Raw genomic sequence first — 115,343 nt, forward strand, 5'->3', positions numbered from 1 at the left:
ATGGTATCCCTCGATGCTTTATGGAACGAATTAAAAACAACTTATCAAAAGGATCTCTCACCTGCGAGCTATAATACTTGGATCGAAACCGCTCATCCACGTTCATTGGATCAGAGTCAATTAGTCGTCGAAGTACCAAGTAAAATTCATAAAGAATATTGGGAAAAGAATCTAACAACCAAAATTGTTGAAGTTGGTTACATGCTAACTGGAAAAGAGATCATTCCAAGGTTTGTAACTGGTGAAGAGGTAGAGCAAGAAGTCGTCGAAGAAATCAAAAGTCCTAAAATACCTGTTGCAAATCCAATAAAGAAGGCGATGTTGAACCCAAAATATACATTTGATACCTTCGTTATCGGTAAAGGAAACCAAATGGCTCATGCGGCAGCTTTAGTCGTTGCAGAAGACCCTGGTTCCATTTATAATCCTTTGTTCTTTTATGGTGGTGTCGGCCTTGGTAAAACCCATTTGATGCATGCTATCGGACATCAAATGTTGTTAAGCGAGCCTGATGCAAAGGTCAAATACGTTAGTAGTGAAACATTTGCCAATGACTTTATTAACTCGATCCAAAATAAAACTGCAGAGGAATTTCGCCAAGAATACCGAAACGTCGATCTTTTGTTGGTCGATGATATTCAATTCTTTGCTGAAAAAGAAGCAACACAGGAAGAATTTTTCCATACTTTCAATGCACTCTACAATGAAGGAAAACAAATTGTATTGACGAGTGATCGTTTACCAAATGAGATTCCAAAATTACAAGAACGTTTGGTTTCACGTTTTGCGTGGGGATTGTCAGTTGATATCACACCACCCGATTTAGAAACGAGAACTGCGATTTTACGTAAAAAAGCAGCAGCCGAACGTTTGGAAATACCCGATGATACCTTGAGTTACATTGCCGGACAAATTGATTCAAACATCCGTGAATTAGAAGGAGCACTCGTTCGCGTTCAAGCATTTGCTGCGATGAATAGTGAAGATATCTCAACTAGTTTAGCTGCAGATGCACTGAAAACACTAAAATCTGGTAAAGGTCATCCGCAATTATCTATCTTACAGATCCAAGAAGAAGTCGCGAAATATTATCATATTCAGTTAAAAGACCTAAAAGGAAAAAAACGTGTCAAATCAATCGTTGTACCGAGACAAATCGCTATGTACTTAGCAAGAGAGCTAACGGATAGTTCTTTACCAAAAATTGGTGCTGAATTTGGTGGGAAAGACCATACAACAGTGATTCATGCTCACGAAAAAATCCAGCAATTAATGGAATCAAGTGTCAGCATGCAAAATGAAGTATCCGAAATCAAAAATTTCTTATTAAATTAACTTTGAAAAACGAAAAAACGCTTTGTGGATAAAATCAAAAAAAGCCTAAAAGTTATACACAGATTTTCCACAGCTGTTTTTTCTTTTATTTCTTGCATTTTTTTAGTTTTCCACAGAATCAACAGTACCTAATACTTTTATTATTTATATATTAACTAATAATAAATAAACGCTTAAAGGAGACACAACATGAAAGTAACTTTAAATCGAGCAAGTTTTATGCAAGAATTGCAAACTGTTCAACGTGCTATTTCAAGTAAAACCACTATTCCAATCTTGACTGGAGTCAAAATTACTTTGACTCAAGAAGGATTAACGCTAACTGGGAGTAATGCAGATATTTCTATTGAAACTTTTTTATCTGTTGAAAATGAAAAAGCCCAAATGCAAATTGAATCAACTGGAGCAATTGTGTTACAAGCTCGTTTCTTTAGTGAAATTATCCGGCGCTTACCAGAAGACACCTTTACTCTTGAAGTCTTAGAGAATAAACAAGTAGCCATTACTTCAGGAAAAGCCAACTTCTTAGTAAATGGGTTAGATGCAGATAATTACCCTCATTTACCTGTCGTTGAAAGCCATAATCAAATGAAATTACCGGTACATGTCTTAACGAAATTGATCAATGAAACAGTATTCGCTGTCTCACAACATGAAAGTCGTCCAATTCTAACAGGGGTCCATTTTATTTTAGAAGGAAATTCTCTTTTGGCTGTCGCAACTGATTCCCACCGTCTAAGCCAACGAGTGATTCCAGTTGAACAAGCAGCTGATCATTTTGATATCGTGATTCCTGGTAAAAGTCTGACTGAATTATCTCGTTCATTGACAAATGAAGAAGAAATCGTTGAGATCAGTATCATGGAAAACCAAGTACTCTTTAAAACAGAAAACATGTATTTTTATTCCCGTCTGTTGGAAGGAAACTACCCCGATACGAATCGGTTGATTCCTTCAAGCTTCAACACAGAAGTAGAATTTTCTGTTCCAAGTTTCCTTGCAGCGATTGAACGTGCCTCATTACTTTCTCATGAAGGACGTAATAATATCGTTCGTTTATCCATCCAATCAGATGCGGTGATTCTATATGGAAACTCACCTGAAATCGGAAAAGTAGAAGAAAGTCTGAATTATGTGGCAAGTAGTGGGGATCCTTTGGATATTTCCTTTAACCCTGATTACATGAAAGCTGCGTTACGTGCGTTTGGTGATATGAGTATCAAAGTGAAATTTATTTCTTCTATTCGTCCGTTTACATTAGAACCAACAGAAGATGGTGTTCAATTTATCCAGTTAATCACACCAGTACGTACGAACTAATCTGTATATCATTTTGAAAAAGTAATGAAAAAAACAAAAAATAAACAAAAAGCCATAAAATCACTTTTAAGGCTTTTTGTTTATTTTTGTTTAAAACACCTTTTTTCGCTTAAATCGTCTTATATGGAAAAATATATGGATAAATTTGTTTTATTGCCTAAAAAAAGGTATAATAGAGTATACATTTATTAATGAAAATGAGGGATGAACATTGAAACAACAAGTCATTCTAAAAACAGAATTTATGACGTTGGGTCAAATGCTAAAAGAAGTCACAGTAATTAGCAGTGGTGGACAAGCAAAATGGTATTTAGCTGAAAACACTGTCTTGGTAGACGGCGAACCAGAGAATCGTCGTGGACGAAAACTTTATCCCGGCATGATGGTTGAAGTTCCAGAAGTGGGAACTTTTTTTATGGTAAAAAAAGGAATAAACGATAATGAGGCTGAATAAGCTGTATCTAAAAAATTATCGAAACTATCAGGAATTAAAGATTACGTTTACTAAAAACCTTGTCATTTTTTTAGGAGAAAATGCCCAAGGTAAGACGAATCTTTTGGAAAGTATTTATGTTTTGGCTATGACGAGAAGTCACCGTACCAGCAGTGAGCAAGAATTGATCGGATGGCAAGGCGAGCAAGCACTGATCCAGGGCGAAGTGACAAAAGGAACCTCTAAGATTCCTTTGGAGATCCTTCTTTCAAAAAAGGGACGCAAAACAAAGATCAATCATATCGAACAAAAAAAATTAAGTAGCTATGTTGGTCAATTAAATGTCATTTTATTTGCACCTGAAGACCTTTCATTAGTAAAGGGTAGTCCGCAGATCAGGCGAAAATTTCTTGATATGGAGTTAGGACAGATCAATCCGATCTATCTTTACGATTTGGTTCAATATCAAGGTATCCTAAAACAAAGAAATCAATATTTGAAACAACTGAATGAAAAAAAACAAACAGATTTACTTTATTTAGATATTTTATCTGAACAGTTAGCTGAATTTGGAAGTAAAGTATTGAAAGCACGTGCACAGTTTGTTCGACGACTGGAATTTTGGGCAAATACATTGCACCAACAAATCACCCATCAAAAAGAGCAATTAGAGATTGAATATGTCACCTCGTTTTCTTCTTTAAGTACACAAACACAAGAAGAGATCCAAACACAATTTTTAGAATTGTTGAATCAAAACAAAAAGAAAGATATGTTTCGCGGAACAACGACAATTGGACCACATCGTGATGATCTTTCTTTTTTCGTCAATCAAAAAAACGTGCAAACGTATGGTTCTCAAGGACAGCAGCGGACCACTGCTTTAAGTGTTAAGTTGGCTGAAATTGATTTGATCAAAGAAGAAACTGGGGAGTATCCAATTCTTTTACTTGATGATGTAATGAGTGAGCTAGATGATAATCGCCAACTACATTTACTAGAAACGATTGAAGGAAAGGTACAGACTTTCTTAACAACAACGACACTTGATCATGTAAAAAACAAAATGACTGTTGAACCAGAGATTTTTTATGTTCAGCAAGGGGAAATAAAAGGAGAAGAAGGCTAAATGACAGATGAAAAAAGTTTAGTAGAACGTGCAAAAGAATATGATGCCAGTCAGATCCAAGTTCTTGAAGGACTTGAAGCCGTTCGAAAACGTCCTGGTATGTATATCGGCTCCACAAGTTCGGAAGGATTACATCACTTAGTATGGGAAATCGTTGATAACTCTATCGATGAAGTCCTAGCAGGATTTGCGACGAAAATCCAAGTAATAATTGAAAAAGATAACAGTATTACTGTCATCGATGATGGCCGAGGTATCCCCGTTGATATCCAAGCCAAAACTGGTCGTCCAGCGGTAGAAACGGTGTTTACGGTACTCCATGCTGGTGGGAAATTCGGCGGAGGCGGTTATAAAGTATCTGGTGGTCTTCACGGGGTAGGTTCTTCGGTTGTAAATGCGCTCTCCACTCAGCTTGATGTAAAAGTCTACAAAGATGGAAATGTGTACTATCAGGAATATCGTCGTGGTGCTGTTGTCGATGATCTGAAGATTATTGAACAAACCGATCGAAACGGGACAACTGTTCATTTTATACCAGATCCAGAAATCTTTACGGAAACAACAGTTTTTGATTTTAATAAGCTAGCGACCCGTATCCGCGAATTAGCATTCTTGAACCGGGGAATGAAGATCTCGATTGAAGATAAGAGAGAAGAATCTCCAGTAGTAAAAGAGTACCATTATGACGGTGGGATCAAGAGCTATGTGGAATATTTGAATGCAAATAAAACGGTCATTTTTCCAGAGCCAGTTTATTTAGAAGGAGAACAACAAGACATCACGGTAGAAGTTTCTATGCAATATACCGATGGTTACCACTCCAACATCATGAGTTTTGCAAATAATATCCATACTTATGAAGGTGGTACGCATGAATCTGGCTTCAAGACAGCGTTGACACGTGTGATTAATGACTATGCACGTAAACAAAAATTGATGAAAGAAAATGATGATAACTTAACTGGTGAAGATGTGCGGGAAGGACTGACCGCAGTAATTTCGATCAAACACCCAGATCCACAATTTGAAGGGCAAACCAAAACAAAATTAGGTAATTCTGAAGTTCGGACAGTAACAGATCGTCTGTTTAGCGAGCATTTCATGAAATTCTTGTTAGAAAATCCAAGTGTTGGACGACAAATCATTGAAAAAGGATTGTTGGCTTCTAAAGCACGTCTAGCAGCGAAACGTGCCCGTGAAGTAACCAGAAGAAAAGGCGCATTAGAAATCAGTAATTTGCCTGGTAAACTGGCGGATTGCTCAAGTAATGATCCAGAAAAATGCGAATTGTTCATCGTCGAAGGAGATTCTGCCGGCGGTTCAGCAAAACAAGGGCGAAATCGTGAATTTCAAGCAATTTTACCGATTCGTGGGAAAATCTTAAATGTTGAAAAAGCAAGTATGGATAAAATTCTAGCCAATGAAGAAATCCGCTCTTTATTTACCGCTATGGGAACAGGATTCGGTGAAGACTTCGATGTTTCCAAAGCTCGTTACCACAAATTAGTGATTATGACGGATGCCGATGTCGATGGTGCCCATATTCGAACATTGCTCTTAACCTTGTTTTATCGTTATATGCGCCCAATTGTTGAAGCGGGATATGTTTATATTGCACAACCGCCGCTATACGGGGTAAAACAAGGGAAAAAAATCACGTATGTACAACCCGGTAAAAACGCTGAAGAAGATTTGAAACAAGTAGTTGCTTCTCTACCAGCTACACCAAAACCAAGTGTTCAACGATACAAAGGGTTAGGTGAAATGGATGACCATCAACTATGGGAAACAACGATGGACCCTAGCAATCGTATGATGGCTCGTGTTAGTGTGGATGATGCTATCGCAGCTGATCAAATTTTTGAAATGTTAATGGGTGATCGAGTGGAACCTCGTCGTGCATTCATTGAAGAAAATGCCCATTATGTGAAAAACTTAGATATTTAGTCATGAAGGAGGAAAAAAGATGAGTGAAGAAATCAGAGAGAACATCCATGATGTCAATCTAACTAGCGAAATGAAAGACTCCTTCATCGATTATGCGATGAGTGTTATTGTTGCTCGTGCACTACCGGATGTTCGAGATGGGTTAAAACCTGTTCATCGCCGTATTTTATACGGGATGAACGAATTGGGTGTGACCCCAGATAAAGCCCATAAAAAATCTGCCAGAATCGTTGGGGATGTTATGGGTAAGTATCACCCCCATGGAGACAGTGCTATTTATGAATCCATGGTACGGATGGCACAACCATTTAGTTATCGGTACATGCTAGTGGATGGACATGGTAACTTTGGTTCTGTCGATGGTGATGGAGCAGCTGCGATGCGGTACACCGAAGCACGTATGAGTAAAATTGCCACGGAGATGCTACGGGATATCAATAAAAATACTGTAGATTTCCAAAGTAACTATGACGATACAGAAAGGGAACCAGTCGTACTTCCAGCACGCTTTCCTAATCTGCTAGTTAACGGAACAACAGGGATCGCAGTTGGTATGGCGACGAATATCCCCCCTCATAATTTATCTGAGGTAGTAGCAGCGATCGATCTATTGATGGAAAATCCAGAAGTAACAACCAATGAATTGATGGAAGTTTTACCTGGTCCCGATTTTCCAACCGGTGGTCTCGTGATGGGTAAATCAGGTATTCGCCGTGCTTACGAAACGGGGAAAGGCTCAATAACTGTTCGAGCAAAAGTAGAAATCACGGAGATGCCTAATGGCAAAGAACGAATTATCGTAACGGAACTTCCTTATATGGTCAATAAAGCAAAATTGATCGAACGAATCTCTGAATTACACCGCGATAAACGGATTGAAGGAATTACGGATTTGCGTGATGAGTCTTCCCGTGAAGGAATGCGGATCGTTATCGATATCCGCCGTGATGCAAGTGCTTCGGTTATTTTAAATAACCTGTATAAGTTGACTTCATTACAAAATTCATTTGGTTTCAATATGCTGGCCATTGAAAAAGGCGTTCCTAAAGTACTGAGTCTTAAACAAATACTTGAAAACTATGTAGAGCATCAGCGTGAAGTGATCACTCGCCGAACGATTTTTGAAAAAGAAAAGGCAGAAGCACGAGCTCACATTTTAGAAGGTTTACGGATCGCATTGGACCATATTGATGAAATCATTGCAATTATCCGTGGGTCTAAATCTGACGATGAAGCAAAAACAACGATGATTGATCGTTTTGAATTATCTGATCGACAAGCACAAGCGATCTTAGATATGCGTTTACGTCGTCTAACTGGTTTAGAACGTGAGAAAATCGAAAATGAATACCAAGAATTATTACGATTGATCGAAGATTTAACGGATATTCTTGCTCGTCCAGAACGTGTGACCGAAATCATCAAAACAGAGTTAGCAGAATTAAACCAACGTTTTGGTGACAAACGTCGTACAGAATTACTAGTGGGTGAAGTTTTAAGTCTTGAAGATGAAGACTTGATTGAAGAAGAAGAAATCGTTATTACACTCACGAACAATGGGTATATCAAACGTTTAGCGAACAATGAATTTAGAGCACAACGTCGTGGTGGACGCGGTGTACAAGGAATGGGCGTGCATAACGATGACTTCGTCAAAAACCTTGTCTCTTGTTCGACACATGACACCTTGCTGTTCTTTACCAATAACGGGAAAGTCTATCGTGCCAAAGGATATGAAATTCCAGAATATGGTCGAACTGCGAAAGGAATCCCGATCATTAACTTGTTAGGGATCGATTCAAGTGAAAAAATTCAAGCAATTATTGCAGTCACCGGTGAAGCTCAAGAAGGACATTACCTCTTCTTCACTACTCGTCAAGGAACGGTGAAACGGACCACCGTAACTGCTTTTGCGAATATCCGCAGTAATGGATTGATTGCGATTGGCTTAAAAGAAGACGATGAATTAGTCAACGTGTTGTTAACAGATGGTCAATCAAACATTATCATTGGTACACATGATGGTTATTCGGTAACGTTTGCGGAAGGAGCTGTTCGGGACATGGGACGGACAGCGTCAGGAGTTCGAGGTATTCGTTTAAGAGAAGACGATTATGTGATTGGTGCTGCCTTGATGAATGAAAATCATGAAGTCTTGATCATTACTGAAAAAGGCTATGGTAAACGAACGAAAGTGAAAGAGTATCCAGTGAAAGGTCGCGGCGGTAAAGGGATCAAAACAGCCAATATCACTGAAAAAAATGGTCCATTAGCTGGACTAGCCACGATTGTTGGAACAGAAGATATCATGCTGATCACAGATAAAGGCGTTATTATTCGTTTCAATGTCTCAACTGTTTCTCAAACTGGACGTGCTACACTTGGCGTACGTTTGATCAAAATGGAAGCTGATACGAAGGTTGTGACAATGGCGGCCGTCGAGCCAGAAAGCACAGAAGAAACTGAGACACCAACAGAGACCGTGGAAGATACCACAATAGATAAAACAGAAGAATAGTCAAAAAACAGGGCTTGTCTCAGCGATGGGAAGCTTGTAAAAATAAGCCACAACCTCCGATACACAATGATTATCGGAGGTTGTGGCTTATTATTGTTTTATGTTTATGGATTCTTTTGCAACATAAAAAAGAATCCACCTACGAATAGCTCTTGTAGTTTTTATACTTTGTTATTGTAGGAGATCGTGTTTTTCAAGAGATTCAAAAAGAGAACTTTCGGCAGTCATTTAGTAAAGCATTTTATTAAAAACTTCTTTCTACACTATTTTCCCTTCAGCTTATTGCTTTTTTCACTCTATACGTGTATAATTAAAGATTGTGAGTAGTCTAATTTATTAGAAAACTCTCCTTGCTCTTGGGAATCTAAGAGCCGAAAGTCCATAGGGAGGTGAAAATCAATGGAAAATACGAAATATGAAATCATGTACATTATTCGTCCAAACATTGATGAAGAAGCAAAAACTGCTTTAATCGAACGTTTCGATGCAATCTTGAAAGATAACGGAGCTGAAGTTATCGAATCTAAAGATTGGGAAAAACGCCGTTTAGCGTATGAAATGAACGGTTACCGTGAAGGTATCTATCACATCGTTAAAGTGTCTTCTCCATCATCTGCAACTGCTGTCAATGAATTTGACCGTCTTGCTAAAATCAACGACGATATCATTCGTCACATGATCGTGAAAGAAGAAGCATAATTTATTGTTTCATGTGGAACAATAGAACAACGATGAGAGGAGATGAATCTTTTGATTAATAATGTTGTACTAGTTGGACGTCTAACTAAAGATCCGGATTTACGATATACATCAAGTGGCACTGCAGTAGCAACGTTTACTTTAGCTGTTAATCGTAATTTTACTAGCCAAAACGGCAATCGTGAGGCTGACTTTATTAATTGTGTGATTTGGCGTAAATCAGCAGAGACATTAGCAAACTATGCTCGTAAGGGGACTCTTTTAGGAGTTACTGGACGTATCCAAACTCGTTCTTATGATAATCAGCAAGGACAACGTGTATACGTAACAGAAGTAGTTGCTGAAAACTTCCAATTATTGGAAAGTCGTGCTGCATCTGAAAATCGTCAACAAACTGGCGGTTACCAAAGCTCTGGTCAATCGACAAATGATTTTGGCGGAAGTAATAACTATAATCAAACATCTCAATCATCCAACGGTATGCCTGATTTTGATCGTGACAATTCTGATCCATTTGGTTCAAGTTCAACGATCGACATTTCAGACGATGATTTACCATTCTAAACGAATTTGATAGGAGGGAAATAGAATGGCACAACAAAGAAGAGGCGGACGTAAACGTCGTAAAGTAGACTATATTGCTGCTAACCATATTGAATATATCGATTATAAAGATATTGAATTACTAAAAAGATTTATCTCAGAACGTGGAAAAATCTTGCCACGTCGTGTAACAGGTACAGGCGCTAAAAACCAACGTAAAATTACTGTTGCTATCAAACGCGCACGTATCATGGGCTTACTACCTTTCGTAAGTGAAGATTAATTGAAATAATGAAACGAGGAAATGGTTTTACTACCGTTCCCTCGTTTTTTACTTTTTGAGAATGATTGTTTAGATGTTTTATTATCCTCAAAAAAAAGAATGTCATCTATACTTAGAAGAATCATAGAGAAAAGCATCCACGATTTTCGTTTAGGATTGGGGATAAAGAATACTATCTTTAAAAATTCCATCTCCCCAAATCTGACTTTCCGACAAGCTGCTCTCAATCAACTCGATCGGTTGCTGATTGACTAAGATCATTGCACAACGGTAGCCAGCGAAAGGTTGATAAAGAGGCATGATGATTTCTTGTCCTTTCAATGCTAGCTCAATGTTATCGACTGTAAAAGCAACATGAGCTTCTTTTTGAATGATTGGATCAAGACGACAATCGGGACCAAAGGCATGGAGTTCGATTGGCATAGATAAAGAATTTTTCACATCCAGTGAGTACATATCGAATAAAGGACTATACTTTGTTTCTGGATGATCTTTGATTTCTTCCAGATCGATTGGTTTACCGATATGATGGAAGCTTAATTTGTTCATTTTATTCATATAATGCTCCTTTGCCTTTTATAAATTGCTCATTTGAACATTCAAAGTAGTAATAATTTGCTTTATTTCGGTTTGAGGTTAGATGATAACTGTCATTTCAAGGTTGAAAACAAGTTATTCTACCATTTTTTTTAATACAGTGAAAAGTATTTTCAGTTAAATAATCAAGCATTTGTTTAGTCGCTTGAATACGGGAAGTTATGGTAAAATTAAACTAATCAACTATGGGAGGAAGAAGATGGAAAAAGAAAAAGAAAACTTAACCCCTAGACCTCTCTTCATTTTTTTATTTCTATTGCTTGAAGTACTGGTTGTATTATTTATGCCATTTCGTTTTGTTAGCGCTTTGGTTGTGCTTTTGATGAACCTTTTTGGCTTACGTTATTGGTTGAAATTAAAACGATGGCTAATGATAAAAAATCGTGAAAAAATCCAACAAGCCTCAACGGTGGCTGAGAACAATCTTGCTTATGTCTCCGAAGTGATGCCAGTAGGTGTGATTGCGTACCAACCAACAAGCCAAAAAATTGAATGGTTGAACCCACTCGCCTTAAAAATCAAAGATCAAAGCAGCTTAACAGAAGAAGAACTATTAGATGCTTTCTTTACGGCAAAAGAAAAAAAGAAAAAACAAGTATATTTAGCAGATCGAACCTTTCAATTTGAAATGGATACAGTAAAGGGGGTCGTTTATTTCAACGATATCACCCAAAATCAATTGTTGAAGCTCCATCAAACCAACAGCCAACCAGTGATTGGTATCTTATCAATTGATAATTATGCAGATGCTATTGATAAGTTAGATGACAAAGAAATTTCTTATCTCAATTCGTTTGTGACTACAATGGTGTCTGATTGGATGAATGAATACCATGTCTTTTTTAAGCGGATCACTGCAGAACGCTTTTTCTTTGTCGCACAAATGATTGATTTGAAAAAAATGATGGACAAAAAATTTGATCTGTTGGATCGTTTACGTGCAGAAGCAGAGCGACAAAATTTGCCAATTACTCTAAGTATGGGAATTGCTTACGGTCAAGATTCGTTAGATGAAATTGGGGGAGAAGCCCAAAATAATTTGGACATTGCTCTAGTTCGAGGTGGCGACCAAGTTGTCGTGAAAGAACTACGTGAGGGAGCAAAACCTGTTTACTATGGAGGAAAATCAGCTAAGTCAGTCAAACGAACCCGTGTACGTTCACGAGCGATGAGTACTGCACTTCGTAAGATTTTTACTGAAACTGGCGATGTATTTATCATGGGGCATAAATTCCCCGATATGGATGCCATTGGTTCAGCATTTGGGGTAAGTTGCTTAGCTCGTTTCAATCAAAAAAAAGCGTATATCGTACTTGATGAAAACGAGATTATTCCAGACGTAGAACGATGTTTAGAGGAAATTCATAAACACCCTGAACTAGAAGCACAGCTGATTTCGCCCAAAAAAGCGATGGAGCTTAAAAAAGAAGAAGACCTGCTAGTTATGGTAGATTACCACAAACCCTCGCTATCGATCTCTCAGAGCCTATATGAGCAATTTGATAAAATCGTTATTATTGATCATCATCGACGTGGGGAGGAGTTCCCAAGTAAGCCGCTGTTGACGTATATCGAATCTTCTGCTTCTTCTGCTTCAGAGTTAGTGACAGAACTAATTCAGTATCAAAGCAATCGCACGAATCGCTTAGATCGTTTTGAAGCGACGTTGTTATTGGCAGGCATGACTGTTGATACGAACAGTTTTAATGTACGCACAACGGCACGAACTTTTGATGTAGCAAGTTATTTAAGGTCTTGTAGTGCGGATGCTTCCCTAGTACAATATTTATTGAGTTCAGATTTAGCAACCTATTTGGAAATCAGCCATTTGATTGCACAGAGCGAATATGTAACTTCAGATATTGTCGTAGCAGCTGGGACAGATGAAAAGGAATATAATAGTGTGATCGCTGCGAAAACGGCAGACACCCTCTTATCAATGATCAATATCAATGGGGCTTTTGTCATCACGAAACGAACGGACGGGCTAGTCGGGATCAGTGCTCGTAGTTCGGGCACGATCAATGTTCAAGTGATCATGGAGTCTCTTGGCGGCGGCGGTCATTTCACCAATGCAGCGACCCAATTGGAAGGTGTCACAGTAGAAGAAACCAAACAGCGTTTACTTGCTGCAATCAAAGAAAATAGGAATCAATTATATGATAAGGAGTAATGGATATGAAAGTCATTTTCTTACAAGATGTAAAAGGTAAAGGAAAAAAAGGTGACGTTAAAGAAGTACCGAATGGTTACGCACAAAATTTCCTATTAAAAAATAATTTGGCAAAAGAAGCAAATAAAAGTAGTATTAGCCAATTAGCTGGACAAAAAAAGGCACAAGAAAAACAAGAAGCTGAAATTTTAGAAGAAGCAAAAGAACTAAAAGGATTTTTAGAAAAAGAAGAAACGGTTGTCGAACTGAAAGCCAAAGCGGGTGAAGATGGACGTTTATTCGGTTCAATCCCTTCAAAACAAATCGCTGAAGGATTGAACAAGCAATACAAAGTAAAACTAGATAAACGAAAAATCGAATTGAATAATCCAATCCGTACGTTAGGTTACACGAACGTACCAGTCAAATTGCATCATGAAGTGACTGCAACGATCAAAGTGCATGTGGTAGCAGAATAGCTACCTCACCCATCATTTCTGTTAGCAGTCTCTTGAGGTTTTGTAATAGGACTTGTTGAGAAATGATCGCAGAGACTGAGAGTTCTCTTCAAAAAGAAATCAGCCGGATTTTGATGAATCATGTCAAAATCCGGCTGATTTTTTTCATTTAATGATAAAGATATTTGATAGGATGGTATGGAAAGCATACTTTCTTTTCGATTGATTTTAGCTACTTTATTCTTACAAGATTATGTGCTTTTTAATACCCTAGATCAAAAAAGTGGGACATTAACCAGATTTTTTTGTTCATGTCCTAGACTCTTTAGGCTTCGATTATTTTTTCTTGCGATATTTCAAAAATAGTAATATCATCACAAGGATTGTTGAATAAATTAATAAGGTTCCCAGTCTCATATACTACACTGCGTTTGTGACGTTAAACTGCAAATCGGAAATTCTGCTGTTAAAGTCATCCGCACTCCTCCATTTGATCTATTTTTACTAATCATTGTTTTTACATCACTTTGACCTTGATCGCAACGTTTGGCTAATACTGCAGCACCAATAATTGTCCCAACTACAGCTCCAATCACACCACCAATTACAGCACCATAACCCGCACCATTTACTGCTAAACCAACAGAACAAAAACCTAAATAGTCTCTTAAATTAGCTAATCCTGTCTTACTAGTGGCATAATCGTTGATACCACCATTAACAAATTTTTCTGACCACCCGGTAGTATCGTAAAGTCCTCGTGCGAACGTATTGTCACCATAAGCATAGTGGACTTCAGCGCCATCATATTTTAAGATAAGAGACTGGATCAAAGCTTTTGTTTCTGCTGAGTCTGGCTGATTCATTAACTGTTGTTTGATCTCTGGACGATTCACTTCTTGCACAAAATTTTTGTATAATTCATTGGATTCGACAATCGTGACTTTATCTAGTTGAAAATGGTTTTCAGCTGGTACACTAGCGGTTTTCTCAGCTGCATCAACGATTTGTGTTACTCCTGGTACTACAGATCCAAATAAAGACAGACAAGACAATAAAATAGCAACGAGTTTCATTTTTTTTATGACAAACTTCCTCCTAAAATTTTTTGTGCGGACTAGAAAACGTTTTCTGTAATGAATTCTAGCACAATCAATAGTATATAGTATTAAATAATCATAAGTGATCTATTTTTTGTCAAAAATGAAAAAATAGGAAAAAATAAAAAAAGTTTCCTTTTTTTCGATTATGACAACACCTATTGAACATATAGCTAGTTTGGTACTAGCGTAAAGGATCACTTGACTGATATACTTTTTATAGTTGTTAACTTTATCAAGGGGTCTTCGTTCTCAAAGTTTTTGCTAGTTTAAGGTTTTGCTGGATTTACGTGTGTATTTTCTGTACTTATTCTTGACATTGACTGTCTCTTTTATTGATTTCGAAAGATAAGCAACCATTAAACTCACTTTTTTAAAGTGACTTTTTTACGATTTTCTTGTAAAATAAAGCAATTGAAGACAAGGAGCGATATGTATGAATGAAGTGTGGCAGGATCGAATTCCACCGCAAAATATTGAAGCTGAACAAGCGGTTTTAGGATCGGTTTTTTTAGATGCTGAAACGATAATTGATGCCATGGAGTACATAGAACCGAAAGACTTTTATCGTCGGGGACATCAAATCATTTTTGAAACAATGATCGAGTTAAATGACCGTAATGAAGCAATAGATGTAGTGACTGTAAAAGATCGGTTGGAGCAAGCGAACTTATTAGAAGATGCTGGTGGGTTAAGCTACCTTTCAGATTTAGCGTTAGCTGTGCCTACTGCAGCAAATATCGTCTACTATGCGAAAATCGTTGAAGAAAAATCATTGCTTCGCACACTGATCCAAACAGCTACTGGGATCGTGACAAAAGGGTTTGAACAAGGGGAAGAAGTCCAGTCGATTCTGGATGATGCCGAGCGCAGTATTTTAGAAGTATCCGAAAAAAGAAACCGCAGTGGCTTTCTATCTATTGCAGAAGTTTTGAACTCAACCATTGAAAATATTGACCAGCTGGCCCAAAATAATGAAGAAATCACAGGATTACCGACTGGATACCAAGGACTTGATAAAATGACAGCAGGTTTTCAACCTGAGGAATTGATCATCCTAGCAGCTCGGCCTGCGGTAGGGAAAACAGCTTTCGCATTAAATATAGCTCAAAATGTCGGGACAAAAACCGATCGTTCAGTTGCTATTTTTAGTTTGGAAATGGGGGCTGAATCGCTTGTCAATCGGATGCTTTGTGCGGAAGGGTCGATCGAAGCAAGCCATTTGCGTACCGGTCAACTTTCTGAAGAAGAGTGGTCCAATTTGATCGTTGCAATGGGTAGTTTGTCACGGGCAAATATCTTTATTGATGATACTCCAGGAATAAAAATTTCTGAGATTCGTGCCAAATGCAGAAAATTAGCGCAGGAAAAAGGAAATCTTGGATTGATCTTGATTGACTACTTGCAATTGATTGAAGGAAACGGGAGAGAAAATCGTCAACAAGAAGTATCTGATATTTCACGTCAATTAAAAAAGCTAGCCAAAGAATTAAAAGTACCCGTTATTGCGTTGTCCCAGCTTTCCCGTGGAGTAGAACAACGTCAAGATAAACGTCCTGTATTAAGTGATATCCGTGAATCGGGTTCCATTGAGCAAGATGCTGATATCGTAGCCTTCTTATATCGAGATGATTACTATGAAAGAGAAGGTGGCGAAGACAATGAGGATAACGAACCAAAAAACGACAATGTCATTGAAGTCATCATCGAAAAAAACCGTAGTGGTGCCCGTGGTACAGTAGAATTACTGTTTATCAAAGAATACAACAAATTTTCGTCGTTATCCCCGAGAGAAGAATATTGATTATAAATTGACTATAAAAAAGCACCTCCAAATTATCTCGTTAATTTGGAGGTGCTTTTTTAGCTATCGATCATTCCAACTGTTCTTTATCAAAAGAAAACGCAGCAGAATCACATTTGGGAAATAATAGTATAGTAAATTAGGAAGCAGTCTACCCTAGTAATCATTATTTCTAATAAGCAAAGATGTTTAGATTACGATTCTGTCAGTGGCAACGAGTAATAAACCCTAAAAAACTATCTTATTTGCTTTGTACTAAAGGAACTTTCTTCTCTGAATAGTTTTATTTACACTAGTTTCTATTTAAAATTTATCATCGTTCGTTTTTCAAGCGTTTTTATAAAATAAATAAAAGAATCATTCGATTTTAGTTGAATAAGTAATGAGTTATTGTTACAATAATTCAGGATTAAATAAAATAAAACGAGGTGTTCAAATGTCATCTGTAGTAGTGGTAGGTACACAATGGGGCGACGAAGGGAAAGGAAAAATTACTGACTTTCTTAGTGAAAATGCTGAAGTGATCGCACGGTACCAAGGTGGCGATAATGCAGGACACACGATCAAATTCAACGGTGTTACTTATAAACTGCATTTGATTCCTTCGGGGATTTTTTATAAAGATAAAATCAGTGTGATCGGGAATGGTGTGGTAGTCAATCCTAAATCATTAGTCAAAGAGTTAGCTTATTTACATGAAAAAGGTGTAACTACTGATAACTTACGTATTTCTGACCGAGCACATGTTATTTTGCCTTATCACATCAAGTTGGATCAATTACAAGAAGATGCAAAAGGTGAAAATAAAATCGGTACAACAATCAAAGGGATCGGACCAGCATACATGGACAAAGCAGCTCGTGTAGGGATCCGCATCGCTGACTTACTAGACAAAGAAATTTTTGAAGAACGCTTACGTTTAAACTTAGAAGATAAAAACCGTCAATTTGTAAAAATGTTTGATTCTGAGCCAATTGATTTTGACTCGATATTTGAAGAATATTATGAATATGGTCAACAAATCAAACAGTATGTTACTGATACATCTGTCATTTTAAATGATGCCCTAGATGCAGGAAAACGAGTATTATTTGAAGGCGCACAAGGGGTTATGCTGGATATCGACCAAGGAACCTATCCATTTGTTACTTCTTCAAACCCAGTCGCAGGTGGCGTAACGATCGGTAGTGGCGTAGGTCCATCTAAAATCAATAAAGTTGTTGGTGTATGTAAAGCTTATACTTCTCGTGTAGGAGATGGTCCATTCCCAACTGAATTGTTTGATGAGACGGGACAACAAATCCGTGAAGTTGGTCGCGAATACGGAACGACTACAGGTCGTCCACGACGTGTGGGATGGTTTGATTCAGTAGTGATGCGTCACTCAAAACGTGTTTCAGGAATTACTAATCTATCCCTTAATTCAATTGATGTCTTAAGTGGACTTGATACAGTAAAAATTTGTACAGCTTATGAGCTAGATGGAGAATTGATTTATCATTATCCAGCAAGTTTGAAAGAATTGAAACGTTGTAAACCTGTTTATGAAGAACTTCCAGGTTGGTCTGAAGATATTACAGCATGCAAAACACTTGCTGAATTACCAGAAAATGCACGTAACTATGTCAGACGTATTTCTGAACTCGTAGGTGTGCGTATTTCAACATTTTCTGTTGGACCTGATAGAACACAAACAAATATCTTAGAAAGCGTCTGGGCACAAATTTAAGCCATTCAGCTAAGTTCGTTGAGACAGGACATTCTTGTTCCTTAAGAATGAACGAAATAGCAGAAGTATAGGTAAGAATGCTCATGCGGTAAAGAAAGAAAACGTCGAAACTGCGAAATTTGTTTTTAACATTTTTGTAGATTTTGGCGTTTTTTTTCAATAAGTAATCAAAGTTGGTTTAGAGGTGAGCGTTGTTCTTCTTTTTAATCATCCATTAAAATTTTACGAAGACAATGGTTTTCCTTTTTACAAACATAGTTAACGTTATTTTCCATGCAAGAGATTTGCTATAATAGGAGTTAAGGGTAAAATGAAAAGTTGAAGGAGTTGAAGTGTGTGTATCAAATCGTAACCGATTCATGTTGTGATCTGCCATATCAAGTGCTACAAGCAGCCAAGGTTGATTATTTATCAATGAAGATCCAGTTAGATGAAGAAGAATTAGTAGATGATCTGGGAAAAACGTTTAATTATGATCATTATATGGAACAATTAAGAAATGGGGCTACCCCAACGACCTCACAAATCAATGTGGGTCAATACTTAGAATTTTTCCGTCCTTATGTTGAACAAAATATTCCTATCCTTTATGTTGCTTTTTCCAGTGCTTTAAGTGGATCCTATAGTAGTGCGTTACAAGCAGTAGAATTATTAAAAGAAGAATATCCAGATCCACAAGTAAAGGTCTTTGATACAAAAGCCGCAAGCGTTGGGGAAGGGTTATTAGTATTGGAAGCTGTTCGATTGAAAAACGAGGGGAAAACATTAGAAGAGAACTTAGAATGGTTAGAAAACAATTACTTAAAAGTACATTCTTGGGTAACCGTTGATGATCTCAAACACCTTGAACGTGGGGGACGTATCTCTAAAACTAGTGCTACACTAGGTAGTATTCTAAACGTGAAGCCAATTATCACAGTCGATCAGGAAGGACGTTTGACGAATATCAGCAAAGTACGAGGACGAAATAAATCGATACAAAAAATTGTTGAGGAAACTGTCAAAACCATTGTCGCCCCATTAGAACAAACTGTTTATATTGCTTATGCAGGCGATTTAGAAAGTGCTGAAAAAACAAAACAATTACTTGAAGAGAATATTAAGATGAAAGAAGTCAAGTTATATCCGCTTGGGCCTACCATCGCAAGCCATACAGGATATGGATGTATGGCGATATTCTCAATGGGAATCACTCGATAAAAATTGTAGTCATTGTAGAAGAAATACACCAAAAAAAGAACCATTCAGAAGAAAAAGAATATTCTTCGAGTGGTTCTTTTTTGGAATATAAAATAACTGATTTATATTAAGTTAAATCTTTTGTCGATAGTAAGTACTTCCTAAATTTGCTATAATAAAGCCAGTAATTCGTGGAGTGTAAAAGATGGTAGCTAATCTCTTGAACAAGGGGTGATGCTTATGGTTAAAAGCTTTGTCCCTGGAAAGGAATAAAGTTGTCAGTATATGAATCAATACAACTTATGCTCGCATTTGCGACATTTGTGCTGTTGTTAATTGACCAAAAAGACCAAAAAGACCAAAAAGACCAAAAAAAATAACCATCTAAACCACTTTTAGCAGAGTTTTTAGATGGTTATCACATTAAAAACAAAGCTACCGTCTTTTTAACGGCGCGAATTACTGATGAAGGGGTTGTTAGAGCAATCCCTTTTTCACTATCCATTATAGCTTATCAATTGGAAAAAAGTAAAGCTGTTGATTAAAAAAATGAAGGCACACAAATCAAATACATGTCAGATAAAAAATAACATTATTATTTAAAAATAAAGTTAATGAGGATAGTAAGTTTGTACTAAATTTGCTACAATAAAACCAGTAATTCGTGGAGTGTAAAAGATGGTAGCTAATCTCTTGAACAAGGGGTGATGCTTATGGTTAAGAGCTTTGTCCCTGGAAAGGAATAAAGTTGTCAGTATATGAAGCAATACAACTAATGCTCGCATTTGCGACATTTGTGCTGTTGCTAATTGACAAAAAAGACCAAAAAAAATAACCATCTAAATCACTTTTGGCAGAGTTTTTAGATGGTATATATACCCAAAAAATAAAGCTACCGTCTTTTTAACGGCACGAGTTACTGATGAAGGGATTGTTTGCGCAATCCCTTTTTCACTATCCATTATAGCTTATCAATTGGAAAAAAGTAAAGCTGTTGATTAAAAAAAATGAAGGCACACGAATCAAATACATGTCAGGTAAAAAATAACATTATTATTTAAAAATAAAGTTAATGAGGATAGCAAGTTTTCGATAAGTTTGCTACAATAAAACCAGTAATTCGTGGAGTGTAAAAGATGGTAGCTAATCTCTTAGATAAGGGGTGATGCTTATGGTTAAGAGCTTTGTCCCTGGAAAGGAATAAAGTTGTCAGTATATGAAGCAATACAACTCATGCTCGCATTTGCGACATTTGTGTTGTTGTTAATTGACAAAAAAGACCAAAAAAAATAACCATCTAAATCACTTTTAGCAGAAGTTTTAGATGGTCACCATTCTAAAAAGGCTACCGTCTTTTTAACGGCACGAGTTACTGATGAAGGGATTGTTTGCGCAATCCCTTTTTCATTTTCTATTATAGCTTACACATCAGAAAAAATAAAGCGGTTGATTAAGCGAAATAAGAGAAAATGATGAATACAGAAAGTAAATGGATCGAAGGTGTCTTGGTAGTTGTGAAAGACAGTGTTTATCGTAGAAGAAAAGGACATCTCACCGACTGATGAGATGCCCCCGATAGGCTATTTTCTTAAGTCTACAATGATGTTGTCTTATTTCCAAAGCTCATCCAATTGTTTTTGGATATCTTTATTTTCTAAAAATTCATCATAGGTTGTATCTGCTCGATCGATAACACCTTTATCAGAAACGGCAATGATACGATTAGCCAATGTTTGGATAAATTGATGGTCATGTGAAGCAAAAAGGATAGAGCCAGTAAAGGCCATCAAGCCATCGTTTAGTGCTGTAATCGACTCTAGATCTAAATGATTCGTAGGATCGTCTAAAACTAAGACATTTGCTTTAGAAAGCATCATTTTAGAAAGCATGCAACGAACTTTTTCACCACCAGAAAGGACATTGACAGGTTTTAATACTTCTTCTCCAGAAAACAGCATGCGTCCTAAAAAGCTTCGTAAAAACGTATTATCGTCTTCTTCTTTACTTGCGTATTGACGTAACCAATCTAAGATCGTCAATTCATTATCAAATTCTTTCGTTGTATCTTTTGGTAGATAAGAATTACTCGTTGTTACGCCCCATCTTACAGTTCCAGTATCAGGAGTGATCTCACCCATGATTACTTTAAACAAAGTTGTAGTTGTAATATCATTTTCAGCAACAAACGCAACTTTATCTTCTTTGCTTAAATTAAATGATATATCATTTAATATTTTCTTACCATCGATCGTTACACTCACATTTTCGACCTGTAAAAGATCATTACCGATTTCACGTTCTGGTTTAAATCCAACGAATGGATAACGACGTGAAGAAGGTTGAATATCGTCAAGAGTAATTTTTTCTAACATTTTCTTACGAGAAGTTGCCTGTTTAGATTTTGAAGCATTCGCACTAAAACGAGCAATAAATTCTTGTAGTTCTTTGATTTGTTCCTCTTTTTTGGCATTGGCATTTGCTTGTAATTTTGCAGCAAGTTGACTTGATTCTAGCCAAAAATCATAGTTACCAACGTATAATTTGATTTTTCCAAAATCTAAATCTGCCATATGGGTACATACTTTATTTAAGAAATGACGGTCATGAGAAACAACGATAACCGTATTTTCAAATTCAATTAAAAATTCTTCTAACCAGTTGATGGATTGGATATCTAATCCATTCGTAGGCTCATCAAGGAGTAACACATCCGGTTTACCAAACAATGTTTGAGCTAAAAGTACTTTGACTTTTTGACCACCAGTAAGTTCACTCATCAATTGATGGTGCAATTCTTCTGGAATATTCAGTCCTTGTAGTAAAACAGCAGCTTCAGGTTCAGCTTCCCAACCATTTAATTCAGCAAACTCGCCTTCTAATTCAGCTGCTCGGATACCATCTTCATCAGTGAAATCTTCCTTCATATAGATAGCGTCTTTTTCTTTCATAACTTCGTATAAACGTTTATGTCCCATAATAACTGTTTCTAAAACTGTATATTCTTCATAGTCATAATGGTTTTGTTTCAATACAGCCATTCGCTCATCTGGTCCCATGGAAACAGTCCCCGTAGAAGGTTGTAAGTCTCCTGATAATACTTTAAGGAACGTTGATTTACCTGCACCATTTGCACCTATTAAGCCATAGCAATTTCCTGGAGTAAATTTAATATTAACATCATCAAATAGTTTGCGGTCTGAAAAGTGCAAACTTACATCATTTACAGTAATCAATTTTTTTCCTCACTTTATCTTTATAATATTTAACGAGCCTCCTAGAATTATATAGGGGAAAAGAGAAAGTTTCAAGGTAATCAATTATTCTTTGTGTTTCACGTGGAACATGGGAATAAAAAATACTAAAAAATTATGAAAGAGTGAAAAAATTTGTACTTATGAAGCAATGATGAGGTTCGAAGGTATCTAAGATAGAAAGGCAAAATGCTCGTTTATTTAGTAGAAGAATAAGTTGGTAATGAATATACGCAAATTATAAGAAGTAGTAGCTTTTACTAAAAATAATAGCAGCAAAAGCTGATCAGAAAAGAAATTACTTTTGCTTTTCATCACCAGCATATGTTTTGACGTTATTTAAAGAGAGCGTTAGTATAATAATAGATTAAAATGAAAGTTGGAATGAAAATGAATGAAAGAAAAACACTAGACTGGGGATCATTAATTTTAGGGATTTTATTTGTCCTTGTTTCATTAATCTCTTTTCAAGATCCTGTTGGTAATTTAGTGGCGATTGTCGTTGTTTTTGCTATTTTTGCCTTTTTAAAAGGAATTTTTGAATTATTTGTACGAAATCGCATGAAAGAATTGACAGGATATAAAGGGAAAATGCCGTTGGTTATTGGTATCATTGATATTTTAGTCGGGATTTTCTTCTTGTTCAATATTGGTGCAGGAGTAGTTGCTTTACCGTTTGTTTTTGCCATTTGGTTTATTGCCGACTCTATCTTAGCTTTATTTACAGCTGATTTAGCGAAAGGTTATAGCACAGGCTACTATTGGTTTACAGTAATCATCAATATTTTGGGTGTGGTATTAGGATGTATACTATTGTTTAATCCTATTTCCTCCGCTTTGACTTTAAGTTTTCTTGTCGGTTTTTATTTTATGCTCTTTGGGATCAACCATATCGTATATGCGTTCAGATAAACAAAGTAAAGTATATAAAGAAGCAATCAGGCTGAATTTTCCTGGTTGCTTCTTTTTTATAGTTGATATTTCTGAATCTCTCAAAGAGTAGAGGTTCAATTATTTCCTTTTTTCATATAATTCATTCAATACAGGTAAATCATGCACTTCGTATTTTTCTTTGAATTGTTTGATTTCTTCTTCTGTATATTTTCTTGGATCAAGATGAAGATCTTCAACCGGTAAAGGACGTTTGTTATTGATTTTTACATCAATTACTACTGGTCGTTGAGATTTTTTAGCGGCCTCAAATGCAGGTCTTAATTGGTGATACTCAGTAATCGTGAAACCATCAGCTCCCAGTGCTTCACTCGCTTTTCCGAAGTCAGCCTCTTCTAAAAACACACCAAATTTTTTCTGTTCAGTATCTTCTTGTTCTGCTTCAATAAACCCAAACGATGTATTCGATAAAACCACATTAATAATCGGTAGTTGGTATTTCACTTGTGTAATGATATCTTGCATCACCATTGCAAAACCACCATCACCGCTTAAAGTAAAGACTTGTCGATCAGGATAACTTAATTGTGCGGCAATGCCACCTGGAACACCATTCCCCATTGTAGCGAACCAACCAGAGGTCGTGTGTTTTTGTTTGCCGTTCATGTCTAATAATCGAATGGAATGGATCGTCGTATTCCCAACATCTGTTACAAAAATCGCATCTTCTTCAGCGATCCGATTGATTTCTTTATAAACAGCTTCAGGACGAATCGGTTGGTCTTCAAGGTCAGCGAATGAGTTTAACCAGTTTACCCAATTCGCTTTGTTTTCTTGGTTGGCTAGATACCAGCGATCTTCAGGACGTGGTTCGCCCAACTTTGTTAATCTCGCTAATGTGGTATTGGCATCCCCTAAAATGGTATGGGAGGTAGCATGTCTTCGACCAAACTTTGAAGCATCGATGTCCACTTGGATAAATTCAGCCTCTGGGTTAAAGAACGCACGACCAAAAGGAAAGTCACTACCCATAAATAAAATCAAGTCGGCCTCTGCTAATGCTTCATTTGCAGGTTTTGTGGCCACACGTCCAGCAAAGCCTAGAAAGTTTTTATAGTTATCTGGAATGATGCCTTTCGCTAAAACAGAAGCAACAACTGGCATGGAAAAGTGTTCTGTAAAATCTTTGATTTGTGAAAAGCCATTACGAGTGCCTTGTCCAATGTAAAGTACAGGCTTTTTAGCTTTTTCAATAAAAGGAAGAGCAGCAATTACATCTTTTTCATCAGGAAGGATAGTACCTGTTTTATGAGTAGCTGCGTTAGATATTTTCTCTTCTTCAATGTCTGCAAAACCTAAATCAACAGGAATGGTTACAATAGCTACTCCTTTATTTTCATAGGCTGCTTTGATTGCTTCGTCCACGACATGAGGTAAACTTTCAGGTGTCATAACTGTCCGATTATAGACACTAACATCTGCAAAAATTGGATTTTCATTTAATTCTTGGAAAGAGTTATAGTTCATAGCAGTAGTTGCAACTTGTCCAAGCAACGCAACAACTGGAACATGATCCATTTGTGCATCATACAAACCATTGATCAAATGCGTGGCACCTGGTCCAGCAGAACCAAAAACAGCCCCAACTTTTCCTGTTAGTTTCGCATCGGCTGCTGCGGCTAGCGCTCCTACTTCTTCGTGACGTACTTGGATATATTTTATTTGATCTTTTTCATGATAAAGAGCATCCATGATTGAATTAAACGAACCACCAGGAATCCCATAAATATGCTCGATTCCCCAACTTTCCATTACTTTGACCATTGCGATACCAGCATTGATTGTTGCCATATTCTCCCACTCCTTTATCAAATGAATGATAAAATTTCGTAACTTTATTAATTAAAGTATAGTGCTTTAAGAATAAAAGCCCAACTGATTCGCTTTTTTACACAAACAGTAGTCATGATTTTTTGAATATGCTAGAGTAATAAGTAAAGGCACGAAAGGAGAATAAAATGACAGAATGGCTACTAAGCTTAGCCCCGTGGCAACAAGCATTAGCGGGGACAGCATTTACGTATTTTATGACAGCTCTGGGGGCTGGGTTGGTATTTTTCTTTAAGGAAATCAAGAAAGAAGTATTGAATCTCATGCTTGGTTTCGCTTCGGGGGTCATGATTGCTGCTAGTTTTTGGTCATTGCTTGATCCTGCGATTACAAAAGCTGAAGAAAATGGCGATATCGCTTGGCTGGTCGTTAGTATTGGTTTTGGATTAGGTGGTGTCTTTCTTTATATCGCTGATAAAACGCTTCCCCATATGCACTTTGGCCCACAGCACGAAAAAGAAGGCCTACCTACGCATTTAAAACGAACAATCTTATTAGTTTTTTCGATCACCTTGCACAATATCCCTGAAGGTTTGGCTGTAGGGGTGGCATTTGGGGCTGCCAGTACAGCCGATAATCCAACAGCGGCCGTTTTGGCAGCCATTTCGGTTGCATTGGGTATTGGAATTCAGAATTTTCCGGAAGGTGCAGCTGTTTCGATTCCTTTAAGACAAGAAGGCTTGAGTCGAACAAAGGCATTTATATATGGACAAGCTTCAGGTATTGTTGAACCGATCGCAGGTGTGATTGGAGCGGTGCTAGTGACACGAGTAACCATCCTTTTACCTTATGCACTGGCATTTGCAGCAGGTGCGATGATCTATGTGGTTGTTGAGGAATTAATTCCCGAAGCCCAACAAACATTATCAAGTAAACGACATTTTGCCGTTTTTGGGGTGATGTTAGGTTTTATCATTATGATGGTACTAGATGTAGCTTTAGGGTAATACCATCAAATGATATATCATTTGGAGCGACTGATAAAAATATAAAGAAAAAAGCAGCACAAGACTGGGGAATCTGTCGTGTGCTGTTTTTTTCAATATTAGTAATATTTTCGATGATATCGACGATTTGTTCCAGAAATTACACGAATTAGCCAAATAATGATTGCAATAGGAATGAGTAATTTAATTGCAAACCATAAAATACTAGTAAAAAGGCTAATTACAAAACTACCTATAATCAATACCATTATTAGCATGAAAATAGTTGAAAAAGTATTTCTTTGTCCCATACAAACCCCTCATTTCTTGCTAGTTCCCAAAATAAGTTAAATTTAATAAAAATGTACTTAGAACTTAGCTTATTTATTAGAGAACTACGATAGTTAAATCCTCTTGTTTCATTGAGTATAGCAGTATAAAGTGAGCATTACCTCCAACTATAGACTGATTTAGTTGCTTTTTTCTAGCTATCTTTACTACAATAAGTCAGAAAAGGAGGCAAAAATATGCCAAAAAATCGTTTAGAAGCTTTTACCGATGCAGTTATCGCGATCATTATGACTATCTTGGTCTTAGAGCTTCACCAGCCGAACACTGACACCTGGCAAGCGCTAAGTGCCTTAGGATATCGTTTTATGATCTATATTGTCAGCTTTTTTACATTGGTCATCTATTGGAATAATCATCATCATATGTTTCAAGTCGTTCATAAAGTAAATTGGCGAGTTTTATGGGCGAATAGCTTTTTTATCTTTGCTTTATCATTTTTTCCCTTTGTCACGTCTTGGATCAGCGAGTATAGTCATAGTTTAGCGCCAGAGATCACATACGGTGTAGTAACTTTAGGAGCTAATATTGCTTACTATATTTTAGCAAGAGAGTTGGTTCAGTCTGATCCTAAAAATAAAAAGAATATCAAAGAATTACTAGATAACTATCGAAAATCCTACTGGTCAATTGGGTTAAATATTTTAGGAATTATTTTAGGCTATGTCATTACACCAATAGCTGTTTTAGTAACGAATGCTGTGATTTTACTTGGTTGGTTGATTCCTAGCCGTAAAATCGAATCTCAATATAGTAATTAAAGATGTACAAAAAAATTAAGAGAAATATAACAAAAAGATAAAAAAATGGTCGAACTTCTAGAGGAAAATCTTCCTTGAAGAGGGATGCTTATGATCAATCAAAAAAAATTGAATATCGGTCTAACTACGAGCATGATAACGATCCTTATCTATATAGATCATCGGCAATGTAGTTTATTGGTTATTTTGTTATCTATGATGATTCCATTTGTTGTAGCATTAAAGAAGTAAGTAGCGTTTATTTTTGATCCCGGATCTTTCAGTCTAAAGAATTGAAAGATCCGGGATTCGTTGTATCTAATTATACACAGATACGTATCAGAGAGGTAATCTGTTCCGAAAGTTTTCCACAGGGGATAGCGAAAACGAAAAGTTCCAACCTATTGATAAAAGCAGGTATACAATACTTTTGTATAAATATTAAATGAATAAGCAGACAGCAATTTATATAGATTAATCCATCTGATTAAATAACTTTTGGTTTTTTCATTTAGTGTTATTTTATCTTCTTAAAATAACAGATTTAATAATTTGTTTATTTTCTTCGCAAGAAGAATCAAATAAATTAGGAAAAATGACGAAAAACAAAGGAAACAAGCCGTCTCGAATTAAATAGTTAGTATAAAAGATCAATGGTCGAGTGGGAGAAGAAAAAAGAATAAACAGAAAAGTTATTCGAGGTTCTTTCCATTGAAAAAGATAAAAGCCAATTAAATATACCCCTACAAGGTATATTTAATTGGTCAGTCTGTTGTATGAGTGGCACTTGCGACAGGATAATTTTTTTTATAAGCAAAGTAGCGTGCTTCTTTTTTTGCTAAGCCAAAAGAATCAGATAGCTGTAAATTTTGAGGTGAGAATTGTATGGCGGGGATTGAAAATGTCTGTTTTTGTTTGTCTATAATTGAAATAGAAAAGTTGATTTCTTCTTGTTCGGCATTTGCTAACGTCACATAAAAATGTCTGTCGAAATGGATACCAACTACTGTATAAATGCCCAGTAATTGAAGTTGATCTCCTTCAATTTTTACTAGTTCATCTTTTGTTGGCACATATTCCATCTTAGCTCCAGTAGTCATTTTCATTTCAGCTTTTGAAGTAACATCTTTTACAGGAGAAGCAAAGTATTCAATCATAAAAAATAAAGCAATTAAACCTAAAAAACTACTAACTATAATAATTGTTTTCTTCACCTTGGACACTCCCATCTAACAGTTATGACGTAAAAAAGTACATTTATGATAAAAATAGTTTTTTAATCATTTAAAATGGTATAATATATGCCTTTTTTTATTAATTTTTGTTATTAATTAATTGCTTTAAAAACAGTATAAATTTAAATATAAAAAAAATAAAGCATAAAATACTTAATTTTAGCAGTTTATTTTACTGAAGAAATGTTTCAATCAAATAATTTATTTCGCTAAAATAATTTATTTAGTTATTTTTTAAAATGAGAAGGCGAATGATACTATTTTCTGTTGGCAAGATCAGCATTCTGTTTATTTGCAAGGTCTAAGGGCAAAAAAAGGCCATAGATGATCTATTTATAAAATTGGTAGATAGGATTGCTTATTTTTCATATTTTTTATACCCATTTTTACTATTTTTTTGAAAAAAAAATTCTAATTCGTTAAAAATTTTCTTTAAAATATAAATAGGAACATTCAAATAGAAAAAAGTGAATGCTTTTTTCTATTTGGTAAAAAGAGGGGAGGAAGTAAATGTTAAATATTTTATCGAAAAAAATGAAACGACAGTTACTTCTACTGGAATTGCTTTTTGAAGGAGAAACCTATCGCTTTCAAGATTTAGAATCTCAATTAAAGTGTTCTTCAAAAACATTGAGAAATGACTTGATGGATATCGATTCTTATGCAAAAGAAATCAATATACATACTGATCGTGAGAATGGGATATTTGCAGAAATTGCTCCTCATGTCACAGAAGAATATATTTACCGAATTATTATGAATGAATCGATTGAGTATCAATTTTTAGAAGCAATCGTGTTAAATAAATATACGAACTACTTGGAAGTAACGGAACAACTATTTATTTCAGAGAGCACTTTAAGACGAATGGTGAAGCGCATCAACCTTTCCTTAGAGCAATATCACTTAAGAATTCGAGGATTGATTCGATTAACGGGAAATACACAGTTAATTGAAAAGTTGACGATCCAGTTACTTTTAGAAAAATATGTGTGTTTAGAAGAGGCCTTCAATGAAGAAATTTGTCAAAAAAGTCGTCAATTATACTTAAAATACATAACGAATAATCAACTTCAAGATATAATTCGTAAACTGGAACACCGAAAACATAATCAGCTTTTATTTTATATTGCTATGAAAATTTACCAAGTAAAAAACGAAAAACAATTTATTGAAAAAGAGCAGAATAATCTTTTATGCCTAGAATCAAATGAGAAGCAAAATACTTCTTTATGGTTATCTCTTGAAGAGGATCAGGATCTGATAAAATACATCTTTGAACAGCCGTTTGTTTGTTCGCTACTGGATATACAGAACAACAGCGATGACTACCAACAAAAACCTTATTTAACAAAGATGGTTGGGATATTGCTTGATTATTTGGAAATAAAATATCAGATCAAATGTGAAGAACGACAAGAAATCTGCTATAAAATAATTAATGATGGCGACTATATGGAAAATCTTTCTTTTATTTTATATGATAAACATCATCAGTTTTTAAAACAGATACTTCCAGAAATCGAAAGTATTCAAGTAGGACTAAAGAATTATTTAATTAACAAGGATCAAAAAGAGTTATTAAAGTATATGAAAAATGACGAATTTACCAGAAAATTAGTCGCTTTGTTACTTGTCTACTGGCATGATCTGCTAAAAAAGATTGAAACGAGTAAACAAATTAGGGCTTTGATTGTAACCAATTCTGAACAATATGCTAGCTACATTATTGCAAAGCTTGAGCTTTATCTAGGAGGACGATATCGTTTTGTAGCCAGCAAAACCCCGGTAGTTACAGATCAGATGCTACATAAGGAAAATTATGATTGTATTGTTTCCAATACGATGCTGAACAGACAGTTTAATATCCCTATATTTGGTATTTCTATTTATCCCAAATCAAGAGAAATTCAAAACTTGATTTTCTTTTATCAACAAACAAGAACAGAAATTACATAGCGTGTTTGATATTTATTAACTTTGAGAAATTGTTAGTTTGAACATAGGTGGTCAATAAGGGGAAACGCTGATCAATGGTGAATGAATATTCCACAGATAAAAGAAACAAAAAGAAGAGATAGGTTAAAAGTTAACCTAATTTTATGGGCTCTTTGTTAAATGATAGGATATTGGTAAAGAGAAATCTTAGAATCATTTGGACAGAAAGAAGAAAAGCTTCTTTCTGTTCTTTTAGAGAAGGCAAATATTTCCTCATTGTTTTGGTAGTAATTCAAGTAAGTTTGCAGTAAAAATTACTCATTTAATATTAATGAAAAGTTTAATGTACTTTGCTATTATGGACTAATTAATTAGGAAACAGATGGAGGTTCTCAATGGAAGTACTGAGATTAGTTAGTCAATTTTATGCAATTATAGCGATACCCGTCTTTATTTTTTGTGGTTTTAGATTACGTAATCAAAGAATGGCTATGGAAAAGAAGAAAAAAAATAAAGTGAGTGAAATGTTCCCCGAACTTAGTAACGAGGACTTAAAGCTGAGAAAAACAGCAATTATAAATTATCAAAATATGTATTTGAATACCACTTTTAAAAGAGGTATTCAAATGTTATTGACTGTTGCATTACTTGCAAGTATTATAGGCGCTTTGGTCACTAGTATGCTTTATCAAGATTTTTCGACTAGTTTCCTATTTATCATTGCATTAACCTTTTGTATTTTACTTCTTAGTATAATCGCTCCGTCAAGTCAGAACCAAGCGCAGTTTTGGGAGAATTATCTAAATGAACATCCCGATAATCCATTGAAAATCGTTCTGTTGGACAGGGAAGATATCGAAAAGATAACTGCAATAAGAAAAAAACAAGTTATTAACTTTATGGTCATCGAGTTAGCTTTTCTGATTTTTTACGTTCTTTATTTTTAGCAAGAACACCGGTTTTATACGAATAATCAATTGATTGTCAAAGATAAGTGGGGCAAGAAATTAGAACGATTGATTGGAATGGAGATAGAAAGAATTTTATCAAAAGGCTACAGGTAATTTTTATAAAGAAAATACATGCAGCCTACCATTATTTTGTTGATTGGGTGGCTTCACATGAATGGGATAATCCTCTTTGATAGTATTTATAAAAAACAGGAAGTAGATTGTCTTTGCTAGAGAGTTACAAAGATTCATTGTTTGAAAAAAAGAACCGTGAGCACCTTTGATATCAAAGGCTTCACAGTTCTTTTTAGATTTATTTCTATTTAAAATTAATCTATCTAATGCCACTTGTTGCTGTTTCTTGCAACTTAATCCATAAACTTTTTTCTTTCTTCAACAATTCCTTTTTGTTCCATATTCGTAGAAATACTGCTTATTTGGCTGCGAAAACTGTCGTCTTTGTTTTCTTCTAAGGTGATACTATGAAAATAAGAAAAGAGTATTTATTTTATTGCTATGTTGTATTTGTTTCAGTCTAGAACTATAAGAATAGAAGTACATGTTGATAATGACTTCTATTTTTTTAATTTTTAAATCTCACTTTAAAAAAAACAGCTTTTTTGTATTCTTTTGTTTAATTTTAAAAAAATATAGGATATAATTACTTCAAATATAAGTAGATTGGAGTTGGACAGATGGCAAATGAAGTTCTAAATGCAGAAGAAGCACAATTGGTTGTTGATGGGTTATTACTTGGTTACAAAGAATATCTAGATATTCGTAAAGAGATGAAAGAAAAATTGAAAGTTTCTGCTGGATTTGCTTTTACAAAAGGGAACTTTATTGATGACGGTGTTGCTAGAAAAACTTTTAATTTTGCAGAAAATAAACGCGAAAAAGCAGGCGAAAGTTGGGAATATTTAGAGTTTTCCTTTGGTGGAGAAAAACCTTCTCTTTTTATCGTAAAAAATGACTATAGATTAAATCAAACTTTCTCAAAAGAAAAAAAGAAAAAAGTAAGTAAATATTTGTCTGATTATGCTAAGATTAATAAACCTATCCTTAATTCAGTTCGTAAAGGTCAAAAGAAAGTGCCTAATACCTCAATTCAATTAGAGCTTCCATTGGAAGAACCAATGATTTCAGAACAAGAGTTATCAAAATATGAAAATTTTTACATAGTGGTTTATAAAACGAATACGGCAAAAGTGATAGAATCAGTTTCACTTGTTTTACCTGATGACGAAACAAAAGAACTACATATAATTCAAAATTTAACACCGTATTTGCAAACTACGTCTATAATTATAGAAGATGAAGAATATTCTGCTGTAGTTGGTGAAAAAGAAGAAATTGGTGATCTCTATGATTATGATTATACAATTCCTAAAGAGGAAAAAGAAATCTCCAATTAGTTTCCCAGTGCAGTGTATTAAGAAAGGAAGAGCACAATGTTTTATGGGAAAAATCTGCAAATAATTAGGATGTTGCATGGTCTTTCACGTAAGGAACTTGGAGAAAAACTACGAGTATCTGAACAATCGATATGGCAATTTGAAAAACAAATGATAGAACCATCATTTGAAAATATCTTACAAATGAAAGAAATTTTGCAAGTGAAATCCACTTTTTTCTTTGAAGAATTCCGTGTTGAAAAGACCTTTTTTGAAAATAATGTTGCGTATAGAAAAGCAGATATTTCTTCTAGAAAAAAAACTAATAGTGAGATAGTCTATTTAAATGTGGCTTCTAAAGTGATTAATTATTTAGAAAGCTTTCTAAATGTACCACCTAATAAGTTATTAGATTTTAGACAAAAGAGTTCTGGAATTTTATTTGATGAAATAACAAATGAGAAAATAGAAAAGATTGCTACTCTTTCTAGAAAGTTTTTAGAAATTCAATCTGATAATGGTAACCTATTATTATCATTAGAAAAGTCAGGAATTTATGTTTTAGAAAAAAATGTTGGTGGGAAGGCAGATGCTTATAGTGCATGGTCAACAGAAGATGTCCCAATCATTGTATTAGGTATAAAAAAATCGGCAGTGAGAAGAAATTTTGATTTAGCTCATGAATTAGGACATTTGTTACTACACCCGTATGTTGACTTTTCTCTGTTAGATAAAAATGAACGACAACAAGTAGAAAGAGAAGCAGATTATTTTGCTTCATGTTTTTTATTGCCGTCAGAAATTATTCAAAAAGACTTAGAAAAAATAAAGAAGATATCAAATCCAGATAGTTATATCTCTTTAAAGGCCAAATACAATGTATCCATTCAAGCTCTTGAAATGCGAGCTTATAAATTAGGATTTCTTACACCAAAACAACATAGCTATTTTTATCGACAAATTGCTATAAAAAATTACAGATTAGAAGAACCCTTGGATAGGGAAATTGTATTTAAGCGTCCTGGAAAAATCCGAAGTATTTTCAACTTAGTTCTAACGAATAAGTTAACTGATTTATCAAGCATTGAAAATAATTTTAGGATGAATAGAAGCTTGTTAGAAAAAATGTTTTCGATTGAACCTGATTTCTTCGTTCCCTTTGCAAAAGAAGAAAATTTTACAGATTTAAATAATGTTTTGAAACTTAATTTTGGTTCTGTATAGTTTACAAGTTCTATCAAAGGATAGATTTGATTTTAGAAACTAAGGATCCATTATCGACAGAAAAAAGAATAATAAACACAAGTGTGACTCAACTGTGATCACACTAAAAGAAACCCGCTAGAAAACCTATGACATAGGCTTTTCTAGCGGGTTGTTTCTTATTCCCACTCCACAGTTGCAGGTGGTTTAGAAGTGATGTCGTACACGATACGGTTGACGTGAGCGACTTCGTTTACGATGCGGACAGAGGTTTTTTGTAAAACATCCCATGGGATACGGGCAAAGTCTGCTGTCATCCCATCAATAGAAGTGACTGCACGGATACCTACTGTATAGTCGTAAGTACGGCCATCGCCCATTACACCGACAGAGCGGATTCCTGGTAGAACAGTGAAATATTGCCAAATGTCACGATCTAAGCCAGCTGCTGCGATTTCTTCACGTAAGATCGCATCTGATTCACGGACGATTTCTAGTTTTTCTTCACTGATTTCTCCCAAGACACGGATACCTAGACCAGGACCTGGGAAAGGTTGACGCCAAACGATTGAATCTGGCATTCCTAGTTGTGTTCCTAATTCACGGACTTCATCTTTGAATAATGTGTTCAAAGGTTCGATCAATTGGAATTGCATGTCTTCTGGTAGACCACCCACGTTATGGTGAGATTTGATCGTTTGAGCAGTTTCCGTTCCACTTTCGATCACATCAGTATAAAGTGTTCCTTGGGCTAAGAAAGCAATTCCTTCTTCTCCCGCTAATTTTGTTGCTTCATCATCAAAAACATACACAAATTCATTACCAATGATTTTACGTTTTTGCTCAGGATCAGAAACGCCGGCTAACTTGTCTAAGAAACGTTTTCTTGCATCCACTTTGATAATATTTAGACCAAATTTCCCGCCTAAGCTTTCCATTACTTGGTCTGCTTCGCCTTTACGCAATAAACCATGGTCAACAAAGATGGAAGTTAGCTGATCACCGATTGCTTTTTGTAAAAGAACACCAACGACACTAGAATCCACGCCGCCAGAAAGTCCAAGCAATACTTTTTTATCGCCAACTTGTTCACGAATTTTTTCGATTTGCATATCGATGAAGTTATTCATTGTCCAGTTTCCTTCACAATGACAAACATCAAAAGCAAAATGACGGAGTAATTCGATTCCGTATTCAGAATGACGAACTTCTGCATGGAATTGGATACCATAGAAATTACGTTTTGTGTCTTGGATGGATGCGATCGGGCAGTCTTTACTTGTACCAACGATTTCAAATCCTTCAGGAACTTGGGTTACTAAGTCCCCGTGGCTCATCCAAACGGTTTGTTGTTTAGGTGTGTCATTGAACAATACTGCATCGTCACTGGTTACTTCTAACTGAGCTTTTCCGTATTCACGGTTTTTAGCTGGTTCAACTTTCCCACCTAGCTTATACGTAATCAATTGCATACCGTAGCAAATACCCAATACAGGAATCCCTAAGTTAAAGATTTCTGGATCGATTCCAAAAGCATTTTCATCATACACACTGTTAGGACCACCGGAAAGAATGATTCCTTTTGGATTCATTGCTTTTACTTCTTCAGCAGAAACCCGATGGCTCAATAATTCAGAAAAAACTCCTAAATCACGGATGCGTCGTGTAATCAATTGGTTATACTGGCTACCGTAGTCTAATACGATAATCTTTTCAACGTTTGTCATGTCGGCAACGTTTGTCACATTTATTACCCCTATCCCTTTAAATTTTATCTCAAAATAGAATAAACTATTTTAAAATGCTAATATTTTCGCATGAAAATCGAATCAATAATATGATTTTCAGTTTTATGGAGAATTATATCTGCTCTGCCACGAGTAGGCAAGATATATTCGTTTAAATTTTTCAAATTCACATTTTTCCATACTTCTTGCGCCATTTTAAATGCATCGTCACGATCGCCAATAGCAAATTGATAGTAATAATTTTGTGGATTTTGAAAAGCGGTGTCGAGTAAGGCACCGAATCGATCTAAATACCATTTTTCAATTAATGATGAATCAGCATCAACATAAACAGAAAAATCAAAAAAATCACTGACATAGATTTGTTGATTAGCAGGCAGTTGTAGCGTGTTGATTCCTTCAACAATCAGAATATCAGGTTGTTGGATCAATTCATATTCGCCAGGAATGATATTGTAAATGTCATGTGAATAAACAGGTACTTTTATTTCTTCCTGACCGGATTTTACTCGATTAAGAAAATCGATCAACATCTCCATATCATAACTTTCTGGGAATCCTTTACGATTCATGATCCCTCGTTCTTTTAACGTTTCATTAGGATACAAAAAACCATCAGTTGTAATCAACTGAACATTCCTGCGTTTAAATGTACGTGATAAGATCGTTTGTAACAGGCGAGCTGTTGTGCTTTTTCCAACGGCAACACTCCCAGCAATTCCAATAATAAATGGCGGTACTTCGACATATTTATGAAGAAATAGACCTTTACTTAATGAAAGAGATTCAAATTCTTTCATATATAGATAAATCAAATGAGCAAGAGGAACATAGATATCTCGAACATCTTGCATTGAAATACGGTCATTTAAACTTTTGATGTTATCTAGCTCGTCTTGGGTCAAAGGTGCTTGTCCATTACGATAAAATTCACGCCATTCTTCTCTTGCCACACGGTAGTAGTTCATTGGATCATTCATAATAGCCTCCTGCATTCTCCCATCAATGGAATCATTTTAACATAAAACACGGCTAAACCCCACCACTAAACGAGAATGGTTATAAGTCTCTTATTTTTAAGTGAATAACTGTTAACTGAATAAATAAAAAGGATGACATATCAAAATTCATTCTGTTCGTGTTTCTGATCAACTATTTATTTAAACTAGGAAAAATAGACATTGCATGCCAATTGATAAAAGGATAGACTAAGAAACAAGAAACAATATAAAAAGGATGAACGATATGACGAATCATTATTATTCGCAAGAGCCAACGACAGAACATGACTTTGAACAATGGTCATTTGAATTAAAAGGAAAAAACTTCCAATTTGTAACAGATTCAGGAGTATTTTCACGTGAAACAGTCGACTTTGGTTCACGAGTGTTAATTGATACCTTTAATTGGGAAGAGTTGCCAGCTGATGGCAAAATTTTGGATGTTGGTTGTGGCTATGGTCCGATTGGATTGGCGATCGCTTTTGCTAGTCAGCGATTTGTTGAGATGGTCGATATTAACTCTCGGGCAGTAGAATTAGCTCAAGGAAATGCGAACCGCAATGGGATCAAACAGGTGGATATTCATCAATCGAATATCTATGAAGCAGTTCATGAAGAAACTTATGCAGCAATCGTCAGCAATCCGCCAATTCGTGCCGGTAAAAAAGTGGTACACGAAATTTTAACCGAAGCATATCCAAGGTTAAAATCGGGTGGAACACTAACCATTGTCATTCAAAAAAAACAAGGGGCTCCTAGTGCAAAAAGCAAAATGGCAGAGACCTTTGGGAATGCTGAAATCGTCCATAAAGAGAAAGGGTACTATATCATCAAAAGTATCAAAGAATAACTGTTTGATTGTGGGTGTTTGAGACTAAATAAAAAGCTATGACAAAATAACACACTCTAAAAGCAACCGAAGAATCCTAAAATAGAAGTAACTATTTGCGGGTTCTTCGGTTTATTTTTGTCCCTTTCTTTCTATTAAAAAACAGGCGATAGGTACTCTAGGTCATGGGAATATGGAGATCGTAAAAAAGTTGATGAAAGGAGTGAGACACTTCGCTAACTAGTGGAACTTTTTCCTATTGAAAAGTAGCGTATTTCAAGGAGCTAATAATTGAATAACGTTTCTTCCTTTTTTAGAAAACAAAACTAGCATGGTATTGAAAAATTTGAGTGACTTGAAAGGAGAATAAAAAGATGACACAAACCAGAATGATAGTAGATACTAAATCTATTTTAGAATTACCCATGTATAACCAGGAAAACGTATTAAGGTATTTAGAAAAAGACCATGTCGAAATGGCTACAACATTTAAAGCATGGGAAGAAAAGGCGAAGGGGATCGTCCAGAACAATAAAACGAAAAGAGAAAAATTAAATAGCAAAAGAGAAAAAAGTGAAGTTCAGCCAGATGATCAACATGTTGCTTTAACAAATGAACTTTTAGATCTCTTAGATGGATTAGTACATCATGGCTTACATCAGTATCGTCCCACACTAGTGTCTAAGTATAAAAATCTATTGATATGGAAAGATCAAGAAAAATTTGATTTCTTACTTAAGAATCGAGATGCTAAGAACGGGTTCACTCAAATCATGAACGACAAGCCTATGATTAAGCTTTACCAAAAAAAGCCAAAGAAATTTGCTCAAATCAAAAAAGGCTACCATTCTCAAAAAAACAACGATGTCCTATTTGTTGGAAACATGCTGCTGTTTGAACTACTTGATTTTTCTCGCTCAGAGAGGGAACAACTGGTAAAAGAATTTCTAACCCATACGATTCCCAACGATCAGCGACGAGACAACTTAAATCAAGAAATTCAAAATCGTCCTGCGGCAACGCTTGACAAGCTTTCACAGAGAAATAAAACAGTCTATTGGGAGTTTGTTAGTATTAGAAGTGTGGCAGATTATTCTAAAGTAAAACATGTGAAAGAACAAATTGATCATCAAGATGGATTGACTCCAGAAGAAAAACAGGCACTTCATAACGATTTAGATGCACGTATCGCCAAATTTAATAGTCAAGCTATACTGTTTGAAGAAGCAGTCGCGGATCTAAGTGAAAAAAATAAGGATTTACATAAGATGTTCAAAAAAGATGTACCACAAGAGCGAATTGACTTGCTCAAACGTATCAAAGATGAGTCAAATTTGGATTGGCTAACAAAGAATGTGTTGACCGAAGAATTAGTAAGAAAACAAGTGGCTCAAGAAAAACTAGATACATATAAAGCACTGATGAGTGACAAACAATTGACCCGAGAAGTGGTAGCTAGCATCAAACAAAGCAAAGAGTATTCAGAAGAAATAAAAAAAGCTCTCATTTCTGAAATTAATCCCTCAGAGGAAGCGAAAAAGAACAATATCAAAAAAATATCAGTTATCAAACAGGAATTTTTCATTAGAAAGCAACTGTTAGAAGTACTAAAAGAACGAGTGGCAACGGATAAAACCTATCAGCCGCTTTTTGAACAAATAGAAAAAGTCACGAATAGTAATGAAAAACAAAAGGAACATGTAACTGCTCAAAGTGATATCAAAGAGTGCCAAAAGTTTATAAGTGAAAATAAATGGGAAGAGGAAATGATTAAAAGAATCAATCAAGAGGAACGAATCCCTCCACATTTGAAAGTAATCGTTTTATCTGAGTTAAAGGAACCAACAGCAAAAAATCAACGAGTTGGTGGAGAAAATCGGCAAGATTCCACACTTGTTGCTCTTGTTTTAAAGTCTCACGTTCAAAATATACAACTAGGATACCAACAAGAGGTTTCTCAAAAGACGAAGAAGGAACAACAAATTGATCATCGCATGATTAAATACGAACAAAAGTTACAAAAAATTCTAAAGATAAGAACAGGACTCTTTGATGCCATAAATAGATTTGAGAGCCAGGAGAAACAACTGATAGGGGATGGGGGAAAGATTTCTGTTCCCAAGGATGAACAAGAAAAAGGCAGTCAACAAGCTACGCTGACTAAAAAAGATTTGCAAGAGAATGAAGGGCAGAGGCTAGCTATGGATATCGGAGAGCTTCTTATGAAAGGAAATACGGCAGACTATTTTCAGGCAGTCGATAAACATGATTTAAACTTTTTAAATCTTAGGCAACAAGTAAGGCAAGATCCAAAGATTCCTATTGAAAATAAAAAACCTTTCCTTGAACAGCTAACAACGATGATTGCCACGGATCGAACGGCAGGCTATCAAAAAGAGCTTCAACTTTTTTCATCTGTTCGAGAAAAGATTCTAGAACTCCATAATGAAATCTTAAACGATCAGGAAATAGCTCATGATGAGAAAAAAATACTTCTCAAGCAGGTAGATGGAATGGTAGGAGAGATTGAAAAACGGGATTCTGAACATATAGCTGCTGATAATTTAGTAACCCAAAGTCAGAAGTCTTCTTTGAGTGAGAAAGTAACTAGTGCAATCAATAATAGAAAAGATCAATCGCTAGTTACTCAAGCCAATGAAAAAACTCCTATGAAAGAGAAGAACAATGACAGATGATCGGCAGTTACAGCAGTTTTTAAGAAGTCAGTTTAGGAAATTGGCACTTTCCAAGCTATTTATTTTTATTAGTGAATAAAAGATTTTTTCTTATTTTTTTCTATCTATTCTTTTTTATATGCTTTTGGTAAACTAAAAAAGAATTTACATCATAAAGGAGGAGAAGAAGTGAAACTAACGATCCGAGACATTGCAGAAATGGCAGGTGTTTCAGTCACCACTGTATCACAAATTTTAAATAATAAAGGGAGCCGCTTTAGTGATAAAACACGAAAAAAAGTCCTGAATATTGTTAATGAGCACCATTATAAACCAGATTACTTTGCCTCGAATGTGATCAATCGTCATTCTAAAACGATTGGTATGATCGTGCCAGATGTCACTGACTTCTTCTTTTCTAAATTGATTGAAGGGGTCGAGAGTTACTTGAATCCACTGGGGTATGTGATCATGCTTTGCAACTCTCGTCATAGTCAAGAAAATGAAATCAAGTATTTAAAAGAATTGGCTCATCGCTCAGTGGATGGAATCTTATTGGCTACGCCCAATGTTTTGCCAGATGACTATTCTTTAGATAGTGGTTTTTATAAAAATATGCCGATTATTTTGATTGATCGTGGATTGAATACCAGAGATAATGGTCGGTTGATCGTAAAAGAGTATGAGGGGGCTTATCAAGCAGTTTCTTTATTTATTAAGAACGGTCATACCAAAATCGGTATGCTCAAAGAAACAACAGGCTATTACCAGTTAGAAGAACGGTTCAACGGGTATCGTCATGCGCTAAAGGATCATGGAATCCCTTTCAATGGAAAGTATGTAGAACAAGGGGAGTTGACGGTCCAAGGTGGATACGAGGCGTCTAAACGGCTCTTAAAGCACAAAGATCTTACAGCAATTTTTTGTGGAAATGATGCAATGGCGATTGGTTGTTACCAAGCGATTGATGAATTAGGCAAAAAAATCCCCGATGATATTTCAGTTATTGGTTTCGATGGGTTGAAGTTATCCGAGTATATGATCCCTCAATTGACAACAGTGAAACAGCCAAGTTCTGATATTGGATTTTATGCCGCAAGATTTTTGATCGACACGATCGAGTTCCCACAACGCAAAGTTCCGAACAAAGTCTTTGAAACAAAATTAATTATTCGTGAGAGCATAAAAACATTGACAAAGGGATAACTCAGCGTTATATTGCTTATGTAAGTGTTTACAAAGGCGGTGAGTAGCTCTTTGTATTCTTAGTAAACTGGTTTACTAAAGTGGTTTACCTTTTGGAAAATTCCTGTATAATACCGAATGAAGACGAGGAGGATCAAGCAATGCGAATGGTGGATCTGATTGAAAAAAAGCGAGACGGAAATGAATTATCGACAAAAGAAATCGAGTATATTATTACAAAATACACGAATGGTGAAATTCCAGATTATCAAATCAGCGCATTGTTGATGGCGATCTTTTATCAAGATATGACCGATAGAGAAATCACGGATTTAACACTTGCCATTGCCCACTCAGGAGATGTCATTGATTTAAGTCCTTTAGATGGGATCAAAGTGGATAAACACTCTACAGGTGGTGTGGGAGATACGACAACGTTGATCTTAGCACCTTTAGTCGCAAGTGTGGGTGTTACAGTTGCCAAAATGTCTGGTAGAGGTTTGGGGTATACAGGTGGTACGCTGGATAAACTAGAAGCAATTCCTGGATTTCAAATCGAGCTTTCTGATGAAGCGTTTATCCGAATTGTCAATGAGAGTAAAGTGGCTGTTATTGGACAATCAGGAAATCTTGCACCAGCAGATAAAAAACTTTATGCTTTGCGGGATGTGACTGCGACAGTGGATTCGATTCCTTTGATTGCCAGTTCGATCATGAGTAAGAAAATTGCCGCAGGAGCAGATGCGATCGTTTTAGACGTGACGACAGGTGACGGCGCCTTTATGAAGAATATTGAAGATGCTAGACGTTTAGCAAAAACAATGACTAGTATTGGAAAATTAGCTCATCGTCAGACAGTAGCCGTAATTTCTGATATGTCTGAACCTCTTGGTGAAGCAATTGGTAATAGTCTTGAAGTTGTGGAAGCAATTGAAACGTTAAACGGCAATGGACCAGAAGACTTGCTGGAAATGTGTTATGCATTAGGGAGTCAGATGGTGGTCTTAGCCAATCAAGCAGCAACAATCGAAGAAGCTAGAAGTTTACTGCAAGAAGCACTAGAATCTGGCAAAGCCTTAGACAAATTTAAGGAAATGATCCGTAATCAAGGTGGAGATGACTCTATCGTAGACCAACCAGAACGGTTACTGACAGCTAAGTATGTTGTTGAGTTGCCAGCCAAAGCGAGTGGTATTGTCTCAAAACTCGTTGCGAATGAGTTGGGGATTGCAGCTATGATGTTAGGTGCAGGACGCAAAACTAAAGAAGATGATATTGATCACGCAGTTGGTCTTAAATTAAATAAAAAAATTGGTGATCCTGTAAAAGAGGGAGAATCATTGTTGACAATCTACAGTAATACAAAAGAGATTTCTTCTGTTCAAGAATTGCTCTATCAAAATATCCAAATTAGTGACTCGGCTGAAAAGCCTACATTGATACATGATATCATCACCGAATAAAAGGAGAGAAAAAAATGGAATTGAACCGAATGATCGATCACACCATCTTAAAAGCAGATGCTTCTCAAGAAGACGTTATGCGAATTATTGAAGAAGCAAAGAAATACCATTTCTATTCTGTTTGTATCAACCCAACATGGGTCGCACTAGCAAAAGAACAATTAAAAGGCGAACCAGTGGCAGTATGTACAGTAATTGGCTTTCCTTTAGGAGCTAATACTGCTGAAACTAAGGCTTTTGAAACTACAAATGCGATTGAAAATGGCGCAGATGAAGTGGATATGGTCATCAATATTGGGGCAATGAAGTCTCAACAGTTTGATAAAGTCCAAAAAGATATTGAAGCAGTGGTTGCAGCAGCCAAAGATCGTGCTTTAGTCAAAGTCATCATCGAAACAGCTTTATTAAATCATGAGGAAATTGTAAAAGCTTGTGAGCTGGCAAAAGCTGCTGGGGCAGACTTTGTTAAAACTTCTACAGGATTTTCAACTGGAGGAGCAAAAGTCGAAGATGTTCGTTTAATGCGTGAAACTGTTGGACCTGAAATGGGTGTGAAAGCATCTGGTGGTATCCATAACGAAGCTGAAGCTTTGGCAATGATTGAAGCTGGTGCGACAAGAATTGGTACCAGTGCAGGAGTTTCGATTATGTCAGGATCTACTGGCGAAGGCTATTAAGTAGTAAGGGGAAGCTTATGACAGAAGTGAAGCAAGAATGGATCAACATTGCAGTAGAAGCATTGGATAAAGCATATGTACCATATTCACATTTTCCAGTAGGTGCATGTTTAGTCACTGAATCTGGAAAAACGTATCAAGGGGTCAACATCGAAAATGCCTCGTTTGGTTTAACCAATTGTGCGGAGCGCACGGCTTTTTTCAAAGCTGTTTCTGAAGGAGAAAAAGAGTTTACTCATTTAGTAGTGGCTGGTCATACGCCAGAGCCAATTTCTCCTTGTGGTGCTTGTCGTCAAGTAATGGCTGAGTTTTGTGTACCAGACATGCCGGTAACTTTAGTAGGGGATAACGGTGTGACTAAGGCAATGACGGTTAAAGAACTATTACCTTACGCCTTTACAGAAAAAGATCTATAGAATTATCACTCATGTTCATTCAGTCAGCTGACTGTTGAAAAATAAAACAATTATTTTAGGGGGCTTTACAGAAATGAAAAAAGCAAAATTATTTGGTTTAAGTGCTGTAGCGTTATCTGCTGGGTTATTATTGGGCGCATGTGGCAGCGGATCAGATTCAACTGATTCAACCGGTGGAAACAGCGGTTCAAAAACAGCAACTGCAGCATTGATCACAGATACGGGCGGTGTTGATGACCGTTCATTCAACCAGTCAGCTTGGGAAGGACTACAAGCTTGGGGGAAAGATCATGATCTATCACGTGGAAATGATGGGTTCCAATATTTCCAATCAGCAAATGAATCAGATTATATCCCTAATATTGACCAAGCTTTGAATGCAGGTTTTAAAACAATCTTTGGTATTGGTTATAAATTGAAGCCAGCTATTGAAGAGCAAGCTGCATCAAATCCTGAAACAAACTTTGCTATTATTGATGACGTTATCGACGGCAAAGACAACGTGGTTTCAGCAACATTTAAAGATAACGAAGCTTCTTATCTTGCTGGGATTGCCGCAGCTTACACAACTGAAACAAACACTGTTGGTTTCATTGGTGGAGTAAAAGGTGAAGTAATCGATCGTTTTGACGCAGGATTCAAAGCTGGTGTAGATGCTGGTGCAAAAGCTTTAAACAAAGAAATTAAAGTCTTGAATCAATATGCAGGAGACTTCTCAGCGCCAGATAAAGGACGTTCAATTGCTCAAGGAATGTATGCACAAAATGCAGATATCATTTTCCACGCATCTGGTGGTACTGGTAACGGTGTATTCCAAGAAGCGAAATCATTAAACGAATCAGGCGACAAAAAAGTTTGGGTTATCGGGGTTGACCGTGACCAATCGGACGAAGGCGAATACACTTTAAACGGTGAAAAGAAAAACTTTACTTTGACATCAACTCTAAAAGGTGTAGGAACTGTTGTTGAAGACTTAGCTCAAAAATCAGCTGACGGTGATTTCCCTGGTGGAGAACATACCGTTTACGGATTGAAAGAAGACGGTGTTGGTATCACAAAAGGTCAACTTTCAGAAAAAGCAGAAAAAGCTGTGAATGAAGCAAAAGAAAAAATCATCTCAGGAGATATCAAAGTACCAGAAACTCCTGAAAAATAATCAAACGAATTTCTATAGCCTTGTTGGACAATTGTTTGACAAGGCTATGGTTTAGTAAATAACTAACGATTGTTTCTTTATCAAGATGTTGCTGAAAAGCTATTTTCGTTTTTTTGTTCTTAATTCTTGAAGTAGAACATGCTGCTCACAGCCTCTTGCTAAACGGCGTTCAAGAAGCAGCTCCTCAACAATAAGCGATGATTTTTAAAAATATGAGAAGCTATTTTAAAAAATCCTCTCTTATTTGCTCGGAGCTAAACGCTTCTTTCACAGCCTCTTGCTAAACGGCGTTCAAAGAGCTGACCTTCGGCATTAAGTCAAAAAATCTCAAAACATGAAAAGCTGTTTCGAGATTTTCTTCCTTAATGCTCAGGTCAAAACGCTCTTTTCACAGCCTCTTGATAAGGGAATAATCCCCTGAAGTTTTTGCTTCAATTTGAGATTTTATAAAAAATCTTTGTTAATCGTTGCCTAGATAGAAATCGTTAGGATGTGAAAAATTGTGGTTCAAGAAAATATTGTCATCGAAATGCGGAATATCACCAAACAGTTTGGTACGTTCAAAGCAAATGACAACATCAACTTGCAAGTGAAAGCAGGAGAGATCCACGCTTTACTTGGAGAAAATGGTGCCGGAAAATCAACCTTGATGAATGTGCTCTCAGGCCTTTTAGAGCCAACATCAGGTGAAATACTGATGCATGGGAAAGAAGTGAAAATTACAAGTCCGACAAAAGCGAACCAGCTAGGTATCGGAATGGTCCATCAGCACTTTATGCTTGTGGATGCATTTACTGTTACTGAAAATATTGTTTTGGGAAGTGAGCCAAGTCGAGCAGGGGTACTTGATCGTCGCCAAGCACGTGAAGAAATCCAAAAGCTTTCTGAACAATATGGTTTATCGGTCAATCCTGATGCATATGTCCGAGATATATCTGTTGGAATGGAACAACGGGTAGAAATCTTAAAAACACTTTATCGTGGGGCAGATGTCTTGATTTTTGACGAACCTACAGCAGTATTAACGCCACAAGAGATTGACGAACTGATTGTAATCATGAAAGAGTTGGTCAAAGAAGGAAAATCGATCATTTTGATCACCCATAAGTTAGATGAGATTAAAGCTGTAGCAGATCGTTGTACAGTTATCCGTCGTGGTAAAGGGATTGGTACAGTAAATGTAAAAGATGTCTCTTCACAACAATTGGCAGATATGATGGTTGGACGTACGGTTTCATTTAAGACAATGAAGAAAGAAAGTCAGCCTCAAGAAGTTGTGTTATCGATTGAAAATCTAGTGGTTAAAGAAAACCGAGGATTGGACGCAGTCAAAGACCTAAGTTTAGAAGTACGAGCAGGAGAAGTTTTAGGAATTGCTGGTATTGATGGTAACGGACAGTCAGAATTGATCCAGGCGTTAACCGGTTTACGTAAAGCAGAAAGTGGAACAATTCGCTTAAAAGATGAAGATATCACGAATAAAAAGCCAAGAAAAATTACGGAGGCTGGTGTAGGACATGTGCCCGAAGACCGTCATAAGTATGGCTTAGTGCTGGATATGACGTTAGCGGAGAACATTGCTTTACAAAATTATTACCAAAAACCTTACAGTAGAAATGGCTTATTGAATTATTCGTTGATCAATGAACATGCACGAGAATTAATCGAAGAGTATGATGTTCGAACAACGAATGAACTTGTGCCAGCGAAAGCATTATCAGGTGGGAATCAACAAAAAGCAATTATTGCTCGGGAAATCGATCGTGATCCTGACTTGTTGATCGTTGCTAATCCGACACGTGGGCTAGATGTTGGAGCAATCGAGTTTATTCATAAACGTTTGATTGAACAAAGAGACAAATACAAAGCGGTCTTATTGATTAGTTTTGAATTAGAAGAAATTTTGAATGTTTCTGATCGTATTGCGGTACTCCACGAAGGAAAAATCGTGGGAATCGTTGATCCAAAAGAAACTTCTGAAAATGAACTAGGATTACTTATGGCGGGCTATTCTTTAGAAGAAGCAAGAAAAGAGTTAGAAAAGGTTGGTGGCGCACATGAATGATCGCAATGAAAAGATACGTAATCTCCTAGTTCCTATTTTTTCGGTAATTCTAGGTTTAGTTTTAGGTGCTATCTTGATGGCAGCTTTTGGTTATAACCCAGGCCAAGGTTATTCTTCAATGTTAAATGCGTCCCTTGGTTCTCAAAGAAGTATTGGTGAAACATTACGGCAAGCAACACCGTTGATTTTTACTGCATTAGGTTTTTCTGTTGCGAACTCAGCAGGATTCTTCAATATCGGGCTTTCGGGACAAGCACTCTGTGGTTGGATCGTTAGTGTGTGGGTAGCACTTGCCTTTCCTGATCTGCCAAAAGTCATTTTATTACCGACTTGTGTGATTTTAGGTGCTTTGGCAGGAGCCTTGGCTGCGGCTATCCCAGGGGTGTTAAGAGCCTTTTTCGGTACAAGTGAAGTAATCGTCACTATTATGATGAACTATATTTTACTTTATTTAAGTACTTTTGCTTTACATGACATCATGCCAGACACGTATCGTTCAAGCTTAGATTCTTCAAATTTGATTGGGCAAAATGCTTCTCTTAGATTACCTTGGCTGACACAGATGTTTGGCGGTTCTCGTGTGAATGCTGGTTTGTTTTTAGCATTGATTGCACTGGTTGTTGTTTGGCTATTGATGAAGAAAACGACGTTAGGCTTTGAAATTCGTTCGGTAGGTCTAAATCCTTTTGCTTCTGAGTATGCTGGAATGAGTAGTAAACGTACGATCGTCTTCTCCATGATGATTTCAGGCGCTTTAGCAGGACTTGGTGGAGTAGTCGAAGGATTAGGAACGTATCAAAACTTTTTCGTCCAAACAACTTCATTAGCCATCGGATTTGACGGAATGGCTGTGTCACTGTTAGGTTCTGGTTCAGCGATTGGAATTTTACTTTCAGCACTCTTGTTCAGTATCTTGAAAATCGGTGGTTTGGGGATGCAAACAGGTGCCGGTATACCATTTGAAATCGTAAATGTATCGATTGCATTGATTATTTTCTTTGTTGGGATCAACTTCTTGATTCGTTTCATTATGGCGAAATTCTTCCAAGGTAAAAAACAAGAAGCGATTGTGGAGACTGTTGAATCGAAACCAACAAATCAGAGTCAAGAAGGAGGAGAATTATAATGTCAACAACTGAGTTAATTGCTTTAATCCTCACTTCAACGTTGGTTTATTCAACACCATTAATTCTTACATCTTTAGGTGGAACTTTTTCTGAACGAAGTGGGATTGTCAATGTAGGTTTAGAAGGCATCATGGTTATGGGTGCTTTCAGTGCGGTAGTATTTAATCTAACCATGAGTCCTACCTTAGGAGACATGACACCATGGATCGCTATTTTAGTCGGTGGGATAGTTGGTGTGTTATTCTCTTTATTACATGCAGTAGCAACTGTTAGTTTACGTGCAGACCATATCATCAGCGGGACAGTTATCAACTTGATGGCACCAGCTTTGGGTGTATTTTTGATCAAAACATGGTATGGAAAAGGACAAACTGATAATATTTCAGTTAACTTAGGATATTTCTCATTTCCTGGATTATCAAAAATCCCTGTGATTGGACCAATTTTCTTTAAAAATACATTTTTACCAGCTTATTGTGCCATTTTAATTGCGATTCTTGCTTGGTTTATTATCTTTAAGACAAAGTTTGGACTTCGCTTACGCTCAGTGGGTGAAAATCCTCAAGCAGCGGATACATTGGGAATCAATGTTTACGCGATGCGTTATTCTGGGGTATTGATCTCTGGTTTACTTGGCGGAATGGGTGGCGCAGTATTCGCTCAATCGATTTCAGGGAATTTCTCTGCCGGAACGATCGTAGGTCAAGGGTTTATCTCAATGGCTGCTATGATCTTCGGTAAATGGAATCCACTAGGGGCCATGGGCGCTTCTTTATTCTTTGGCTTTGCGCAAAGTTTAAGTATCATCGGGGCTCAATTACCAGTGATTTCTTCGATACCGCCAGTATTGCTGCAGATTGCACCTTACCTATTAACCGTTATTGTGTTAGTAGCGTTCTTAGGAAAAGCATCTGGACCTAAAGCAAACGGTAAAAATTATATAAAATCAAAATAAACTTTTAGTGAATAAAAAGGGTGGGTTACGGGAAATGTTTTTTCGACTCGCCCTTTTTGATTTAATAGCAATAATAAAAAAGAAAGAAGGAATAATCATGTTTAAACGCGTACATTTGATTGTCATGGATTCAGTAGGAATCGGTGAAGCGCCAGATGCTGAAAAATTTGGTGATAAAGGTTCAGATACACTAGGGCATATCGCAAAAGAAGCTGGTTTGACAATTCCTCATTTAGAACAGTTAGGATTAGGAACGATTCGCCCATTAGAAGGTGTCGAAGCGGTTAAAAACCACCAAGGCTATGCCACTAAATTAGAGGAAGTATCTGTAGGAAAAGATACAATGACCGGTCACTGGGAAATCATGGGTCTGAACATCAAGACACCATTCCGAGTATTTCCTAACGGTTTTCCTGATGAATTACTCAAACAAATCGAAGACTTCTCAGGACGCAAAATTGTTTGCAATCAACCATATAGTGGAACCGCTGTTATAGATGACTATGGTGAACATCAAATGAAAACTGGTGATTTGATCGTCTATACGTCCGCAGATCCAGTTCTACAAATTGCTGCGCATGAAGAAATTATTCCTTTAGAAGAACTTTATCGGATTTGTCAGTTCGTTCGTGACATTACTAAAGACGACCCATACATGATTGGTCGAATTATTGCGCGACCTTACGTTGGAGAACCTGGTAATTTTACTCGTACGAGCAACCGACATGATTACGCATTGGATCCATTCGGGCATACGGTTTTAGATTCATTAAAAGAAGCAGGAAAAGACGTTATCGCTGTTGGAAAAATCAACGATATCTTCAACGGTCAAGGGATTACAGAGTTCGTCCGTACGAAAAGCAACATGGATGGCGTTGACCAATTATTAAATGTGATGAAAAAAGAGTTTACAGGGATCAGTTTTACTAATTTAGTTGATTTTGATGCATTATTTGGACATCGTCGGGATGTTGTAGGTTATGCCCACGCAATTGAAGATTTTGATTTACGTATTCCCGAAATATTAGAGGCAATGGCAGAGGACGACTTACTGATGATTACTGCTGATCATGGAAACGATCCAACATTCCCTGGAACAGATCATACACGTGAATATGTACCATTATTAGTTTTCAGCAAAAAAATGCAAGGACAAGGAAGCTTGCCACAAGGCTACTATTCAGATATTGCAGCAACGATTGCTGAAAACTTCGATGTTCCTGCTACCGAAAACGGCGAAAGTTTCTTAAAACTTTTGAAATAGGAATGACAGACCACGTTTGAAAATTTGACCTGAAAAAGCGTAACTAAGATAGGTCAATCATTTTGTTCAAAGAGCCATCTTGCTTTAACAGTATCAATCAAGAGATGAAAAAGCCTTGTTAATCAGGCATACCTGTTTTTTTAGCTAGTCGAACGACAGGGCTTCTAACCTCTTGACTTCTGTAGAAAAAAATAGTTAATAGGAGAAAGTAAATGACCCAATTAAGCGAAATGTTACAAGAAACGACTCAATTTATTCTAGAAAAGGGCGTAAAAGAAATTGATTTTGGTTTGATCTTAGGTTCAGGTTTAGGAGAGTTAGCGGAAGAAATCGAGGAAGCAATCGTGATTCCTTATGACCAAATCCCATTTTTCCCAACATCAACAGTTGTCGGCCATGCTGGTCAATTAGTCTATGGTACCTTGTCTGGTAAAAAAGTTCTGGCAATGCAAGGACGATTCCATTTTTATGAAGGTCATTCAATGCAAACTGTTACTTATCCTGTGCGGGTAATGGCAGCATTAAAGGCTCATTCGGTGATTGTCACGAATGCAAGTGGTGGGGTAAATGAATCATTTGTTCCTGGCGATTTGATGTTGATTACTGATCATATCAACTTCACAGGTCAAAACCCATTGATTGGTCCTAACGAAGATGAGATCGGTCCACGCTTCCCTGATATGAGCGAGGCGTATACCTTAACTTACCGTGAAGTAGCCAAAGAGGCTGCGAGCCAATTAGATTTGACTCTTAAAGAAGGGGTATATATGGGCTATTCTGGACCAACATATGAAACACCTGCAGAGATTCGGATGTCACGTACGATGGGAGCAGATGCAGTCGGAATGTCCACTGTGCCAGAAGTGATCGTTGCAGCACATAGCGGATTGAAAGTTCTCGGCATTTCATGTATCACTAATTTAGCAGCAGGCATGCAAGCGAACCTTAACCATGAAGAAGTGGTGGAAACAACGCAACGTGTCAAACAATCATTTAAGGCATTGATTAAAGAAGTATTAGTATTACTATAACTGAATCAAGGAGAGTGTCAGATGAGCGTACACATTGAAGCAAAACAAGGAGAGATCGCTGATAAAATACTACTTCCAGGCGATCCTTTACGAGCAAAATATATTGCTGAAACATTTTTAGAAGATCCAGTATGTTACAACCAAGTTCGTGGGATGTTAGGTTTTACTGGAACCTACAAAGGCGAACGTGTTTCGGTACAAGGAACGGGGATGGGGATGCCGTCAGCGACGATCTATGCCCATGAATTGATTCATTCATACGGTGTGAAAAAATTGATACGAGTGGGCACATGTGGTGCATTATCTAAAGATGTCCATGTTCGTGATCTTGTTTTAGCTCAAGGAGCAGCTACTAGTTCTTCGATGATCGAGAAAAATTTCCAAGCCTTTCATTTTCCGCCGATCAGTGATTTTAATTTATTGTTGAAGGCGTATGAAATTTCAAAAGACAAAGGATTTACCACACATGTAGGGAATGTTCTCTCGGAAGATTCATTTTATAAAGATGATTCAACAGAAACGTTTAAATTAGCTGAATTAGGTGTGCTAGGTGTGGAAATGGAAGCAGCTGCTTTATACTATTTAGGAGCAAAATATCATGTCCAAACATTAGCAATCATGACGGTGAGTGACCATTTGCTTACCGGAGAAGAAACAACTGCAGAAGAACGACAAACGACATTTAACGAAATGATCGAAGTCGGATTAGAAACAGCAATCGCAGATTAATAAAAGAAGTGAGCGAGTGATTCAATTGAATCGCTTGCCCACTTTTTTTATTTATTATAAATAGTATTTTTTAGCAACTGTCAAGTCATCGTTTAATTCATAAACAAGTGGTTGACCAGTTGGAATTTCAAGATCCATGATATCTTCATCAGAAATTCCTTCGATGTGTTTTGCTAAAGCACGTAGAGAGTTACCATGTGCAGCTACTAAAACAGTTTTGTTGTCTAGTAAAGCTGGAGCAATTTCGTCTTGCCAGAATGGTAAAGCACGTTCTAAAGTAACTTTCAAGTTTTCGCCACCAGGAATATCGCGTTTGTCTAACATTGCATAACGACGATCGTTTGCAGCAGAACCTTCGTCACTTTCGTCCATCAATGGAGGAAGAGTGTCGTATGAACGACGCCAAATGTGTACTTGGTCATCTCCATATTTTTCAGCTGTTTCTTTTTTGTTCAATCCTTGTAATTTACCATAATGACGTTCGTTTAAGCGCCATGATTTGATTTGAGGAACCCAAAGTTGATCTGAGTGTTCTAAAATCAAATTACATGTTTTGATGGCACGAGTTAAAACTGAAGTGTAAGCAACATCAAATTCAATTCCAGCTTCTTTGATTTTGCGTCCGCCTTCTTTGGCTTCTTCGATTCCTTCTGGTGCTAAGTTTACGTCAGCCCAACCAGTAAATTGGTTTAATGCATTCCATTCACTAAGACCATGACGAGAAAAAACTAATTTTGGCATGTTTAGCTCTCCTTTAAAATAGGTTATATTTCTGAAAATTTCAGTTCTGCTTTATTGTACAATTTTTTTGACTAGATTTCCATTGAAAAATGAAGTTAATGAAAGGGAAAATCAGAAGATAGACAGATAAAAAAACAAAAATAATTCTTACAGTGACAGATAAACAGAGGTAGGTGGATCAATGGCTGCACTGTCATTGATCCACCTACCTATTCATTATATACAGTTGATTCGTCTTTAGCAGACAGTCTGCGTTTGTTGCGCCAATCCATTTTTAAATGAAAGAATATCAAGATGTAGGCAGTCGTTTAAGATAATTGCTGAATCTCTTTTTCTGGAAGATTGATATATTTATAACAGGTTCCGACTGATACACCACATTTAGTAGAAATTAATTGGATCGTTTCTTTTTTTTCATAATAAAGCCGACGAATTTTTTTAATTGTTTTTGGATCGATTTTTGGACGACCCCCGATTTTACCTTTTTTACGTGCTTCATCTAACCCGACAAGTGTCCGTTCCTTGATTAAAGAGCACTCCATAATGGCTAATCCTTCCATTAGTTGAAAATAGATTTTCCCCATCGGTGTACGCGTATCGATCTCTTCTTGGATACTAACTAGGTGTAAGCCACGATCTTTGAATAATTGTGTGAGTTCTGTTAGCTGACGAGTAGACTTCCCTAGACGATGAAGTTGACAGATAACTAAAGTATCGCCTTGTCGCATTTCCTTGATTACTTTTTCTAAACAAATATTATTAGACACCGCATCTTTAGACTTGTATGTCTCGTGAAAAATCTCCTGACAACCAAAATTAGAGAGTTGCTCCACTTGTGTTGTAAGATCAACATCATTTATGGTTGTGCGTGCATAACCAATAATCTTCATGGTGATTCCTTTCTAGCAATGATTTTCTGTCTATAGATAACAGTAAAAATGTAGCATAAAGTCCATTGAAAAGATAGTTTTTTTATGTTTTTAAAATGAACTATTTTTGCTAATTTTTATAACTAATATCAGGGTTGTTATTTTTGATGAGGTGAGTCGATAATTGATACGCCTTGTGCGGAGCCGACAACGACTTTTGAAACCATATTTAAAAACAGTCCATGTTCAACGACACCAACCAGTTGATCAAGGTACGTTGCTAAAGCTTCAGGGTCATTGATCACTTCTAAATGTAAGTCAATAATGTAATGACCACTGTCCGTTTTGACTATCTGACCTGTTTCGGTTTGACGTAAAACAGGTTGGTAACCTTTCTCATCAAAGATCCGCATCAATTGTTGAGCGCCATAAGGAATCACTTCTACTGGAAGAGGGAACTGCCCAAGTTGCTCCACTAATTTTGATTCATCAACGATCCAAATGACTTGTTTTGAATACGTAGCAACAATTTTTTCAAAAAGTAATGCTGCGCCACCACCTTTAATTCCTTGAAATGCTTTACTGATTTCATCAGCACCATCGATCGTGAGATCAACTACGGGTACTTCATCAATACTCTTAAGAGGGATACCTAATTTTTCTGCTTGTTCTTTAGTGGCATTCGATGTAGTGACACCAGTGATGTTTAATCCTTCTTCACGCATTCTTCTACCAATTTCTTCTACCATATAATAGGCTGTAGAACCGGTACCCAAACCAACGATCATTCCGTCCTTCACAAATTTAGCTGCTTCAATTCCAGCTGCTTGTTTCAAATTCATCTGTTGTTCCCACCTTTTCTTTCGTCTCTATTCATAGCTATTTTATATTGAATGATTGGAAAAAGATAGCGTCCTTTTTTTAATTTCAAATGGCTAAAAAAAATACATAACACTGGTTGACAGAGTACTTTATTCATGATATCCTAACCAAGGTGCTTTATCTACAGGTCTCTGGTAAAGAGACGTGCTGACTGTTTATCAAAGCATATTTGATAAAGATGCAGAATTGCATTTATTTTTTATCGCAAAAAAAGAACCACCTGGATGTGTGGAACTAGACGCGAATCGTGGGAAGGAGGAAACAAGGAATGCCTACAATTAACCAATTAGTACGTAAACCTCGTAAATCAAAGGTGGAAAAATCTAATTCACCTGCTTTGAACAAAGGATATAACAGCTTTAAGAAAACTCAAACAAACGTGAACTCTCCTCAAAAACGTGGGGTAGCAACACGTGTGGGTACAATGACACCTAAAAAACCGAACTCAGCTTTACGTAAATATGCTCGTGTTCGTTTGTCAAACTTAATTGAAGTTACTGCTTATATCCCAGGGATTGGTCACAACTTACAAGAACATAGCGTAGTATTACTACGTGGTGGACGTGTAAAAGACTTACCAGGGGTACGTTACCATATCGTTCGTGGTGCACTTGATACAGCTGGTGTAAACGACCGTAAACAAAGCCGTTCTAAATACGGTACTAAAAAACCTAAAGCTTAATTTTAATTATTAAACAAATGAAACTTGTTCTTACTATGTTAAGAGAGTAAGGCAATTACTATGAAGAATATTTCGGAAGGAGGAGTTACGGATGCCACGTAAAGGTCCTGTTGCAAAACGTGATGTTTTACCAGATCCTATTTATAACTCAAAATTAGTAACTCGCTTGATCAACCGTGTAATGGTTGACGGAAAACGCGGTGTTGCAGCTAGTATTATTTATAACGCCTTTGATTTGATTAAAGAATCTACAGGTAATGATCCATTAGAAGTGTTTGAACAAGCTATGAAAAATGTTATGCCTGTTCTTGAAGTTAAAGCACGTCGTGTTGGGGGTTCAAACTATCAAGTACCAGTTGAAGTTCGCCCTGAACGTCGTACAACTTTAGCTCTTCGTTGGGTAGTAAACTACGCTCGCTTGCGCGGTGAACACACAATGGAAGAACGCTTAGCAAAAGAAATCATGGATGCTGCAAACAACACTGGTGCTTCTGTTAAAAAACGTGAAGACACTCATAAAATGGCTGATGCCAACCGTGCATTTGCTCATTATCGTTGGTAAGATCCTCTCTGCCTGTTGGGTTAAACGACAGCAGAAAGTCAATTTACAATCGATTTAAATAAAGAGAGGAGTAAGAAAATGGCAAGAGAATTTTCGCTAGAAAAAACTCGTAATATTGGTATCATGGCTCACGTTGATGCAGGTAAAACTACAACAACAGAGCGTATCTTGTACTATACTGGTAAAATCCATAAAATTGGTGAAACCCACGAAGGAGCTTCACAAATGGACTGGATGGAACAAGAACAAGAACGTGGTATCACAATTACATCTGCTGCGACTACAGCGCAGTGGAAAGGTTACCGTGTAAACATCATCGACACACCAGGACACGTAGACTTCACAATTGAAGTTCAACGTTCTCTACGTGTATTAGATGGTGCGGTAACTGTACTTGACTCACAGTCAGGTGTTGAACCTCAAACTGAAACAGTTTGGCGTCAAGCAACTGAGTACCGAGTGCCTCGTATCGTATTCTGTAACAAAATGGATAAAATCGGTGCGGACTTCTTGTACTCAGTAAAATCATTGCATGATCGTTTGCAAGCAAACGCGCATCCAATCCAATTGCCAATCGGTGCTGAAGAAAACTTCACTGGTATCATCGACTTGGTTAAAATGAAAGCTGAAATCTATACAAATGACTTAGGAACAGATATTCAAGAAACTGAAATTCCTGAAGAATATTTAGAACAAGCTCAAGAATGGCGCGAAAAATTAGTCGAAGCTGTTGCTGAAACAGACGAAGAACTAATGATGAAATATCTTGAAGGTGAAGAAATCACACAAGAAGAATTGATTGCTGGTATCCGCCGTGCAACAATTAATGTTGAATTCTTCCCTGTATTAGCTGGTTCAGCGTTCAAGAACAAAGGGGTTCAATTAATGTTGGATGCCGTTCTTGATTACTTGCCTTCTCCAGTTGATATCGAAGCAATCAAAGGGATCGATACAAAAACAGACGAAGAAACAACACGTCCAGCTGACGATGAAGCTCCTTTTGCTTCATTAGCGTTTAAAGTAATGACTGATCCATTCGTAGGTCGTCTAACTTTCTTCCGTGTTTATTCTGGTGTCCTTGAAAGTGGTTCATATGTATTGAACGCTTCTAAAGGCAAAAAAGAACGTATCGGACGTATTCTACAAATGCACGCCAACACTCGTCAAGAAATTGATAAAGTGTACTCAGGTGATATCGCCGCTGCTGTTGGATTGAAAGATACAACAACTGGGGATACATTATGTGCATTAGACTCACCGGTTATTCTTGAGTCAATCGAATTCCCTGACCCAGTTATCCAAGTTGCTGTTGAACCTAAATCAAAAGCAGACCAAGATAAAATGGGTGTTGCGTTGCAAAAACTTGCTGAAGAAGATCCTTCATTCCGAGTTGAAACAAACGTTGAAACTGGTGAAACTGTTATCTCAGGTATGGGTGAGTTGCACTTAGACGTTTTAGTAGACCGTATGAAACGTGAATTTAAAGTTGAAGCAAACGTTGGTGCTCCACAAGTTTCATACCGTGAAACATTCCGTGAAGCAACAAAAGCTGAAGGTAAATTCGTACGTCAGTCTGGTGGTAAAGGTCAATACGGTCACGTATGGGTTGAATTTACACCAAACGAAGAAGGTAAAGGCTTCGAATTTGAAAATGCAATCGTCGGTGGGGTCGTTCCTCGTGAATACATCCCTGCTGTTGAAAAAGGACTAGAAGAATCTATGAATAACGGTGTTCTTGCTGGCTATCCATTAGTGGATATCAAAGCAAAACTTTACGATGGTTCATACCATGACGTCGATTCAAATGAAACAGCCTTCCGTGTTGCTGCATCTATGGCTTTAAGAGCTGCTGCAAAACACGCACGTCCTGTTATTTTAGAACCAATGATGAAAGTAACGATTACTGTTCCAGAAGATTACTTAGGTGATATCATGGGACACGTAACTAGCCGACGCGGTCGCGTTGAAGGTATGGAAGCACATGGTAACTCACAAATCGTTAATGCGATTGTTCCATTGGCTGAAATGTTCGGTTACGCAACAACATTGCGTTCAGCAACTCAAGGACGCGGTACATTTATGATGGTATTTGACCACTATGAAGATGTTCCTAAATCAGTCCAAGAAGAAATCATTAAGAAAAACGGCGGTAAAGCTGAATAATTTCTTAAAACAAGATCGTCTGTTTGACAGATTATCTAAAGAGACTGTATTTTTAATATAGTTTCGTGTAAAATAATTATCGATGATATGGGCATGTGATAGACTTTTGGTTTATCACATACCTATCAGACAAATAAAAAATATATTGTATTTTTAGGAGGACATTTTAAAATGGCAAAAGAAAAATTTGACCGTTCTAAACCACACGTTAACATTGGTACAATCGGACACGTTGACCACGGTAAAACAACTTTAACAGCAGCAATCACAACTGTACTATCTAAGAAAAACGGCGGCCAAGCTATGGCTTACGATCAAATCGATGGTGCTCCAGAAGAACGCGAACGCGGAATCACAATTTCAACAGCTCACGTTGAGTACGAAACTGACACTCGTCACTACGCTCACGTTGACTGCCCAGGACACGCGGACTACGTTAAAAACATGATCACTGGTGCTGCTCAAATGGACGGAGCTATCTTAGTAGTATCTGCTGCTGATGGTCCTATGCCTCAAACTCGTGAACATATCCTATTATCTCGTCAAGTTGGTGTTCCATATATCGTTGTATTCTTGAACAAAGTAGATATGGTTGACGACGAAGAATTACTAGAATTAGTTGAAATGGAAGTTCGTGACTTATTAACAGAATACGAATTCCCTGGTGACGATGTTCCTGTAGTTGCTGGTTCAGCTTTGAAAGCTTTAGAAGGCGACGCTTCATACGAAGAAAAAATCCTTGAATTGATGGCTGCAGTTGACGAATATATCCCAACTCCAGAACGTGACAACGACAAACCATTCATGATGCCAGTCGAAGACGTATTCTCAATCACTGGTCGTGGTACTGTTGCTACAGGTCGTGTTGAACGTGGACAAGTTCGCGTTGGTGACGTTGTAGATATCGTTGGTATCGCAGAAGAAACAGCTCAAACAACAGTTACTGGTGTTGAAATGTTCCGTAAATTATTAGACTACGCTGAAGCTGGAGACAACATTGGTGCTTTACTACGTGGTGTTGCACGTGAAGACATCCAACGTGGACAAGTTTTAGCTAAACCAGGTACAATCACACCTCATACAAAATTCTCTGCAGAAGTATACGTGTTGACAAAAGAAGAAGGTGGACGTCATACTCCATTCTTCACTAACTACCGTCCACAATTCTACTTCCGTACAACTGACGTAACAGGTGTTGTTGAATTACCAGAAGGAACTGAAATGGTTATGCCTGGCGACAACGTAACAATGGAAGTTGAATTAATCCACCCAATCGCTATCGAAAACGGTACTAAATTCTCAATCCGTGAAGGCGGACGTACAGTTGGTGCCGGTGTCGTTACTGAAATCAAAGCTTAATCTTTGATCAACTGAATTGTAAGCAACATTGTATTCGGACAATAAAAAGTCATGGTGTCATTAGACATCATGGCTTTTTTTATGGCTTATTTTAAACTTTATTGAGTAAATGAAAGCATTTTGTTTGACAAAAGGAAAAAAAGATGTTGACAAAAAAACGTTCCCTCGATAAAATTAAAGCGTTAACATATTTATTTTTCATGTGACTAGATCATACTAGGCATGGGAAGATTCCGTCGATAAGGAGACTTTGGTGGAATTTTTCTATGCTTTTTTTGTTGTCAAGCTTAAGATTGATAAAGGATGATTGGTCCATGAAGTAACTTTAATTCTGCAGAAAAAGGGTTATTATTATGAAAATCAAAAAGATTTTTAATCAAAATGCGGTCTTAGTCGATGACGATGGACAAGAAAAGGTCGCAATTGGTAAAGGTGTTGGATTCGATAAAAAGCGCAATGACTTGATTTTTCATCGAGAAATTGAGCGGATGTTTGTGATGGAGCCAGAAAGTCAAATGAAACTACAAAGTTTGCTGAATCAAATTGACGAAAAGTTTCTTTTTGCTGCTGAACACATTATTGATCATGCAGAAACAGTTTTAATGAAAAAGCTGAATGAGCATGTGTTGATCGCGTTAACGGATCATATTGCTTTTGCTGCTGAAAATATTCGTAATGGAATTGTTATTCGAAATAAATTACTGCGAGAAATCGAGGCGCTGTACCACGAAGAATTTAGTATTGCGCAATGGGCAGTTGATTATTTGAATCACACTTTAGCTATTCCTTATACATATGATGAAGCGGGTTATATAGCGATACATATCCATAGTGGTCATAGCGGACAAACTAGTAATCATCGTAGCATTCGCGAAGTCACGATCGTGTCGGAAATTATCCAGTTGATTGAAAAAGAGCTGAGGATCGATATCCATTCCGAACAAATGGCACTGAATTATTCTCGTTTAGTAAACCATCTTCGGTTGTTGATCCAACGGTATCACAATCAGCAGTATGCGGTCTTAGACGAGGAGATTATTGAGATAGTCAAACGAAAATATTCAGGAAGTTATGCAGTCGCAAAAAAAATTCGAGTACTTTTAACTAAACAATATCAAATGTCTATTACAAGCGAAGAACTTGGTTATTTAGTTATTCATATCGAACGCTTGCGAGGGACAACAGAATAGGAGAACAAAATGAAAACATACTTACAACGAATGGGACGTTCCTTGATGTTACCAGTAGCAACCCTACCAGTAGCTGCTTTATTCATGGGGATTGGTTATTGGATCGATCCGACTGGTTGGGGTGGCAATAACATTTTTGCCGCTTTTATGATCAAAGCTGGAGGAACAGTCTTAGATAATTTAGGAATCATTTTTGCTGTTGGGTTAGCATTGGGGATGTCTAAAGACAAAGATGGTTCATCAGCATTGGCAGGATTGATCGCCTTTTTAGCACCAGTCACATTAGTCAATAGTGCTTCTGTCGCATTGTTTACTAAAGTGGATGTTGAAAAAGTGAATATCGCTTTTGATGCAATCAATAATAAAAATGTATTTATTGGAATTTTGGCAGGCTTAGTCGCTGGTGCAATGTATAATCGCTTCAGCGGAGTTAAATTGCCAATGGCGTTATCTTTCTTTAGTGGAAAACGAGCAGTACCGATCGTAACAGCTGGTTTAATGGCAATTATTTCTGCTTTATTGATTTTTGTTTGGCCACCAGTTTATGATACATTGGTTAGTTTCGGTGAATTGATCTCTGGAATGGGCGCGTTAGGTGCTGGTCTATATGGCTTCTTCAACCGTTTGCTGATTCCAACTGGTTTACACCATGCACTGAACAATGTTTTTTGGTTCAATTTGGCTGGAATTGATGATATCGGTAAATTCTGGGCAAGTGAAGGGGTAAAAGGAGTCACCGGTATGTATCAAGCTGGATTCTTCCCGGTCATGATGTTTGGGTTACCTGCTGGTGCACTTGCTATCTATCAATGTGCGCGACCAGAAAAGAAAAAAGTGACTGCATCTTTGATGTTAGCTGCCGCTTTCGCTTCTTTCTTTACAGGAGTGACTGAACCGTTAGAATTTTCATTTATGTTTGTCGCTTGGCCATTGTACGTCGTTCATGCTGCTTTAACAGGGATTTCGATGTTTATCGCAGCAACCTTCCATTGGACAGCGGGCTTTAATTTCAGCGCCGGCTTTATTGATTTCTTTTTAAGCTTACGTGTACCTATTGCCAATCAACCATTAATGCTATTGGTATTAGGCTTGGCGATGGGTGTGATTTATTACTTTACATTTTTATTTGTCATCAAAAAATTCAATTTGATGACGCCGGGGCGTGAAGAAGATACTGGAGTTGCAGAAAATGGGGAAGTAGGAACAGTGCCAACTGGTGACAATCGATTTGCCACGCTAGCTAATCAACTTTATCAAGCATTAGGTGGTGCAGCGAACGTTGTTTCCATTGACAATTGCACGACACGTTTACGCTTGTATGTAAAAGATACGGCAAAAGTTGATCAAGGGAAAATCAAAGCGACTGGCGTTCCAGGTCTGAAAGTAATTGATGCCAAAAATATTCAAGTGATCGTTGGAACGGAAGTCCAATTTGTTGCAGATGAAATGAAAAAAATTCATGGAAGTAGCAGCAAAGGAACTGCTCAGTCCACGCCTACTGTGACAACCAAAACAGTCGTTGATCCACAAAACCAAGATATTTTTGCGGTAGCAAATGGGAAGCTAATGCCAATCACAGAAGTGGCAGATGATGTCTTTTCACAAAAAATGATGGGAGACGGGTTTGCGGTTCTACCAACGAATGGCGAAGTGTTTGCTCCAATCGCTGGTACGATTATCAATATTTTTCCAACGAAACATGCAGTTGGTATCAAAACGGAATCAGGAATTGAAGTTCTCTTGCATATGGGGATCGATACCGTGAACTTAAAAGGAGCGCCTTTTACGATCTACGTTGAAGAGGGACAAAAAGTCGCACGTGGTCAATTAATTGCAACCATGGACTTGGTGGCACTACAATCGGCAAACAAACAATCAGATCTGATCGTTGCTTTTACCAATGGTGAAAAAGTGGCGAAGCTAACGATGGATGCTAGTGGGGTAGTTAAAGCAAATGCTGTGATTGGTCATGTTAAGAGTAATTAAGGAAGAAAACTACTGACACCAATCAATAGTTGCTTATTTTTATCGTTTCGTCTATTCATCACTTTTATGTACTCTGATGTATCATGTAAAACACCGAAGACAGGTTTTTGCCTGCTTCGGTGTTTTTTGTCTTTTTTGCCACTTTTTGTAAACGCTTTTAAAAATGTCCAGAGTAATGGACAGAACAAAAAATGAGTTGTCAGAAAATTCCGTTATAGTATAAACAAGGAGGTTGAACAAATGCAGCTAAGCAAAAGAGAGAAAGAAATGGTCGAATACTTTGTTAAACATGGCTTATCCCTTACAGCTCAGGAGTTAGCTGAATTTGCCCATGTTTCTACGAAAACGGTCTACCGTACGATTAAAAAGATAAATGATGTGTCTGAAAACGGGGAAATCATTTTGGCAGAGGCAGGCAAAGGATTTCGGTTAGACTACGATAAATATTTAAATGTGAGTGCAACGCATAATGAAAGTCGAACGAGTCAAGGACCTTTGGAAAGAAGAAATGCGATTTTGCTTAATTTGTTGTTTAAGGCACCCAAGAAGTTATTAATCAATGAATTGTTCCATCCGTATTATGTGAGTGATCCGGTAATTAGTAATGATTTGGCTAAGATCAGTTTATTTTTAATGAAAAACCACCTCCAACTTAAACGACAAGGTACCCGAATTGGTATCGAAGGAACAGAAAAACATATTCGTAAAGTAGTGAATATGCTATTAAGTATCCATTTATTGGAAGATAAACAAGTGGTTCCTAGTCACCCAATGATCAGCTCATTTGATATCAATTTTATTACTTCGATCGTTGAGTTTATCGAACAAAAACTAGTCAGCCGAATTGCATATCCATATGCAATGAATATTTTTTCTCATATTTATATCTTAGTCAAACGCTTCCGTGAAGGGGTCGTGTATTTAGAAGAAGATACGTGGGATTTAGATGAAGAAGATCAGGCGTTGATCCATTATAACCAGGAACTGTACCAACTATCAAAGCAAGTCATGCACAAATTAGGTCAATATTTAAATACGACTCTCCCTGAAAGTGAAACTTTTTATCTTTTTCAATACTTGATTTCCTCCAGGATCGAAAATGGTTCGATTAAACATCAAAATATCTCAAATGAAGCTGAAGAAATCACCCGTTTTTTTTCTGCTACGATGAGCCGGCTCATGGGAGTGGCGATTGATCAAGAACGAAACCGACATGATTTGTATAGTCACATTCAGCCGCTATTGTATCGATTAAAACATGAGATCACAATCAAAAATGATTTATTGCACGATATTGAATTAGAGTACCAGGAAACGTTTCAATTAGTAGAATTTGTCAGTAAAATGGTCCAAAAAAAATTTCATACAAACCATATATCCAAAGATGAAATTGGATTTTTAACATTATACTTTGTGAGATACAAAGAGTTAGCCCCAATAAAAAAACGTGTATTGATCATGTGTAGTAGTGGTGTTGGAACTTCAGAACTATTGAAAGTCAAAGTAAAAAAAGCCTTTCCTGAATTAGAGATTATTGCTGTTTTATCTTCTCGGCAGTACCAGAAAAACCAAGCGGAATTTAGTAAGATCGATTTGATTTTAACAACGGTTTGTTTGAATGAGCCACCGAAGATTCCCACGATATTAGTAAACTCAGTATTTACCAAGCAAGACGAAAAACGTGTGAAGCAAATGTTAGGAGAGATGTGAAATGGTTACAAAACAGGTAATGTCAGAATTTAGTATCGCAAATGTGATTACAGAAAAACTGATACGTTTAGAAATGAAAGCGAAAACAAAAAAAGAAGCGATTCTCGAATTAAGTGAATTACTAAAAGAAAACGGCATTATCAAAGATGTTGATGATTTTTCATCAGATGTCTTTCAACGGGAGAAAGAAGGAATCACAGGGATTGGAAACGGTGTGGCGATTCCCCACGGAAAATCAGCGAGTGTCATTCAGACTTCTTTGGTTGTGGGTAAAGTCGAGACCCCGATCCCTTGGGAATCATTAGATGAGCAGCCTGTAAAGGTCATTATCTTATTTGCAGTAAAAGATACAGATGCCAATACCGTTCATATCAAATTATTACAAAAAGTAGCAATGTTATTAGCAGAAGATACCATTATCGAAAAAATGAATCAGGCAACTAGTAAAGCAGAATTAATGGAACTATTAGCAAAAGAACCAACTGTCTAAAAGAAAAGGAGGAAGAAAAAATGAAGATCGTCGGAGTAGCAGCCTGTACTTCAGGAATTGCACATACGTATATTGCCAAACAAAAATTAGAAAAAGCAGCAAAAGCATTAGGACATGAAGTGCACATCGAAACACAAGGAACAATTGGTACAGAAGACGAGTTATCGAAGGAGGAGATCAAGCAGGCAGATGTCGTCATTATTGCAGCAGATATCAAAATTGGTGGCAAGGAGCGGTTCAAAGGAAAAAAAGTGATTGAGATTCCTACGAACATGGTCATTAAAGCACCGAAAGGGTTGATTACTAAAATTGAAGAAGAACTCAGTAAAACATAAAAGGAGAGGAATTGGATGCTTCGTCAACTACAATTAAAAAAGCATGCACTGACAGCTATTTCATACATGTTACCAGTTGTTGTGACCGCTGGACTCTTGATCGCTATTGGGAATTTAACAGGTGGGCAAGTCATCAATGATTATCAAACGTCTTATTCTGTACCCGATGCCTTAGTTTCTCTAGGGGTTTTGGGCATGGGATTATTGGCTCCAGTGATTTCTGCAGCGATTGCCTATTCCATTGCCGATCGCCCAGGGATTGGTCCAGGTTTGTTTATGGGGTTAATTGCCAATGCCATTGGCGCAGGTTTTTTAGGTGGTATGTTAGGCGGTTACTTGGTGGGGTTCTTTGTCCTGTTATTGGTGAAATATCTCAAAGTTCCTAAGTGGGCACAAGGATTGATGCCGATGATGATCATCCCACTGTTAGCGACCCTTAGTATCGGTTTATTGATGTTTTTCGTGGTAGGTGTGCCGATTGTTTGGGCAACAGAAGCGATGACCGATTTTTTACAAGGACTACAAGGTTCTGGGAAATTCCTCTTTGGGTCAATTGTCGGTGGGATGGCTGCCTTTGATTTTGGTGGACCAGTCAATAAGGTAGCCTCATTGTTTGCTGATGGGATGCTTTTGGAAGGTGTGCAAGAACCAGAAGCTGTGAAAGTGTTAGCGTCAATGGTTCCGCCTTTCGGTGTCACCATTTCATGGGTTTTATCTAAGTTATTTCGGCAAACAAAATATTCAAAAGAAGAAGAAAACAACATTAAGATTGCTTTTCCGATGGGACTTTGCATGATTACGGAAGGCGTTATCCCCTTAGCGGCAGTTGATCCGCTTCGTGTGATCATTTCGTGTACAGCTGGTGCAGCGATTGGCGGAGGTTTGAGTATGTCGTGGGGAATTGGGTCACCAGTTCCTTCTGGTGGGGTCTTTATTATCCCAGCAATGACGGATCCGTTAAAGTTTACCTTTGCCTTATTGATTGGTTCTGCAGTTACCGGCATTCTATTGTTTGTTTTGAAAAAGGCGCCAGCTGAACACCCTGTCGTAGAGGAAGAAGAGGAAGAAGTAGATTTTTCTTCTATTAAATTATCTTAAAAACTGCAGAGAGAAGGATTTGATATGTATGTGTCAATGAAAGAGATGCTCAAAAAAGCAAATCAAGAAAACTATGCTGTCATGGCGATCAATTGCTTTAATCTAGAAACAACTAAAGCAACGATCCAAGCTGCTGAGGAATTACATGCGCCGATCATCATAGATTTATTGCAAGATCACTTAAAGCAACACATCAATTATCATTATTTAACGAAGCCCATCATCCGTATGGCACAGGATGCCAAAGTCGAAGTAGCGATTAATCTAGATCATGGTCAAGACATCGCATTTGTCAAACAGTGCTTACAAGAAGGATTTTCCAGCGTCATGATGGATGCTTCGATGTATCCCTTGGATCAGAATATCGAAATAACGAGAGCGATGGTTCAATTTGCCCAAACGTATGATGCGAGCGTAGAAGCAGAAGTAGGAAATATGGGGGCAGTCACAGGCGACCATTTTACAGATGATGCCATGTGTACGGACCCAGCAGAAGCAATCCGATTGATCAATGAAACGGGTGTGGACTGCTTAGCGATTTCCTATGGCTCCAGTCACGGAGATTATCCTAAAGGGTACAAACCACGTTTTCGTTTCGATATTGTCCAAGAAATAAAAGAGAAGACTCAACTTCCGTTAGTTTTACATGGGGGGTCAGGAGCGGGAAAAGACAACATTCGCCAATCCATTGAGTTAGGAATCAATAAGATTAATGTTGGTTCTGATTTTATGAAGGCGCAACAACAAAGATGCCAACAGCTTCTACAACAGGAGCCAACGATCGAATACCCCACTCTCATCCAACAAACAGTCATAGCAGGAAAAGAGTTAGTTCAGCAATACATTCAACTATCAGGTTCAACCAATAAATCATAGAAATGGAGAAAATAGACGATGTTAATCAATATGAATCAAATGTTAGAAATTGCCAAGGAAAATCATTTTGCAGTAGGGGCGTTTAACGTTGCTGACAGCAACTTTTTACGAGTAGTCATTGAGGCGGCAGAAGAAAATGATGCACCCGCAATCATTGCAGTCCATCCGACAGAATTAGACTTTACCAAAGATGAGTTTTTCCAATATGCAGTGAGCCGAGCGAAAAACAGCGCTGTGCCTTTCGTTATCCATATGGATCATGGCGATAGCTTAGCAAGTATCATGCGAGGGATTCATTGTGGGTTTAGTTCAGTTATGATCGACGGCTCCTTGTTGCCATTTGAAGAAAATATTGCACTAACAAAAGAAGTGGTAGATGTTTGCCATAAGATCGGGGTTTCGGTTGAAGGCGAACTAGGAACGATTGGTAACACGGGTACTTCAGTAGAAGGCGGTGTATCGGAAGTCATTTATACGAAGCCGGAAGATGCACAGGAATTTGTGGAACGTACAGGAATCGATTCGTTAGCGGTGGCAATCGGAACCGCTCATGGTATCTATCCAAAAGATGTCAAGCCAGCATTGAAAATGGATGTTTTAACAAGTATTAAAGAAAAAGTAACCATTCCGCTAGTTTTACATGGAGGATCTGCTAACCCAGACGAAGAAATTGCAAAAGCAGTGCAAATCGGTATTCAGAAAGTCAATATTTCATCCGACTATAAATATGCTTTTTATAAAAAGTGTCGTGAAATCTTAGCTACAACAGAGCTATGGGATCCAAATGCCATTTATCCTGAATGTATCGCAGCAGCAAAAGAAGTGGTGAAGCAAAAGATGGAACTCTTCCATTCAATCAACCAAGCAAAAGTCTATCGTCAAGCGAATATTCAACCTTGGCGACAAGAACAGAACTAAAAAAAATAATCCAAACTTTGTTTTTCAAGAAAAGTGTATGGCTTAGATCGTCTATCACTTCCGATAGTTAATAGAATAAAAAACCGTAGAAACCAACATAATTGGGGGTTCTGCGGTTTTTTTGAATAACTGAAGATAGGCGAACTACTATAGGAAGGAAGTTTAGTAGAAATAAAATGTGACATTTAAGGATAAGAGGCATCTAAAGTTATCTAAATGAAAACTTATGAAAACAAATTGTTTTTTACAGGAAAAAAGCCTTGCTTTGTGGATTTAGATATATTATAATTACAAAGGTGCGTTTACCTAAACGTAAATGTCACAGACGTGATCTATAGGATTTCGTCGGCTAAGAAACGAGAGGTTGCGACACGCCCGGACGCTTTGCCACGAACGAGCGTGACGGAAATTTTCGTGGAGCTATGTCTACTTTTCAAAATAGGCGAAGGAGGGAACAAGATGGCAAAACAAAAAATTCGTATCCGTTTAAAAGCGTATGAACACCGTATTTTAGATCAAGCGGCGGATAAAATCGTGGAAACTGCAAAAAGAACTGGAGCTAGCGTGTCTGGTCCAATTCCATTACCAACTGAACGCAGTCTTTACACAGTTATTCGTGCGACTCACAAATACAAAGATTCACGCGAACAATTCGAAATGCGTACACACAAACGTCTTATCGACATTGTGAACCCAACACCAAAAACTGTTGATGCTTTGATGAAGCTAGACTTACCATCTGGTGTTAACATCGAAATCAAACTATAATATTAAAATAAAATTAATGGAGGTGTACTCATGACCAAAGGAATCTTAGGGAAAAAAGTGGGAATGACACAAATCTTCACTGAATCTGGCGAATTAATTCCAGTAACTGTTGTAGAAGCTACTCCAAACGTAGTGCTACAAGTGAAAACAATGGAAACTGATGGCTACGAAGCTATTCAAGTTGGTTACCAAGATATGCGTGAAGTTTTATCAAACAAACCTGCGAAAGGTCATGTTGCAAAAGCAAACACGGCTCCTAAGCGCTTCATTCGTGAATTCAAAAATGTTGAGCTAGGAGAATATGAAGTAGGAAAAGAAATTACAGTAGATGTTTTCCAAGCAGGAGACATTATTGATGTAACAGGTACTACGAAAGGTAAAGGATTCCAAGGGGTTATCAAACGTCACGGCCAAAGCCGCGGACCAATGGCTCACGGTTCTCGCTACCATCGTCGTCCTGGGTCAATGGGTCCAGTTGCACCTAACCGTGTATTCAAAAACAAACGTCTTGCTGGCCGTATGGGTGGCAACCGCGTAACAATCCAAAACTTGGAAGTTGTTCGCGTTGATGCAGAAAGAAACGTTATCTTAATTAAAGGAAATGTTCCTGGAGCTAAAAAATCATTAATCACTATCAAATCAGCTGTGAAAGCTAAATAATAGTAGGAAGAAAGGAGGAACTAAGGAATGCCGAATGTAGCATTATTCAAACAAGATGGAAGCCAAAACGGTGAAATCACACTTAACGAAGAAATCTTCGGAATTGAACCAAATGAAAGTGTTGTTTACGATGCAATCGTTATGCAACGTGCGTCATTAAGACAAGGAACACATGCGGTTAAAAACCGTAGCGCTGTTCGAGGCGGTGGACGTAAACCATGGCGTCAAAAAGGAACTGGTCGTGCTCGTCAAGGATCAATCCGCTCACCACAATGGCGTGGAGGTGGCGTAGTCTTTGGACCAACACCACGTTCTTACAGCTACAAACTTCCTAAAAAAGTTCGTCGTTTAGCAATGAAATCTGTATTGTCAGAAAAAGTTGCTGAAAACAACTTGGTAGCAATTGAAGGATTAAGCTTCGATGCACCAAAAACAAAAGAATTTAAACAAGTTCTTGCTAACTTATCTATTGACTCTAAAGTATTGGTTGTTCTAGAGAATGGTAACGACTTTGCTGCTTTATCAGCACGTAACTTACCAAACGTAACTGTAGTAACTTCTGATAACGTAAGTGTTCTAGATGTTGTTTCAAATACAAAAGTGTTAGCAACACAAACTGCTCTTACTCAAATTGAGGAGGTGCTTGCATAATGAACTTACTAGACGTAATCAAACGCCCAGTGATCACTGAAAAATCAATGCTTGCCATGGATGACAAGAAATATACTTTTGAAGTGGACACTCGTGCAAACAAAACTTTAGTAAAACAAGCGGTTGAAGCTGCTTTTGACGTAAAAGTTAAAAACGTGAACATCGTGAACGTACGTGCGAAATTCAAACGTATGGGCAAATATGCAGGATATACAAAAAAACGTCGCAAAGCGATCGTTACATTGACTGAAGATTCAAAAGAAATCCAATTATTCGAAGCTGCTGAATAAGCACTTACTAGATAACTCATTAAATTAGGAGGGAAAAACGTGGCGATTAAAAAGTACAAACCTACCTCAAATGGTCGTCGTAACATGACAGGTTCTGATTTTGCTGAAATCACAACATCAACACCTGAAAAATCATTGTTACAACCATTGAAAAACCATGCTGGACGTAACAATAACGGCCGCATCACTGTACGTCACCAAGGCGGCGGACACAAACGCCAATATCGCGTGATCGACTTCAAACGTAACAAAGATAACGTTGTTGCAACTGTTCAAACGATCGAATACGATCCAAACCGTTCAGCTAACATCGCGTTAGTACACTATGAAGATGGAGTGAAAGCTTACATCTTAGCACCAAAAGGACTACAAGTTGGAATGAAACTTGTTTCAGGTCCAGATGCAGATATCAAAGTCGGAAATGCTCTTCCTTTAGAAAACATTCCAGTTGGTACTGTTATCCACAATATTGAAATGAAACCTGGTAAAGGTGGACAATTAATCCGTTCTGCTGGTACAAGTGCTCAAGTACTTGGTAAAGAAGGCAAATACGTATTGATCCGCTTAAACTCTGGTGAAGTTCGTATGATCTTAGCTGCTTGCCGTGCAACAATCGGTTCAGTAGGTAACGAACAACACGAATTGATCAACATCGGTAAAGCTGGACGCTCTCGTTGGATGCGTAAACGCCCAACTGTACGTGGTAGCGTAATGAATCCTAACGATCACCCACACGGTGGTGGTGAAGGTAAAGCTCCTATCGGACGTAAAGCACCAGTTTCTCCTTGGGGACAACCAGCACTTGGTTACAAAACTCGTGATAAAAAAGCTAAATCAGACAAACTTATTGTTCGTCGTCGTAAAAATAAATAATTTCTTTGACCATGTGTCGCACATTTTGAGAGGAGGTTCACCATGGGTCGTAGTTTAAAGAAAGGACCTTTCGTTGATGAGCATTTAATGAACAAAGTTGAAGCTCAAGCAGGGGTTGAAAAGAAAAAAGTTATCAAAACTTGGTCTCGTCGTTCGACCATTTTCCCAAGTTTTGTTGGATATACCATCGCAGTATACGATGGACGTAAACACGTACCAGTTTACATCCAAGAAGATATGGTAGGACACAAACTAGGTGAATTCGCACCAACAAGAACTTATCGTGGCCATGCTGCAGACGATAAGAAAACGAAACGCTAATTGAGGGGAGGATAAAACCAAATGGCAGAACAAATCACATCAGCTAAAGCAACTGCAAAAACAGTTCGCACTTCACCTCGAAAAGCCCGTTTAGTAATTGACCTTATCAGAGGTAAAAGTGTTGCGGATGCAATTTCAATCTTGAAATTCACACCAAACAAATCTGCTGGAATCATTGAAAAAGTATTGATGTCAGCAGTTGCGAATGCAGAAAACAATTTTGACTTAGATGTTGAAAACTTGGTAGTATCTGAAGCATTTGTTAACGAAGGACCAACAATGAAACGTTTCCGTCCACGTGCAAAAGGATCAGCTTCTCCAATCAACAAACGTACAAGTCATATCACGGTAGTCGTATCAGAAAAATAAGGAGGGATAATCAGTGGGTCAAAAAGTACATCCAATTGGAATGCGTGTAGGCATCATCCGCGACTGGGATGCTAAATGGTATGCTGAAAAAGAGTATGCAGAGTTCTTACACGAAGATTTAAGAATCCGTAAATTTATTTCAACTAAACTTGCTGATGCTGCTGTATCAACAATTGAAATCGAACGTGCTACAGGCCGTGTTAACATTTCAATTCACACAGCAAAACCAGGTATGGTTATTGGTAAAGGCGGATCTGAAGTCGAAAACCTAAGAAAAGAATTAAATAAATTAACTGGTAAAAGAATCCATATCAACATCGTGGAAATCAAAAAACCAGATCTAGATGCAAAATTAGTAGGTGAAGGAATCGCACGTCAATTAGAAAATCGTGTTGCTTTCCGTCGCGCTCAAAAACAAGCCATCCAACGTTCAATGCGTGCTGGCGCTAAAGGGATCAAAACTCAAGTATCTGGACGTCTAAACGGTGCGGACATCGCTCGTTCAGAAGGATACTCAGAAGGAACTGTTCCTCTTCACACATTACGTGCGGATATTGATTACGCATGGGAAGAAGCAGATACAACATACGGAAAACTAGGAGTTAAAGTGTGGATCTATCGTGGAGAAATTCTTCCAACTAAAAAAAACACTGAGAAAGGAGGGAAATAATCATGTTAGTACCTAAACGTGTAAAACACCGTCGTGAATTCCGCGGAAAAATGCGCGGGGAAGCCAAAGGTGGTAAAGAAGTAGCATTCGGTGAATACGGTTTGCAAGCTGTTGATTCACATTGGATCACTAACCGCCAAATCGAAGCTGCTCGTATCGCAATGACTCGTTACATGAAACGTGGTGGGAAAGTATGGATTAAAATTTTCCCTCACAAATCTTATACTGCCAAAGCAATTGGGGTACGTATGGGTTCTGGTAAAGGGGCACCTGAAGGATGGGTTGCACCAGTAAAACGTGGTAAAATCATGTTTGAAATTGCAGGCGTGTCTGAAGAAGTGGCTCGTGAAGCGTTACGTCTAGCTTCTCACAAATTACCAATGAAAACTAAGATCGTAAAACGTGAGGAAATGGGTGGTGAATCGAATGAAGGTTAAAGAAATCAGAGAATTAACCACTGCCGAAATGCTTGATCAAGAAAAACAATTAAAAGAAGAATTGTTTAATCTTAGATTCCAATTAGCAACAGGTCAATTAGAAAACACTGCACGTATTAAAGAAGTACGTAAATCGATTGCACGCATCAAAACTGTATTGCGTGAACAAGCTAAGTAATTATGGAAGGAGGCCATTAAGCGTATGACTGAAGAAAGAAATCAACGCAAAGTTTATCAAGGTCGCGTGGTATCTGACAAAATGGATAAAACCATTACAGTTTCTGTTGAAACAAAGAAAAACCACCCTATCTATGGCAAACGCATGAACTATTCTAAGAAATACAAAGTGCATGATGAAAACAACACAGCTAAAGTTGGCGACATCGTGAAAATTATGGAAACTCGTCCATTATCAGCTACAAAACGTTTCCGTTTGTTGGAAGTAGTCGAAGAAGCAGTTATTATCTAATAACACGAGATTTTCCTATATAGATTGAATGCAAAATCTGAAAGGAGGATACACAACGTGATCCAAGCAGAAAGTCGTTTAAAAGTCGCTGATAATTCAGGCGCACGTGAAATTTTGACGATCAAAGTCCTTGGTGGTTCTGGTCGTAAAACTGCTAACATCGGTGATGTGATCGTTGCTACGGTTAAACAAGCAACGCCAGGTGGGGTTGTCAAAAAAGGTGACGTCGTAAAAGCCGTTATCGTTCGAACAAAATCAGGAGCTCGTCGTACAGACGGTTCATATATTAAATTTGATGAAAATGCTGCAGTGATTATTCGTGATGATAAAAGCCCTCGTGGAACGCGTATCTTTGGGCCGGTTGCACGTGAACTACGTGAAAACAACTTCATGAAGATCGTTTCACTAGCACCAGAAGTTTTATAATCTTGAGACACTTATCAAAGGAGGTGCGAAACAGTTATGTTTGTTAAAAAAGGCGATAAAGTTAAAGTTATCACTGGAAAAGACAAAAATAAAGAAGGCGTTGTATTAGCAGCGTTTCCGAAAAAAGATAAAGTCATTGTCGAAGGTGTGAATGTTGTTAAAAAACACCAAAAACCTTCTCAAGCTGCTCCTCAAGGTGGAATTGTTGAGATGGAAGCACCAATTCATGTTTCTAACGTGATGGTGATCGACTCTACTGGCGTAGCTGGCCGAGTTGGCTACAAAGAAGTAGATGGCAAAAAAGTCCGCGTTTCTAAAAAAACCGGTGAAGTTTTAGATAATAAATAAGTTTAAGGAAGGAGGGGCTTACTGAATGAACCGCCTAAAAGAAAAATATCTTAAAGAAGTAACTCCATCATTGATGGAAAAATTTAACTATAGCTCTGTTATGCAAACACCTAAAGTTGAAAAAATCGTCATCAACATGGGTGTTGGTGATGCGGTATCAAACGCTAAAAACTTAGATAAAGCAGTTGAAGAATTAACTTTGATCACTGGACAAAAACCAATGATTACTAAAGCTAAAAAATCAATCGCTGGATTCCGTTTACGTGAAGGAATGCCAATTGGGGCAAAAGTTACCTTGCGCGGAGAAAGAATGTACGAATTTCTAGACAAATTGGTTTCAGTTTCTCTACCACGTGTACGTGACTTCCATGGTGTAAGTAAAAAAGCCTTTGACGGTCGTGGAAACTATACTTTAGGTATTAAAGAACAATTGATCTTCCCAGAAGTAGATTACGATTTAGTAGATAAAGTACGTGGTATGGACATCGTTATTGTAACGACAGCTAACTCAGATGAAGAATCTCGTGAGTTGTTGACACAATTAGGCATGCCATTCCAAAAATAATTAAAGGAGGCGAACTACGTGGCTAAAAAATCAATGATTGCTAAAAACAAACGCCCTGCAAAACATTCAACACAAGCTTACACTCGTTGCGAACGTTGCGGACGTCCACATTCAGTTTATCGTAAGTTCCATCTTTGCCGTATTTGCTTCCGCGAACTTGCCTATAAAGGTCAAATTCCCGGCGTGAAGAAAGCTAGCTGGTAAAAAAGTAAATTCGCATAAGAAGGAGGTAAAAGATCAATGGTCATGACAGATCCAATTGCAGATTTTCTAACTCGTATCCGTAACGCAAACATGGTTAAACATGAGTCTTTAGAAGTTCCTGCATCAAAAATTAAACGTGACATCGCTGAAATCTTAAAACGTGAAGGTTTCGTTCGTGATGTTGAATATATCGAAGATGACAAACAAGGCGTGATCCGTGTTTTCCTAAAATTTGGTAAAAACGGCGAACGTGTCATCACTAACTTAAAACGTATCTCTAAACCAGGTTTGCGTGCTTATGTCAAAGCTGACGAAGTACCAAAAGTATTGAACGGTTTAGGTATCGCAATCATTTCGACTTCTGAAGGTGTTGTTACTGATAAAGAAGCTCGTGAAAAAAATATCGGCGGCGAAGTTATCGCTTACGTATGGTAATCAACTAGAATTTACAAGGAGGTGTCTTTAAGTGAGCCGTATTGGAAATAAAGTTGTTGTGATCCCTGAAGGAGTAACAGTTACTCAAGATGGAAACAACATTACAGTTAAAGGACCTAAAGGTGAATTAACACGTACTTTCTCTTCTGATATCAAAATGAATATCGAAGGAAACGAAGTGACTTTCACTCGTCCAAATGACAGTAAAGAAATGAAAACAATCCATGGAACAACTCGTGCTAACTTCAACAACATGGTTGTAGGTGTTAGTGAAGGATTCCAAAAAGCATTAGAATTGATCGGGGTTGGGTACCGTGCGCAATTACAAGGATCAAAACTTGTCTTGAACGTAGGTTACTCACATCCAGTAGAAATCACACCACCAGCTGGCGTAACTGTTGAAGTACCAGCTAACACACAAGTAATTGTTAAAGGTGCGAACAAAGAAGAAGTTGGCGAATTAGCTGCGAACATTCGCGGAACTCGTCCTCCAGAACCTTATAAAGGTAAAGGTATTCGTTATGTTGGCGAATATGTACGCCGTAAAGAAGGTAAAACTGGTAAATAGTTTAGAAAAATTGCATAGAAGCCAGCAGCAGGAAAAAAGGATTTTGCAGAAGTTTACCTTCATTCAAAAGAAATTTAACTTGTGCCGCAGCTTCTATTTTTCGAGACTTTGGTGTTTCTGCCTAAGTGCAGTACAATAAAATTAAAGAGGTGACAATTGTGATTACAAAACCAGATAAGAACAAAACACGTCAGAAAAGACATCGTCGTGTACGTAACAATATCTCTGGTACTGCTGAGCGCCCACGCTTGAACGTTTTTCGTTCTAACAAAAACATCTACGCTCAAATTATTGATGACGTAGCGGGTGTAACGCTAGCAAGTGCCTCTACCTTGGATAAAGAAATTTCAGGTGGAACAAAAACAGAAGCAGCACAAGCTGTCGGTAAATTAGTTGCTGAACGTGCAACTGAAAAAGGCATTAAAGTAGTAGTCTTTGACCGTGGTGGATACCTTTACCATGGCCGTGTGCAAGCTTTAGCTGAAGCTGCTCGCGAAAATGGACTAGAATTTTAGGAAAAGGAGGAATACCATTCATGGTTTATATCGATCCAAAACATTTGGAATTAGAAGACCGCGTTGTTGCAATTAACCGTGTAACAAAAGTTGTTAAAGGTGGACGTCGTCTACGTTTTGCTGCTTTAGTTGTTGTCGGTGACAAAAACGGACATGTAGGATTTGGTACTGGTAAAGCACAAGAAGTACCTGAAGCAATCCGTAAAGCAATTGAAGATGCGAAGAAAAACTTAGTTGAAGTACCTATGGTTGGTTCAACAATCCCACACGAAGTCATCGGTGCTTTTAGTGGTGGTAGAATCCTAATGAAACCTGCTGTTGAAGGTTCTGGGGTTGCTGCTGGTGGACCAGTTCGTGCCGTATTGGAATTAGCAGGGGTAGCAGATATCACTTCTAAATCTTTAGGTTCAAATACACCAATCAACGTTGTTCGTGCAACTGTTGAAGGTTTGAAACAATTGAAACGTGCAGAAGAAGTTGCAGAACTTCGCGGCAAATCAGTTGAAGAATTAATCGGATAAGGAGGACAAAAATAATGGCTGAATTAAAAGTTACTTTAAAACGCAGTATTATCGGACGTCCTCAAAACCAACGTGATACAGTAAAAGCGTTAGGTCTTACAAAGATTAACAGCTCAGTGGTTAAACCTGCTAATGAAGCAATCAAAGGCATGATCAACACTGTTTCTCACTTGGTGGACGTTGAAGAAATCTAATTAAACAAACCTAGTATATAGTAAGAAATATGAACTAGAATATTAAGGAGGTGCCAAACCTATGAAACTTCATGAATTAAAACCTGCAGAAGGTTCACGACAAGTACGTAACCGTGTTGGACGTGGTACTTCTTCTGGTAACGGAAAAACTGCTGGACGTGGTCAAAAAGGTCAAAAAGCTCGTTCAGGCGGTGGTGTACGTCTAGGATTTGAAGGGGGTCAAACTCCATTATTCCGTCGTTTACCAAAACGTGGTTTCACAAACGTGAACCGCAAAGATTATGCAGTCATCAACCTTGATGTCCTAAATCGTTTTGAAGATGGTGCTGAAGTAACTCCAGTTGCTTTAGTAGAAGCTGGAATCGTGAAAAACGAAAAATCTGGAATCAAAGTATTAGCTAACGGTGAGTTAACTAAGAAATTGACTGTGAAAGCCGCAAAATTCTCTAAGGCAGCTGAAGAAGCAATCGTTGCTGCTGGTGGGTCAATTGAGGTGATCTAATGTTCAAACTGTTAAAAGATGCTTTTAAAGTAAAAGACATTAGATCCAAAATCCTATTTACTGTTTTTGTTCTATTTGTATTTCGCTTAGGTGCACATATCACTGTGCCCGGAGTAAATGCTAGTTCATTGCAAAACCTTTCTTCTTTACCTTTTTTCAACATGTTGAACTTGGTGAGTGGTAGTGCGATGCAAAACTTCTCTATCTTCTCAATGGGGGTTTCGCCTTACATTACAGCTTCGATCGTTATCCAATTGTTACAAATGGATATCGTGCCACGTTTTGTTGAATGGTCAAAACAAGGGGAGGTTGGTCGTAAGAAGTTGAATCAAGCAACCCGATACCTGACATTAGTATTGGCATTTGTCCAATCTGTTGGGATCACTGCTGGATTTAACCAATATGCTCAACTAGGTTTTGTGAATAACCCTAATGTTTCAACCTATGTTACTATCGGTCTGATTTTGACTGCGGGTACAATGTTTGTCACTTGGTTAGGAGAACAAATCACAGAAAAAGGAATCGGTAACGGAGTATCAATGATCATCTTTGCAGGGATCATTTCTCGACTTCCTGAAAGTGTAAAAGAAATTTATGAAGACTATTTCGTAAATATCAATCAATCAGATATCTGGAAATCTGCAATTTTCATTGCTATTTTAATCGTTGCAATCTTATTGATCGTAACGTGCGTTACATTTTTCCAACAAGCTGAACGCAAAATCCCAATTCAATATACGAAACGTGTAGCAGGGGCGCCAACAAGTAGTTATCTACCGTTGAAAGTCAATGCGGCTGGGGTTATCCCGGTTATCTTTGCAAGTTCGTTTATTGCGACACCTAATGCGGTTTTACAAGCATTGAGTGGAAGATTTGGGGCTGAAAACTGGTATAAAATAATGATGCAGATCTTTAACTATAATACTGCACCTGGTGCAACTATTTATACGATCTTGATCGTCGCATTCACATTCTTCTATGCTTTTGTTCAAGTAAACCCTGAGAAATTAGCGGAAAACTTACAAAAACAAGGAAGCTATATACCAAGCGTACGTCCTGGTAAAGGAACTGAAGAGTATGTCTCAAGCTTATTGATGCGTTTAAGTACAGTCGGTGCGATTTTCCTTGGTTTAGTGGCTTTATTACCAATCATTGCTCAAATGATTTGGAATCTGCCTCAGTCCATTGGGTTAGGTGGTACTAGCTTACTGATCGTCATCGGTGTAGCTTTAGAAACTGCGAAACAGTTAGAAGGCTTAATGCTGAAACGTAAGTACGTTGGATTTATCGAGTAAGAAAGCGTGTTGAGGTTTTTCCTCAACACACGTTCTCACATTTATTAGGAGGGAAAACAATGAACCTCATTTTAATGGGGCTACCAGGCGCAGGTAAAGGAACACAAGCAGAAAAAATCATTGATGCTTATCATATTCCTCACATCTCAACAGGAGACATGTTCCGTGCAGCAATGCAAAATGAAACAGCTCTTGGCTTGGAAGCAAAGTCTTATATTGATAAAGGTGAATTAGTTCCTGATGAAGTAACAAATGGAATCGTGAAAGAGCGCTTAGCTGAACCTGATACGGAAAAAGGCTTCTTATTAGATGGTTTTCCCCGTACACTTGAGCAAGCAGAAGCGCTAGATGCAATGTTAAAAGACTTAGACAAAAAAATTGATGCAGTCATCGATATCCATGTTGGTGAAGATGTATTGGTTGAGCGTTTAGCTGGCCGATTCATTTGCAGCAATTGTGGAGCAACTTATCATAAAATTTTTAACCCTACAAAAGTTGAAGATACATGTGATCGTTGTGGTGGGCATGAATTCTATCAAAGAGAAGATGATAAACCTGAGACGGTTAAAAATCGTCTGGCTATCAACATCAAAAATAGTGAACCAATCTTGGCCTATTACAAAGAACAAGGTTTGCTAAACACTATCGATGGTGATCGTGAAATCGATGCTGTATTTACTGATGTCCAAAAAATTATTGAAAAATAGCACGATTGCCCGTAGCCGACTTGCATTAAGCAGTTACTCTTGTCAAGTTCAATAAATTATGATAGAATATGTCAGTCCGACTTCTAGAGAAATCCTCTAGATGATCCATTTTGAGAATTTTGAGGTGGGAACTGCAGTTTCCGCCATTTTATCGTGTGAAAATGCGAAACAAGTACAAGGAGGTACTGTGCGTGGCAAAAGAAGATATGATTGAAGTCGAAGGTACAGTCGTCGAAACTTTGCCGAATGCAATGTTTAAAGTTGAACTAGAAAACGGACACCAAGTTCTTGCTACTGTTTCAGGTAAAATCCGTATGCATTACATCCGTATCTTACCTGGTGACAAAGTGACGGTTGAATTGTCTCCGTATGATTTAAACCGTGGCCGTATTACTTATCGCTTTAAATAATTGTACTCCGTAAAACTACAGGAGGTATTATCATGAAAGTAAGACCATCAGTAAAACCAATGTGCGAACATTGTAAAGTAATTCGTCGTAAAGGACGCGTTATGGTGATTTGCCCAGCAAATCCAAAACATAAACAACGTCAAGGATAATTGGAGGTGCAATAAATATGGCTCGTATTGCAGGAGTAGATATTCCTCGTGATAAACGTGTAGTAGTTTCTCTTACTTATATCTATGGTATTGGTAACACTACTGCTAAAAAAATCTTAGCTGATGCTGGTGTATCTGAAGATGTTCGTGTTCGTGAATTAACGAATGAACAAACAGATGCTATCCGTGCGGAAGTAGATAAATTAAAAGTTGAAGGTGACCTTCGTCGTGAAGTGAACTTAAACATCAAACGTTTGATGGAAATCGGTTCATACCGTGGAATCCGTCATCGTCGTGGATTGCCTGTTCGTGGACAAAACACGAAAAACAATGCACGTACTCGTAAAGGTCCAGCTCGCGCTATCGCTGGCAAGAAAAAATAATTCTTAAGTGAAGGAGGTTAGAACTTCATGGCAGCAAAAAAAGTGAATCGTAAACGCCGTGTGAAAAAGAATATAGAAGCAGGTATTGCACATATCCATTCTACATTCAACAACACTATCATCATGATCACTGATACTCACGGGAATGCATTAGCGTGGTCATCAGCTGGTTCATTAGGCTTCAAAGGAAGCAAAAAATCAACTCCTTTTGCCGCTCAAATGGCAGCAGAAACAGCTACAAAAGCAGCAATGGAACACGGATTAAAAACTGTTGAAGTAACAGTTAAAGGACCTGGTTCTGGACGTGAAGCAGCAATTCGTTCATTACAAGCTACAGGTTTAGAAGTGACTGCAATTCGTGACGTGACTCCAGTTCCTCATAATGGTGCCCGCCCTCCAAAACGCCGTCGTGTTTAATGAGTGCCGCTCATTTTGAGTTCTATTAGTAACGTCATTGAACAAGACACTTTTCGTTTTGAAAGGGGTAAAGATAAGAATGATTGAGTTCGAAAAACCAAGAATCGCAAAAATTGATGAAGAAAAAGATTATGGCAAGTTCATCGTTGAACCTCTTGAAAGAGGATATGGGACTACTTTAGGGAATTCCCTACGTCGTATTTTATTATCTTCTTTGCCAGGTGCTGCCATCACTAATATTCAAATCGATGGTGTACTGCATGAATTCTCTACCATTAAAGGGGTAAGAGAAGACGTCACTCAAATCATCTTGAACATTAAAGGCTTAGCACTTAAAATGTATGGTCAAGAAGAAAAAACCCTTGAAATCGATATTACCGGACCTGCTACAGTAACTGCTGGCGATATTATCGTTGATAGTGAGGTAGAAATTCTTAACAAAGATATGTACATCTGTAGCGTCTCTGAAGGAGCTACGTTCCACGCTCGCTTAACAGTGAAGCCAGGACGTGGTTATGTTCAAGCAGATGAAAACAAAAAAGAAGATATGCCAATTGGTGTACTTCCAGTCGATTCAATCTACACGCCAGTTCGTCGTGTGAACTACCAAGTAGAAAACACTCGTGTTGGACACCGTGAAGATTTTGATAAATTGACGATGGAGATTTGGACAGATGGTTCAATCGAACCGTTGGAAGCAATGAGTTTATCTGCAAAAATCATGACAGAACATTTAGACATCTTTGTAAACCTAACTGATGAAGCTAAAAATGCTGAAATCATGGTCGAAAAAGAAGAAACACAAAAAGAAAAAATGTTAGAAATGACAATTGAAGAATTAGACTTGTCTGTTCGCTCTTATAATTGTTTGAAACGTGCAGGAATCAATACTGTACAAGAACTTACAAATAAATCTGAGCCAGAAATGATCAAAGTCCGTAACTTAGGACGTAAATCATTAGAAGAAGTGAAAGCTAAATTACACGACTTAGGTTTAGGTTTACGTAAGGAAGATTAAAACCTTTTACGAAGGAGGGAAACCAACGTGAGTTATCGTAAACTAGGACGCACATCTAGCCAACGTAAAGCGATGTTGCGTGATTTAACAACTGACTTATTAATTAACGAACGTATTGTGACTACTGAAGCTCGTGCGAAAGAAGTTCGCTCAACTACAGAAAAAATGATCACTTTAGGCAAACGTGGAGACTTACATGCACGTCGTCAAGCTGCGGCTTTTGTACGTAATGAAGTTGCTAGCGTACGTGAAGAAAATGAGGACATCGTCATTGAATCAGCTTTACAAAAACTATTTAATGATATTGCACCTCGTTATGCTGAACGTCAAGGTGGCTACACTCGTATCTTGAAGACAGAACCAAGACGCGGTGATGGTGCACCAATGGTTGTCTTAGAACTTGTCTAAAATCACACTAATAACATCACTTTATAGATGATTCTTTTAGAGTGTTATGATGTTGGAAGTTAACTCTTCCGAGTCTAGCTCAGCGCTACTCCCCAAATCTATCGGTTTGGGGAGTATGCACTCATCATAAAGTGTTTTTTTGTACCTTCAATTACCTGTCAAGACATCTAATTGAAGGTGTAAAAAAACACTTTAATTAAAACGGAAACAATTGAAAAATCAGGTGTTTTTTGATAGTGTTAGTAGGAACTTAGGATGGAGAAGGAGTAATTATGGAGCCAATAATTGAATTAGGAAAGATTAATTACAAATATCAACCTGATGACCCTCGTCCAGCATTAAAAGACATTTCATTTACCATCAAGCAAGGTGAGTGGATCGCAATCATCGGACATAATGGATCAGGGAAATCAACACTTGCAAAAACAATCAATGGGTTGCTTCTACCAGAGTCTGGTATTGTGAAAGTTGGCAATCAAACACTTAATGAAGAAAATATCTGGTCGATCCGTCGAATGGTTGGAATGGTTTTCCAAAATCCAGACAACCAATTTGTTGGATCTACTGTTGAAGATGATGTTGCTTTTGGTCTTGAGAACCAAGGTATACCTAGAGAAGAAATGGTGATCCGTGTACAAGATGCGCTAGAAAAGGTACGTATGATCGATTTTGCCAAACGTGAACCAGCAAGACTTTCTGGTGGACAAAAACAACGAGTAGCCATTGCTGGAGTCGTAGCTCTACGTCCAGATATTATTATCTTAGATGAAGCTACTAGTATGCTTGATCCAGAAGGTCGTGAAGAAGTGATTTCCACGATTAAAAAAATCAAAGATGAAAGTAATTTGACCGTCATATCTATCACTCATGATATCGATGAGGCAGCAAATGCCAATCGGATATTAGTGATGAAACAAGGAGAATTAGTCAATGAAGGCACACCAGAACAAATCTTTTCTGCTGGCCCAGAATTGATCAATTTAGGGTTAGATCTTCCTTTTCCTGAAAAATTGAAAAGCGCCTTGAAGCAACGAGGAATTGATGTTCCTAGTGAATATATGACAGAAGAAAGGATGGTGGAATGGTTATGGACATCCGTTTTGAAAAAGTAGATTTCACCTATCAACCAAACACACCATTCGAACAACGTGCATTATTTGATATTGATTTAATGATTAAAGAAAATAGCTACACAGCCTTAGTCGGGCATACTGGAAGTGGGAAATCAACCTTACTGCAACATTTGAATGCGTTGATTAAACCTACCAGCGGGATCGTACATATTGGCGATCGACAAATCAAGCCCGATACGAATAATAAAAACTTAAAACCCATTCGTAAAAAAGTAGGCATTGTTTTTCAGTTTCCTGAAGCCCAATTATTTGAAGAAACGGTAGCAAAAGACATTGCTTTTGGACCAAAGAACTTTGGTGTCAGTGAGGAAGATGCACGAGACTTAGCTAAAGAAACATTAGCACAAGTTGGTTTAGATGAAACTTACTTAGAGCGTTCTCCTTTTGAATTATCAGGAGGACAAATGCGTCGAGTAGCGATTGCAGGTGTACTTGCTATGAAGCCGGAAGTACTAGTATTAGACGAACCAACGGCTGGACTTGATCCTCAAGGTCGAAAAGAAATGATGGATATGTTCTGGCGACTGCACAAAGAACAAAAAATCACGATCGTATTGGTCACTCATTTAATGGATGATGTGGCAAATTACGCGGATTATGTTTATGTCTTAGAAAAAGGTAGGATTGTAAATAGCGGTCAACCTCATGCAGTTTTTCAAAATCTATCTTGGCTCAAAGAAAAGCAATTAGGTGTTCCGACTGCGACAGAATTTGCGGAAAAGCTGAATAGTCGAACAGCGCTTTTTTCCGAACTTCCAATCACTGCAGATGAATTAGCAGATCAGCTCGTAGCATTAGTAGGGGGACAACCTGATGATGAATAAATTAATTTTTGGTCGATACATGCCTGGAGATTCCTTGATCCATCGATTAGACCCTCGAGCAAAGTTATTAGCAAGTTTCTACTTTATTGGAATTATTTTTTTAGCAAATAATTGGCAGACTTATGCGTTATTAGCTGTTTTCACTTTACTTGCTGTCTTTCTCTCAAAGGTAGATTTCAAATTTTTCATCCGAGGCATCCGTCCTTTGATCTGGTTGATTTTATTTACAGTGGCACTCCAAGTATTATTTACTAGCGGTGGTGCTACCTACTGGAGTTGGGGAATCTTCAATATTACGGAGTTCGGTGTAATGAATGGGCTGTTTATTTTTTGCCGATTTGTACTAATCATTTTTATGTCTACCTTATTAACATTAACGACTCCACCTTTGGAATTATCTGATGCGATTGAGTATTTACTTCGCCCATTAAAAGCAGTTCGCTTTCCGGTGCATGAAATTTCGTTGATGCTTTCGATTGCTCTACGATTCGTACCAACGTTGATGGATGAAACAGAGAAAATCATGAATGCACAACGAGCTCGTGGGGTTGATTTTGGTGAAGGAAGTCTAGTCCAAAAAATGAAAGCAGTTATTCCTTTGCTGATTCCTTTGTTTGTTAGCAGTTTTAACCGGGCAGAAGATTTAGCGACTGCCATGGAAGCAAGAGGATACCAAGGTGGCGAAGGAAGAACAAAGTACCGCATACTGCATTGGCATCAACGAGATACGATGGTCCTTGTTGTTTTTGTCTTGATGACCATTGCATTAGTCTTTTTAAGAAGTTGATGAGTAGGTGAAAGTATGACACGTTATAAAGCAATTATTGCCTATGATGGTACCCATTTTAATGGTTTTCAGAAGCAACCAAATGGTCGTACTGTCCAAGAGGAAATGGAAAAAACGCTAAAGAAAATGGCCAATGGAAAAGAGATCACTGTCTTTGGTTCTGGCCGTACTGATGCAGGGGTCCATGCGATGGGGCAAGTGATCCATTTTGATTACCCTGAAGAACGACCTTTAGAACGTATGCGTTTTGCATTAGATACGCAATCGCCAGAAGATATCGCAGTTAAAGCCGTTGAGATCGTTTCAGATGATTTTCACGCGCGCTATTTAGTAAAAGAAAAAACTTACCAGTTTCGGGTCGATATTGGAAAACCACGCAGTCCGTTTCGTCGGCATTACGCAAGTTATTTCCCCTATCCACTTGATTTATCGAAAATTCAACGAGCATTGCCTGACTTAATAGGTACCCATGATTTCACTTCTTTTTGTGCTTCTGGAAGTTCAATCGAGGACAAAGTAAGAACGATCTATGAAGCAAAGATGGAAGTCAATGAGGCCGGGGATGAGTTGTTATTTACTTTTCGTGGGAATGGTTTCTTGTACAAGATGATTCGGATCCTTGTCGGTACGTTGCTGAAGATTGGGAACGGGCGACTCTCAGAGGATAGTATACCCGAAATCATTGCGAAAAAAGATCGAAATGCTGCAGGACCCACAGCTCATCCAGAAGGGTTATATCTGTATGAAGTGGTGTATGATCAATAAAGAAAAGTTCCAAATAGATCCTATTGGAGGTAATAAACTTCAAAAAAGGACGAGAGGGTTAAATGGTTAAGAGAAAATAGCTCTTTTTATGAATCCATAAAGACCTTTTATTCACACGTTTCGTTTAGAGAAAAAATATTTCTCTAAACGGAACGTTTTTTTATTTTTTATGAGTTTTAACTCTCCAAAAAATAATAACAGTAACAAGATATTACTAGCATATAAGTAGCTAAATGATCAATTTTATAGAAATATAAAATAACTATTATTTAAAATAACAATCGAAATAACATAAAGTATATAAAAAAGAAAAAGTTGTTGCTAAAGAGAGGATTCTTTTCTTTATAATAGAACCTAATGAGCGAAAGGAGAATAAATGACATGAGCAATGAAAAATTAGATCAGAATACTTTAATCAGCATACTGGGAGAAGTACATGAGGAAAAACCCTTTATTGAGACGAGACTAGATGAGAAAGAAAATTTTAAAAACGCTATGGGTAATATATTCCAACAAAACCCATCCATACAGCCAAAAATAGTAACACCAGCCCCAGCAAAAAATTCGGCAAACAATAATCCATCAGTACTATCGAGTGCGAAGATGGAAAATTCAACTAGCATATTGGGAGAAACAACCGGTTCAAAATCGTTTATGGCTATGACAGCAGCTGAGAAAAAAATTTTTAAAAACGCTATGGGTAATATATTCCAACAAAACCTAACCATACAGCCAAAAATAGTAGCACCAGATCCAGCAAAAAATTCGGCAAACAATAATCCATCAATACCATCGAGTGCGCAGATGGAAAATCCAACTAGCATATTAGGAGAAACAACCGGTTCAAAATCGTTTATGGCTATGACAGCAGCTGAGAAAGAAAATTTTAAAAATGCTATGGGTAATATATTCCAACAAAACCCATCCATACAGCCAAAAATAGTAACACCAGCCCCAGCAAAAAATTCGGCAAACAATAATCCATCAGTACTATCGAGTGCGAAGATGGAAAATTCAACTAGCATATTGGGAGAAACAACCGGTTCAAAATCGTTTATGGCTATGACAGCAACTGAGAAAGAAATTTTTAAAAACGCTATGGGTAACATATTCCTAAAGAACCTGCCCATACATCAGACAACAGTAATACCAATGCCAATAACAAAGGAATCGTCAAAAACTAAACCTTCTGATCAAGGAGAGCATAGAAGAAAATTCGTTGATGTATTAAACCAAATAAAGTTAAATAATCCAGTAGCACAAGAAAGAACAGCAGAGTCTGCAAAAAAAGAATTTACAGAAAACACCTCTTTGATATTACCGAGTGAGGAGAAGTCAGGACAACCCGAGTCAACAAGAATAGATCTTACGGAAAACACTCCTTCGAAACTATTGAGCGGAGAGAAGCCAGAACAACCCGAGCCAGCAAAAAAAGATTTTACGGAAAATAATTCTTCAAAACTACAAGGTGATCAAAAACTGCAACGATCAAACTTTGATATTGTATTAAACCAGTTAATGTTAAATAAACTAACGGCACAGAAAATATCAGTAGAACAAACAGTAGAAAACTCGGCAGACGATAATCCTTCGAAACTATTGAGCGGAGAGAAACCAAAACAACCCGAGCCAGCCAAAAAAGAATTTACAGAAAACATCCCTTTGACATTACCGAGTAAGGAGAAGCTAGAGCAACCTGAGCCAACAAGAACAGATCTTACGGCAAACAATTCTTCGAAACTAGAAGTTGATCAAGAAAAACATAACAATAAAACCAATCAACTGGTACCAAAAACAAATGTCAAAGCGTTAACTAAGTTTTTTGAAACAAAGAGTTCTATAAACGAAGCTTGTGATAGAGCAAAACAAGGTGCAGAGTTAGAAAAAAATAGAATTTCCCAAAATACTGTGACAAATGGACAATCTTTATCTAGGTAATAGCTGATAATCAACCCTTAAATAAAGAAGTCAGATGGATTTTATACGGCTAGTGAGTACACCTGTTGTTTAATGAACGTACCATAGCTACTCAAGGTGAGCCATTTTTGTAGGATAGAATGCTTCAATTCATGATTTTGTTTTATGAATATGCGAATCGAGTTCAGTACTCAGCTAAATATTGGAAGAGTAGATATGAAAAATAATGACTAGATATTAAGTTAGACGATGTGTACGAATGTCGAACATTTTTACTAAGCGAAACATAAATTTTAAAAAAAAGAAAAAATAGGTAAAGGAATGATTGGATTTTAGTATACAATATGGACTAACTTAACGGAGGGAGATTTTTTAATGGAAAATAATCAGGAAACATTGAAGACTATACATGGAGACCTTATAGCGATAGCTAACAATCTAGGATTTTATGATAGCGAAACATTTCATAAAAAAATAAGTGAAGAAACAAAGAAAACGTTATCGAAAGACAATAAGCAATTAACCAAAGAAAAACTAGAAGTAGCAGTGATGAACTTAACTGAAATGATACCGAATACTATAAAAACTAAACTAAAGGCAGATGAAAGGCTAGTAGCAAGTAAAAGCGCACGTTTATTTACACGTGCTGTAAGCGAAAAAAAGCAAGATTCAGATGGTATTTTACAAGATATACTAGCATATAACAAAAGTATTAGTGATGGAGTGGAATCACTGAAGAAAGCTAGACCGCATGAAAGAGAACAGCTAATTAGTTCAATTGAAGAAGGTTGGGAAGCTGCTAAGAACAATTTGAACCTATTAAAAAAAGACGAGGGTATTGCTCCTGATGGAATGACTAACACTGCAGTAATAGAATCTCTATTATTTCAGAGAAAGAATTTTTTAAATACATATCACATGATACATCAAGTAAGGGAACAACTTGGTTTAAAACAAATTCGAAGGCAAGATTTAAGTGTTGGTGCTAATAGCCAAAACTCTTCGGTTAGTTTAGCAGAAGTGGTTAAAATGAAATTTAAAGAATTCCAAAAGAAACAACAAGAGAGTCTAAAAAACAGTTCAGAGGACAACACAATACATAGTTCCCAACTTACGAGTCAAGGACAAAACGGAAATCATGCTGTTGATGATAATGGGTATGACGAACCAGTTGAATATGGTGAAGTAGGCATTTATGGGGAGAACAAAAATCCTGAGGAGCTAACTACTCGTTCAAGTGCTGTTGATGATAATGGGTATGACGAACCAGTTGAATATGATGAAGTAGGCATTTATGGGGAGAACGAAAATCCTGAGGAGCTAAATCCTCGTTCAAGTGCTGTTGATGATAATGGGTATGGCGAATCAGTTGAATATGGTGAAGTAGACAGTTATAGGGAGAACGGGAATCCTGAGGAAGTAAGTTTAGAGCCAACTCCTCGTCCAAGTAATGCTTCTACCACGTCTTCAATATCTTTTAGCATCTATGATGAAGTTGCGGATATTAATAATGATTATGAAGTCGTAGATAATAACCGGGATCAAGGGCCAAAACCGGAACTTTGGCAATCCATGAACTCTTTAAGAAATGAAAAGCAAAAACTATATAAAGAGATCATTCAGTTATCTAAAGAACATAAAGTAGGTACAAAAGAATTTTCTGAAAAAGTAGAGAGATTACTAGATATTCGCTATAAAATCGCCATAAAAAAAGAACTGATTCAAAAGGTTGGTTTTGATTTCACAAAAATTTTAAATAATTCTAAATTTTTAGGTAGAGACAATCCAGACATGATAAACAAATATGATGATGCAATCAGTAATTTTATAAACCAAACGAAAACTAATATACCACAAGTAACAACTGACAATACTAAAGATGAGAATAAGAAAAAAAGAGCTAAATTATATCAGAAAATGAAACATCAATTTAATACCAATCAAACATTGTCTGGAAGAGAATCAGCTGCACAGATTTATCCACTTATAGTAGAAGTATTGAACAAAAATATACCTAATAACCTATCGACCTATGATTATTACGATTTGAGTAAAAGTAAAACGTTGAAAAAGGCCGGTCTTCATAAATGGGGAAATGTTGAGAAGATATTGGATGCTTCGAATCGATTAAAGTTTAATTATCCGTCACCTGATACTAAAAACTTGCAGTACGTTAAACAAAGCAAAAAAGAGTTAAAGGAACTTGAATTGGTTTTCAATAAACAAGTTACTAAATTTTATAAGCTTTTTAAAAATGCTAAAACTTCACTAAATAAGGATGTGCATGAAAAAGAATTCATCACTAATCTAAGCAACTTACGTGACATCCATCATCAACTTGAGACTAGAAAAACGATCGAACACATGCTTGGGATGGACTATGAGAAATTTTGTCACAAATTTGCTGAGCGAAACAACGTTGATCCCCAAAAAATCATTCATGCATGGCAGGAGACAGCAGCAACGCAATTAAAAGATAAAAGTCCTAATCTGGTGGATGATTTTACACAGGAGGTTAGCAAAAGATTTCAGGATGTGACAAGGAGTGCTGACCCGTTATCAGTTGGGAAGTTGAATGAATTTTTTAATATGGATCTATATAAGGATAGAATAGCGAAGAAATATTTAGACTCCAAAAAGGTTGATTATGCTCAAGATAGAGCTTGGATTATTAATAAGGTCAATTATATAAAACGATTGGATAAAGAGGGATCATATAAAAGGGCGAATGAAGAGTTCATAAAGCTACTACCAGAAATAGATAAGCTACTTAATCAATACACGCTAATCGAACAACCATTTTATCACATTAATACCCCTATTAATGAGTGTCCTACATTAAAGTACTTAGGAATTAAAGATTGCCGTGAGTATTTACCAGATCCTGTGAAAAAAATAGAACCCCTTTACGCTGAAGTGAATAAAAATAAGGGAATGAATCCAGAAAATGCCCAAGGACGATTATTAAATATAATAAATGGAGCACAAAGTAAAGTACAGCAGGGTGCGCAAAATCAACAACTTGATCCGTCTAAAGGAAAGCCTAGTAATGATTTATTAAGAGAGACTAGTGTCTAATTTAAATTATAAAATGTAAAACAAACAGTTAAAGAATCTAAAACCATTTTTGTACCGATCCCTAAAGATTAGCTCAAAAACTAACTTCTGGGGGTCGGTAGTTTTATGAATAAATAGACAAAAAAGTAAGGGACAAAAAAAGACACCACAACATTATGATTTACCTATGACATAGGGACTGAAAGAGCGAAGGGAGAAAAAATTTATGGAAAATAAGCAATCAATAGGACAAGGTAAGCACCATGGAAAATAAAAAAACGATGGTATCCCTAAAGAGCAGGCAATGCGATCCGAACCAAGTATCATCAAATGACAATAAAACAATTGCAACAAACAAAAAAAAGAATTGTATAAAACTATTATTGCGTTATCTAAAAAAGGGGAGGTAAATACCGAAACATTTAAAGAAAATCTATCTAATTTGTTGGAAATAAGATATCAACTTGCAATAAAAAAAGAATTTGAACAAAGTATTGGTGTAGAGATTTCCATTTTTTATCAAAAAGAGTCATTATTTACTATGCCAGCTATAGAATCAAGTTTGGAGCAAACTTTAGAATCAATACAACCTTTAAATCAAATTTACAAAAATAAAATGACTGAACTTTATCAAAAAAACCAGCAATCATCAGAAGGTCCTTCGGTATAATTTACCATCAAAAAATAGTTTTTCTAATAGTCGACCGAAACCTGTAACTAGAAATGATCATTTACAACCAACAAATGGTGTTTCTAACAGTCGATTGGAAACTGAAACCAGAAATGATCGTTCTTTTTAACTAATAGATAAATAAAGCATCAAGAGTGACAGAAGCATTCAGCCAGGATGTATCATTTGTGTTATTTTATTTTTGGAGTTCCTAATTGGAAGACTCAGGTAAGCTCGCGTACTACGAGTAAATTCTAAAATAGATCAATCAGTTTACTGAATCCTCTGTTACTATACAGAACTTAAATTTTAAAAATAAAGAAAAAAATGGACTAGGAACCACTTGTTTTGAGTATATAATGTGAAGGACTTAGTAGGTTTATTAACGAAAGGAGAGTTATTTTATGGGAACTGAAGAAGATAAATATCTAGGAACATCAAGCTTTAACCGTATTACTTACCATCAAAGTTTTGACGATAGTTCGGATTCTGAGGATGAGTTTGAACAAGCTGCAGACCCAAGGGAGAATGCTGGGGCTAACGAAAACCAAGCCATGATCGTTGACTATAGTAAGCTAACAATGAAAGAGTTGAAACACGAGAAAGAAGATTTGTACAAAGAAATCATCCCAGCTTATGAAGAAGGGGATTTGGATACCAATCAATCGAAAGAAAAATTACGTAACTTGTTAAACATACGATACCAAATTCTTGCTAGAAATCAGCTTAAAAAACAATTCGGTATTGATGTTCACGCTTTGTATCATAAAGATCATTTGTTTGATGATCGAAGCGTAGAAGGGCAACCATTGAATCAAACATACAAAAAAAAATAGTTGCTCTTTCTAATGGAATCTCAGACCCTCCAGAACAATCAGTAGATTATTTAGCTAAACCATCAAAAAAAGATCTAAAAGAAATTGGTAAGCTCTATAAGCAAATAAAGAAGTTAGAAACAAAAGATTTAGAAAAAGCAAGGAGTTTAGTTAAGATTTTGCATAACAAACTTCAACCTGAAATGTATAAAATATTACAATACCTAAACGATCGACATAGCTATGATTATTACGATCTAAGTCGAAGCAAAACTTTACAAAAAGCAAGGATACACGATATAGATAGTAAAAATATACTTATAACAAATAGCAAAGAACGTTTAACTCATAGAAGCTATAATCATAAAACATTTGACTTTGACATTCATACTAAAAATAAGAAGGAACTAAAGCAACTAGAAGAGAAGTACAATAAATCACTTGCTTCGTTGATTAAACAATCAAGAAAGCAAGAAACCTCTAGTTTGAATGAGTCTATTAAATGGACTATAGGACGACTACGTGATGTCCGTCTTCATCTTTATGTCGTAAGAAACGTGGATCGTGTTTCTAGTATTGACCTGCGCGAGTTTTGTGAAAAATATGCTCCAAGAATAGGGGAAAATCCGCAACGACTCTATCGGTCGTTTCAATTGACACTGGCAGATCATTTAAAAACGTCGGGGACTAACTTCAGTGAACGGCAATCTATTGATAAAGAATATCAAGAATTAAAGAAAACGGATAGTGAAATAACCTGGAATGAATCGAAGAAGAAGATAACCGAACTCTGTTCTAAAATATTTCAGGTACTTGAACATAATGGCTTGATAGAAGCTAACGCCTATAAGTACAAAAATGACTTAGAAAATGCTGTTCCTGAAATTTCAAAAGAACGAAGTGAGTATGTAAAATTAGGAATAAAAGATTTGAGGAAAACAAAAAAGAAATTATATGATGAGATTATTACGGCGTATCAAAACGGGTATATAGACACTCCAAGCTTTAAAGAAAATTTACGAGATTTACTAGAAGTTCGTTACCAAATTGCAATGAAAAAAGGGTTGAAACGAAATGTTTTTATCCTAATGACAAAAGCGGAAAATTCAGTCGCAACAAAAAGCTATAATTATTACGATCTCAGCACAAGCAATACGTTAAAAAAAGCAGGTATACATAACATAGATAGTAAGATGATTCTCAGTAAGGAAAATGAATACACATTAAATGAACAAGATCAAGAATATCTTACAAAAAATGAGCAAGAATTGGAACAAGAATTAGCTGATTTGAAAAATCTGAAGAATACACTTGATAAACAATCAAGTGAACAAACAGATCCTCGGCTGAAAAAGCAAATGGAAGTGGGATTAGCTGAATTAACAGCTCAAATAGAGGACACTTCTCTTCATCATCGTGTATTGCGAGATATAAACGGATTTGTTGGTATTGACCTCCAAGAGTTTTGTGAAAAATATGCTCGAAGAGTAGGGGAAGATCCACAAAAATTACATTATATGTTTCAAAAAAAAGCAGTAGAAACATTAAAAACGTATAATGGAAATGTTGAAGAAACAAAGTCAGAATTAAAATTTGTTGCTGAGAGCTACGAGAGCATAAAACAGGATGATAAAAAAAAATACTGGAAGAAAGCGAATAGGGAGATAAACACCCTTATTTCAAAAATAAACAATGTATTTGAAACGGATAAGTTAACCGAAAATCAACACTTACAGGAACCACGATTATCTGTGGAAGAAGGACAATCAAGCAGAAGTAGTTTCGATCAATCCGCTCGCAGCTCTCAAGCCGGCTCCGAATTTTCAATTAGTAGTAGTTTATTGGATAAAGAAAATGATGCCACTCCAGAAGAAACAAATTTATATCTAGAAGCGAGAAATACTACATTAGCTAGTGAGATAAAAGGAGCAACAGACGGTTTAGGCAAACCCGCTTGTAACTTTAAAACTGGCTCCAATACTTCAAACCAGAGTAATTTAACAGATAAAGAGATTAATCCAAATCCAGAAGTAACACAGCTTAGTGGAAACAGCAAGGAAGAAGGAAAAACAGGCAGTTTAGATCAACTTACCTCTCAAACCAAAAAAACATCTTTGTTTAGAGCTACATATGCGGATATCAGAGACTTGCAAGACAACTTAATATATCAAAAAAAAGCTAGACAATTAAGTAATGAAGTGGGGAATAATGGCAAGTTTAATAACGGAGAAGTAGATAATGGAAAGGTAGATAACGGTAGGTTGAGTAATAGTCAGAAAAAAGAACTGAGAGTAATTTTAGGAAACAGTGGCACACAGGAGGCCAAAATGCATTCTACAGCATCTCCAAATCTTGTAAGCCGGGTAAATAATCCTAAGGGCGCCGTTGGGTACGACAGATGAGTAATCAATAAACCAGAACATTTAACTTTTTAACTTCGTTGAGGAATGATCAGAAATTGATGTTGGTTATGAGAGATAGAATAATTGGGACAGAAAGAAGAAAAGTTTCTTTCTGTCTTTTTTTATTTGGTAGGTTTTGCCATGACGGAACATGTTTTGTAGGTTGAAATAATAAAAATAAGCGATTGGATCCTTGACAATTCACCCTCTCTTTCCGGAGGTGGGAATTTAAATAAGGGCAGTTCATCTAATCAACAGGGTGATGTTCAACGCTTAAGAGAGCTTTTGGAGAAAAGACGTGAATCAAGTTCGAGTCTGCAATCAACGTCAAGGATTGCAGGCTCCACAAGTCCTGTAAGGAAGATAACAGAACATAATGAAATTACTGAATACGGTAGTAGATAAGTAATCAGAACTATAAGAGTCATCAACGTAAAAATCAGCGCCATCATTTCAATTTTAGAAATGATGGCGCTGAGTGGATCATTAACTATGTTTATATCGCTTATTTACTTTGGGCTCTTTCTTTTGATACCACACATATAGGATAAAAAGTCCGATACAAAGAACGAACAAAATCGATCCGATGATAAAACCTTGAGGTAAGTAACTAAAAGTGACGGTATGTTTGCCTGCAGGTAGTTTGATCATTACAAAGGCATCTTTGAAGTTTTCGACTTTGACTGCCTTTCCATCGATTTTTGCGGACCAGCCAGCATCATAAGGGATCGTTGTGACTAGCATTCTTTCTTCGGATGTGTTGACAGTACCAGTGGCTGTTCGGCCGGTCGTTTTCATAGCAACACCATTTTCTTTGATTTGATTCATTGCTGCTTGATAAGCAACAACATCAAGTCCAAGAACTTTAGGTTCCATAAAGCTAACCTCTTTTGTACCATAAAAACTAGCAGAGAAAGTAACTGTTGTGTCTTGAGGATAATATCCTAGATCATAATACTGTCCAGAAATACTGATCTGAGTCTTTCGTGACACACCGTTGACAGTAATCGTGGCGGTAGAACTTTCTAATTGGGCATAGTTAGTAGGGAACAAACTGAGATAAGCTTGTGTGTTTGCTGGTACACGCACTTCCCAAGTAAGCGTTTTGGGCTGGTTATTCGTGGTTTCAGAATAAGTCACCCCGGTAGACGTCTTGTTTACTGTAACGTTTTGTTGGCTTTTCAAAGTTGGTGTGTAGAAAGTAAAATACCGCTCATTTAAATCAGCCAGCCGATTGATCAAATTGGTTTGACTCGTGAGATTGTCAGTTAATGGTTGTTCCACGTGATTAATATCTAATGGTGCTGTAAAAGCTAGCGGTAAAGCATTTAGATTTTTATAGAGTGTATAGTCACCGCTCTGACTTTCTTTCACAAAGCCATATTTGCTAAAGCTACTGTCGTTTTTAGCAATGTTATATTTTATTCCTGTAAACCCATCCATCAATAAGGTATTGTTTGCGTATCGGATATTAAGATTTGTTCCCCTTGAACGAAAGCCTAACGAATCTAGATAAGCAGAAGAGTTCCTGTTTCTAATAGAAGAAAACAAACTGATACCACTATAGCCATAGTTAATGGAATCATTAGGAGAAATCGGATCAAGATTTTCTAATCGATAAAAAGTATCCGATTCTTGTTTTGTCTGGTCAACAAGTGACTTGATGCTAGGAGCAGGATCAGTATATAAGCTTCGTGAAGCATAATTCCAATCATCTAATATCCCATGAATCATACTATTCGTATTGACACTTGCTTCTCCTGTCATCAGTAACAGTAACAATAAGCTAAGGTATTTAACGGGCTGTTTTGGTTGCTGGAAAAAGCCAATTGTTAACGCGTAAAGACTCAAGAAAACAATCGTTAAGACAAACGATGTCGTTGTAATATAAGAGTAACTATTATTAGGCTTAAGTCCCCATGCGATAGCAAAAACTGCTGCTAAAATGATGATGATACTGAGGAGTAAGCCTTGATCCTCTTTAGTTATTCGTTCCCATCCTTTGGCCGCTAACAAAAGGACGAGAAAAGAAAACAAATAGGAATAGCGGAACAAAAACATATTAGGCGCATGCATACCATGCCAAAAGAGGTTGAGTGGTACAAGATAGAAACTAGCAATCAATAAAGCAAATAAACTACCATACAAAAGTTTGTTCTTTAAGTTGATTTTTCGACTAGCAAAATAAAATAGACATAAAACTAATGGAAACAAACCAGCATAAATAAAAGGAATGGAGCCATATTTGGTTGTGTCATAGACACCGATCATGTTTTTCATGATGATATCCAAATATGAGGTAGCTTCGGTTTTTAGTGTAGTGATCTGTGTTAATGTTTCGCCATTTGATCGGAGATCCAAGACTGCTGGAAGAATAATGATCATTGATGCTCCACCAGCTAATAAGGAAGTAATCCCATAAGGTACAATCGATTTTTTGTAGAGTGACCATTTTGTAAACAGCCTTGCCATAAAATAAAGAAAAGAAAAAATACCGATCATAAAGCCCATATAAAAACTGGATAAAAAGAGCAATAAGTAACTAACAAATAATAATGTTGGTCGTTTATAATCCATGACCCGATGGATACCCAAAATAATAAGTGGAAGATAAATAAACGCATCCAACCACATAATGATCTCAGAATGAGCGGTAATGAAAGAGATCGAAGCATAGCTAACACTTAAAGCCACTTGTCCCCAACGTGGAATGTTATACGTCCGCGCAAGGAACCAAAAAGATAATCCAGCAAACCCAACTTTAAGCAGAGTTAGAAAATATAAAGCATCAGGCATCATATTATTAGGAAACAAAAGAACAAGCGGAGTAAATAATCCGCCTAAGTAATATGAAATTAAAGATAAATAATTCAGACCTAATGAGGCGTTCCAAGTATAAAAAATACTTTGCTTTCCTAATAACATGTTCCGAAAGCTTGCATGGAAATTTGAAAATTGAGAAAATGCATCACTTGCAAGAATGCTTCGGCTACTTCCTGGATAAATTCCGATACTTAAGTAAACTAACGCAAGTATCAAAAAAGGGATCAGAAAACTAGCAAAAGCATAACGACCATTTTCTTTAAAAAAAAGTTTGATTTTTGTTTTCATTGATTCATTCACCAAATTTCTATGAAATATGAAGTTATCTCTAGTTTATCATATTCATATTTTTAACTACATGAAAAGACTTGGCATTTCCAAAAAAATAAAAAAACAATAATAAATAACGTTTATTTTGAAAATAAAAGGCAAAAAAACTTATATAAACTGATTTTATAAATAATAAAATACCAGTTTTTAAAAGAATACATGTTTAATATTAAGGACTTGGCAAAACCTAAAAAGCCTACAAATGATCGTTCATCCAGATCATTTGTAGGCTTTTCAACTAACTTCTTTTATGAAAAGTAAGGCATTATAATAAAAATAAAAACCGTTCACGCACCGAACGGTTCAAACTTCATTCAATTAAACGCGTGCAACTTTTCCTGACTTCAAAGCACGAGTTGACACCCAAACTTTTTTAGGTTTTCCGTCGATCATAACGCGAACTTTTTGTAAGTTAGGTTTAACAGTACGTTTTGTTGAGTTCATCGCATGAGAACGATTGTTTCCACTTTTTGTCTTGCGACCAGTAAAGTAACAAACTTTTGCCATGTAATTTTCCCCCTTTACCTCGATTTGGAGCGATAGAATAATTCAGCTCATACCAGAATAACATATCATATGAAGGGGTAATATGCAAGTGTCTTTTCATAGCAAGAATTGACAATCCATGGGAATAATTGTAAATTATACAGGACTAATTTTAAAATTTTCAGCGGTTTTTGAGTACTTTAGGGTAACTGCCTTTTATTTCGGGTGACGCTATGATAAAATATGATAGAAGAAAAATGGGAGTATTTTGCCCGTTAAGGAGGCTCATTCATGGCTGTAAAAATTCAAACGTCAGCTGGAACCATTGAAATTACCAATGATGTGATTGCAACAGTTGTTGGTGGCGCCGCAACAGATGTGTTCGGTGTTGTAGGAATGGCCAGCAAGAACCAAATAAAAGATAATATTACTGAAATTCTACGAAAAGAAAATTATTCTCGAGGAGTAGTTGTTCGCCAAGAAGCTAATGGTATCGCAGTAGATGTTTATACGATCATTAGTTATGGTACAAAAATTTCAGAAGTTTCTCGCAATGTCCAAGAAAAAGTAAAATACAACTTGGAGACATTACTAGGTGTAACAGCCAATTCTGTTAATGTTTTCGTCCAAGGTGTTCGTGTACTGCCAGACTAGGCAGAAGGCTTGCTGAATGATTCAGCAGTCGATCTGAAGGAGGATTATCTAGGTGAGTGTAACAGAAATCAGTGCAAGCCAATTCCAGGAAATGGTTCAGGCGGGCGCGAATCGTCTGCAAGTAAATGCAGAATATGTCAATTCGTTAAATGTATTCCCAGTTCCTGATGGAGATACAGGTACCAATATGAATTTATCTATGACAAGTGGAGCTAAAGCAGTTGCTGATTCTACTTCTGAAAAAGTAGGCGAGTTAGCAGCAATGTTATCAAAAGGCCTACTAATGGGAGCCAGAGGAAATTCAGGAGTTATTTTGTCTCAATTATTCCGAGGCTTTTCAAAGCAAATACCTGATGTGACAGTGTTAAACGCTGCAGATTTAGCTGCGGCTTTTACGCATGGCGTTGAGACAGCTTATAAAGCAGTCATGAAGCCTGTTGAAGGAACCATTTTGACAGTAGCCCGTGAAGCTGCAAAAGCAGGAGAAAAGAAAGCTAAAACAAGTGACGACGTTGTTGAAGTGATGACGGCTGTGGTAAAAGGTGGGAAACGTGCCTTAGCGAAAACACCTGATTTGTTACCAGTGTTAAAAGAAGTCGGTGTCGTCGATAGTGGCGGTCAAGGTTTGCTATTTGTATATGAAGGCTTCTTAAGTGCCTTGAATGGTGAGTTCAAAATGACAGAAGTCTATGAACCATCACCAGCTGAAATGGATGAAATGGTCAATGCTGAGCATCATCGCAGTGTCCAAGGTCAATTAGCAACAGAAGATATCCATTATGGTTACTGTACAGAAATCATGGTAAAAATCGGTGAAGGGCCAACCGTCGATAGCCAATTTGACTATGAAGAATTTCGTAATTACTTAGATGGAATCGGTGATTCATTATTGGTTGTTAATGATGATGAGATCATTAAGGTCCACGTGCATACCGAAAATCCAGGTGAAGTATTAAATTATGGACAAAAATTTGGTTCATTAGTAAAAATCAAAGTCGACAACATGCGTTTACAGCATGAAACGATTTTAGAACACGATGAGCAAGCGAAGCCACAAAAAGCAGCTCGTACACCTTATGGGATCGTAGCGATTGCAGCCGGTAAAGGAGTGCAAGAGTTATTTGAAAGTTTAGGAGCAAACTACGTCATTAGTGGTGGACAAACGATGAACCCAAGTACGGAAGATATCGTTAAAGCGATCAAGGAAGTCAATGCGGATAAAGTCATCGTATTACCAAACAATAAAAATATCTTCATGGCTGCGGATCAAGCGGCTGAAGTAGCAGATATCCCAGTAGCGGTCGTACCATCAAAAACGATCTCTCAAGGATTAACTGCGATGCTTTCATTTAATGATCAAGTATCGTTGGAAGAAAACAAAGCGACTATGACAGAAATGCTTGCAAGTGTCGTTAGTGGGCAGATTACTCATGCGATTCGTGACACAACCATTGATGGTGTGAAAATTACTGAGGGCGATTTCTTAGGGATGATTGATGGGAAAATCGTTATCTCAGATTCTGACATGATGGCAACTTCATTCGCTACCTTAGAAAAAATGATCACTGAAGAAACAGAAATTGTGACGATTTTAGCAGGTGAAGGTGGTTCGGTTCATCAAGCAGAAGAATTATCAGCTAAATTAGTTGAACAATATCCAGATTTAGAAATTGAAATTCATCAAGGCGATCAACCGGTTTATCCGTATTTATTCTCTGCAGAATAGAAAAGGACAATCCTTTTCGCCTGAACGAACGGTAAAAGAACGGGGGCTGTACCAGGTTGTTGGTGCAGCCCTATTTCTAAGGAATGGATTGATAGTGAAACATACGGTAAAGGAGGGTGAAATATGAGGTCTTTAAATGATCCAGTGACGATGTTAGCCGGTGTGGGAGCAAAAAGGGCGGATAGTCTTGCTAGTCTGGGAATCCAAACCATCGAAGACCTATTGACCTATTATCCTTTTCGCTATGAAGACATTCAAGAAAGAAATTTAAATGAAATACTTGATCAAGAAAAAGTGACTTTAAAAGGCCTGGTTGTTTCACCACCAGTAATGAGTCGCTTTGGATACAAAAAGAATCGACTCCAATTTCGTATGATGCAGGATCATGCTGTTTTCAATGTTTCTTTTTTCAATCAACCATATTTGAAAGATAAAGTGAACTTATCCGAAGAAATTGCTGTCTATGGAAAATGGGATGCGAAACGGAAGTCATTAAATGGTATGAAAATTTTGGGTTCTCAAGCGGTGGATGATTTTTCTCCAATCTATCATGTCAATAAATCAATCCGTCAAACAACTTTAGTCGATTTGATTCGAAGAGGGTTCGAAGAGTATGGTGATTTGATCGAAGAGAATCTTCCCAATGGATTAGTTGAGAAATATCGACTGTTGGATCGGCCAACTGCTGTTAAGAGCATGCATTTTCCGAAAAATCATGAAGAAAACCATCAAGCAAAACGAAGAATTGTCTTTGAAGAATTCTTTTTATTTCAAATGCGACTTCAAGGGCTTAAAAAATCGGAAAAAGCAGAAACAAATGGCATTGAAATTTTATATGACATCCAGCGCTTGAAACAATTTATTCAAAAACTACCTTTTGAATTGACGGATGCCCAAAAAAGAGTCACGAATGAAATTTGTCGTGACTTAAGAAGTCCGCAACATATGCAACGCCTATTGCAAGGTGATGTAGGTAGCGGAAAGACGATTGTTGCAGCAATTGCCTTATATGCGGCGGTCACTGCAGGGTTTCAAGGCGCATTGATGGTACCAACTGAAATTTTGGCACAACAACACATGGAAAGCCTTCTTCAATTATTTGATGCGCAAGAAGTTAAACTTGCTCTGTTAACGGGTTCGACGAAAGCCAAAGAACGAAGAGAACTACTCGAATTGCTGGAACAAGGAGAAATCGATATCGTTGTCGGTACCCATGCGTTGATTCAAGAAGGAGTCGAATTTCAACACTTAGGTTTAGTTATTACGGATGAACAACATCGTTTTGGTGTGAATCAGCGAAAAGTACTCCGTGAAAAAGGCTGGCGTCCAGATGTTTTATTTATGACAGCCACACCAATTCCTCGGACTTTAGCGATTACTGCATACGGAGAAATGGATGTTTCGGTAATTGACGAACTTCCAGCTGGCCGGATTCCAATAGAGACGAGATGGGTTCGTACGCCACAATTAAATAGTGTGTTAGATTGGACATGGAAGGAACTGGCGAAAGGACATCAAATGTATGTCATTTGCCCGTTGATTGAAGAGTCAGAAGCATTAGACGTTAAAAACGCTGTTGAAATTTATGAAAAATTAAGTGCGCTTTTTGCGCCTCAGTATGAAGTCGGATTGTTACATGGTAAAATGAAGAACCAGGAAAAAGAAGCAATTATGGAAACATTTAAAGAAAACAAGATGCAAATCTTGGTTTCAACGACGGTCATCGAAGTGGGTGTAAATGTTCCGAATGCTACAGTCATGTTGATCATGGATGCTGATCGTTTTGGATTAGCACAGTTACATCAATTACGTGGACGTGTTGGACGTGGTAGTGATGCTTCTTATTGTGTATTGGTAGCTAATCCTAAAAATGAATTAGGGATTGAGCGAATGAAAATAATGACAGAAACGAACAATGGCTTTATTCTAAGTGAAAAAGATTTAGAGTTGCGTGGACCAGGAGAAGTATTTGGTTTTCGCCAATCAGGCTTACCGCAATTTGCAATTGCTGATCTTGTAACAGATAGTAATATATTAGAGGTAGCTCGTGATGAGGCACAAAAGCTATGGCAGTTAAAGGATTGGCAACTATTGCCAGAATACCAACATTTGGTCCGCAGTTTAGACTTGGAAAATCAAGATAATCGTTATTTTGATTAATAGACTGTGCTATACTTTATAGTGATGATAAAAAAGGAGTGGAAATAATGAAAATTGCCGTAGATGCAATGGGTGGAGATCACGCACCACAAGCCATTGTGGAAGGTGTGGCTTTAGCTCAAAAAGATTTCCCAGATGTGGAATTTATCCTTTATGGTAAGGAAAATGAAATAAGAAAATATCTAACAACAGAACACAATGTGACGATCATTCATACAGATGAAAAAATCGATAGTGATGATGAACCAGTTAAAGCCATTCGCCGTAAGAAGAATGCTTCGATGGTTTTGGCAGCACAAGCTGTCAAAAATGGTGAAGCAGACGCGATTTTTTCAGCGGGGAACACTGGCGCATTATTAGCAGCTGGACTCTTTATTGTTGGTCGTATCAAAAACATCGAACGCCCTGGTCTGATGTCTACTTTACCGGTAGTCGGTCAACCCAATGCAGGGTTTGATATGCTTGATCTAGGTGCAAATGCTGAAAATAAACCGGAACATTTATTACAATATGGAATCTTAGGCTCATTTTATGCAAGAAAAGTCCGAGGAATCGGTAGACCTCGAGTTGCTTTATTGAATAATGGGACGGAAGCAACAAAAGGAAGCGAATTAACTAAAAAAGCTTTCGAATTACTTCAAAATGAAACCAGTTTGAATTTTATTGGAAACGTTGAAGCGAGGGAACTATTGAACGGGGTAGCAGATGTTGTTGTAACCGATGGATTTACAGGCAATGCAGTATTGAAATCCATTGAGGGAACAGCAATGAATCTGATGGACCTTCTGAAAGCTGCCATTTTAAATGAAGGGTTTAAAGGAAAAATGGGCGCACTATTGTTGAAAGATGGGTTACGTTCATTAAAATCAGAAATGGATTATTCAAAACATGGCGGAGCAGTTCTTTTTGGATTAAAGGCACCAGTCATCAAAACTCACGGTGCGACTGGACCAGATGCAGTGAGACATACCATCAGACAAATCCACACTATGTTGGAAACCAATGTGGTAGGGCAGTTAGTTGAACAATTCGAAAAACCTGCAGAATAATGTTTCTGGTTGCTCGTCGACGACCCTATAGAAAAAAAGGTGGACAATCTTAGAAAATGTCAGTAAAATTAGCCTTGGTGAAGGAAATCGGCAATTTTGATAATTGTTGGAGGTGAAAACATTGTCACGTGAAGAAGTATTTAATAAAGTAGCGAAAATTATTTCAAATCATTTTGAAATTGATACAGATAAAGTAACTGATGAATTAAATATCAAAGATGACCTAAAAGCTGACTCAATTAGCATCATGGAATTTGTTTTGGAACTTGAAGATGAGTTTGGAACAGAAATTTCTGACGAAGATGCAGAACAAATTGAAACAGTTGGTGGGGCAGTTGACTACATCAGCAATCATCTTAACTAATCATCAGCATAAAAGTGAGTAAAGATCAATCGGATCTTTACTCACTTTTTTTTAATTTTTCAAGTGATTTATCTTTATTTTAAATAGATTTTTCTGACAATTCTGGCAACTGACTGAAATTTTCTTGCATTGTAGAGGGGTTTTATATATAATTATTAATAATATATTGCACTATCCTTAGAATAACGCTTATTATAAAACGTTTTATTCTGTGGGATATCATTTTTTATTAAGAAAACTTCCAACCAGGGAGCAGAGAGGGGTATTCGATTGTCAGATAATCAACTATTAGATGTTCAGAACCTACATACAGGCTTCCGTCTTAAAGATGAGTATTACGATGCAGTAGATGACGTTTCTTTTACATTAGATAAAAACGAGATCTTAGCAATCGTTGGAGAATCTGGTTGCGGGAAAAGTACATTAGCGACTACTATTATGGGGTTACTTGATCCAAACAACACAAAGATCACAGGCGAAATTTTATATAATGATTTAAACTTGATTGAATTGAATGAAACTTTGTATAACAAAATCCGCGGGAATGATATTGGGATGATTTTCCAAGATCCGTTATCTGCGTTAAACCCTTTGATGCGTATTGAAGATCAAATTAAGGAAGGGTTATCTTATCATACCAAAATGAACGCTGAACAACGGCAAGCTCGTGCCTTGGAATTGTTGGAGCAAGTTGGGATTCCTAATCCTGCCAGAGTCGGACGACAATATCCCCATGAATTATCTGGGGGGATGAGACAGCGGGTAATCATCGCCATTGCGATTGCGTGTAAGCCACCGATTGTTATTGCGGATGAGCCAACGACAGCGCTAGATGTAACGATTCAAGCGCAAATCCTTGATTTATTAAAAGACTTACAAGAAGAAACCAAAACAGGAATCATTCTGATCACGCATGACTTGGGTGTCGTGGCAGAAATGGCTGATCGGGTAGCGGTAATGTATGGCGGTCAATTTGTTGAAGTAGCTGGGGTCAAAGAACTTTTTGAAAATCCTAAACACCCTTATACCCGTTCATTGTTGAACTCTATTCCTCAAGAGGGGAACCATGAAGCTGAGCTCCATGTGATTGAAGGCGTTGTTCCTTCTTTGAAAAATATGCCACGAACTGGTTGTCGTTTTGCTCCTCGGATTCCTTGGATCCCAGCCAGTGATCACGAAGAAAACCCTGTCCTTCATGAAATTGCTCCGAATCATTTGGTTCGTTGCTCTTGCTACAAACATTTCCACTTTAGAGACGAAAAAGGAGAGGTGTAGATGACAGAATTAATTACAATCAGCGATTTGAAAGTACACTATCCTATTCGTAGTGGATTCTTTAATCGAGTAACGGATCATGTATATGCAGTAGATGGTGTCGACTTCATTATTGAAAAAGGAAAAACGTATGGCTTAGTCGGAGAATCTGGTTCTGGTAAATCAACGACAGGGAAAGCAGTCGTTGGATTAGAAAAAGTGACTTCAGGACAAATCATTTATGAAGGTAAAGATGTCACTAAAAAAAGTAACCGACAAAAAATTGGCTATAACAAAGATGTTCAAATGATCTTCCAAGACTCAATGTCCAGCTTGAATCCTAAAAAGCGAGTATTGGATATTATTGCAGAACCGATCCGTAACTTTGAACGTTTGAGTGATCAAGAGGAAAAGAAAAAAGTGAAAAATCTACTGGATATCGTAGGGATGCCGGAAGATGCGCTGTATAAATATCCACATGAGTTTTCAGGTGGACAGCGTCAACGTTTAGGGGTTGCACGTGCAGTTGCGACAAACCCAAAACTCATCGTAGCAGATGAACCAGTTTCTGCATTGGATTTATCCGTTCAGGCGCAAGTATTAAATTTCATGAAACGAATCCAACAAGAATTTGGTTTAAGTTATTTATTTATTTCTCATGACTTGGGAGTCGTGAAACATATGTGTGATAATATCGCAATTATGTATAAAGGTCGATTCGTTGAAATTGGTACACGAGAAGATATTTATAATGATCCACGTCATATCTATACGAAACGTTTACTGTCTGCTATCCCTCGGATTGATGTCGAAAATCGGGAGTTACACAAAGAGAATCGACGAAGAGTGGAACGTGAGTACATCCAAAATCAAAAGGAGTACTACGATGCAACTGGTCGAGTGTACGATCTCCGTACGATCACACCGACGCATAAAGTAGCGTTGAAAGATGGAGGTGCCAGCTAATGTGGAAAACGATATTACGACGTGTATTATTAATGATCCCACAAGTTATTATTCTTAGTATTTTGATCTTTATGTTGGCAAAAGCGATGCCTGGAGATCCTTTTACCGGGTTGATCAACCCCAACCAAGATCCAGCAGTCATCGAGCAAATGAGACAGGCAGCTGGTTTGAATGATCCTTGGTATGTCCAGTATTTCCGATGGATCGGGAATGCGTTACAAGGAGACTTCGGTCAAAGTTTCTTATACAAACGTTCAGTTTCTGATTTGATTGGTGAGCGTATCGTCAATACTCTTTACTTGTCGATCTTAACAGTTATCATTACTTATTTGATTGCTGTACCACTAGGTATGTTGGCGGGCAGATACCAAAACTCATTTTTGGATAAAGCTGTTGTAATCTACAATTTCTTTAGTTTTGCTGTTCCGTTATTTATCTTTGGATTGATTATGTTATTTGTATTTGGTTATCGTCTAGGTTGGTTCCCAACCAGCGGCTCCCAGACGTTAGGAATCCAAGGGGGCTTTTTCACCCAGTTGATTGATCGCATGAAATACATCATTTTACCATCGATCACTCAAGCCTTTTTAGCTACAGCTGTAACGATCCAGTATTTACGTAGCGAAGTCATTGATTCAAAATCTTTAGACTTTGTGCGAACTGCCCGTTCAAAAGGGGTACCAACCAATAAAGTATTTAGTCGTCATATTTTCCGAAACGCGGCATTGCCGATGGCTTCACAAATGGGTTATGAAATTACTTCCTTGATTGCTGGTTCAGTAGTTATTGAAAAGATTTTTGGCTACCCAGGAGTCGGTAAATTGTTTATTGATTCGATCGGACAACGTGACTATACAGTTATTACCTCCTTAGTATTGATTTTAGGAATTGCGACGTTGATCGGAACCTTGCTTTCAGATATCATCATGAGCATTGTTGATCCACGTATCCGTATCCAATAAAATTCAATCAGAAAGGAGAAAAGACAAATGAGTGATAAAAAGAAAGACGTTGTGCAAGAAAGTATCCCGCCAATGGGGTTACGAATGATTGCCCGTGAATTTAAAAAAGATAAAATCGCCATTTTTTCATTAGGCTTACTCGTTATTTTATTGTTAGTTATCTTTATCGGTGCGTTATTTACAGACCAAGATAAAGTAATGTATGTCAGCATCTTTGATAAATATGCAGCTCCAGGTGCTATCTCTACCGAGGGGACAAAATTTATTTTAGGAGCAGATGAAGGTGGTCGGGATGTTTTAGGACAACTGATTATCGGTGCAAGAAACTCCGTCACCATTGGTTTTGCAATCACAGTCATCACTTCGATTATCGGGGTTGGACTAGGGATCATTTCTGGGTTTTATGGGGGGATCATCGATAACATTTTGATGCGTATCGTTGACTTCATTATGATTTTACCGATTATGTTGATTATTATCGTATTTGTATCGATTATCTCTAGATATAATGTTTGGTCGTTCATCTTCATTATGAGTGCATTTTATTGGGTTGCTAAAGCTCGATTATTCAGAAGTAAAACTTTATCAGAAGCAAGGCGTGATTATGTGAGTGCTTCAAAAACAATGGGAACAAGTGATTTTAAAATCATGTTCCGTGAAATCATGCCTAACTTAAGTTCATTGATCATTACCAACTTAACGATGAACTTTGCAGCAAATATTGGGATCGAGACCACTTTGACTTTCTTAGGGTTTGGCTTACCAGCAAATGTTCCTAGTTTAGGAACACTAATCGGTTATGCCAGCAACGGTGAGGTTTTAGTGAATCGACAATGGATCTGGTTACCTGCGTCAATTCTAATTTTAGTATTGATGTTGAGTATAAACTATGTTGGACAAGCGTTTAAGCGTTCTGCCGATGCACGCCAACGATTAGGATAAAGAAGAAAGCAAAGGGGGAAATAAGGAATGAAGAAATCAATTTTAGGCGTTGTTACACTTTTTTCAGTAATGGCATTAGCTGCTTGTGGAAGCGGCGGAGGTTCTAACTCTTCTGGGAGTTCAGCAAATAACGGTGAGAAGAAGGAATTAACATTTCCAATCTCAACGAAAAATGATAAAGATGCAATAAAAGATGGCGAATTGGAGGCTGCAGTAGCAACCGATAGTCAATTCAAAGGATTGTTCCAATGGGAATTTTATCAAGATTCTTACGATGCAGCATTTATGGCACCTTCTCATGAAGCACTATTTACAAATGATGCGGACTTCAAGATCACAAATGATGGTGCAGCGAGTTTAGATTTAGACCAAGAGACGAAAAAAGCAACGATCAAAGTAAAAGACAATGTAAAATGGTCAGATGGTAAAGATGTAACCGCAGATGACGTGATTTTCCCTTATGAAATTATCGGTAACAAGGATTATACAGGTATCCGTTATGATGATAACTTCCGAAACATCGTTGGGATGGAAGAATACCATAGCGGTAGCGCTCCGACAATCTCAGGTATCAAAAAAGTGGACAATAAGACAGTTGAAATCGAATATAAAAAAGTGGAACCAAGTATGCTTCAATCAGGTGGTGGGATTTGGGCATATGCAGCTCCAAAACACACACTTGAAGGTGTAGCAATCAAAGACATGGAATCAAGTGATCAAGTACGTAAAAATCCAGTGACTTTTGGTCCATATTACATGAGTAATATCGTTGCAGGAGAATCAGTAGAGTATCTACCAAATGAATATTACTGGAATGGCAAACCACAATTGAAAAAAATCACGATGAAATCATTGCCGATTGCTAGTGCAACAGAAGCTTTGAACTCAAAACTTTATGACATGATTTTCCAAATGCCTACAGATACGTATGACACATATAAAGATGTCTCAGGTTACACAAACTTAGGACGTGAACAAACATCATACACTTACTTAGGCTTCAAATTAGGTAAATGGAATGCTGAAAAGAGCAGTGTTGAATACGATCCAAATTCTAAAATGGCAGATAAATCATTGCGACAAGCAATGGGTTATGCATTAGATAACGATGCAGTAGGGGAACGTTTCTATGCAGGGTTAAGAAGCAATGCTACTTCATTGATTCCTCCTGTATTTGAATCATTCCACGATGACGATCTAAAAGGATTTACGCAAGATATCGATAAAGCAAACAAATTATTGGATGATGCTGGCTATAAAGATGTAGATGGTGATGGGTTACGTGAAGATAAAGACGGAAATAAATTAACGATCAACTTTGCTTCAATGTCAGGTGGCGAAACAGCGCAACCATTATCTGATTACTATGTGCAACAATGGAAAAAAATCGGCTTAGATGTGAAATACACGACTGGACGTTTAATCGAATTTAACTCATTCTACGATAAATTAGAAAATGACGATCCTGAAATTGATGTATATCAAGCAGCTTGGAGTACAGGAACTGATCCAAATCCAAACGGACTATGGGGACCAAATGCAGCATTCAACTACACTCGTTTTGAATCAGAAGAAAATACGAAATTGATCAATGATATCAATTCAAGTGAAGCATTTGATGCAGATTACCAAAAAGAAGCATATAAAAAATGGCAAGCATATGCATTTGAAGAAGCTTTCGCAATTCCAACATTGTTCCGTAATGAAGTACTACCAGTGAGCGATCGTACTAAAGATTGGGATTGGTCATATGATGCACCAAATCCATGGGCGAAAGTAACGGTAACAGCAGAATCACGTTCTTAAAATAAGGACATACATGCCGTTTAGCGAAAGTAATGAATGAATCTGGCAATGAGAAAGACCTCCCAAACACGGAAACGGTTTGGGAGGTCTTTTCGTATAGCTGGCAACTTTTGAATACTATTTATCAAATCAATCAAATGATCAGCTAATAAATTCTTTAATCGAAAAAATCATTGGATCCTTGAGGTTTATTAAACCTTTACTTACCTTTTGTCGGAACCATTTCAAATTTAGACAAAAACCAGTATAATAAGGAAGTATTGAAAAAATATCCATAAAGGAATGTGAAAAATGGACAATCAGCTGACAAATGAATTAAAAGAAAAGTATACTATCGTTTTTCACGATCTCAATCTACTTGAACAAGCTTTTACCCATTCATCCTATGTGAATGAGCATCGCAACCTTCAACTATCAGATAACGAACGATTAGAATTTTTAGGAGATGCCGTATTAGAATTAATGGTTTCAGAATATTTATATCGTTTATATCCAGATATCCCAGAAGGTAAACTAACAAAGACACGTGCGGCGATCGTTCGTGAAGATAGTTTATCCAAGTTTGCCAAAGAATGTGGATTTGATAAATATATCATGTTAGGTAAAGGAGAAGAAAATTCTGGGGGAAGAACCAGACCAGCTCTTCTTTGTGACTTATTTGAAGCCTTTCTAGGTGCTTTGTACCTTGATCAAGGGTTTGAAGCAGCCCATGCCTTTCTTCAAACAGTTGTCTTTCCAAAAGTCAAAGCAGGTGCTTTTTCACATGAGATGGATCATAAAACGAAGTTGCAAGAAGTGTTGCAAAAATCAGGTGATGTATTTATTGAATACCGATTAATAAAAGAGGAAGGTCCGGCACATGAACGGATTTTTTGGATCGAAGTCTATGTAGATGACAAGTTGATTGGGACTGGGCAAGGAAAATCGAAAAAACTAGCAGAACAAGCTGCTGCAGAAAATGCACTGGCAGCACTGTAAAAGTAAGTGAGGGAACGCTTCGTGTATTTAAAACGAATTGAAATAGCTGGATTTAAATCCTTTGCAGATAAAACAGTGATTGATTTTGAAAATAGTGTGACAGCCGTCGTTGGACCAAATGGGAGTGGCAAAAGTAATATCACTGAAGCAATCCGCTGGGTTTTAGGCGAGCAATCTGCTAAGAGCCTTCGAGGTGGGAAAATGCCCGATATTATTTTCGCTGGTTCAGACTCTCGTAAGCCTTTGAATGTGGCAGAAGTTACAGTACTTTTGGATAATACCGATCATTATTTACCATTGGATTATCAAGAAATCAGCGTGACTCGTCGCTATCGACGAACAGGCGAAAGTGATTTTTTTATCAATAAACAACCTTGTCGATTGAAAGACATCCAAGAACTGTTCTTAGATTCAGGTTTAGGAAAAGAATCGTTTTCGATCATTTCACAAGGGAAAGTAGAAGCAATTTTTAGTAGTAAGCCAGAAGACCGTCGGGGAATATTTGAAGAAGCAGCAGGTGTATTAAAATATAAACAACGCAAGAAAAAAGCGGAACAAAAGTTATTTGAAACAGAAGATAATCTTAGTCGAGTGCAAGACATTATTTACGAGTTGCAAGAGCAATTAACACCTCTAGCTGAGCAAAGTGAAATCGCTAAGAAATTTTTGCAGTTAAAAGAAGAATTAACCCAAACGGATATAGCGTTGATGATTACAGAGATCAACGTTGCGAAAAAAGAGTGGGAAGAAAAACAAACTCAGCTGACACAATTCAATCAAGAGCTGACAAAATTAGCGACACATATCCAATCGCAAGAAGCCGTGCTATCAGAAAAAAGAAAGCAAAACGCCAAAAAAGACCGTCAAATTGAAAAAGGTCAACAAAGTCTGTTGGCATTGTCTGAAAGATTAAAACAAGCAGAAGGGCAAAAAGATGTCTTAATAGAGCGGACAAAGCATACACAAAAGAGTACGCAAGAATATCAGGCTTCTTTGGCCGAGGCGCAAAAGAAAGTAGCGCATTTTGAGGAACTTCAGGAAAAATTGACAAAAGAAACAACTGAAAAAGAAACAGAAATCCAAGAAGCACAACAACAGTTGATGAAGACACAACAAGAATTGGAAAAATATCAAAAATCAACGAAGGAATTATTATCTGAATTACGAGATCAATATGTTGATTTGATGCAAGAACAAGCGAATGTCGGAAATGAATTGAAATATCTTGAACGTCAATATTTACAAGAAACGTCCAAAGGTAAACAAACATTAGCGAAGCAATCAGAAGTAGAAGCCTCTGTCTTGGCGTTATCCTCTCAAAAACAGGAACTATCTGAAAAACAAGCAAATCTTCAACAAGCTTTAGTTAAGAACCAACATGAGTTGGAAGAAGTTCAAACAAAAGGGAAAACAGTACAAACTAAATTAACCAATGAACAACCTAAAATGTACCAATTGATGAACCAAGTCCAACAATTAAAGGCACGCCAAAAAAGTTTACAAGAAATCCAAGAAAACTATTTTGGTTTCTACCAGGGCGTTCGGTTAGTTTTACAACATAAACAACAATTATCTGGTATCGTAGGTGCAGTCGCTGAGTTGATTGATGTACCTAGCTCTTTTACCCTTGCAATCGAAACAGCTCTAGGTGGAGCAGCGCAACACGTCATTGTTGAAAACGAACACGATGCACGTCAAGCAATCACTTATTTGAAAAAGCAAAGAGGGGGTAGAGCGACCTTTTTACCGTTAACAACGATTAAACCTAGACAGTTACCTGCGCACGTTCTTTCGCAAGCAGCAGCGGTAGATGGGTTTTTAGGTATCGCAAGTGAACAAGTGACATTCCCTGCAGAAATTCAAACCGTGGTCCACAATTTATTGGGAACGATCTTATTAGCGAAGGATCTAACTAGTGCCAATGCTATTGCTCAAACCATACGATACCAATACCGAGTAGTGTCTCTGGAAGGAGACGTGATGAATGCTGGTGGTTCCATGACGGGTGGAGCAAATAAACGGGGAAATCAAGGCAGTCTCTTCTCTCAAAATCAAGAATTGAAACAGCTGACAGCAGAATATGAACAAGCAGATCAGCAGTTGCAAAATCAAGAAAAAATTGTTCAAGAACTACAAACCAAAGTCGCTGACTTGAGCCAAAAACAAGAAAAGTTGCGTACGCAAAATGAACAATTGCGGTTTGAAGAGCAGGAAATAACGAATCAACTGCAAAATATCACGAATGACTTAGCACGCTTTGAAAAAGAAAAGCAACTCTCAAACTTTGAAACGAGAGAATTGCAACAATTCATCGAAACATATCAAAAACAACAAGCAGAGTTAACGGCAAGACAAAAGGAAATCGAACAACAACGACAACAAATCGATGAAGAGATCAAATCACTGAACCAAGAAAGTGATCAAATGGAAGAAAAACGATCACAAGTCCAAGCACGAAAAGCACAGGAACAAGCAGATTTAGCTGTCTTGAAAGAGCAATTCAATCATTTACAGATCCAATTACGTGGAGCACGTGTTCAAAAAAATGAAGCACTTGAACGTCAGACAAGTTTAGAGCAACAATTAGCAACATTGACTGCAGATTTTTCTGATCATGAAATCACTGAAGAAAGTTTAGCGAGCCAAATCACGGAACTTGCGCAACAGCGTGAAGAACTGCAAGCAGAACTAGTGGCAGTGAAGGAACAACGAGAACGTACGCAAAAAGAAATCGATCAGCTTGAAACAGTACTTGCTGAAAAAAACCAACAACAAAAGCAACAGCTAACAGAACAATCGAAACTGGAAGTGCAAAAAGACCGTGCAGAAATGTTGTTGGATCATCAGCTGAGCTATTTGCAAACGGAATACCAAATCAGCTTTGAAAAAGCTGTCACTGATTACCAGCCAACTTCCGATATTGTAAGTAGTCGCACGAAAGTAGCAGTCTTAAAAGAGCAGATCGCAGACCTTGGACCAGTGAATATCCGTTCGATTGAGCAATTTGAGCAAGTGAATGAACGACATACGTTTTTAGCCACACAACGTGATGATTTGTTATCTGCAAAGAACCAATTGTTTGAAACAATGGAAGAAATGGATGCTGAAGTACGGGCTCGCTTTAAAGAAGTCTTTGAAGCAATCAGGCAAGAGTTTAAAGTAGTCTTTCCTAATATGTTTGGTGGCGGTCGCGCAGAATTGGTATTGACTGACCCATCGGATCTATTAAAAACAGGGATCGAAATCGAAGTGCAACCACCGGGCAAGAAATTACAAAGTCTGAGCTTGCTTTCTGGCGGGGAAAGAGCATTAACTGCTATCGCCTTGCTGTTTTCAATCATCCGAGTTTGTCCTGTTCCATTTTGTATTTTAGACGAAGTAGAAGCTGCGTTAGATGAAGCAAATGTGAAAAGATTCGGACGTTATTTAAGTGATTTCCAAGATGACACTCAATTCATCGTGGTCACACACCGAAAAGGTACCATGGTAGCTGCCGATGTTTTATATGGAGTAACCATGCAAGAATCAGGTGTTTCAAAAATTGTGTCTGTCCGTATGGAAGATATCAATGAAGAAGGAAAAATGGAAACGAAGGTGTAAGGAAATAAATGATTAAATTAATTGCGATCGACTTAGACGGTACATTATTGAATGAAGAAAAACAAATTTCAGATGAGAATAAGCAAGCTTTAGCGAAAGCAAAAGAAAAAGGTGTTAAGATCGTTT

114 protein-coding genes (1 of these 114 running past the window's edge) are annotated in these 115,343 nt (G+C 37.3%); 101 read left to right on the plus strand and 13 right to left on the minus strand.

Annotated elements, in window-relative coordinates:
* The 9 genes from dnaA to rpsR all read left to right on the plus strand — a co-directional run bounded on the left by dnaA (position 1) and on the right by rpsR (position 10,207).
* Positions 1-1,335, plus strand: coding sequence for a chromosomal replication initiator protein DnaA (gene dnaA, locus IGJ32_RS00005; RefSeq protein WP_010720504.1), 1,335 nt, complete (start codon positions 1-3; stop codon positions 1,333-1,335).
* Between the two features lie 189 nt (positions 1,336-1,524).
* A complete protein-coding gene (gene dnaN, locus IGJ32_RS00010; RefSeq protein ID WP_010720503.1) occupies positions 1,525-2,655 on the plus strand; it encodes a DNA polymerase III subunit beta in 1,131 nt (376 codons plus the stop codon).
* Positions 2,656-2,866: 211 nt separating this feature from the next.
* Complete coding sequence (gene yaaA / locus IGJ32_RS00015) at positions 2,867-3,109, plus strand: S4 domain-containing protein YaaA (RefSeq protein WP_010720502.1); 243 nt, start codon at positions 2,867-2,869, stop codon at positions 3,107-3,109.
* A complete protein-coding gene (gene recF / locus IGJ32_RS00020; RefSeq protein ID WP_034697664.1) occupies positions 3,096-4,217 on the plus strand; it encodes a DNA replication/repair protein RecF in 1,122 nt (373 codons plus the stop codon). The genes yaaA and recF overlap by 14 nt, the downstream gene beginning before the upstream one ends.
* Positions 4,218-6,164, plus strand: a complete 1,947-nt coding sequence (gene gyrB / locus IGJ32_RS00025; RefSeq protein ID WP_010736776.1) for a DNA topoisomerase (ATP-hydrolyzing) subunit B — start codon at positions 4,218-4,220, stop codon at positions 6,162-6,164.
* A 19-nt stretch (positions 6,165-6,183) separates the two neighbouring features.
* Positions 6,184-8,682 carry a DNA gyrase subunit A gene (gene gyrA / locus IGJ32_RS00030; protein WP_010720499.1) on the plus strand — a complete coding sequence of 833 codons (2,499 nt, stop codon included), beginning with the start codon at positions 6,184-6,186 and terminating at the stop codon, positions 8,680-8,682.
* A 399-nt stretch (positions 8,683-9,081) separates the two neighbouring features.
* Complete coding sequence (rpsF, locus tag IGJ32_RS00035; RefSeq protein ID WP_010720498.1) at positions 9,082-9,381, plus strand: 30S ribosomal protein S6; 300 nt, start codon at positions 9,082-9,084, stop codon at positions 9,379-9,381.
* A gap of 51 nt (positions 9,382-9,432) precedes the next feature.
* On the plus strand, positions 9,433-9,945 hold the full coding sequence (gene ssb / locus IGJ32_RS00040; RefSeq protein WP_010720497.1) for a single-stranded DNA-binding protein: 513 nt from the start codon (positions 9,433-9,435) through the stop codon (positions 9,943-9,945).
* A 25-nt stretch (positions 9,946-9,970) separates the two neighbouring features.
* Positions 9,971-10,207 (plus strand): 30S ribosomal protein S18, encoded by a 237-nt coding sequence (rpsR, locus tag IGJ32_RS00045; protein ID WP_002288370.1) that lies wholly within the window; start codon positions 9,971-9,973, stop codon positions 10,205-10,207.
* A 150-nt stretch (positions 10,208-10,357) separates the two neighbouring features.
* Here the strand turns inward: rpsR and IGJ32_RS00050 are convergent, their stop codons facing one another.
* Positions 10,358-10,765 carry a hypothetical protein gene (locus IGJ32_RS00050; protein WP_010736777.1) on the minus strand — a complete coding sequence of 136 codons (408 nt, stop codon included), beginning with the start codon at positions 10,763-10,765 and terminating at the stop codon, positions 10,358-10,360.
* Between the two features lie 238 nt (positions 10,766-11,003).
* Between IGJ32_RS00050 and IGJ32_RS00055 the strand changes: the two genes are divergently transcribed.
* Together IGJ32_RS00055 and rplI are read left to right on the plus strand one after the other, a co-directional pair.
* Positions 11,004-12,977: a DHH family phosphoesterase gene (locus IGJ32_RS00055; RefSeq protein WP_063626389.1), complete on the plus strand. Its 1,974-nt coding sequence runs from the start codon at positions 11,004-11,006 to the stop codon at positions 12,975-12,977.
* Positions 12,978-12,982: 5 nt separating this feature from the next.
* Positions 12,983-13,435, plus strand: a complete 453-nt coding sequence (gene rplI, locus IGJ32_RS00060) for a 50S ribosomal protein L9 (protein ID WP_010720494.1) — start codon at positions 12,983-12,985, stop codon at positions 13,433-13,435.
* Positions 13,436-13,827: 392 nt separating this feature from the next.
* On the opposite strand, the gene IGJ32_RS00065 is transcribed toward rplI, so the two are convergent.
* Positions 13,828-14,490 carry a glycine zipper family protein gene (locus IGJ32_RS00065; RefSeq protein WP_226062565.1) on the minus strand — a complete coding sequence of 221 codons (663 nt, stop codon included), beginning with the start codon at positions 14,488-14,490 and terminating at the stop codon, positions 13,828-13,830.
* A gap of 460 nt (positions 14,491-14,950) precedes the next feature.
* Between IGJ32_RS00065 and dnaB the strand changes: the two genes are divergently transcribed.
* From dnaB to IGJ32_RS00095, 6 genes are all read left to right on the plus strand, one after another.
* On the plus strand, positions 14,951-16,318 hold the full coding sequence (dnaB, locus tag IGJ32_RS00070) for a replicative DNA helicase (protein ID WP_010720492.1): 1,368 nt from the start codon (positions 14,951-14,953) through the stop codon (positions 16,316-16,318).
* 436 nt (positions 16,319-16,754) lie between these two features.
* Complete coding sequence (locus IGJ32_RS00075) at positions 16,755-18,047, plus strand: adenylosuccinate synthase (RefSeq protein WP_010720491.1); 1,293 nt, start codon at positions 16,755-16,757, stop codon at positions 18,045-18,047.
* A gap of 336 nt (positions 18,048-18,383) precedes the next feature.
* On the plus strand, positions 18,384-19,247 hold the full coding sequence (locus IGJ32_RS00080) for a DegV family protein (RefSeq protein ID WP_342082154.1): 864 nt from the start codon (positions 18,384-18,386) through the stop codon (positions 19,245-19,247).
* 254 nt (positions 19,248-19,501) lie between these two features.
* On the plus strand, positions 19,502-19,606 hold the full coding sequence (locus IGJ32_RS00085; RefSeq protein ID WP_430610590.1) for a putative holin-like toxin: 105 nt from the start codon (positions 19,502-19,504) through the stop codon (positions 19,604-19,606).
* A 368-nt stretch (positions 19,607-19,974) separates the two neighbouring features.
* Positions 19,975-20,061 (plus strand): putative holin-like toxin, encoded by an 87-nt coding sequence (locus tag IGJ32_RS00090; RefSeq protein ID WP_223603319.1) that lies wholly within the window; start codon positions 19,975-19,977, stop codon positions 20,059-20,061.
* Between the two features lie 371 nt (positions 20,062-20,432).
* Complete coding sequence (locus IGJ32_RS00095; protein WP_223603319.1) at positions 20,433-20,519, plus strand: putative holin-like toxin; 87 nt, start codon at positions 20,433-20,435, stop codon at positions 20,517-20,519.
* Positions 20,520-20,836: 317 nt separating this feature from the next.
* Here IGJ32_RS00095 and IGJ32_RS00100 read toward each other — a convergent pair whose 3' ends face one another.
* Complete coding sequence (locus IGJ32_RS00100) at positions 20,837-22,459, minus strand: ABC-F family ATP-binding cassette domain-containing protein (protein ID WP_010720489.1); 1,623 nt, start codon at positions 22,457-22,459, stop codon at positions 20,837-20,839.
* A gap of 408 nt (positions 22,460-22,867) precedes the next feature.
* Here IGJ32_RS00100 and IGJ32_RS00105 point away from each other — a divergent pair, with 408 nt between their 5' ends.
* Entirely contained in the window at positions 22,868-23,389 is a 522-nt protein-coding gene (locus IGJ32_RS00105; RefSeq protein ID WP_010720488.1) for an HdeD family acid-resistance protein, read from the plus strand.
* Positions 23,390-23,488: 99 nt separating this feature from the next.
* Here the strand turns inward: IGJ32_RS00105 and spxB are convergent, their stop codons facing one another.
* Complete coding sequence (gene spxB / locus IGJ32_RS00110) at positions 23,489-25,219, minus strand: pyruvate oxidase (RefSeq protein ID WP_342082155.1); 1,731 nt, start codon at positions 25,217-25,219, stop codon at positions 23,489-23,491.
* 167 nt (positions 25,220-25,386) lie between these two features.
* On the opposite strand from spxB, the gene IGJ32_RS00115 reads away from it, so the two are divergent.
* Positions 25,387-26,205: a ZIP family metal transporter gene (locus IGJ32_RS00115; RefSeq protein WP_010720486.1), complete on the plus strand. Its 819-nt coding sequence runs from the start codon at positions 25,387-25,389 to the stop codon at positions 26,203-26,205.
* Between the two features lie 98 nt (positions 26,206-26,303).
* Here the strand turns inward: IGJ32_RS00115 and IGJ32_RS00120 are convergent, their stop codons facing one another.
* Positions 26,304-26,495, minus strand: coding sequence for a hypothetical protein (locus IGJ32_RS00120; RefSeq protein ID WP_342082156.1), 192 nt, complete (start codon positions 26,493-26,495; stop codon positions 26,304-26,306).
* Between the two features lie 216 nt (positions 26,496-26,711).
* Between IGJ32_RS00120 and IGJ32_RS00125 the strand changes: the two genes are divergently transcribed.
* Together IGJ32_RS00125 and IGJ32_RS00130 are read left to right on the plus strand one after the other, a co-directional pair.
* Positions 26,712-27,293 carry a TMEM175 family protein gene (locus IGJ32_RS00125; RefSeq protein WP_010720484.1) on the plus strand — a complete coding sequence of 194 codons (582 nt, stop codon included), beginning with the start codon at positions 26,712-26,714 and terminating at the stop codon, positions 27,291-27,293.
* Positions 27,294-27,383: 90 nt separating this feature from the next.
* Positions 27,384-27,524 carry a hypothetical protein gene (locus tag IGJ32_RS00130; RefSeq protein WP_014834373.1) on the plus strand — a complete coding sequence of 47 codons (141 nt, stop codon included), beginning with the start codon at positions 27,384-27,386 and terminating at the stop codon, positions 27,522-27,524.
* Between the two features lie 512 nt (positions 27,525-28,036).
* Here IGJ32_RS00130 and IGJ32_RS00135 read toward each other — a convergent pair.
* A complete protein-coding gene (locus IGJ32_RS00135) occupies positions 28,037-28,486 on the minus strand; it encodes a hypothetical protein (RefSeq protein WP_373169116.1) in 450 nt (149 codons plus the stop codon).
* A gap of 531 nt (positions 28,487-29,017) precedes the next feature.
* Between IGJ32_RS00135 and IGJ32_RS00140 the strand changes: the two genes are divergently transcribed.
* The 4 genes from IGJ32_RS00140 to IGJ32_RS00155 all read left to right on the plus strand — a co-directional run bounded on the left by IGJ32_RS00140 (position 29,018) and on the right by IGJ32_RS00155 (position 34,013).
* On the plus strand, positions 29,018-30,466 hold the full coding sequence (locus IGJ32_RS00140) for a helix-turn-helix domain-containing protein (protein WP_010720482.1): 1,449 nt from the start codon (positions 29,018-29,020) through the stop codon (positions 30,464-30,466).
* A 374-nt stretch (positions 30,467-30,840) separates the two neighbouring features.
* A complete protein-coding gene (locus tag IGJ32_RS00145) occupies positions 30,841-31,392 on the plus strand; it encodes a hypothetical protein (protein WP_342082157.1) in 552 nt (183 codons plus the stop codon).
* Between the two features lie 698 nt (positions 31,393-32,090).
* On the plus strand, positions 32,091-32,810 hold the full coding sequence (locus tag IGJ32_RS00150; RefSeq protein ID WP_034697686.1) for a hypothetical protein: 720 nt from the start codon (positions 32,091-32,093) through the stop codon (positions 32,808-32,810).
* A gap of 36 nt (positions 32,811-32,846) precedes the next feature.
* Positions 32,847-34,013 (plus strand): helix-turn-helix domain-containing protein, encoded by a 1,167-nt coding sequence (locus IGJ32_RS00155; protein WP_053766562.1) that lies wholly within the window; start codon positions 32,847-32,849, stop codon positions 34,011-34,013.
* A 158-nt stretch (positions 34,014-34,171) separates the two neighbouring features.
* On the opposite strand, the gene guaA is transcribed toward IGJ32_RS00155, so the two are convergent.
* The gene (gene guaA, locus IGJ32_RS00160) at positions 34,172-35,737 is read right to left on the minus strand and encodes a glutamine-hydrolyzing GMP synthase (RefSeq protein WP_342082158.1); all 1,566 of its coding nucleotides are present in this window, start codon (positions 35,735-35,737) and stop codon (positions 34,172-34,174) included.
* A 59-nt stretch (positions 35,738-35,796) separates the two neighbouring features.
* The gene (gene coaA / locus IGJ32_RS00165) at positions 35,797-36,720 is read right to left on the minus strand and encodes a type I pantothenate kinase (RefSeq protein ID WP_010720479.1); all 924 of its coding nucleotides are present in this window, start codon (positions 36,718-36,720) and stop codon (positions 35,797-35,799) included.
* A gap of 265 nt (positions 36,721-36,985) precedes the next feature.
* On the opposite strand from coaA, the gene IGJ32_RS00170 reads away from it, so the two are divergent.
* From IGJ32_RS00170 to deoD, 13 genes are all read left to right on the plus strand, one after another.
* Positions 36,986-37,591, plus strand: a complete 606-nt coding sequence (locus IGJ32_RS00170; RefSeq protein ID WP_010736788.1) for a class I SAM-dependent methyltransferase — start codon at positions 36,986-36,988, stop codon at positions 37,589-37,591.
* A 353-nt stretch (positions 37,592-37,944) separates the two neighbouring features.
* Entirely contained in the window at positions 37,945-40,266 is a 2,322-nt protein-coding gene (locus IGJ32_RS00175) for a hypothetical protein (RefSeq protein WP_373169115.1), read from the plus strand.
* 168 nt (positions 40,267-40,434) lie between these two features.
* Positions 40,435-41,451 carry a LacI family DNA-binding transcriptional regulator gene (locus tag IGJ32_RS00180; RefSeq protein WP_010720475.1) on the plus strand — a complete coding sequence of 339 codons (1,017 nt, stop codon included), beginning with the start codon at positions 40,435-40,437 and terminating at the stop codon, positions 41,449-41,451.
* 140 nt (positions 41,452-41,591) lie between these two features.
* Positions 41,592-42,893 (plus strand): pyrimidine-nucleoside phosphorylase, encoded by a 1,302-nt coding sequence (locus tag IGJ32_RS00185; protein ID WP_010720474.1) that lies wholly within the window; start codon positions 41,592-41,594, stop codon positions 42,891-42,893.
* Between the two features lie 14 nt (positions 42,894-42,907).
* On the plus strand, positions 42,908-43,570 hold the full coding sequence (deoC, locus tag IGJ32_RS00190) for a deoxyribose-phosphate aldolase (protein WP_010720473.1): 663 nt from the start codon (positions 42,908-42,910) through the stop codon (positions 43,568-43,570).
* Between the two features lie 17 nt (positions 43,571-43,587).
* Positions 43,588-43,986, plus strand: coding sequence for a cytidine deaminase (locus IGJ32_RS00195; RefSeq protein WP_010720472.1), 399 nt, complete (start codon positions 43,588-43,590; stop codon positions 43,984-43,986).
* A gap of 73 nt (positions 43,987-44,059) precedes the next feature.
* The gene (locus IGJ32_RS00200) at positions 44,060-45,142 is read left to right on the plus strand and encodes a BMP family lipoprotein (protein ID WP_010720471.1); all 1,083 of its coding nucleotides are present in this window, start codon (positions 44,060-44,062) and stop codon (positions 45,140-45,142) included.
* 502 nt (positions 45,143-45,644) lie between these two features.
* Positions 45,645-47,207, plus strand: a complete 1,563-nt coding sequence (locus IGJ32_RS00205) for an ABC transporter ATP-binding protein (RefSeq protein WP_010720470.1) — start codon at positions 45,645-45,647, stop codon at positions 47,205-47,207.
* A complete protein-coding gene (locus IGJ32_RS00210; RefSeq protein ID WP_010720469.1) occupies positions 47,200-48,333 on the plus strand; it encodes an ABC transporter permease in 1,134 nt (377 codons plus the stop codon). Before IGJ32_RS00205 ends, IGJ32_RS00210 begins: the two co-directional genes overlap by 8 nt.
* On the plus strand, positions 48,333-49,289 hold the full coding sequence (locus IGJ32_RS00215) for an ABC transporter permease (RefSeq protein WP_010720468.1): 957 nt from the start codon (positions 48,333-48,335) through the stop codon (positions 49,287-49,289). Before IGJ32_RS00210 ends, IGJ32_RS00215 begins: the two co-directional genes overlap by 1 nt.
* 97 nt (positions 49,290-49,386) lie before the next feature.
* Positions 49,387-50,553: a phosphopentomutase gene (gene deoB, locus IGJ32_RS00220; RefSeq protein WP_010720467.1), complete on the plus strand. Its 1,167-nt coding sequence runs from the start codon at positions 49,387-49,389 to the stop codon at positions 50,551-50,553.
* 212 nt (positions 50,554-50,765) lie between these two features.
* On the plus strand, positions 50,766-51,584 hold the full coding sequence (locus tag IGJ32_RS00225) for a purine-nucleoside phosphorylase (RefSeq protein WP_010736792.1): 819 nt from the start codon (positions 50,766-50,768) through the stop codon (positions 51,582-51,584).
* A gap of 21 nt (positions 51,585-51,605) precedes the next feature.
* On the plus strand, positions 51,606-52,313 hold the full coding sequence (gene deoD, locus IGJ32_RS00230) for a purine-nucleoside phosphorylase (RefSeq protein WP_010720465.1): 708 nt from the start codon (positions 51,606-51,608) through the stop codon (positions 52,311-52,313).
* A gap of 54 nt (positions 52,314-52,367) precedes the next feature.
* Here the strand turns inward: deoD and gpmA are convergent, their stop codons facing one another.
* From gpmA to rpiA, 3 genes are all read right to left on the minus strand, one after another.
* Positions 52,368-53,054, minus strand: coding sequence for a 2,3-diphosphoglycerate-dependent phosphoglycerate mutase (gpmA, locus tag IGJ32_RS00235; protein ID WP_010720464.1), 687 nt, complete (start codon positions 53,052-53,054; stop codon positions 52,368-52,370).
* 308 nt (positions 53,055-53,362) lie between these two features.
* Positions 53,363-53,944, minus strand: coding sequence for a recombinase family protein (locus tag IGJ32_RS00240; RefSeq protein WP_010720463.1), 582 nt, complete (start codon positions 53,942-53,944; stop codon positions 53,363-53,365).
* 137 nt (positions 53,945-54,081) lie between these two features.
* Positions 54,082-54,765: a ribose-5-phosphate isomerase RpiA gene (gene rpiA, locus IGJ32_RS00245; RefSeq protein ID WP_010736793.1), complete on the minus strand. Its 684-nt coding sequence runs from the start codon at positions 54,763-54,765 to the stop codon at positions 54,082-54,084.
* A gap of 308 nt (positions 54,766-55,073) precedes the next feature.
* Between rpiA and rpsL the strand changes: the two genes are divergently transcribed.
* The 50 genes from rpsL to IGJ32_RS00495 all read left to right on the plus strand — a co-directional run bounded on the left by rpsL (position 55,074) and on the right by IGJ32_RS00495 (position 95,117).
* Positions 55,074-55,487 (plus strand): 30S ribosomal protein S12, encoded by a 414-nt coding sequence (gene rpsL, locus IGJ32_RS00250; protein ID WP_002294318.1) that lies wholly within the window; start codon positions 55,074-55,076, stop codon positions 55,485-55,487.
* Between the two features lie 91 nt (positions 55,488-55,578).
* Positions 55,579-56,049: a 30S ribosomal protein S7 gene (rpsG, locus tag IGJ32_RS00255; protein WP_010720461.1), complete on the plus strand. Its 471-nt coding sequence runs from the start codon at positions 55,579-55,581 to the stop codon at positions 56,047-56,049.
* A 78-nt stretch (positions 56,050-56,127) separates the two neighbouring features.
* Positions 56,128-58,212: an elongation factor G gene (fusA, locus tag IGJ32_RS00260; protein ID WP_010720460.1), complete on the plus strand. Its 2,085-nt coding sequence runs from the start codon at positions 56,128-56,130 to the stop codon at positions 58,210-58,212.
* Positions 58,213-58,383: 171 nt separating this feature from the next.
* The gene (gene tuf / locus IGJ32_RS00265) at positions 58,384-59,571 is read left to right on the plus strand and encodes an elongation factor Tu (protein ID WP_010720459.1); all 1,188 of its coding nucleotides are present in this window, start codon (positions 58,384-58,386) and stop codon (positions 59,569-59,571) included.
* Between the two features lie 353 nt (positions 59,572-59,924).
* Positions 59,925-60,761 carry a PRD domain-containing protein gene (locus IGJ32_RS00270; protein WP_373169113.1) on the plus strand — a complete coding sequence of 279 codons (837 nt, stop codon included), beginning with the start codon at positions 59,925-59,927 and terminating at the stop codon, positions 60,759-60,761.
* A 9-nt stretch (positions 60,762-60,770) separates the two neighbouring features.
* The gene (gene nagE, locus IGJ32_RS00275; RefSeq protein WP_228197575.1) at positions 60,771-62,747 is read left to right on the plus strand and encodes an N-acetylglucosamine-specific PTS transporter subunit IIBC; all 1,977 of its coding nucleotides are present in this window, start codon (positions 60,771-60,773) and stop codon (positions 62,745-62,747) included.
* A 240-nt stretch (positions 62,748-62,987) separates the two neighbouring features.
* Positions 62,988-64,457, plus strand: coding sequence for a BglG family transcription antiterminator (locus tag IGJ32_RS00280; RefSeq protein WP_126342727.1), 1,470 nt, complete (start codon positions 62,988-62,990; stop codon positions 64,455-64,457).
* A 1-nt stretch (position 64,458) separates the two neighbouring features.
* Positions 64,459-64,947, plus strand: a complete 489-nt coding sequence (locus tag IGJ32_RS00285) for a PTS sugar transporter subunit IIA (RefSeq protein ID WP_053766556.1) — start codon at positions 64,459-64,461, stop codon at positions 64,945-64,947.
* A gap of 20 nt (positions 64,948-64,967) precedes the next feature.
* A complete protein-coding gene (locus IGJ32_RS00290; RefSeq protein ID WP_342081892.1) occupies positions 64,968-65,282 on the plus strand; it encodes a PTS fructose transporter subunit IIB in 315 nt (104 codons plus the stop codon).
* A 15-nt stretch (positions 65,283-65,297) separates the two neighbouring features.
* Positions 65,298-66,380, plus strand: a complete 1,083-nt coding sequence (locus IGJ32_RS00295; RefSeq protein WP_126342725.1) for a PTS fructose transporter subunit IIC — start codon at positions 65,298-65,300, stop codon at positions 66,378-66,380.
* A gap of 24 nt (positions 66,381-66,404) precedes the next feature.
* Positions 66,405-67,256, plus strand: coding sequence for a class II fructose-bisphosphate aldolase (locus IGJ32_RS00300; RefSeq protein WP_342081893.1), 852 nt, complete (start codon positions 66,405-66,407; stop codon positions 67,254-67,256).
* An 18-nt stretch (positions 67,257-67,274) separates the two neighbouring features.
* Positions 67,275-68,174 (plus strand): ketose-bisphosphate aldolase, encoded by a 900-nt coding sequence (locus IGJ32_RS00305; protein ID WP_034697718.1) that lies wholly within the window; start codon positions 67,275-67,277, stop codon positions 68,172-68,174.
* 459 nt (positions 68,175-68,633) lie between these two features.
* Complete coding sequence (gene rpsJ, locus IGJ32_RS00310; RefSeq protein WP_010720450.1) at positions 68,634-68,942, plus strand: 30S ribosomal protein S10; 309 nt, start codon at positions 68,634-68,636, stop codon at positions 68,940-68,942.
* A gap of 30 nt (positions 68,943-68,972) precedes the next feature.
* Entirely contained in the window at positions 68,973-69,602 is a 630-nt protein-coding gene (gene rplC, locus IGJ32_RS00315) for a 50S ribosomal protein L3 (RefSeq protein ID WP_002290445.1), read from the plus strand.
* A gap of 27 nt (positions 69,603-69,629) precedes the next feature.
* Positions 69,630-70,253 carry a 50S ribosomal protein L4 gene (gene rplD, locus IGJ32_RS00320; protein WP_010720449.1) on the plus strand — a complete coding sequence of 208 codons (624 nt, stop codon included), beginning with the start codon at positions 69,630-69,632 and terminating at the stop codon, positions 70,251-70,253.
* Complete coding sequence (gene rplW, locus IGJ32_RS00325) at positions 70,253-70,543, plus strand: 50S ribosomal protein L23 (protein ID WP_002290449.1); 291 nt, start codon at positions 70,253-70,255, stop codon at positions 70,541-70,543. The genes rplD and rplW overlap by 1 nt, the downstream gene beginning before the upstream one ends.
* A 39-nt stretch (positions 70,544-70,582) precedes the next feature.
* Positions 70,583-71,416 (plus strand): 50S ribosomal protein L2, encoded by an 834-nt coding sequence (gene rplB, locus IGJ32_RS00330; protein WP_010720448.1) that lies wholly within the window; start codon positions 70,583-70,585, stop codon positions 71,414-71,416.
* Between the two features lie 42 nt (positions 71,417-71,458).
* The gene (gene rpsS / locus IGJ32_RS00335) at positions 71,459-71,737 is read left to right on the plus strand and encodes a 30S ribosomal protein S19 (RefSeq protein WP_010720447.1); all 279 of its coding nucleotides are present in this window, start codon (positions 71,459-71,461) and stop codon (positions 71,735-71,737) included.
* 21 nt (positions 71,738-71,758) lie between these two features.
* Entirely contained in the window at positions 71,759-72,106 is a 348-nt protein-coding gene (rplV, locus tag IGJ32_RS00340; protein ID WP_002288657.1) for a 50S ribosomal protein L22, read from the plus strand.
* Positions 72,107-72,119: 13 nt separating this feature from the next.
* Complete coding sequence (gene rpsC, locus IGJ32_RS00345; protein ID WP_010720446.1) at positions 72,120-72,776, plus strand: 30S ribosomal protein S3; 657 nt, start codon at positions 72,120-72,122, stop codon at positions 72,774-72,776.
* A gap of 2 nt (positions 72,777-72,778) precedes the next feature.
* On the plus strand, positions 72,779-73,213 hold the full coding sequence (rplP, locus tag IGJ32_RS00350) for a 50S ribosomal protein L16 (protein WP_010720445.1): 435 nt from the start codon (positions 72,779-72,781) through the stop codon (positions 73,211-73,213).
* Positions 73,203-73,391, plus strand: coding sequence for a 50S ribosomal protein L29 (gene rpmC, locus IGJ32_RS00355; RefSeq protein WP_002288664.1), 189 nt, complete (start codon positions 73,203-73,205; stop codon positions 73,389-73,391). Before rplP ends, rpmC begins: the two co-directional genes overlap by 11 nt.
* Positions 73,392-73,415: 24 nt before the next feature.
* A complete protein-coding gene (gene rpsQ / locus IGJ32_RS00360; RefSeq protein ID WP_010720444.1) occupies positions 73,416-73,682 on the plus strand; it encodes a 30S ribosomal protein S17 in 267 nt (88 codons plus the stop codon).
* A gap of 57 nt (positions 73,683-73,739) precedes the next feature.
* Positions 73,740-74,108, plus strand: coding sequence for a 50S ribosomal protein L14 (rplN, locus tag IGJ32_RS00365; protein ID WP_002288669.1), 369 nt, complete (start codon positions 73,740-73,742; stop codon positions 74,106-74,108).
* Between the two features lie 36 nt (positions 74,109-74,144).
* Positions 74,145-74,456 (plus strand): 50S ribosomal protein L24, encoded by a 312-nt coding sequence (gene rplX / locus IGJ32_RS00370; protein WP_010720443.1) that lies wholly within the window; start codon positions 74,145-74,147, stop codon positions 74,454-74,456.
* Positions 74,457-74,481: 25 nt separating this feature from the next.
* Complete coding sequence (rplE, locus tag IGJ32_RS00375) at positions 74,482-75,021, plus strand: 50S ribosomal protein L5 (RefSeq protein ID WP_002288671.1); 540 nt, start codon at positions 74,482-74,484, stop codon at positions 75,019-75,021.
* A gap of 18 nt (positions 75,022-75,039) precedes the next feature.
* Positions 75,040-75,225, plus strand: a complete 186-nt coding sequence (locus IGJ32_RS00380; RefSeq protein ID WP_002356214.1) for a type Z 30S ribosomal protein S14 — start codon at positions 75,040-75,042, stop codon at positions 75,223-75,225.
* Positions 75,226-75,261: 36 nt separating this feature from the next.
* A complete protein-coding gene (rpsH, locus tag IGJ32_RS00385) occupies positions 75,262-75,660 on the plus strand; it encodes a 30S ribosomal protein S8 (RefSeq protein WP_002288675.1) in 399 nt (132 codons plus the stop codon).
* 31 nt (positions 75,661-75,691) lie between these two features.
* A complete protein-coding gene (rplF, locus tag IGJ32_RS00390) occupies positions 75,692-76,228 on the plus strand; it encodes a 50S ribosomal protein L6 (protein ID WP_010720442.1) in 537 nt (178 codons plus the stop codon).
* A 158-nt stretch (positions 76,229-76,386) separates the two neighbouring features.
* Entirely contained in the window at positions 76,387-76,743 is a 357-nt protein-coding gene (gene rplR / locus IGJ32_RS00395) for a 50S ribosomal protein L18 (protein WP_005880747.1), read from the plus strand.
* A 20-nt stretch (positions 76,744-76,763) separates the two neighbouring features.
* Positions 76,764-77,264 (plus strand): 30S ribosomal protein S5, encoded by a 501-nt coding sequence (rpsE, locus tag IGJ32_RS00400; RefSeq protein ID WP_002288681.1) that lies wholly within the window; start codon positions 76,764-76,766, stop codon positions 77,262-77,264.
* A 14-nt stretch (positions 77,265-77,278) separates the two neighbouring features.
* A complete protein-coding gene (gene rpmD, locus IGJ32_RS00405; RefSeq protein ID WP_010720441.1) occupies positions 77,279-77,458 on the plus strand; it encodes a 50S ribosomal protein L30 in 180 nt (59 codons plus the stop codon).
* A 61-nt stretch (positions 77,459-77,519) separates the two neighbouring features.
* Entirely contained in the window at positions 77,520-77,960 is a 441-nt protein-coding gene (gene rplO, locus IGJ32_RS00410) for a 50S ribosomal protein L15 (protein WP_010720440.1), read from the plus strand.
* Positions 77,960-79,255 carry a preprotein translocase subunit SecY gene (gene secY / locus IGJ32_RS00415; protein WP_010720439.1) on the plus strand — a complete coding sequence of 432 codons (1,296 nt, stop codon included), beginning with the start codon at positions 77,960-77,962 and terminating at the stop codon, positions 79,253-79,255. Before rplO ends, secY begins: the two co-directional genes overlap by 1 nt.
* A 59-nt stretch (positions 79,256-79,314) precedes the next feature.
* Complete coding sequence (locus tag IGJ32_RS00420; protein WP_010720438.1) at positions 79,315-79,962, plus strand: adenylate kinase; 648 nt, start codon at positions 79,315-79,317, stop codon at positions 79,960-79,962.
* A gap of 191 nt (positions 79,963-80,153) precedes the next feature.
* Positions 80,154-80,372, plus strand: a complete 219-nt coding sequence (gene infA / locus IGJ32_RS00425) for a translation initiation factor IF-1 (RefSeq protein WP_002288695.1) — start codon at positions 80,154-80,156, stop codon at positions 80,370-80,372.
* A 32-nt stretch (positions 80,373-80,404) separates the two neighbouring features.
* The gene (gene rpmJ, locus IGJ32_RS00430; RefSeq protein WP_002288710.1) at positions 80,405-80,521 is read left to right on the plus strand and encodes a 50S ribosomal protein L36; all 117 of its coding nucleotides are present in this window, start codon (positions 80,405-80,407) and stop codon (positions 80,519-80,521) included.
* Positions 80,522-80,538: 17 nt separating this feature from the next.
* On the plus strand, positions 80,539-80,904 hold the full coding sequence (rpsM, locus tag IGJ32_RS00435) for a 30S ribosomal protein S13 (protein WP_002288713.1): 366 nt from the start codon (positions 80,539-80,541) through the stop codon (positions 80,902-80,904).
* A 27-nt stretch (positions 80,905-80,931) separates the two neighbouring features.
* Entirely contained in the window at positions 80,932-81,321 is a 390-nt protein-coding gene (gene rpsK, locus IGJ32_RS00440) for a 30S ribosomal protein S11 (protein WP_002288714.1), read from the plus strand.
* 79 nt (positions 81,322-81,400) lie between these two features.
* Positions 81,401-82,339 (plus strand): DNA-directed RNA polymerase subunit alpha, encoded by a 939-nt coding sequence (locus IGJ32_RS00445; protein ID WP_005880735.1) that lies wholly within the window; start codon positions 81,401-81,403, stop codon positions 82,337-82,339.
* A 27-nt stretch (positions 82,340-82,366) separates the two neighbouring features.
* Positions 82,367-82,747 (plus strand): 50S ribosomal protein L17, encoded by a 381-nt coding sequence (gene rplQ, locus IGJ32_RS00450; protein ID WP_005880733.1) that lies wholly within the window; start codon positions 82,367-82,369, stop codon positions 82,745-82,747.
* A 272-nt stretch (positions 82,748-83,019) separates the two neighbouring features.
* A complete protein-coding gene (locus IGJ32_RS00455) occupies positions 83,020-83,859 on the plus strand; it encodes an energy-coupling factor ABC transporter ATP-binding protein (protein ID WP_034697737.1) in 840 nt (279 codons plus the stop codon).
* On the plus strand, positions 83,835-84,704 hold the full coding sequence (locus IGJ32_RS00460) for an energy-coupling factor ABC transporter ATP-binding protein (RefSeq protein ID WP_034697740.1): 870 nt from the start codon (positions 83,835-83,837) through the stop codon (positions 84,702-84,704). Before IGJ32_RS00455 ends, IGJ32_RS00460 begins: the two co-directional genes overlap by 25 nt.
* On the plus strand, positions 84,694-85,491 hold the full coding sequence (locus IGJ32_RS00465) for an energy-coupling factor transporter transmembrane component T family protein (protein ID WP_010720435.1): 798 nt from the start codon (positions 84,694-84,696) through the stop codon (positions 85,489-85,491). Before IGJ32_RS00460 ends, IGJ32_RS00465 begins: the two co-directional genes overlap by 11 nt.
* Positions 85,492-85,506: 15 nt before the next feature.
* Positions 85,507-86,256 carry a tRNA pseudouridine(38-40) synthase TruA gene (truA, locus tag IGJ32_RS00470; protein WP_063626400.1) on the plus strand — a complete coding sequence of 250 codons (750 nt, stop codon included), beginning with the start codon at positions 85,507-85,509 and terminating at the stop codon, positions 86,254-86,256.
* 381 nt (positions 86,257-86,637) lie between these two features.
* Positions 86,638-88,194 carry a hypothetical protein gene (locus IGJ32_RS00475; RefSeq protein ID WP_342081894.1) on the plus strand — a complete coding sequence of 519 codons (1,557 nt, stop codon included), beginning with the start codon at positions 86,638-86,640 and terminating at the stop codon, positions 88,192-88,194.
* A gap of 354 nt (positions 88,195-88,548) precedes the next feature.
* Positions 88,549-91,251 carry a hypothetical protein gene (locus tag IGJ32_RS00480; protein WP_373169107.1) on the plus strand — a complete coding sequence of 901 codons (2,703 nt, stop codon included), beginning with the start codon at positions 88,549-88,551 and terminating at the stop codon, positions 91,249-91,251.
* Between the two features lie 346 nt (positions 91,252-91,597).
* Positions 91,598-91,900: a hypothetical protein gene (locus IGJ32_RS00485; RefSeq protein ID WP_081128366.1), complete on the plus strand. Its 303-nt coding sequence runs from the start codon at positions 91,598-91,600 to the stop codon at positions 91,898-91,900.
* A gap of 404 nt (positions 91,901-92,304) precedes the next feature.
* Positions 92,305-92,736, plus strand: a complete 432-nt coding sequence (locus tag IGJ32_RS00490; RefSeq protein WP_251849584.1) for a hypothetical protein — start codon at positions 92,305-92,307, stop codon at positions 92,734-92,736.
* 158 nt (positions 92,737-92,894) lie between these two features.
* The gene (locus IGJ32_RS00495; RefSeq protein WP_430610600.1) at positions 92,895-95,117 is read left to right on the plus strand and encodes a hypothetical protein; all 2,223 of its coding nucleotides are present in this window, start codon (positions 92,895-92,897) and stop codon (positions 95,115-95,117) included.
* Positions 95,118-95,603: 486 nt separating this feature from the next.
* Here the strand turns inward: IGJ32_RS00495 and IGJ32_RS00500 are convergent, their stop codons facing one another.
* Positions 95,604-98,228 (minus strand): YfhO family protein, encoded by a 2,625-nt coding sequence (locus IGJ32_RS00500; protein ID WP_342081897.1) that lies wholly within the window; start codon positions 98,226-98,228, stop codon positions 95,604-95,606.
* Positions 98,229-98,588: 360 nt separating this feature from the next.
* Positions 98,589-98,777, minus strand: a complete 189-nt coding sequence (gene rpmB / locus IGJ32_RS00505) for a 50S ribosomal protein L28 (RefSeq protein ID WP_010720425.1) — start codon at positions 98,775-98,777, stop codon at positions 98,589-98,591.
* Between the two features lie 270 nt (positions 98,778-99,047).
* Here rpmB and IGJ32_RS00510 point away from each other — a divergent pair, with 270 nt between their 5' ends.
* The 13 genes from IGJ32_RS00510 to IGJ32_RS00570 all read left to right on the plus strand — a co-directional run.
* The gene (locus IGJ32_RS00510) at positions 99,048-99,410 is read left to right on the plus strand and encodes an Asp23/Gls24 family envelope stress response protein (RefSeq protein ID WP_010720424.1); all 363 of its coding nucleotides are present in this window, start codon (positions 99,048-99,050) and stop codon (positions 99,408-99,410) included.
* Positions 99,411-99,462: 52 nt separating this feature from the next.
* Entirely contained in the window at positions 99,463-101,136 is a 1,674-nt protein-coding gene (locus IGJ32_RS00515; protein WP_034698624.1) for a DAK2 domain-containing protein, read from the plus strand.
* 123 nt (positions 101,137-101,259) lie between these two features.
* The gene (gene recG / locus IGJ32_RS00520) at positions 101,260-103,296 is read left to right on the plus strand and encodes an ATP-dependent DNA helicase RecG (RefSeq protein ID WP_342081898.1); all 2,037 of its coding nucleotides are present in this window, start codon (positions 101,260-101,262) and stop codon (positions 103,294-103,296) included.
* A gap of 47 nt (positions 103,297-103,343) precedes the next feature.
* The gene (plsX, locus tag IGJ32_RS00525; protein WP_010720421.1) at positions 103,344-104,345 is read left to right on the plus strand and encodes a phosphate acyltransferase PlsX; all 1,002 of its coding nucleotides are present in this window, start codon (positions 103,344-103,346) and stop codon (positions 104,343-104,345) included.
* A 121-nt stretch (positions 104,346-104,466) separates the two neighbouring features.
* Positions 104,467-104,709: an acyl carrier protein gene (acpP, locus tag IGJ32_RS00530; RefSeq protein ID WP_010720420.1), complete on the plus strand. Its 243-nt coding sequence runs from the start codon at positions 104,467-104,469 to the stop codon at positions 104,707-104,709.
* A 270-nt stretch (positions 104,710-104,979) separates the two neighbouring features.
* The gene (locus IGJ32_RS00535; RefSeq protein WP_010736807.1) at positions 104,980-105,984 is read left to right on the plus strand and encodes an ABC transporter ATP-binding protein; all 1,005 of its coding nucleotides are present in this window, start codon (positions 104,980-104,982) and stop codon (positions 105,982-105,984) included.
* A complete protein-coding gene (locus IGJ32_RS00540) occupies positions 105,985-106,929 on the plus strand; it encodes an ABC transporter ATP-binding protein (RefSeq protein ID WP_010720418.1) in 945 nt (314 codons plus the stop codon). It abuts the gene before it with no gap.
* Complete coding sequence (opp4B, locus tag IGJ32_RS00545) at positions 106,929-107,891, plus strand: oligopeptide ABC transporter permease (RefSeq protein WP_010720417.1); 963 nt, start codon at positions 106,929-106,931, stop codon at positions 107,889-107,891. The genes IGJ32_RS00540 and opp4B overlap by 1 nt, the downstream gene beginning before the upstream one ends.
* A 27-nt stretch (positions 107,892-107,918) precedes the next feature.
* Positions 107,919-108,833, plus strand: a complete 915-nt coding sequence (locus IGJ32_RS00550; RefSeq protein WP_010720416.1) for an ABC transporter permease — start codon at positions 107,919-107,921, stop codon at positions 108,831-108,833.
* Between the two features lie 27 nt (positions 108,834-108,860).
* Positions 108,861-110,639 (plus strand): oligopeptide ABC transporter substrate-binding protein, encoded by a 1,779-nt coding sequence (locus IGJ32_RS00555; RefSeq protein ID WP_010720415.1) that lies wholly within the window; start codon positions 108,861-108,863, stop codon positions 110,637-110,639.
* Between the two features lie 291 nt (positions 110,640-110,930).
* A complete protein-coding gene (gene rnc / locus IGJ32_RS00560) occupies positions 110,931-111,617 on the plus strand; it encodes a ribonuclease III (RefSeq protein WP_010720414.1) in 687 nt (228 codons plus the stop codon).
* A gap of 21 nt (positions 111,618-111,638) precedes the next feature.
* Positions 111,639-115,217 carry a chromosome segregation protein SMC gene (smc, locus tag IGJ32_RS00565; protein WP_342081899.1) on the plus strand — a complete coding sequence of 1,193 codons (3,579 nt, stop codon included), beginning with the start codon at positions 111,639-111,641 and terminating at the stop codon, positions 115,215-115,217.
* 8 nt (positions 115,218-115,225) lie between these two features.
* A protein-coding gene (locus IGJ32_RS00570; protein WP_063626406.1) for a Cof-type HAD-IIB family hydrolase crosses the window boundary here: on the plus strand, positions 115,226-115,343 show its beginning. It continues 692 nt past the right edge of the window; the window shows 118 of its 810 coding nt (coding positions 1-118); the start codon lies at positions 115,226-115,228; its stop codon lies beyond the right edge, outside the window.

The organism is Enterococcus sp. DIV1639a (assembly GCF_050530445.1).
GTDB classification, from domain to species: domain Bacteria; phylum Bacillota; class Bacilli; order Lactobacillales; family Enterococcaceae; genus Enterococcus_B; species Enterococcus_B hirae.

What these genes read in the sequence shown, in the direction of transcription:
- rpsR (WP_002288370.1), top strand. Translation starts at nt 9,971, where the DNA reads ATGGCACAACAAAGAAGAGGCGGACGTAAACGTCGTAAAGTAGACTAT.
- IGJ32_RS00050 (WP_010736777.1), bottom strand. Translation starts at nt 10,765, where the DNA reads ATGAATAAAATGAACAAATTAAGCTTCCATCATATCGGTAAACCAATC.
- IGJ32_RS00540 (WP_010720418.1), top strand. Translation starts at nt 105,985, where the DNA reads ATGACAGAATTAATTACAATCAGCGATTTGAAAGTACACTATCCTATT.
- rplO (WP_010720440.1), top strand. Translation starts at nt 77,520, where the DNA reads ATGAAACTTCATGAATTAAAACCTGCAGAAGGTTCACGACAAGTACGT.
- rpsM (WP_002288713.1), top strand. Translation starts at nt 80,539, where the DNA reads ATGGCTCGTATTGCAGGAGTAGATATTCCTCGTGATAAACGTGTAGTA.
- rpsG (WP_010720461.1), top strand. Translation starts at nt 55,579, where the DNA reads ATGCCACGTAAAGGTCCTGTTGCAAAACGTGATGTTTTACCAGATCCT.
- IGJ32_RS00300 (WP_342081893.1), top strand. Translation starts at nt 66,405, where the DNA reads ATGTATGTGTCAATGAAAGAGATGCTCAAAAAAGCAAATCAAGAAAAC.
- IGJ32_RS00290 (WP_342081892.1), top strand. Translation starts at nt 64,968, where the DNA reads ATGAAGATCGTCGGAGTAGCAGCCTGTACTTCAGGAATTGCACATACG.
- IGJ32_RS00480 (WP_373169107.1), top strand. Translation starts at nt 88,549, where the DNA reads ATGGAAAATAATCAGGAAACATTGAAGACTATACATGGAGACCTTATA.
- recG (WP_342081898.1), top strand. Translation starts at nt 101,260, where the DNA reads ATGAGGTCTTTAAATGATCCAGTGACGATGTTAGCCGGTGTGGGAGCA.
- IGJ32_RS00295 (WP_126342725.1), top strand. Translation starts at nt 65,298, where the DNA reads ATGCTTCGTCAACTACAATTAAAAAAGCATGCACTGACAGCTATTTCA.
- IGJ32_RS00270 (WP_373169113.1), top strand. Translation starts at nt 59,925, where the DNA reads ATGAAAATCAAAAAGATTTTTAATCAAAATGCGGTCTTAGTCGATGAC.
- tuf (WP_010720459.1), top strand. Translation starts at nt 58,384, where the DNA reads ATGGCAAAAGAAAAATTTGACCGTTCTAAACCACACGTTAACATTGGT.
- IGJ32_RS00210 (WP_010720469.1), top strand. Translation starts at nt 47,200, where the DNA reads ATGAATGATCGCAATGAAAAGATACGTAATCTCCTAGTTCCTATTTTT.
- gyrA (WP_010720499.1), top strand. Translation starts at nt 6,184, where the DNA reads ATGAGTGAAGAAATCAGAGAGAACATCCATGATGTCAATCTAACTAGC.
- IGJ32_RS00145 (WP_342082157.1), top strand. Translation starts at nt 30,841, where the DNA reads ATGGAAGTACTGAGATTAGTTAGTCAATTTTATGCAATTATAGCGATA.
- IGJ32_RS00075 (WP_010720491.1), top strand. Translation starts at nt 16,755, where the DNA reads ATGTCATCTGTAGTAGTGGTAGGTACACAATGGGGCGACGAAGGGAAA.
- IGJ32_RS00155 (WP_053766562.1), top strand. Translation starts at nt 32,847, where the DNA reads ATGTTTTATGGGAAAAATCTGCAAATAATTAGGATGTTGCATGGTCTT.
- rpmB (WP_010720425.1), bottom strand. Translation starts at nt 98,777, where the DNA reads ATGGCAAAAGTTTGTTACTTTACTGGTCGCAAGACAAAAAGTGGAAAC.
- rplW (WP_002290449.1), top strand. Translation starts at nt 70,253, where the DNA reads ATGAACTTACTAGACGTAATCAAACGCCCAGTGATCACTGAAAAATCA.
- dnaB (WP_010720492.1), top strand. Translation starts at nt 14,951, where the DNA reads ATGAATGAAGTGTGGCAGGATCGAATTCCACCGCAAAATATTGAAGCT.
- IGJ32_RS00140 (WP_010720482.1), top strand. Translation starts at nt 29,018, where the DNA reads ATGTTAAATATTTTATCGAAAAAAATGAAACGACAGTTACTTCTACTG.
- nagE (WP_228197575.1), top strand. Translation starts at nt 60,771, where the DNA reads ATGAAAACATACTTACAACGAATGGGACGTTCCTTGATGTTACCAGTA.
- rpsS (WP_010720447.1), top strand. Translation starts at nt 71,459, where the DNA reads ATGGGTCGTAGTTTAAAGAAAGGACCTTTCGTTGATGAGCATTTAATG.
- IGJ32_RS00215 (WP_010720468.1), top strand. Translation starts at nt 48,333, where the DNA reads ATGTCAACAACTGAGTTAATTGCTTTAATCCTCACTTCAACGTTGGTT.
- IGJ32_RS00170 (WP_010736788.1), top strand. Translation starts at nt 36,986, where the DNA reads ATGACGAATCATTATTATTCGCAAGAGCCAACGACAGAACATGACTTT.
- rpsL (WP_002294318.1), top strand. Translation starts at nt 55,074, where the DNA reads ATGCCTACAATTAACCAATTAGTACGTAAACCTCGTAAATCAAAGGTG.
- deoB (WP_010720467.1), top strand. Translation starts at nt 49,387, where the DNA reads ATGTTTAAACGCGTACATTTGATTGTCATGGATTCAGTAGGAATCGGT.
- IGJ32_RS00105 (WP_010720488.1), top strand. Translation starts at nt 22,868, where the DNA reads ATGAATGAAAGAAAAACACTAGACTGGGGATCATTAATTTTAGGGATT.
- IGJ32_RS00500 (WP_342081897.1), bottom strand. Translation starts at nt 98,228, where the DNA reads ATGAAAACAAAAATCAAACTTTTTTTTAAAGAAAATGGTCGTTATGCT.
- rplP (WP_010720445.1), top strand. Translation starts at nt 72,779, where the DNA reads ATGTTAGTACCTAAACGTGTAAAACACCGTCGTGAATTCCGCGGAAAA.
- rpmJ (WP_002288710.1), top strand. Translation starts at nt 80,405, where the DNA reads ATGAAAGTAAGACCATCAGTAAAACCAATGTGCGAACATTGTAAAGTA.
- IGJ32_RS00225 (WP_010736792.1), top strand. Translation starts at nt 50,766, where the DNA reads ATGACCCAATTAAGCGAAATGTTACAAGAAACGACTCAATTTATTCTA.
- IGJ32_RS00465 (WP_010720435.1), top strand. Translation starts at nt 84,694, where the DNA reads ATGATGAATAAATTAATTTTTGGTCGATACATGCCTGGAGATTCCTTG.
- rpmD (WP_010720441.1), top strand. Translation starts at nt 77,279, where the DNA reads ATGGCTGAATTAAAAGTTACTTTAAAACGCAGTATTATCGGACGTCCT.
- rpsJ (WP_010720450.1), top strand. Translation starts at nt 68,634, where the DNA reads ATGGCAAAACAAAAAATTCGTATCCGTTTAAAAGCGTATGAACACCGT.
- rplE (WP_002288671.1), top strand. Translation starts at nt 74,482, where the DNA reads ATGAACCGCCTAAAAGAAAAATATCTTAAAGAAGTAACTCCATCATTG.
- plsX (WP_010720421.1), top strand. Translation starts at nt 103,344, where the DNA reads ATGAAAATTGCCGTAGATGCAATGGGTGGAGATCACGCACCACAAGCC.
- dnaA (WP_010720504.1), top strand. Translation starts at nt 1, where the DNA reads ATGGTATCCCTCGATGCTTTATGGAACGAATTAAAAACAACTTATCAA.
- IGJ32_RS00150 (WP_034697686.1), top strand. Translation starts at nt 32,091, where the DNA reads ATGGCAAATGAAGTTCTAAATGCAGAAGAAGCACAATTGGTTGTTGAT.
- IGJ32_RS00175 (WP_373169115.1), top strand. Translation starts at nt 37,945, where the DNA reads ATGACACAAACCAGAATGATAGTAGATACTAAATCTATTTTAGAATTA.
- IGJ32_RS00185 (WP_010720474.1), top strand. Translation starts at nt 41,592, where the DNA reads ATGCGAATGGTGGATCTGATTGAAAAAAAGCGAGACGGAAATGAATTA.
- rpsF (WP_010720498.1), top strand. Translation starts at nt 9,082, where the DNA reads ATGGAAAATACGAAATATGAAATCATGTACATTATTCGTCCAAACATT.
- rpmC (WP_002288664.1), top strand. Translation starts at nt 73,203, where the DNA reads ATGAAGGTTAAAGAAATCAGAGAATTAACCACTGCCGAAATGCTTGAT.
- rplV (WP_002288657.1), top strand. Translation starts at nt 71,759, where the DNA reads ATGGCAGAACAAATCACATCAGCTAAAGCAACTGCAAAAACAGTTCGC.
- IGJ32_RS00475 (WP_342081894.1), top strand. Translation starts at nt 86,638, where the DNA reads ATGAGCAATGAAAAATTAGATCAGAATACTTTAATCAGCATACTGGGA.
- gpmA (WP_010720464.1), bottom strand. Translation starts at nt 53,054, where the DNA reads ATGCCAAAATTAGTTTTTTCTCGTCATGGTCTTAGTGAATGGAATGCA.
- opp4B (WP_010720417.1), top strand. Translation starts at nt 106,929, where the DNA reads ATGTGGAAAACGATATTACGACGTGTATTATTAATGATCCCACAAGTT.
- IGJ32_RS00550 (WP_010720416.1), top strand. Translation starts at nt 107,919, where the DNA reads ATGAGTGATAAAAAGAAAGACGTTGTGCAAGAAAGTATCCCGCCAATG.
- IGJ32_RS00510 (WP_010720424.1), top strand. Translation starts at nt 99,048, where the DNA reads ATGGCTGTAAAAATTCAAACGTCAGCTGGAACCATTGAAATTACCAAT.
- recF (WP_034697664.1), top strand. Translation starts at nt 3,096, where the DNA reads ATGAGGCTGAATAAGCTGTATCTAAAAAATTATCGAAACTATCAGGAA.
- IGJ32_RS00285 (WP_053766556.1), top strand. Translation starts at nt 64,459, where the DNA reads ATGGTTACAAAACAGGTAATGTCAGAATTTAGTATCGCAAATGTGATT.
- rplD (WP_010720449.1), top strand. Translation starts at nt 69,630, where the DNA reads ATGCCGAATGTAGCATTATTCAAACAAGATGGAAGCCAAAACGGTGAA.
- IGJ32_RS00065 (WP_226062565.1), bottom strand. Translation starts at nt 14,490, where the DNA reads ATGAAACTCGTTGCTATTTTATTGTCTTGTCTGTCTTTATTTGGATCT.
- IGJ32_RS00115 (WP_010720486.1), top strand. Translation starts at nt 25,387, where the DNA reads ATGACAGAATGGCTACTAAGCTTAGCCCCGTGGCAACAAGCATTAGCG.
- IGJ32_RS00305 (WP_034697718.1), top strand. Translation starts at nt 67,275, where the DNA reads ATGTTAATCAATATGAATCAAATGTTAGAAATTGCCAAGGAAAATCAT.
- IGJ32_RS00455 (WP_034697737.1), top strand. Translation starts at nt 83,020, where the DNA reads ATGGAGCCAATAATTGAATTAGGAAAGATTAATTACAAATATCAACCT.
- gyrB (WP_010736776.1), top strand. Translation starts at nt 4,218, where the DNA reads ATGACAGATGAAAAAAGTTTAGTAGAACGTGCAAAAGAATATGATGCC.
- IGJ32_RS00445 (WP_005880735.1), top strand. Translation starts at nt 81,401, where the DNA reads ATGATTGAGTTCGAAAAACCAAGAATCGCAAAAATTGATGAAGAAAAA.
- rpsH (WP_002288675.1), top strand. Translation starts at nt 75,262, where the DNA reads ATGGTCATGACAGATCCAATTGCAGATTTTCTAACTCGTATCCGTAAC.
- IGJ32_RS00555 (WP_010720415.1), top strand. Translation starts at nt 108,861, where the DNA reads ATGAAGAAATCAATTTTAGGCGTTGTTACACTTTTTTCAGTAATGGCA.
- rnc (WP_010720414.1), top strand. Translation starts at nt 110,931, where the DNA reads ATGGACAATCAGCTGACAAATGAATTAAAAGAAAAGTATACTATCGTT.
- IGJ32_RS00055 (WP_063626389.1), top strand. Translation starts at nt 11,004, where the DNA reads ATGGAAAAAGAAAAAGAAAACTTAACCCCTAGACCTCTCTTCATTTTT.
- rplI (WP_010720494.1), top strand. Translation starts at nt 12,983, where the DNA reads ATGAAAGTCATTTTCTTACAAGATGTAAAAGGTAAAGGAAAAAAAGGT.
- truA (WP_063626400.1), top strand. Translation starts at nt 85,507, where the DNA reads ATGACACGTTATAAAGCAATTATTGCCTATGATGGTACCCATTTTAAT.
- IGJ32_RS00240 (WP_010720463.1), bottom strand. Translation starts at nt 53,944, where the DNA reads ATGAAGATTATTGGTTATGCACGCACAACCATAAATGATGTTGATCTT.
- IGJ32_RS00120 (WP_342082156.1), bottom strand. Translation starts at nt 26,495, where the DNA reads ATGGGACAAAGAAATACTTTTTCAACTATTTTCATGCTAATAATGGTA.
- spxB (WP_342082155.1), bottom strand. Translation starts at nt 25,219, where the DNA reads ATGGCAACAATCAATGCTGGTATCGCAATGGTCAAAGTAATGGAAAGT.
- rplC (WP_002290445.1), top strand. Translation starts at nt 68,973, where the DNA reads ATGACCAAAGGAATCTTAGGGAAAAAAGTGGGAATGACACAAATCTTC.
- IGJ32_RS00490 (WP_251849584.1), top strand. Translation starts at nt 92,305, where the DNA reads ATGGGAACTGAAGAAGATAAATATCTAGGAACATCAAGCTTTAACCGT.
- IGJ32_RS00280 (WP_126342727.1), top strand. Translation starts at nt 62,988, where the DNA reads ATGCAGCTAAGCAAAAGAGAGAAAGAAATGGTCGAATACTTTGTTAAA.
- rpsQ (WP_010720444.1), top strand. Translation starts at nt 73,416, where the DNA reads ATGACTGAAGAAAGAAATCAACGCAAAGTTTATCAAGGTCGCGTGGTA.
- coaA (WP_010720479.1), bottom strand. Translation starts at nt 36,720, where the DNA reads ATGAATGATCCAATGAACTACTACCGTGTGGCAAGAGAAGAATGGCGT.
- fusA (WP_010720460.1), top strand. Translation starts at nt 56,128, where the DNA reads ATGGCAAGAGAATTTTCGCTAGAAAAAACTCGTAATATTGGTATCATG.
- dnaN (WP_010720503.1), top strand. Translation starts at nt 1,525, where the DNA reads ATGAAAGTAACTTTAAATCGAGCAAGTTTTATGCAAGAATTGCAAACT.
- rpsK (WP_002288714.1), top strand. Translation starts at nt 80,932, where the DNA reads ATGGCAGCAAAAAAAGTGAATCGTAAACGCCGTGTGAAAAAGAATATA.
- IGJ32_RS00200 (WP_010720471.1), top strand. Translation starts at nt 44,060, where the DNA reads ATGAAAAAAGCAAAATTATTTGGTTTAAGTGCTGTAGCGTTATCTGCT.
- rpsE (WP_002288681.1), top strand. Translation starts at nt 76,764, where the DNA reads ATGGTTTATATCGATCCAAAACATTTGGAATTAGAAGACCGCGTTGTT.
- IGJ32_RS00460 (WP_034697740.1), top strand. Translation starts at nt 83,835, where the DNA reads ATGGACATCCGTTTTGAAAAAGTAGATTTCACCTATCAACCAAACACA.
- IGJ32_RS00125 (WP_010720484.1), top strand. Translation starts at nt 26,712, where the DNA reads ATGCCAAAAAATCGTTTAGAAGCTTTTACCGATGCAGTTATCGCGATC.
- secY (WP_010720439.1), top strand. Translation starts at nt 77,960, where the DNA reads ATGTTCAAACTGTTAAAAGATGCTTTTAAAGTAAAAGACATTAGATCC.
- IGJ32_RS00195 (WP_010720472.1), top strand. Translation starts at nt 43,588, where the DNA reads ATGACAGAAGTGAAGCAAGAATGGATCAACATTGCAGTAGAAGCATTG.
- rplX (WP_010720443.1), top strand. Translation starts at nt 74,145, where the DNA reads ATGTTTGTTAAAAAAGGCGATAAAGTTAAAGTTATCACTGGAAAAGAC.
- IGJ32_RS00130 (WP_014834373.1), top strand. Translation starts at nt 27,384, where the DNA reads ATGATCAATCAAAAAAAATTGAATATCGGTCTAACTACGAGCATGATA.
- IGJ32_RS00420 (WP_010720438.1), top strand. Translation starts at nt 79,315, where the DNA reads ATGAACCTCATTTTAATGGGGCTACCAGGCGCAGGTAAAGGAACACAA.
- deoC (WP_010720473.1), top strand. Translation starts at nt 42,908, where the DNA reads ATGGAATTGAACCGAATGATCGATCACACCATCTTAAAAGCAGATGCT.
- deoD (WP_010720465.1), top strand. Translation starts at nt 51,606, where the DNA reads ATGAGCGTACACATTGAAGCAAAACAAGGAGAGATCGCTGATAAAATA.
- rpiA (WP_010736793.1), bottom strand. Translation starts at nt 54,765, where the DNA reads ATGAATTTGAAACAAGCAGCTGGAATTGAAGCAGCTAAATTTGTGAAG.